The organism is Mycobacterium gastri (assembly GCF_002102175.1).
In the GTDB taxonomy this organism is placed as follows: domain Bacteria; phylum Actinomycetota; class Actinomycetes; order Mycobacteriales; family Mycobacteriaceae; genus Mycobacterium; species Mycobacterium gastri.
This window is the reverse complement of record NZ_LQOX01000131.1, coordinates 56700-144031: the sequence shown is the minus strand read 5'-3', so window position 1 is coordinate 144031 and position 87332 is coordinate 56700. Positions and strand designations below refer to the sequence as shown.

Sequence of the window (87332 nt, the reverse complement as noted above, 5' to 3'; positions counted from 1 at the left end):
GAGCCGATGGTGGGCATCAACGTCGAACAGATCGCCCAGCCGCACCGGCTCGCCGAGCGCGGCTGGTAAAAACCTTCGCCGCGCCCCTTGACCGGGCTACTTTTTGAATCGACCGGCAAACCCCCGTAATGGAATGTCGGCGCTGGTGATCAGGCCGGGCGGCGCCGCGACCACCGACGTGATCGCGTTGAGCGCCGGCATTCCGGTGACCGTCATGCCGATGGAGGCGAAGTTGTCCGGGTTGGACAAATCGACGCCGGGCTTCGGGAAGATCAGGTGCTTGTTATAGACACACGGATCACCCTGGATCTGAGTGATGTAGCAGCCCTTGATCTTCCAACTCGGGTCGGTATGCGGAGTCATCTGCCACTCCAGGTGTGTCTCGACCCGCGCCACCCCTTCGACCATGCCCCGGTATTTGATGTAACTGCCGCCCACCGAGCCTTTCGGCAGCGTGTACCAGCCCAGGTCGACGTCTTTGGTGCAGGCTCCCAGTTCGTAGCTGAACGCAACCTCGTCAAGCGGCAGGTCGAAGCAGTCGGCCATCATCAGCACGCTGTCGGCGAAGACCCTGGTGTACTTTTCCAGCTTCGCCGGGATTTCCGGGTCGTCGACCGGTTGGCCATAGCCGACTTCGATCCAGGTCTGTTTGGAGTGATGGCAGGACACGTCGACGGACTCGATGGTGGTGATGTTCTCGATCTCGGCGACGTCGGCCGAACACACCACCCCGAGGATCTGGTTCAGGCCCGGGTTCATGCCCGTGCCGTAGAACGTCGCACCGCCCTCCTCGCAGGCCGCTGCCAACAGCTGGGTAACCGGCTTGCCGGACGGATGCGGATGGTTATGGTCGCGGTGCCACCCGGTGATCCAGTCGGCGGTGGTGACGACATTGATCCCGGCCGCAAGCACTTTCACGTACAGGTCCTCGTCGGGAAACACCCCGTGGAAGGTCAGCACGTCCGGCTTGGCCGCGATGATGTCGTCGACGCTGCCGGTGGCCGTGACGCCGATGGGCCCGATACCGGCGAGTTCGCCCGCGTCGGCGCCGACCTTTTCGGGCGAGTAGCAATGCACTCCCACCAGTTCCAGGTCCGGCCGCGTCTGCAGTCGCCTGATCATCTCGCGACCGACGTTGCCGGTGGCGACCTGAAAGACGCGGATCGGGCGAACCTGGGCATTCATTGGCGTCCCCCTGTCCGCGATGTTGCGTGCCCGTCGGCAGTGCTGCCGCCGCGACCGTTCGGATAGAACTGCTTGGCCCAGGTGCGGATTGCGGTGAAACCCTGGAACTCGTCGGGGGTCAGTGCGGGTCGGTCGGAGTAGCGCTGGTGAGCCCAGATGTCGATGTCCTGCTCGAACTGCCGGATCACTTCCTGCCCGAACTGCCGCGCCTTGAGTTCGGCGCGGGCCGGATCCTTACCCGCCGTCCGGCCGATGTAGACCATGAACCGGACATCAGAGGTGGATTCGTTCACCGGCGTGATCGCGGAGATGGTGCGGTTGTCGACCATGCCCCAGCTCTTGGTCACCGCAACTCCCAAGCCGCCGTTGACGGCCTGTACGCCGCTGTTGACGTCCTCGATCCGCTGACCGTCGGCACCTTCGAAAGTGATGGTGAAGTCGACGAAGGACACCGGCTCGGCGAAGTCGTGCCGGGTGAAGACCGGCACGATGGGAGTGTTGTGCACGTACTTGAAATGCGCGAAATCCACGCCGTTTTCGAGCACATACTGCGGATGGAGCTCCAGCCCCGGCCGGTACAACCGCTGCTGCGGGTAGTAGTCCGCGGCGGCACCATCGTCGAAGCTGGCGAACACATCCGGTGCGTCGAAGAACGGTTCGCGGCCCTCGACGTCGTGCCAGATGTACACCGACTCGTTGCGCTCGACCACGGGATAGGTGGCAATGCGCCGCCCGCGGTTGGGCCGGTCCTGATACGGGATGCACACGTTGCGGCCCTGCCGATTCCACTGCCAGCCGTGGAAGGGACACTGCAGCACCTCGCCGACGACCTTGCCGCCGTAACCGAGGTGGGCGCCGAGGTGTTCGCAGTAGGCGTTCATCACGGTCAGCCGGCCGGACTCGGCGCGCCAGGCGACCATCTCCTGGTCGAAGTACTTCATCCGGAGGACGTCACCGACGCCGATTTCGTCGCACCAGGCGACCTGAAACCATCCGGTCGGCCTCATCGACAGCGGCGGCTTGGCCATCTCAGCGGTCCTCCTTGGGTACGAATGATAGGCGGCCGCCGCAGTAAAAGCACAGTCCCCTCTACGAAAACTTGGCGCGTCGGACCTACCCGTCAGACGTCGATGACCACCCGGCCGCTCTTCGCCCGGGACACGCACACCAGCATCTCGTCGTCGGCTTGACCTGCCCGGCCGCGGTGATCCACTTGTCCGGCAAGGACTTTGACCTTGCACGTGCCGCAGAAACCCTGCTGGCACGAGTACGTGGTGGTCGGGTCGCTGTCGCGCATGACGTCCAGCGCCGTCCGGTTCGCCGGAACGCTCAGCACAGTCCCCGACCGCCCGAGTTCCAGCTCGAATGGATTCCGTCAACAACCGGCGGCGGGCTGAACCGCTCGTAGTGCAGCGGTGCGTGGGCGTGCCGCGCACGGGCCGCGCGTACCGCCTCCAGCATGGGGGTCGGCCCGCACACGTAAACGGCCGTCGTCGGCCCGGCGCCTCCCAAGAGGTCATCGACGGAGGGAAAGCGGCCGTGCTCGTCGTCGGCCCACACCATCACCCGCTCCGATGCCACCGACACGACCTCGCCCAGCAGCGGCATCTGGTCTCGGCTTCGGCCGGCATAGACGGCCCGCCAACGGGTTCCGCGCTGCTGAGCCGCCTGGATCATCGGCAGAATCGGCGTCACTCCGATGCCACCGATCACGAAAAGCAGGTCGGGCTCGGCCGTTCCGAGATAGAACGCGTTGTGGGGCCCTTCGAAGACAAGCGGGTCACCGACGGCGTAGGCCTCGTGCATCTCCACCGAACCACCGCCCCCGTCGGCGATGCGCCGGATGGCGATGCGGTATTCCGTGCGGCGCCAGGGCCGCCCGCACAGCGAGTACTGCCGGCGCCGGCCCGAGGGCAGGTGCACGTCGATGTGACCGCCGGGTGTCCAGGGCGACAGCAATCCGCCGTCCGGGTCGGCCAGGGTCAGCGCCACCACGTCGGGCGCCACGAGTTCGCGTCCGACGACCGTCGCCAGACGTGTCCGGCGCACCGGGCTGACCCGCGACGGGTCCCAGCGCGAGGCTGACGCGAACCCGCCCAACAGCGTGCGGACACCCCACAACGCCGTGGCAAACCGGTCCCGCCGGCTACTGTCGTACAAATCGGCGGGCCTACTGGACCAAATGCCTTCCGGCACACTGATATTCGACCGCGCGTATCTCCGAATCACCGCCGGGTCCACCATCCGGTCAGTGCGACGCCCGGGCAGCGGATGAGACGGCCAGGTAATCGACCGCCCGCTCCAGTCCGCCCAGCTGCGACGGGTGAAAACGCGGCCGATAGTAGTGACCGACGACCCGCAGCAATCGCCACGGGCCCGGCAGCAAACTCCGGCGCGCCGAGTCGAGGTAGTCGCGCCAACGCGGCTTGATACCCGGCGGCAGGTAGGGATCCACCGAGTACATGAACCGCACTCCGCGGATCCACAACAGCAACAGCACCGGGGTGACGGCAAGTTGGGCGCGCACCTGCCGCCAATATCCGGCGTGTAGATGCTTCATGGTGTCGAAGGCCACCGCCTTGTGCTCGACCTCTTCTGCGCCATGCCACCGCAGCATGTCCAGCATCACCGGATCAGCGCCGACGGCGTCGAGCTGCGGGGAGTTCAAAATCCATTCGCCCAAGACAGCGGTGTAGTGCTCGATCGCCGAGATGAACGAGACCTGCTCCAGCAACCAGTTGTGCTGTCTGCGTAGGCTTTTCCGCGGTTTGTCGGCCAACAGCTTCTCGAACAGCCAGCTGATCTGATCGGTGAACGCCGTCACGGCCACGCCCCGGGCATCGAAGTGGGCCAACACGCCGGAGTGTGCTTGCGAATGCATCGCCTCTTGCCCGATGAATCCCTGTACGTCGCGTCGCAGTTGATCGTCCTTGATCAGCGGCAGCGTCTTCTTGAACACCTTGACGAAGAACTCCTCGCCGGCCGGCAGCAGCAGGTGCAGGACATTCATGAAGTGGGTGGCCAACGGCTCGTTCGGCACATAGTGGAACGGCAAACGCGCCCAGTCGAACTCGACCTCGCGTGCCTCCAGCCCCGGGCCACCGACAGCAGCGCACCTCGCGAACACGTCGAATACCAACGCGCCCAATCCATTACGCAATAGCGCTACAGCATTCGCAAGTCGGGAGCCAACGACGCGACGATGTCGGCCGCCGGGCCCGGCCGGGCCTGACGGTAGGCCGTGCCCGCCCAGAGGTTGGTCCCGTGCGGGTCGTCCGCCGCGACCGCTGCCGCGCGTATCGGCTTGGTCATCTGGTTGACCTCGGGGTAGCCCAGCGGCGCGACATGATCGAGCAGTCGGGTGAAGTTGTTCGCCAGCCCACGGGCGTACCGGCCGGAGAATGCCCGCGTGACCAGGGTGGAGTCGAACTCCGGGTTCTTCAGCGCGACCCGGTGTGCCGGGTTGGTCCCCGCTTCGTCGGCGAGCATCAGCGCGGTGCCGACCTGCGCGGCGACCGCTCCCCTGCGCAGGACCGCCGCAACGTCCTCGGCGGTGCCCAGACCGCCCGCGGCGATCAGCGGCACCTCGTGTGCGTTGCCGATCCGGTCGAGCAGCTGGTGCAACGACTCCTCCCCCGGTTCCATGTCCGGTGCGAAAGTGCCGCGATGCCCGCCGGCGGCCGGGCCCTGCACTACCAGGCTGTCGGCGCCGGCCGCGATGGCCACCCCGGCTTCATAGGCTGACGTCACGGTGACCGACACCAGCAATCCCAGCGCACTCAGCCGGCGAATGACATCCGGCGGCGGTGCGCCGAAAGTGAAGGACACCACCTCCGGGCGGACGTCGGCCAGCACTTCGAGTTTGCGGTGCCAGTCGTCGTCGTCGCCGTGGATCGGCTGGCCGACCTCACAGCGGTAGTACTCGGCGACCTCTTCGAGCTCTTCTGCGTAGTACTCCAGCTGCAGCCAGTCGGCGACGCTGGGCTGGGGCACAAACAGGTTCGCCCCGATCGGACCCGTGGTGGCGGCGCGCGCGGCGGCGATGTCGTCGGCAAACTTGTCCGCACTGATATAACCGCCGGCGACGAAGCCCAGCCCGCCGGCATTCGACACCGCCGCGGCCAAGGCCGGTGTGCCCGGCCCGCCGGCCATCGGCGCACCAACGATGGGTACCGCGATGTCCCAGAAGCCCAGCACCATCGGGTTAATTTACCATCGCTCGAAGTTGTTGCGGCAGCTGTCGTTTCGAGCCATAGGGACCCAGAACGGCAGCGCCGTAGCGTTTGCCCAGCAGCCGGCGGGCCACCATGTTGACCTCCTCGACGGTGACCCGCTCGATTTGCTGCAGGGTGTGCTCGATGCTGCGGTGTTTGCCGTAGTTCAATTCGCTGCGACCGATGCGGCTCATCCGTGAGCTGGAATCTTCCAGGCCCAGCACCAGTCCGCCGCGCAACGAGCCCTTGGCGATCCGGCACTCGGCCTCGGTGATGCCGTCACGTGCCACCGATTCCAGCACGTCGGCGGTCACTCGCATCACCTCGGCGAAACGTTCGGGCAGGCAGGCCGCATACACCGACAGTGCGCCGCTGTCGGCGAAAATGTCCAGCGCGGAGTAGACCGAGTAGGCCAGCCCGCGGGCCTCGCGGATCTCCTGGAACAGCCGCGAGCTCAGGCCGCCGCCCAACGCGGTGTGCAGTACCGACAGCGCCCACCGGTGCTGCCAGCCGCGTCCGGGCGTGCGGATGCCCAGCGAGACGTGCGTCTGCTCGGCGTCGCGCTCGGCCAGCGTCAACCCGGGCATCCCGTTCACCCGGCCGGCACCCTTGCGTGGTGCGACGGGCTGGCGCCCGCGGACCAACCGCGGCCCGAAGTGTTCGCGCACCAATGCGACCACCTCGCCGTGATCGACGTTGCCGGCCACCGCGAGGACCATTCGCTCCGGTGTGTAGCGCCGCACGTGAAACGACTGCAGTTGGGCTCTGGTCATCGCCGATACGGATTGGGCGGTGCCGATCACCGGCCGGCCCACCGGGTGGTCGCCGAACAACGCCGAGAGGAACAGGTCCGCCAGCGCGTCCTCGGGATCGTCGTCGCGCATCGCGATCTCCTCGAGGACGACGTCGCGTTCCAGCTCGACATCGTCGGCGGCGCAGCGCCCGTTGAGTACCACATCGGAGACCAGATCCATGGCCAGTGACAGGTCACTGTCGAGCACATGGGCGTAGTAGCAGGTGTGCTCCTTGGCGGTGAACGCGTTCAGCTCGCCACCGACGGCGTCCATTGCCTGCGCAATGTCCACGGCGGTGCGGGTGGGCGTCGACTTGAACAGCAGGTGTTCAAGGAAGTGCGCGGCGCCGGCAACCGTGGCGCCCTCGTCGCGCGATCCCACGCCGATCCAGAGCCCGACCGACGCCGAACGCACCGACGGCAAGTATTCGGTAACGACGCGCAGACCGCCCGGCAGTGTCGTGCGGCGCACCGCCTGGGCCGCCGCTGGCTCAGCTGCTGGCCGTCGCGGCATCGGCTGGCGCTGCAGGGGCTCCGGCGGCCGCATTGGCGGAGTCTTCCTCGGCCACCAAGACGAGCGAGATCTTGCCACGCTTGTCGATATCGGCGATCTCCACGCGCAGCTTGTCGCCGACGTTGACCACGTCCTCGACCTTCGCGATGCGCTTGCCCTTGCCGAGCTTGGAGATGTGCACCAGGCCGTCGCGCCCGGGCAGCAATGACACGAAGGCACCGAAATCGGTTGTCTTGACTACTGTTCCGAGGAACCGCTCACCTACCGTCGGCAACTGGGGGTTGGCGATGGCGTTGATGCGGTCGATGGCGGCCTGCGCCGAGGGGCCGTCGGTGGCGCCGACGAACACCGTTCCGTCATCCTCGATGGAGATCTGGGCGCCGGTCTCCTCGGTGATGGCGTTGATGACCTTGCCTTTGGGACCGATGACCTCGCCGATCTTGTCCACCGGAACCTTGATGGTGGTGACGCGAGGCGCGTACGGGCTCATCTCGTCGGGCCGGTCGATGGCCTCGGCCATGACCTCCAAGATGGTGAGCCGGGCGTCTTTGGCTTGGGCGAGAGCACCTGCCAGAACCTGGGACGGGATGCCGTCGAGCTTGGTGTCCAACTGCAGCGCGGTGACGAAGTCCTTGGTCCCGGCGACCTTGAAGTCCATGTCGCCGAAGGCATCTTCGGCCCCCAGGATGTCGGTCAGGGTGACGAAGCGCCGCTCGGTTCCCCCACCCTCGACCTCTATGTCGTCGGAGACCAGGCCCATCGCGATGCCGGCCACCGGTGCCTTGAGCGGCACACCGGCGTTCAGCAGCGCCAGCGTGGACGCACACACCGATCCCATCGACGTCGAGCCGTTGGAGCCCAGCGCCTCCGACACCTGGCGGATGGCGTACGGGAACTCCTCGACGCCGGGTAGCACCGGCACCAGCGCTCGCTCGGCCAGCGCGCCGTGGCCGATCTCGCGCCGCTTGGGCGAACCGACCCGGCCCGTCTCGCCGGTGGAGAACGGCGGGAAGTTGTAGTGATGCATGTAGCGCTTGGTCGTCTCCGGGCCCAGCGAGTCGATCTGCTGGGCCATCTTGACCATGTCGAGCGTCGTCACACCGAGGATCTGGGTCTCACCGCGCTCGAACAGCGCGCTGCCGTGTGCCCGCGGAACCACCGCGACCTCGGCCGACAAGGCGCGGATGTCGGTGACGCCGCGGCCGTCGATGCGGAAGTGGTCGGTGACGATGCGCTGCCGGACCAGCTTCTTGGTCAGCGCGCGGAACGCCGCCCCGATCTCCTTCTCCCGGCCCGGGTAGGTGTCGGCGAGCCGCTCGAGCACCTGGCTCTTGATTTCGTCGGTGCGCTGATTGCGTTCCGCCTTGCCGGCGATGGTCAGCGCGGCCGCCAACTCGTCGGTGGCCACCGAGGACACCGCGTAGTACACGTCGTCGCCGAAGTCGGGGAACACCGGGAATTCACCGGTCGCCCTGGCCGAAGCTCCACACCCGTCGGCGAGTTCCTGCTGCGCGGTGCACAGCGCGGCGATGAACGGCTTGGCTGCCTCCAGGCCCTGGGCCACCACGCTTTCCGTTGGCGCCGCGGCGCCGCCCCCGATGAGCTCGATGACGTTTTCGGTGGCCTCGGCTTCGACCATCATGATTGCGACGTCATTTTTTTCGGGGCTGCCGCCCCCGTCACCGACGATGCGGCCGGCGACCACCATGTCGAACACCGCACGCCCGAGCTGTTCGACGGTCGGAAACGCAACCCAGGTGCCGTCGATCAACGCCACCCGCACAGCGCCGATAGGCCCGGAGAACGGCAGACCACCCAGCTGGGTGGAGGCCGACGCGGCGTTGATCGCCAGCACGTCGTACAGATCGTTGGGGTCCAGGCTCAGGATCGTCACCACGATCTGGATCTCGTTGCGCAGACCGTCGACGAACGACGGGCGCAGTGGCCGGTCGATGAGCCGGCAGGTCAGGATGGCGTCAGTGGAGGGCCGCCCCTCACGACGGAAAAACGAACCGGGAATGCGGCCGGCCGCATACATCCGCTCCTCGACATCGACGGTCAGCGGGAAGAAGTCGAAATGTTCTTTGGGGTTCTTGCTGGCGGTGGTCGCCGACAGGAGCATGTTCTCCTCGTCGAGGTAGGCGACGACCGCGCCGGCCGCCTGCAAGGCCAGCCGGCCGGTCTCGAACCGGATGGTGCGGGTGCCGAAGCTCCCGTTGTCGATGGTGGCGGTCGCTTCGAACACGCCTTCTTCAATTTCAGCTACAGACATGACGTCCGCGCGCCCTCTCTGGATTGTTCAACTTGTTTCGCGTTGTCACGTACAACCCCGAGGGTTCGCAGGGCTGACCCGCGGGCCCGAACGGACCTGCGAGCCGCCCTGAGAGAGCGTCCCTTATGAAAGAGAGCCTGAATGCGGCTACGGCCATCGATCGAAGCGGCCGACCTCCCCAGATCCGGGGAGCCCGGCAGCCACTACCGAAGACCGCCCGATCAGGCCGGGTTGCTCCCTCGGACATACATAGTGACTCGCTGGAGCGGACACGCGGATCTACGTGGACCGCACCATGTGCCCGGGCCGAACCGGCCCAGAACGTCATTACTGTACACCGGCTAACTCCGGATATCGGGAAGACCCGGATGCCCGATATGTCCGACCACTATGTCCGCGGTCCGTTGGTGACGTCCTCGACGCACACGGCGAACCGCCGCTGGGTGTAGGTGTAGCCCACGCCGCTGGCACATTGGTCGGCGGTGACGGGTGGGTCCAAGTTTTCCAGGATCTGCGTGGCCCGCTGCCGATGCGGCGCCGACGCATCGTTGCAGTCCACCCGGAACGGGTCGGTTTTGTGGGCCGGGTCGACACTCATGCAGCCGCCGACCACCCAATCGACGTCCAGGCATAACGTGCTGTTCTCACCGCTTAACGAGTTGTGCATGGAATACGAGGAGTCGACGTCGGCTGGGCATTGTGCGCGCTCGGCCCCGGGCCTCACCACGGCGACGACCTTGAAATTGGAGTCCGGGCTGCCGCACGCCGCCTTGGTGGCGTGCGGTCGGTCCGGTGTGCCACCGAGCTTGAGACAATCCCCCACCTTGAAGTCGGCGAGGTTGGTCGCTGACGAACACCCCATCAGTACTGCGCACGTCGTCACCACGACGGCCGTGAAAACGGCAAGGATGAGGGCGCGCATCGCGCGAGAGGTCAGCGACGCAGACCCAGCCGCTCGATCAGCGAGCGGTAACGCTCGACGTCGATCTGGGAGATGTACTTGATCAGCCGTCGCCGACGGCCCACCAGCAGCAACAGCCCTCGGCGCGAGTGGTGGTCATGCTTGTGCACCTTCAGGTGCTCGGTCAGGTCGGCGATCCGCTTGGTCAGCAGCGCGATCTGCGCTTCGGGGGATCCGGTATCGGTCTCATGCAGACCGTAGGTCTTGAGAATTTCCTTTTTCTGCTCGGCAGTCAGCGCCACGAAACATCTCCATCAATTGGTCCGCGATCAAGGAATTTTGCGGGCACGGCCGCCGCGAACCGCAGCACGCGCCGATTAACGACGGGCAGTCTAGCAGCGGTTCAGCCCGGCGGCATAACCGTCAGCCCCCGGTCAGCAACGCGCGGGTGCGATCGGTGTCGGCGGCGATCTCGGCGACGAGGTCACGCACCGACTCGAACTTCTTCTGGCCACGGATCCGAGCGACGAAGTCCAGGGCCACATGTTGGCCGTACAGGTCTGCGGTGGTGTCGAGCACGAACGCCTCGACGGTGCGGGTACGCCCGGAGAATGTCGGATTGGTCCCGATGGACACCGCAGCCTGGTAGCGCTCACCGGGAATCACCGCCCCGGTCGCGGGACCATGGCCCAAAACCGTGAACCACGCGGCGTACACACCGTCGGCCGGGATCGCCGAATACATCGGGGGTGCGATGTTGGCGGTGGGAAAACCGAGCTCGGCCCCCCGCCCGTAGCCTCGCACCACCACACCTTCGACGCGGTGCGGGCGGCCCAGTGCTTCGGTGGCCGCCATCACGTCACCCGCGTCCACGCAGGAGCGGATGTAGGTGGAGGAGAACGTCACGGTCTCGTGGCTGTGGTGCTCGGACACCAGCGACATCGCCTCCACCGCGAACCCGAACCGCTCGCCGGCCCGTCGCAGGGTGTGCACATTGCCGGCCGCCTTCTTGCCGAAGGTGAAGTTCTCACCAACGACGACCTCGACCACGTGCAGGTGCTCGACCAGCAACTCGTGGATGTAGCGGTCCGGGGTGAGCTTCATGAAGTCGGTGGTGAACGGCATCACCAGGAACACGTCGATGCCCAGCTCTTCGACCAGCTCAGCGCGGCGAGTCAGCGTCGTCAGCTGCGCCGGGTGACTGCCGGGATACACCACTTCCATGGGGTGCGGATCGAATGTCATCAACACGGTCGGCACGTCACGGATACGGCCGGCCTTCACCGCGTGGGCGATCAACTCGGCGTGCCCGCGGTGCACGCCGTCGAACACCCCGACGGTCAGTACGCATCTACCCCAGTCCGTGGGGATCTCGTCTTGGCCGCGCCACCGCTGCACAAAGGCAAGCCTACGGTGCCGGTCTGGCTGTGGCGGGCAAGATCGGCGTGATACCGCTGGTTTGTCATCGCTATGTGGCACGGCCATTCGAGGCTGCGCTGACCGTGCCGAGCCTGCGCTGACCGTGCCGAGCCTGCGCTGACCGCACTGAGACTGCGCTGACCGCGCTGAGACTGCGTCCGCAGCGTCGATCGCGGTCGGCAAGGCGCGCTCACCGCAGACTCGACGGCGGCTCCGGGCATACGAGGTGATCACAGCCCCGGTTTCACGTCAGATCCGCCTAAACTTTCAGGTTGTGAGGGCTGACGAAGAGCCTGGCGGTCTTAGCGCGGTTGCCCAGGACTACCTGAAGGTGATTTGGAAGGCCCAGGAGTGGTCATTGGAAAGGGTCAGTACCAAGATGCTGGCCGAGAAGATCGGGGTCTCGGCCAGCACGGCCTCGGAGTCGATCCGCAGACTCGCCGAGCAGGGTCTGGTCGACCACGAAAAGTACGGCGCGGTGACGTTGACCGAAGCCGGCCGCCGCGCGGCGCTGGCTATGGTGCGCCGGCACCGGCTTCTGGAAACGTTTCTGGTCAATGAACTCGGCTACGGCTGGGACGAAGTGCACGACGAGGCCGAGGTGCTCGAGCACGCCGTATCGGATCGGCTGGTGGCCCGGATCGACGCCAAGCTGGGCTTTCCGCAGCGCGATCCGCACGGCGACCCGATTCCTGCCTCCGACGGACAAGTGCCCACGCCGCCGGCCCGGCAATTGTGGGAGTGCCGCGACGGCGACACCGGCACCGTGGCCCGCATCTCCGATGCCGACCCGCAAATGCTGCGGTACTTCGACAGCGTCGGCATCAACCTGGACTCGCGGCTGCGGGTCGTGACGCGGCGCGAATTCGCCGGCATGATCTCGGTGGCGATCGAGTCAGGCGACGGCGCACCGACGCCTGTCGAGTTGGGCAGCCCGGCGGCGCGAGCGATCTGGGTGGTGGCCTGACGCGAGTGCGGCGCGACGGGCCCCGCGGCTCAGGCCAGCAGGCCCTTGGCGATATGAGTCACCTGAACCTCGTTGCTGCCGGCATAGATCATCAGTGACTTTGCGTCGCGGGCAAGCTGTTCCACCCGATACTCGGCCATATAGCCGTTGCCGCCGAACAACTGCACGGCTTCCATCGCGACGTCGGTGGCGGCCTCAGAAGAATAGAGCTTGATCGCCGACGCCTCGGCCAGTGACGGTAGCTTCCCGGCCTTGAGCCGTTCCAGAATGTGGAACACCATGTTCTGCACGTTGATTCGAGCAATTTCCATCTTGGCAAGCTTGAGCTGGATCAGCTGGAACTGCCCGATGTTCTTGCCCCAGAGAGTGCGGGTCTTCGCGTGTGCCACACACAGCCGGTGACATTCGTTGATGATGCCCAGCGACATCAGCGCAACCCCAAGCCGTTCCGCGGCGAAATTGGCCCGGGCGCTGTCGCGCCCGTCGCCGTCGGTGTGCTGTTCCTTCTCCCCCAGCAGACGGTCCGGAGTCAGTCGCACGTTGTCGAAGAAAAGCTCGCCCGTCGGCGAAGACATCATGCCCATCTTCTTGAACGGCTTGCCCTGGGTCAGGCCCGGCATTCCGGCATCCAAAACGAAGGTCAGCACCGGCCGGTTGCGCCGGTCGGACTCGGAGCCGCCGGCGGTGCCATCGTCGAGTTTGGCGTAGACCACCAGCACGTCCGCGTCCGGACCGTTGGTGATGAATGTCTTCTGTCCGTTGAGAATGTAGTCCGCACCGTCGCGTTTGACGTTGGTTTTCATGCCGCCGAACGCGTCCGAGCCCGAGTCGGGCTCGGTGATCGCCCACGCCGCGATCTTTTCCAGCGTCATCAGCGCGGGCAGCCAGCGCTCCTTCTGGGCCAGCGTGCCGCGGCTCATGATGGTCGCCGCACCCAGCCCGATGCTCACCGCGACCGTGCTGATCAATCCGATGCTCACCCCGGCGAGTTCGGACACCATGACCGCGGCCATCGATGCCTGAGCGCCGAAACCACCTGAGCTGCTGGCGCTTTCGCCCTTAGCATGCTGCCCAGCCCGTTCCCGGTCCAGCATCGACTTGACCGATTCGGCGGCCAGAACGTCGAGGCCGAACTGGCTGAACAGCTTGCGCACGATCGGATATGGCGACAGCGCACCGGTTTCCAGTTCGTCCAGATTCGGACGGATCTCTTTGTCGATGAACTGGCGAACCGCGTCGCGCATCATCAGATCGGTCTCGGACCACTCGATCACGGCGCGGCCTTTCAGCGGTCGGCACGCTGGTAGGCGGTGACGACGGCGGCACCGCCCAGCCCGATGTTGTGTTGCAGCGCCGCGGTCACATTGTCGACCTGCCGCTTGTCTGCGGTGCCGCGCAGCTGCCAGGTCAGTTCGGAGCACTGAGCCAATCCGGTCGCGCCCAGCGGATGGCCCTTGGAGATGAGGCCGCCGGACGGGTTGACCACCCAGCGTCCGCCATAGGTGGTGTCGCCGTTGTCGATCAGCTTGGGCGCCTCGCCCGGGCCGCACAGGCCCAGCGCCTCGTACAGCAAGAGCTCGTTGGCCGAGAAGCAGTCGTGCAGCTCGATCACCTGAAAGTCCGCGGGCCCGAGTTCCGATTGCTGGTAAACCCGTTGCGCCGCTTGGACGTTCATGTCATGACCGATGAGGTTCTTGGCGCTGCCGTCGAAGGTCGACGTGAAGTCGGTCGTCATGGCCTGGCCGACGATCTCCACGGCCTGGCCGGCCAGTCCGTGGCTGTCGACGAACGACTCGGAGGCCAGGATGGCCGCCGCCGAACCATCGGAGGTCGGCGAACACTGCAGCTTGGTCAGCGGGTCGGAGATCATGCGCGACGCCAGGATGTCATCGAGGGTGTAGCACTCCTGGAACTGCGCATACGGGTTGTTCACCGAATGCTTGTGATTCTTGTAGCCGATCTTGGCGAAGTGCTCCGCCGTGGTGCCGTACTGCCTCATGTGCTCGCGGCCGGCCGCGCCGAACATCCACGGCGCGACGGGCATCGCGAACTCGTCGATCTCAGCCAGCGCCTTGACGTGCCTGGCCATCGGGGATTCACGGTCTTGCGCGCCACCGCTGAGCGAGCCGGGCTGCATCTTTTCGAAGCCGAGCGCGATAGCGCAGTCGGCGATCCCGCCGCGGATGGCCTGTGCCGCCAGGAACAGCGCCGTCGAGCCCGTTGAGCAGTTGTTGTTGACGTTGACGATCGGGATGCCGGTCATGCCCAGCTCGTAGAGCGCTCGCTGCCCGGACGTCGAATCGCCCGCGACATAACCGACGTAGCCCTGCTCGACGTCGTTGTAGTCGATGCCGGCATCGCGCAGGGCGTTGGTGCCCGATTCCCTGGCCATCTCGGGATAGTCCCAACCCTCGCGGCGGCCCGGCTTTTCGAACTTGGTCATGCCAACACCGACGACAAACACCTTGTTAGGCATCTTGGGAGACATGCACGCCCCTTCCCTTCGAGCGGCGGCCCATGGACTTGCGCCACGGTCGTGTCTCCCAGTGTGCAACCTCGCTGCCGATGGATAACCGCCCGGGTGCCCCTACAGCGTCGCCGGGCGGATCACCACCACCGACATGGTCTGCGAACCTTTATCGCGAAGCAGCGCGATCACCCGGCCGTCGACGTCGGCGGCAGCGTATGTGCCGTCGATGCCGGCCGGCGCAAGGGGCCGGCCGTTGGCAGTGGCCTCGGCCTCCCCGGCGGTGAGGTCGCGGCGCGGATACATCAGCAGACACGCTTCGTCGAGATTCAGGCTCAACCGTGGACGCTGCGCCAGCTCATCGAGGGGATACGCCTGCTCCAGGCCGAAGCGCCCCACGCGGGTGCGCCGCAACGACGTCAGGTGGCCGCCCACGCCAAGGGCAGCACCGAGATCACGGGCCAATGCGCGGATGTAGGTTCCCGACGAGCAATCGACCTCCACGTCGAGGTCGACCACGCCGTCAACGGTGCGCCGCGCGGTCACATCGAACCGGTCAACACGTACCGGGCGTGCCTCGAGCTCCACCGACTGGCCCTGGCGGGCCAGCTGGTAGGCACGACGACCGCCGACCTTGATCGCGCTGACCGTCGACGGCACCTGGGTGATGTCGCCGCGCAGCGCGCAGATCGCCGCGGCGATCGCCTCATCGGTGACATCCGCGGCCGAAACCGATTGCCGCAGTTCGCCTTCGGCGTCGTCGGTGGACGTTGACTGACCCAGCCGGATGGTGGCGGCATACGACTTCGAGGTCGCGGTCAGCAGGCCGAGGATCTTGGTGGCGCGTTCGATTCCGATCACCAACACGCCGGTGGCCATCGGGTCCAGCGTTCCCGCATGCCCGACCCTGCGGGTGGCGAAGATGCGGCGGCACCGCCCCACCACGTCGTGACTGGTCATTCCGGCCGGCTTGTCGACAATCACAAGGCCCGCGCCGGTGAGGCTTTGGCTCATAGCACGATGGCGGTCAGCACCAGGTCACGCTCGACCGACCATCGCCCGCGCAGCGTCGTCAGCGGCGGACCCGACAGAGCCGACGGGTCGATCAGGATGCGCGACGTGAAGCGGCCGGTCAAGCCGGAGGCGTCGGCGTCGAAGGTGATGTGCGCGTCCTCGAAACCCAACCATCTCTCGGTCAGCGGAAACCACGCCTTGTACGTCGCCTCCTTGGCGCAGAACAGGATTCGGTCCCAATGCAGCCCGGCCGGCATGCTGCGCGGTAGCTCGACGCGCTCGGCGGGCAGGCTGATCGCATCCAGCACGCCGTTGGGCAACACGTCGTGCGGTTCGGCGTCGATGCCCACCGAACGCACCGCGGCCCGGCGTCCCACCACTGCACCCCGATAGCCGGTGCAATGGGTCAGACTGCCGACGACGCCGTCGGGCCAACAGGGTTGTCCCTTGTCGCCCTTGAGAATCGGTACCGGTGGCACACCGAGCTCCCGCAGCGCGACGCGGGCGCAGTGGCGGGCGGTGATGAACTCGTTGCGCCGCTTGTCAACCGACTTGGCGATCAACGGCTCCTCGTCCGGCAGCGGCGCCAGACCGGGCGGGTCGGAGTACATCTCGGCGTACGCCAAATCCTCAATCACCGTGCCGGGCAACACCGACGACACCAGCATGCTCGTCGTCACCGTCGTAATTGCCGCTGTCGCAGTCTTTCCCGGAACTGAACGGCTTGGGCACGCATCTCGGGAGTGATGACGAAGTGACCGCCGAAGTCATTGAGATAACCCGGCGCGTATTGCGGATCGGGCAGGACTTGACGCAGCCAGCTGTATGGCTTGCGACGGCGCCACTCCCGCGGGTAGCCCACCGACACCTCTTCGAAGCGCACGTCGTCGTGCCAGGTGGTGCGGGGAATGTGGAGATGGCCGTAGACCGAACATACGGCGTTGTAGCGGGTGTGCCAGTCGGCGGTCTTGGTGGTTCCGCACCACAGCGAGAATTCCGGGTAGAACAGCGCCTCGCAGGGCTCGCGCACCAGGGGAAAGTGGTTGACCAGCACGGTCGGTTGCATCCAATCGAGCTGTTCGAGGCGCGCGCGGGTGCTGGCGACCCGTTCGTGGCACCAGGCAGTTCGGGTGGGGTACGGCTCGGGTGAGAGCAGGAATTCGTCGGTAGCCACCACGTTGCGTTGCTTGGCGATGGCCATGCCCTCGGCTTTGCTGGTCGCGCCGTGCGGCAGGAAGGAGTAGTCGTACAGCAGGAACATCGGGACGATGGTGGCCGGGCCGCCGCGCTCGGTCCACACCGGAAACGGGTGCTCGGGGGTCACGACACCCAGTTCGTCGCACATATTGACCAGGTAGTCGTAACGCGCTTTGCCGAAGATCTGCATGGGGTCGCGGTTGGTGGTCCACAGCTCGTGGTTGCCGGGCACCCAGATGACCTTGGCGAATCGCCGCCGCAGCAGGTCCAGCGTCCAGCGAATCTCGTCGGTTCGCTCGGCGACATCGCCGGCGACGATCAGCCAGTCGTCCGGCGACGACGGGTGCAGCGACTCGGCGACGGGCTTATTGCCCAGGTGACCGGTGTGCAGATCAGAAACAGCCCACAGCGTCGGCTGTGCGCCGCCGGTCGATTCGTGCCGTGTCACGGTTAACCACCCTAACGACCCGGCGTGGTGGAGACGAATTGTTCCTCGTCACACGCTTTGCTGCCGCGCGCTATGGGGTGAGCGTTGGTTTCGGGGTATCGGTTTCGCTGATCCGGCAGTCCGATTGTGCGGTGAGGACCGCGGCCTTCTGGGTTGACAGTTTGAACTCGACACCGCCATGACCGGCGATGTAGACGTCATGATCGCCGGGCTTGTTTTTCATGGTTCCAAAGTTGGTGGCGCCGAATTGTTTTGCGCCGTCCTTGACGATCTGCACAGCCTGCGGCCACTTGTCGTCGGCGATCGGCCCACTGAAAACGATCATGAAATACGCAGCCTTAGCCCTGGTCCATTCGTAGTCCCCACCACAGCCAGTCCAGGTGTCCATATCCGTTCGCCAAGTCAATCCCAGCGCCAGCGCCGCAATGGCGCTGGCCATTTGAGTCACCGCGGCAAGGTACTGCTCCTTAGCGGCCTCCAGCGAAGGCTTGGCGCGCAATGGGTTCTCCAATTCGGCAACTCTTTCCGGGCTCAACGGGCCCTCCGCTCCACTACCGGTCCCATGACTAATGCGGCCGCAGCCGAGCACCACCACGCAAACCACGGCCAGCAGCCACGCAATGGGCCAGCGCATCCATGTCCCCCTTCGGGTGACAGCAGCCTCGCTCCCGTTGTTGGTCCGCGTGCAAGCGCGGGTACAGCGGATGTCCGCTGCCTGCGTCTTCGCCGCAGCACTTGGACGGGGCGAAAACTGCCTATGGGCTCGGAGACGGTTTCGGCGTATCGGTCTCGCTGATCCGGCAGTCCGATTGTGCGGTGAGGGATGAAGCAACCTGGGTTCCCAGCTTGAATATGCCGCCAGCACCGGAAATGTATATGTCGTGGTCACCCGGCTTGTCTTTCATGACACCAAAGTTGGTGGCGCCGAACTTTTTTGTCCCATCCTTGACAATCTGGACGACCTGCGGCCACTTGTCGTCGGGGATTGGTCCACTGAATCCGACCATGAAATACGCCGCTTTGGCCCTGGTCCATTCGTAGTCGCCACCACACCCCGTCCAGGTGTCCATATCCATCGACCACGTCAACCCAGGTACCAAGGCCGTGATGGCGTTGGCCATCTGGGTCACCGCGGACCGGTATTGATCCTTCGCGGCCTCCAGCGAAGGCTTGGCGCGCAACGCATCCTCTAGTGCGGCGGCTTTTTCCGGGCTCACCGGGCCCTCCTCTCCACGACCGGTCCCATGACCGCTGCGACCGCAGCCAAGCACCACCGCGCAAACCAAGGCGAGCAGCCACGCCATCGGCCACCGCATCAATGTCCCCCTCCAGGTACTCGGCCGGGCGCTCCTGGCATGCCACCACCCAGAATGGGTGGCAGCAACGGCGCCTCCACCTTGTTGTCCCGCAGCCCGGCGGCGATAGCCGCGAAGTTGTAGCCGGACATCCGCAGCAGCGGCTGGCCGGCGGCGTCATGGAAGACTCGGGGATAGTCGCCATGGGCATACACCCCATCACGCCAAATGCCGCCCGGATCAAAACCCGCCTGTGACGACAGCTCCGTCAACCCAGGGGTCAGATACGGGTCCGGACCCCAGCCATGCAGCGGCGCGACCGGGGCCACCAGACTGGTAATGAGGTCGTGCGGAGCCTGCATGACATAGGCCTGTCCGTGATCCAGCCCGAGTTGCGTCGGACTGTACAGCTCCAGGCCGGGTGAGCCGTAAAACACCACATCGTTGACGGGATGGGCACCGTGAGCATTGAGGTCCTGCAACGCCAGCGACGCCGTTAACGACCCGTACGAGTGTCCCAACACGGTCAGGTGCCCAGTAGGGTTGTTCCCTCGAACCTGCTGCAAGTACTTCGACAAGTCGGCTGCGCCCGCTCGTGCCTGCTCGTCGGTCATGGTCTGCCACAGGTCGCCCGCACTTCCGGTGTCGAGCGGGTTAGGGGGCGGGGTGTAGCCCATCCAGGCGATCGTGGCAACTGAGGCGGGCTTACCGGCAGCATTGAGCTGCCGGATTTCCTCTGATCGGAGGTTGCGGGCTTCGCTGACCATGCCGGGCAATGTGCCCCGCAGAGTGGACCCCACCCCGGGCACGGTCACCGACACGTTGGCGGCGGTATCCGGATTGCCGACGGCCACGGCCGCCAATACCTGCTGGTGTAGATCGTTGGGAAGCTGCAGCTGGGCCAGGTAGGTCTCCGGCGCTCGGCTCAGTGCCTGGTCGACTGCGTCAAGGTCGCCCAGCCGTCCTTTGGCGGCGGTCAACTGATCATTGAGGGCTGCAAGTTGGCCCAATACATCGCTGTTCAGGATGCCGTTGTTGTAGTCCCCGGCCGCTTGGGCCGCAAGTTCGTCATACCGCCCCTGCAACTGCCCGATGCGGGCCTGCAGCTTAGCGCGCTCCTCGCGCAGCCGCTCTTCGTTTGCATCGCTGGCGAGCTGTGTCGGCGTCAGCCCTTCGGGGCCGACCGGCGGACCGGAATCAGCCGGGATGGGCACATCACCGTCGGCCATGTTGACCGCTGATGCCAATTCCTCATCGACGGCATTGGCCTCAACCACAATCGCATCCAGATCAGCCTGCAGCCCCGCCTGCTTGGCGAGCATCCGTGCCCACTCGCCCTCGGTGTATCGCAGCCCGGGGACCGGCACCACCTTGTTGGTGAGCGCATCGACCGTCAGCTCGGCGGCGGCGGCTTGGCGTAGTGCGGCCAAGTCCGATTGGACCTTCACAATGCCGTTAGCGGCCCTATCGGCCGCCCGGGCAACTGCCAACGCTTCGTAACCGTGGGCGTCAAGATCTCGGCGGAGTCCAGCGTTCTGGTGTGCCGCCGCGTCAGCGGTCTTGCCACCGGAATTCGCGAAAATCGACAGCGTCGCCAACTGCCGCGACGTTTCGAACGTCACCTCCGCTCGGGCCTTGGCCGCGTGAAACACCTCCCGGACCGCTTGAGCATTCCAGCGATCGATATCGGCCACCGTCAACGACACTGATCACACCTGACGCCCAGTGACCTTGCCGCCGGCGGAAACACCAATTTGGGCCAGCGCCCGTGCCCGCTCCTCTTCCGCCGTCGCGTGGTAAACCCCGGCCTCGTGCAGACCGCGTGCGTGATCACCGATCCTGGTCAGCAGTGCCCTCGACGCTTCCCACCAGTCGCCCATCTTGGCGTTGAGCGCCGTCGCTGAGGCGCCCTGCCAGCCGACCTGCGCAGCCTGGAGCCGGTAGTCGGACGACAAATGTCCGACCGCCAGGCCCTCGCCATGCGCGCCGCCGAGCACATCCACTGCTCCGGACTGATCTGAAGCACGCCTACCTCCTCGCTTCCTCCGAACGGCTCCGCCAAACGTCACCCGCCCACTGTTGGGCAGACAAGCATGGCAAGTAGGCCGCATGGCAACAAGTCGACTAACCCCTGTGACGGCGCGGAGGCTACTTGTACACTCCCGGCAAAGGGACCACCAAGGGCAGGGGGTGTCGTGTTCGCCAAGGTGCGTCTGGCTTCAGCGGTTGGTGCGCTGGTCGCAGCGGCCATCGGGGGCTCGGTGGGCTGGCAGGGCGCCTCGCCGACGCCGGCCGACGGCAAGGTCGAGTTGCGGTCAACCGCAGAACCGATGTCGACCACGATGAAGAGCCCCATCGTGGCAACCACCGACCCGAGCCCGTTCGACCCGTGCAACGACATTCCCTTCGACGCAGTCCAGCGCCTCGGCTTGGCCTATACACCGCCGGAGGCCGAGGAGGGGTTGCGGTGCCACTACGACGCCGGCAATTACCAGCTGGCCGTCGAGCCCATCACCTGGCGCAGCTACGCCCAGACCCTGCCAGCGGACGCCATCGAGACCACGATCGCCGGCCACCGCGCCGCGCAGTACTGGGTGCTCAAGCCGACCTACCACAACAGCTTCTGGTACTCCTCCTGCATGGTGACCTTCAAGACCAGCTATGGAGTGATTCAGCAGTCGCTGTTCTACTCCACGGTCTACTCCGAGCCCGACGTCGACTGCCCTTCCACCAACCTGCAACGGGCCAACGATCTGGCCCCGTACTACAAGTTCTAAACCGCGCATCGTGAGCCCAACCTCCCGCCGGCCCGAGCAGTGCAGGCGAGGCGGCCGCGCTGTCCCAGCGGCGGTTGGCGCCCTGTTGGGTCTGCCGCGCGCAACCACCCGCTACACCGTGAGCCGGGTGCACGTCCCCATGCGCGACGGTATTCACCTGATCGCCGACCACTATGCGCCCAGGACGTCCGAACCCGTCGGCACGCTGCTGGTCCGCGGCCCCTACGGGCGGGGATTTCCGTTTTCTTTGGTCTTCGCCCGGCTCTATGCCGCGCGCGGCTACCACGTGGTGTTGCAAAGCGTGCGCGGAACTTTCGGCTCGGCCGGCGAATTCGACCCGATGGCCAACGAAGCCGCCGACGGCGCCGACACCGTCGAGTGGCTGCGTCAGCAACCCTGGTTCACCGGCCGGTTCGGTACCGTCGGGCTGTCCTATCTGGGCTTCACCCAGTGGGCGCTGCTACACGATCCGCCACCGGAACTGGCCGCGGCCGTGATCACCGTGGGGCCGCACGACTTCCGGGCCTCGGTGTGGAGCACCGGATCGTTTGCCATCAACGACTTCTTGGGCTGGAGCTATCTGGTCTCCCGTCAAGAAGACGCCGGGCAGCTTCGAGGTGGGATTCGCCAGCTGCGAGCGCCGCGGAAGGTGAGACGCGCGATCGCCGAGTTTCCGATGCGCTCGGCGGCCCGGGCACTGCTCGGCGAGGGCGCGCCCTGGTTCGAGTCGTGGGTGGAGAACGCCGACCACGATCACCCGTTCTGGGATGCCCGTCGATTCCCCGCCGCGTTGGAGCGCGTCGAGGTGCCGGTCCTGCTGCTCAGCGGCTGGCAGGACATCTTCCTGGACCAGACGCTGCACCAGTATCGGCAGCTGCGCGACCGCGGTATCGACGTGGCGCTGACAGTCGGTCCGTGGACCCATACCCAGACCATGAGCAAGGGGCTGGCCACCTGCGCTCGGGAGTCGTTGGACTGGTTGGACGCGCACCTGGGCGACGCTCCCGCCCCGCGCCGCCCGGCTGCCGTCCGGGTCTTCGTCAACCGGCACGGCTGGCGCTCCCTACTGGAGTGGCCGCCGGCCACCACCCAACGGGTGCTGTACCTGCAGCCGAACGGCCGCCTGGACGGCAAGGCGCCGCCAACCGGTGCACCACCGGCGAGCTTCCGATTCGACCCGACCGACCCGACCCCCATCACCGGCGGTCCGCTGTTGTCGAAAGGCGGCTACCGCAACGACAGCCGACTCGCGCGCCGCGACGATGTGCTCTGCTTCACCGGCGCCACCCTGGCCGACGATGTGTATATATACGGCAACCCGGTCGTCGAGTTGACGCACTCCTCGGACAACCCGAACGTCGACGTGTTCGTCCGGGTCAGTGAGGTCGACGCCAAGGGCCGATCCCGCAATGTCAGCGACGGCTACCGTCGGCTCGGGGACGCGCCGGAGACGGTCCGCATCGAACTCGACGCCGTCGCCCACCGATTCAAAGCGGGCTCGCGCATCCGCGTCCTGATCGCCGGCAGCTGGTTTCCCCGTTACGCACCCAACCTCGGCACCGGAGAACCGACGCTGACCGGCCAGCAAACCAAACCGGTGACGCATTCGGTCCATTTCGGCAATTCCCGGCTGCTGCTACCCGTCGGCCCGTCAGCCAACCGCGTCGCGGACCCGGGCGGCAACCTCGGCTAGCGCATCGTCGTCATGCACCGGCGTTGCCAGCGTCGGCGCGTCATGCGTCGATTGTGTCCGGTCACAATAACCCGGATAACCGGGTTTATCATGGTGATGTACGCATCGGTTGCTCGCGCCTCAATAATGTCCGGCCAAAATGACCGGAATAACGCAGATACGTCGTATTGGCGCTGAGGCGGCTTACATTGCCTCAATGGTGTCCGGCCAAAATGACCGGAATAACGAGCGATACATATCCGGTGTGCGCGCCGAAGAGTCCAGCCTCAATGGTGTCCGGCCAAAATGACCGGAATAACGCGGATAAAGCCTCCGCCTCAGTATTGAGGCCGCACCAGCCTCAATGGTGTCCGGCCAAAATGACCGGAATAACGGGTAACTAGATCCTCGCGCAGATCGTGAGCTAAGCGGCCTCAATGGTGTCCGGCCAAAATGACCGGAATAACACGAACCAAACACTGAGATACGCCGCTGCGCGATCGAGCCTCAATGGTGTCCGGCCAAAATGACCGGAATAACGCGAAAAACCTGGGGATCTGGGCACGCCAGATTCGCCAGCCTCAATGGTGTCCGGCCAAAATGACCGGAATAACCTGCGGAGCACTACTATCAGCACACCCTAATGCCGTTGCCTCAATGGTGTCCGGCCAAAATGACCGGAATAACCTTCGTGGCGGAAAAGTTGGTGCTAGTGGTCGGATTGCCTCAATGGTGTCCGGCCAAAATGACCGGAATAACGTGCCACGACGTATGGTGCTGTTGGTGTGCCGCCACCGCCTCAATGGTGTCCGGCCAAAATGACCGGAATAACCGGGGAAAACACCACGGTCGCTCAATCCGGGTTTGTGCCTCAATGGTGTCCGGCCAAAATGACCGGAATAACGATCTGTTCTCATGACCGCTTATCGCCCAGAAGCCACGCCTCAATGGTGTCCGGCCAAAATGACCGGAATAACGGCTGCGCCCGCCGGAGCCCGATGTTCGGCCGAACCTGCCTCAATGGTGTCCGGCCAAAATGACCGGAATAACCTCGTGCTAATTGCGCGTACTCTTTTTCGGGCAACCCGCCTCAATGGTGTCCGGCCAAAATGACCGGAATAACGACCGAAGCGGTAATTGGGCGTAGGTGAGCGATGGTGCCTCAATGGTGTCCGGCCAAAATGACCGGAATAACAAGCCGCTCCGGCCAACCCACACGGAACCCGATTACGCCTCAATGGTGTCCGGCCAAAATGACCGGAATAACCGTCGCTGTTGTAGTCCAGTCGCGCTATCCGAGAGAAGCCTCAATGGTGTCCGGCCAAAATGACCGGAATAACCATACCGTCTATTCTCGTATGAATCAGACCTATTGTGCCTCAATGGTGTCCGGCCAAAATGACCGGAATAACAACCTGCATATTCACTCCCGCGGCGGAAACGTCTATGCCTCAATGGTGTCCGGCCAAAATGACCGGAATAACCCGAAATACAACTTTAGCAAACCGAAATACATTACGCCTCAATGGTGTCCGGCCAAAATGACCGGAATAACACCCGAATCTGCACAGCGTGCGGATGGGTGATTACCGGGCCTCAATGGTGTCCGGCCAAAATGACCGGAATAACCTGTCACAGTCCCCAATGCTCGCCCGGTGATCTGCTGGCCTCAATGGTGTCCGGCCAAAATGACCGGAATAACAGGCCCAAAGACATATGACGCCGCGATGGCCGAGTTGCCTCAATGGTGTCCGGCCAAAATGACCGGAATAACGAGCACACCCGCGCTCCTTAACGTTCCGTTGTATAGCGCCTCAATGGTGTCCGGCCAAAATGACCGGAATAACGTTGCGGCCATCCCTGCCCATTCGGTCCGCGCAGCTGCCTCAATGGTGTCCGGCCAAAATGACCGGAATAACGCGGAGTCGAATCGAGAAGCTAGCTCGCGGTGTTCTGGCCTCAATGGTGTCCGGCCAAAATGACCGGAATAACCCCTTCTGCGCTCGGCAGATTCTCCACCCACTCATAGCCTCAATGGTGTCCGGCCAAAATGACCGGAATAACGTCGACATGGTACTCAAGAACGGCTGCACCTAAACCTGCCTCAATGGTGTCCGGCCAAAATGACCGGAATAACGTTGTTTACGCTGGACTATTGGCAGCGCACTCTTACGGCCTCAATGGTGTCCGGCCAAAATGACCGGAATAACGGCGCTCGCCGCGTCAAGTTCTTCCTGTATCCTGAGCCTCAATGGTGTCCGGCCAAAATGACCGGAATAACCACGGAACCCGACTGCCAACTGACTGGCGACCAAACGCCTCAATGGTGTCCGGCCAAAATGACCGGAATAACATCACGTGCCGCGATCTGGGCTGACACAGGCATGGGGCCTCAATGGTGTCCGGCCAAAATGACCGGAATAACCAACAGCGTCTCCCGCATCCAGCGCAAGGGCCTGAGCCTCAATGGTGTCCGGCCAAAATGACCGGAATAACCATCACGTGCCGCGATCTGGGCTGACACAGGCATGGGCCTCAATGGTGTCCGGCCAAAATGACCGGAATAACGCCACTTTGAACGTGTTAGCCGCCGAACTTACCACGCCTCAATGGTGTCCGGCCAAAATGACCGGAATAACCAGGATGCACGGGCAATCCCTCGCGATACAAATAGCCGCCTCAATGGTGTCCGGCCAAAATGACCGGAATAACCGGCCTACTGGCCCCGCTGCTCAACCCACAGGGTGCCTCAATGGTGTCCGGCCAAAATGACCGGAATAACCAGCGAATGCGCGATCCGCATCCAATCCGGTATCAACGCCTCAATGGTGTCCGGCCAAAATGACCGGAATAACGGCAAAACCGTCGTCAACACCGCCGTCGACTCGATGGCCTCAATGGTGTCCGGCCAAAATGACCGGAATAACGATTCATCGAGTACAACCGAATCGAACGATGATGCCGCCTCAATGGTGTCCGGCCAAAATGACCGGAATAACCCGGCACCACACCGCCATAGACTTTGTCGCAGCGCCAGCCTCAATGGTGTCCGGCCAAAATGACCGGAATAACGTGGTGTTCACCCGCTCTAACCATGCGAAGTATTCGCCTCAATGGTGTCCGGCCAAAATGACCGGAATAACCGCGACAGTTACCGAAACCCTCGCGAGACCCTCGCGAGCCTCAATGGTGTCCGGCCAAAATGACCGGAATAACCTGCCCGCCACCCAATTCGTACTTGCCGCCTCGGATGCCTCAATGGTGTCCGGCCAAAATGACCGGAATAACGCGCCGCGACCAGCACCTGACACCACACGCGAATGGTGCCTCAATGGTGTCCGGCCAAAATGACCGGAATAACACAACCGCACCCACTGGCTGAACTCCCGCTATCACGCCTCAATGGTGTCCGGCCAAAATGACCGGAATAACGTTCACCGTCGACCGGCTGATGGCAGACTGGTTGAACGCCTCAATGGTGTCCGGCCAAAATGACCGGAATAACGATTTCGCGAATGCCTTAGTTCCACTCACCAATAGTCGCCTCAATGGTGTCCGGCCAAAATGACCGGAATAACTGAATCTCCGCGGCGTCCTTCTCGTCCTCCCGCAGGCCTCAATGGTGTCCGGCCAAAATGACCGGAATAACCTGCGTTGATTCGGCAGATCGGCACCGAGTCTGGGGGGCCTCAATGGTGTCCGGCCAAAATGACCGGAATAACGACAACGTCGGCAACAACGAACCCATGTGCGAGTCCTGCCTCAATGGTGTCCGGCCAAAATGACCGGAATAACCCGCGAGGGGTTTGGAATGACGAACGCCGCCTCTGTGGCCTCAATGGTGTCCGGCCAAAATGACCGGAATAACGGCTCGGTTAATCTGAGCCCCTTGACCTGGCATGATACACGGCACCGCGAGCAGTCAAGTTTCAAGGAGCTGCTATCCGCTTGCCAATGATGTGTAGCGTTCACCGTAACGCCTCCTACCTGCGAACGAGCGCCTCCAAGGATCCCACCTGTCATATGACCCCTCGCAGTTCATACGATCTGCGGCCCGTCTGCGGGGATGCAGCGGCCACGGCCGATCTGGCGTATCGCCGCGGCTGCGTATGTTGGACCGAGATCGATCCGGACGACATTATCCTCAACCAAATGCATCGCCGCAGTAACGGCTGCTTCGAGTTCCGCTAATTCGGCGACACTGAGGTCGCACAGGAACACCGAATATTGCAGTCGCTCACCGTGGTCCTCCATCAGTGTGCACACACGGCGTAGCCGCTTAGGATCGGCGATGTCATATGCCATCAAGTAGCGACGCCGTGTCATCTCGTCACCATGGGCACATACTCAGGAAGCTCACCGACAAGCACCGCCGCCAAGAGCCGCGCTTGGACATCGAGCACTCGTCTATAGCTGATCTGATAACCGAATACCGGATGTCTGATTTTCGTCTCAAGGCGACGCTCATACGCTTTCAGCACCGTCTTTCTTCCCTGGCTGGTCAGCGCAACGGCGCCCGCCCGTCTGATGAAGTCACGCGGTCCTATCTCGCCGTTGTTCAGTACGCCAACGACAACCGAGTCGGCGATCAGGGGTCGAAATTCCTCAGCGAGATCGAGTGCAAGCGCAGGCCGTCCATATCTGGATCGATGGAACACGCCGAGGTATGGATCCAGACCGACACCTACGATGACGGCGACCAGGTCCTTGGTCAGCATCGAGTAGCAAAATGACAGCAGCGCATTGAGGGGATCGGGCGGCGGCCGGCGGTTTCGCCCGAGCGCCGAGAACTGGGCTGCGAACTCGCCACAAGCATTCGATAACATCTTGGCAAACTCGGAAAAATAGAGCCGGGCGGCCGTTCCCTCAATGCCGAGAAGGCTTGCGAAGTCGTCACATTCGCGCGCGCTGGCAGAAAGCTGTTTGAGTGCCGCCACCGTGGCTGCGACATCGGCACGGGCATTGCGGCGCAGCAGCGTACGGCAATTCGCGATCTTGCCAGCAATCATGCGCTGCGCCAAGCCGTTTCCGCCCTGCGCATGCGCGGCGGTTTGTCGGCGCCGGACCTCGACGTATCTGGAAATCTGGCCCACTGCAAACCCCTGCAACCAGCCGCCCGTGCTCATCCACAGCACTGGGATATCGCGGGCGAAGCATTCGTGAAGGGCCTGGGTGCTGATTTGGACCCGACCGAACACCACCAACTGCTGGACATCGATGAGCCGAAACGAGGCAATCTTTTCCTTGTCGCGTGCGACCTCGAGCCGTGCGCTACGAACGCCGACAAAGGAGCCCGGTTCCGTGACGTACACCGGTCGCTGGTCGGGATCTCGTGGTACCAGCCGGCGCGGTTGTTGTTCCTGACGGGCGAGTAGCGCATTCGTCTCGTCAGGCAGGCACAAGCCCACCAGCGAACACCGCGTGCACTTTGGGCTGTTGACCAGCGGCAACGGCGCTGAAGACTGCTGTGCGACCTTTCGTGCAGCCGCAACGACGTCGGTGACTCGTGCAAGCCGTTCGGGGGTCAGCTCGACGCTCACACGGCGTCGCGGCGTCGCATAATAGAGTTCGGCGCGATCGCTACGATACCCGTTGTCGCGCAAGACCATTCCCTGGATGCATGCCTGCACTTCGTCACTCGGCCACGGTGTGCCGTCTGCCTGCGGCTCGCCCTTCTTGTAGTCGATCGGGACCACGCTGCCATCGATACCCTCGATCACGTCGATCTTGGCGATAACACCGAGTTCCTCCGAACTGAGCGTCACAGATCGCGCCGCAGTCAACTCGCCCTCCTCAGGCAACGGGGCGGCGCCAGTCTCAGTGTCAACACGCCGGTGCACCTGCTGGCCGACCCGGGTGTCGTCGCTGTCGGCGAATCTCCCCTCGACCCATTCGAGATAGAAGAGCCTGGGGCAGTACACGAATTCGTTGATCATCCGCGCAGGCAACAGGTCTTCGTCCATCGTTCAGCCCTCGGGCAGAAATAGGCCGAGACCGAAGTGGCTCAGCCAACCCAATGCGAGCGGTCCCCGCGTCGGGTGTGCGAAGCGGAGCCGGAGGAACTCAGCTGGGAGGTGCGCCTGACCCTGCCGTTTGTCCCCCCGCATACGCGCGCTGGGGCGGTGTCTGACGAACGCCGTCCACGGTCCGCCGACGAACTGGACCTCGTCAGCTCGCTCGTGACCGCGCAGCTCCAGTTCGCGCTGAACCTCGTGCACCACAAATTCACGCCAATCGTCGCGGTTCTTCTTGGGGTACCGTGCGGGCGTGAAAGGCGTAACCGCACACCATGTTCTGGCCGGCCCGATGAACTCCGGGGCCGTCTGCTCAACCCTCCCCACACCGGAAACTCGAACCTGGACGCGACGTTTGTAGTCGTAGAGAGCCCGAATGTCACACAAGGCACTCAGCTCCTTTTCCGGAATCATGCCGGGCACCCAGACCACCAGCGCGGTCAAGCGTCGGTCGCGAAAAAGCGGCAGGTAGTGCGCGTGTAACCCGCCTTGCATCGGGGTGTTATCCGAGGTCTTTCCGCCGAGCATGGTGCCTTCTCTATTCTCACCGAGCTGCTTGATCGCTGCCTGACGCAGCAGGTCGGTATAGATGACAGCGTCGGTGTCCGGCGGGAGAGCGGCATGCAGGACATCAAATCTGACCGCGGTTACCGTCGGAGCCCGCCAACGTCCGGCAACAGTTCGCTCGACCTCAGTAGGTTGCTCAAGACCGTACGCAACAAGCCGCGAGCCCACCGGAAACCTCAAGCCGCGACGACGCATCTCGGCAGGACGTGCAAGAAGAGTGTCTACAACCAAAGGTATCTCCGGCACGAGAACCGACGTGGCGTCTTGATAGTCGTTTACGCGCTCAGCGACGTCCAACGGCTTCCAGACTGCGTGTCTCCCAGGCTCCCAATCCATTTCGACCGCACCAGTGCAGATGCTATCCGCACGGCCGAAGTAAGGGATCGACTTCGCTATGCGGCACAACGCATTCTGCTGGTCGACCTCAAGTTCGATTGGCCACTGAGCGGCCAGTTGATCCTCCGTGCCAAACACCGCAAACGCGTCGAGCGTACGGTCCGTCCCATCCCTGGCATCCGGATAGTAGTGCCTGCTGTGCGAAATGTTATGGCCCGGCACATAAAACGTGGGTGGTGTGGCAAGCTCGGAAAGCAGCTGGTGCACAACGGACTCTGGTATCTCGGGGCAGCGAGTCTGCCAGACGGCATATAGCATCCGCAGTAATCGCCACGGCGACGGTGGTATTTCCACCGCGCCCTCGTTCACATGCCGATCCCAGGGCGTCGCATGGTACCGCCCAAGCGGGAAGCTCAGTACCAAGGTGGTCGGCATGGTCAGCCCTTCTTCCCCGACCATAAGACGGTAATCGCGTCACCGTCACCGAACGCCCCGTCCGACTTGGCCAGGAGATCTCGCAGAGCGCCTGTAAGCTCGTCGGCTGCCGGCAACTCGGGTCCGCGGCGGGCAGTGACCGGCGACACCAACTCAAGATCGCATGCTGTACGCAGCCTCAGACCGCCTTCGAGTAGATTGCGAATCTCCCAGAGCGCCAAGGTTTCCAAGGCCGCAGTAGCTGACGGGGGCAACCCATAGGATCGGAGCAGCTCGATGTCGATGACGAACGAACCAATGATTCGCTTTGCTGTCCATTCCGTCCTGGAGAACGGCACAGACCCGTACCCCTCCGCGGTTCCACCCTCGCCATCTTTGTCAAGCTGATGGCGGACACGGTCGGATTTGCGACCGCCGCTAACGGCGCGTTGTACGTCATGGGCTTCGATCACACCGGAGATCGCGCGCATGAATTTTGGCTGACCAAGCCAATTCTTGTGTGAGAAGAACACGCCGTGCATCAGGCAGAACGGATCTAATTGTGCGACCGCCGCGGCCATTGCGCGATAGTCAAGCGGCGTATCGGCCTTGAGGCCCAGACGATTGCCGATGACGTCGAACATGGATTGACCGTCCAAGATTGACGTATGTACGAATGGTGATGCCAATCGATGCGCTTCGAGCCGGCTCGAAGTAAGGAATTCGCCGGTCTTCGCTCGAACCACGCGGACCCACGGCATTCCGGCCACCGCATCGACCGGACGGTTCTCCGCGTGGTTCCAGGCGGTCGCCTCAAGCCTGTTCGCCATCGATTGCACCGATTCGACCAGAAGCGCATCGACTTCGTGGCCACCCTCGTATCTGGTGAAGGTAGCCGCGCCAATATCAGGAAACCCGGTGGGCTGAAACGTGCTTCCGGATATGGGCGTGAGTTCGGCATCATAGATGTAGCGCCCGCTCATGTTATTACCTCCTGTACTAACTCGGTTTGGTGGGATCCGACTACGGCTACGCGGCTCAGGGCCGCACGTCGATCGGATGTCTTGATGGTGAGCAGCAGCGCGGCCGCAAACCGCCTGCCGTCGAAGGCGCTGCCGCGCACGCTCACGACGTGCCGCACACCGGCAATGCGCAGCCTGCGTGACGAGTCCTGCAGGACGGCCCCCACCTGTCCGGCGATCAAGCGTGATGGCCAGTCATGGCCTGGCCGGACGATAAGCGATCGCGATTCGCCGTCTGTGTTCACATAGTCGAGGGGTGCCGCGCCAGTGAACAGCAGGACCAAGTCAAGGGCAGGGGCAGACGCTGATGTCGTCCCGGGCAGGTTCTCACCGCCCGTATACCGCCAGTCAACGCACGACAGGCCAAGAGTCAATGCTGCCGTCCGCTCGTCATCGATAGCGCCCTCAACGAATGCCTGAATATCGCCCGAACGCAGGCTCATGCCGCGCTCGAACGCGATGCGCGCACCGCGCACCGACGGCGTGCGGTCTGTGCGCACCTCGTCAGTCGCGAGCGGAAAGCTTCGGCGCCGCGCGATGTCGGCGAGTCCTGCAACCAAGCCGCCGGCAAGAAGCGGATCTGTCAACCACGTGCCGAATGTGCTTGCACCGTCACGGGACGTTGTGAGCGCCAGTGCGATTCGTAATTCACGATCATGGTGAATCACATCCCGAAGCTGATCGAGCAGCTTGGCGCCGTGCGGGAAACTCAACACCGGCAATTTAGCGTCGCGAACTTTTCCCGATCGAGATGCCGCGGATCGACATCTACCAAGCGCGGCAAATACTTCCACGAGCGCGACATCCTGACCGGTGCAAGCATGGTCAAAGATCGCCTGGTCGAGGGCACGCAGCCGCGCCGCGATGTGCGAGGGGGGGTCGGTCCGGCGAAGCGCCTCACGCCAGCGGTCCAGAGGAGCCAGCAGATCGACCCCACCGCGGACGCCTACGTCAATGCGTCCGGCTGGCACCGCGATCGGGCTCTGGCCGAGCCGGTCGACGAAAACGTGTCGCTGAAATGCTCCGATACCTCGATCGACAGCGAAAGTGGCTGCTGCACGCGCCATGTCGAGGCCCGACCGCGCAGCATGAGAGTTCCAATCCGCGCGACCTTCGCCGAGCAGATGCGCCGCTTCTGGGATGCACAAGGGTTCGGGCCATTCCGGTGCCCATAGTTCCGCAAGGGGATGCTCTCCTGATGCCGACGACGCGAAGCCCGCCGTCGAACCCGGCACCTGGAACGGCAACGCCGCTCCAGAGTAGGCGGCACCGTGCCGGCGTACAACGGCGGTGGCGAACAGTAGCGTGCCCTCTATGACAAACAGAAATGTCCAAGGATTACCAACCGAGTTGGGCTCGTCAGACGCGCCGACGCCGCCTGCGTCGAACTGACCGGGCGAGTCCTTTGGCAGCGGGGCACGAGGGCGCCCGTCGAGCGCAGAAGCCAGCCATGCCACGCTGTCACGGTGCTCAAGTACGGTCCGAGCCTGTTGAAGGTATGTCGCCGAAAGGTCTTGACGACCCAGGTTGCCGCCGGTGCCGAGCAGTCGGGAGTACGACGGGTCGTCATCTTGTCCCAGCGCGATCGCGGCGTCCAGCCACGCGACCGCCGCGTCGGGAAGTTCGTTTCGGGAAAGTCGCAACACCTCCGGTTTCCGCTTCTTGTCCCACAGGTCCGTGATACCCAGCCGGAGCCCGTCGCTGACGACTCGGTCAGCCCCGGCCACGGCAAGCCGTAACGGCAAAAGCCGTTCGTCAGTACTTTCGCGAATCCATTGCAGGATTCGCTCGGCCGCAGGGCTCTTGCCATTGGCGGCAAATCCCGAGCCGGAATTCCACGGCGAGACAATCGATTCCGGCTCAAATCTGGCGTGCAGCGCAACGGTCAGTTCATCGATTGTGGCGAATCCGCAGCGAAGAACGTATACACCTTGGCTCCAGCGACCTTGCGCTTCAGAATCCAGAAGGCGATGCACGGCGCGATGCGCACCCAGAGCGGACAAGTACCCCGCCAGCGGTGTCACCCGACAGCCGTCCAGAACAAGTTCAGCCATCACATTCCTCCATTCGCGCTGGCCTGCCAGTCGGCGGCTCGAACGATCGCCTCACAGAACGCAAGTCGGAAGGGGCCAAGATCAGCTCGATCGCGTAGCGCGAGCGCCCGGCTGGTCAGGGAACCGGCCCCGTGTGTCGTCGGCTGTAATGACAGGGTGACGGCCAGGATCTGGTGACCATTCAGCGTGAAACCGATTGTGCTGCTTCCATCCTTAACGCCCAGCGTGACCCCTGGTCGCTCATCGGGCTTGCCGCGAATCGTCACCCGGACTTTTCCGTGATGAGCGGCAACGAGGTACACGATCAAGTCGCGTTCCTGATGGTCGTCCAGCAGCCTGGTCGATGCGTCCAGCAACCAAAGCGCGCTCGCCAGCTCATGACGAAAGTGGGGCGGATCGTGCCGCAACGGCCGATGACCGGGTGATTTGGCCCACAGCGCTGGTGAAGCCGGGGGTGGCGCCTCGGGATTCGCTTTCTCCAGCGATGCGGCGAAGGTCGGATGCGCCTTGCCGAGGTCGTGCAGCAGTGCGGCGCGGATGATCGCATCGCGCTGGTGATCCGTCAGGTCGACGTCGGGCCCAAAGCGCGGTAACAGCTCTCGTGCGACAGCTTCGGTCTCAACGAGGTGTTTATCCAGAGCTATCCAGTTTGCGAACCCAACGGAAAGTGGGTCGCGGTCAAACGCGTCCGGTGTCGTCGACGGCACAGTGACCGGTTCGACTGCCTGCCTGCTGCCTGGGTCGAAACCGCGTTCGGGTAGGTAACCGCCATGCAGTGCGTCCAGTACGATGACTGCCCCTGGGCGGACATCGTCGCGCCGAGGGAGCCGCCACGTGCCGTCTACCTGATCCCAGATGCGGGCACATTGTGGTTCCGACTTGAGCATGTCCCGGACGTCGGCGATCGGTGCCTGGCAGAGCTCGCTTCGGTGGACGGTGGGCATGTCAGGAGTTTTGAGGTCGCGCCAGGCGACCGATACGGTTCGATCAGCAGCATCGCGGATGAATGGGCTGACATCTATGTCGTTGCCAGCGAGATCGGGTGCCGTGTCGAACAGATCCAGAAGGTCGCGCCGGCGCAATACGGGATGGATCGGCCGCGTGGTGGAGACTTGCTGCTCTGCTAGCTCCCGGCCGGTCATTGCACGATCCTCGAGGGCCGCGAGTGCCGTAGCCGCGGATTCGAGATCTTCCGCCGCGTAGGGCAAGTGTGCCCTGGCGCCGACTGGCGCCGTCCACACGAGTCGCGCATCGGCGGCGCGGCCGTCGCGGTTGCAGCGGCCCGCGCGCTGCACGATCGACGGCCACGGTGCAACCTCGGTGATCAGGGTCTCCGAGGTCACATCGACGCCGGCCTCCAGAACTTGAGTGGCGACAACGATCGTGCCCTGTGGGCCAGGTTCAGCCAGGGCCGCGGCCGTCTGGGACGCGCGGTCAATCGGACGGAACCGTGAATGCAACAACACAACGTCGGCACCCGGGTCAAGGCGAATGAGCTCAGCCTGGACGCTCATCGCGCGCTCGACCGTGTTTAGAACGACCAGAGTTCGAGTACCGGGCCGGTGCAGGGCCACCACGCTTGCCGCCAAAGCGGCCGAGTACTGTTTCGAATCGGCATCAAGGTGGAGTTGTCGAATTGTGCGGGTTGCGGCCATCCGCCGGGCGAGTTCGCCGCTCTCGTCAGTCACGTCGACCACGGACAGCGGTCTACGCAAGTCCACGGTGGATAGCTCCGCCACGTCGATCGTCGCTGACATCCACATCGACCGGCAGGGCAGTGCCGTGCCAAAAACCCCCCGCAGGCCCTGCAATTGCAGCGACGTGGGCAGCCCCGGACCCATCAGCTGTACCTCGTCAAATACAAACTGGGTCCCGGCGTGTAGCAGACCAAAGCTCATCGGCCAGGCGGCACGGGTTTCCGCGAAACCCCGCATCAACAGCCGTGACAACACCATGTCTTGGGTGCCGATGAAGATTCGCTCGGTGTCCGGGTGGCTCTTCCACTCGCGGTCGCGCCGGTCCTCGCCGCCCATCAACACATGCACCCCGACTGCAGCGCCCAACGCGCCCACCCACCGGCGCGCTGCATCGACAGTTTGTTCGACGAGCGTGCGCTGCGGCAACACCACGACCAGCCAGTGGGGCGTTCCTACGCGCACGGCCGGATCGGGATGGGCCATCCGGCGGTACAGCCACGGCAACAGTGCTGCCAGCGTCTTTCCCGACCCAGTCGGAGCGCGAAGTACATCGGGTAGCCCCGACTGCGCCAGTTCTGTTTGGTACGGGTATGGACGGACACACCCGTTAGTCGCCGCCGCGACAAACTCTTCGAACGTCATAGCCTCATCTCCGTCGTCTAGATCAGGGCGATGTGTGACAAAGCTACGGCGAGGGTCCGACAAGTAGTGGCAAAACTTCAGAACCTTCGCAAGGAGGGTGCCGCCGGCGGGATCACCGGCGGCTGCTGCTACCCGTCGGCCCGTCAGCCAACCGCGTCGCGGACCCGGGCGGCAACCTCGGCTAGCGCATCGTCGTCATGCACCGGCGTTGCCAGGCTCGGCGCTATCGGCAGCTGTACCCAGCTGGTGCAACCGGCGTATTCGGGGATGCGGGTGACCTGAACCGGCTCGGCGAGCGGGATCGCGGACACCACCAGGACGGCCAGCTTGTGCTTGGGCCGGAAGTCGAGCCGGTCCGCCCGGATCGACTCGGCGGTCCAGATATGCAGATCCTGAATGTCGTCCAGCCCCTCTGGCCGGTTAACCTGCAGTGCTGCAACAACTTTCGCCGCAGCCCGCACCACCAGTCGCTCGTCGGTGCTGTCGGCGGCCGCCTCGGCCAGCAAGTCGCGGTGCTCGGGCCGGACCCGCTGCGCGTGGCTGTGCGCGACCGTCGGGAACAACAAGAACTCTCCGGCCGCCACCTCGAACCGCTTCTCCCTGATGCCGCCCTTGCGCAACAGCACGGTTTGGCGGCCGTCCAGCAGCGCGTGCACGGCCGCACTCCATTCCTTCAGCGCGGGTGTCACTGGGAACTCGCCACACGGGCCAGCACCTCGGGACGGCGCAGCGGCGGGACACTCTTGGGTGGCTGACGCCGCGCCGGCAGCGCGGCCAGCAACCGCGTCGTCGTCGCCGTCACTTCCGCAACCGCGGCCTCGAACGCCTCGGCGTCGGCCGCTGACGGACGGGTGATGCCGCTGACCTTGCGCACATACTGGCGGGCGGCGGCCGCGATCTCGGCAGCCGTGGCCGGGGGTTCCAGGCCGCGCAGTTCGGTGATGTTCCGGCACATCCCTCAACGATAGGACGCGGTATCAGCGCTACCCGGCAGACGGTGAGCGCTGCATCACCCGGTAGCGGAATCCGTATCGCTGGTCAGCGGCGGCGGTGTGCTTGCCGGCCGCTGTCATCGGCATGCCCTGCAGGTAGGCGTTCGCCTTCGCGTTCGCCAGGGAGCCGATGATGTCGAACTCCTGGTCCAAGGGGGCGGCGTGAAGCGCCCGAACGCTGGCGTCCCAACTGCTCGGCGTCGACAAGGACCCGATCGAGCCGGCCTTGCCCATCACCGCCGACACCGGCCTGGCCAGACTGTCGAGGCGTTCCCAATACTGTTCGGGCACCGCTGTGGCCCCGCCCGCCCCGGTACCCGGGGGCGCCCCGAAGCGCAGTTTCGGACCCCAGCTGTCAAGAACCGAGGACCCTGAGTCGCCGGCGCCGCCCGGGCTCCCCGGTATGGTTTGCTGTGCGATCGAGGCAATGAACTGTGCTATCCCCATCCCGAAGTAGCTCAGGCCGGCCAGCCGGACCAGCGCGGTCCGTTCCGCGGGAGTGATGTCGGGCAGCAGCGCCTCAAGCCATTGTGCGAATGCCGCGTATCCCGGGAACCAGGTGTTCGACGACAGTCGTGCCAGCGCGTGCGATATCGCCGACGTGGAGGCGAGTCCCCAAATCTTTGCTGATATTACCGTACCCGCAGATGTAGCCGCGATTTCGGCCAACGTAGCTGTTTGCTGAAGTGGTCCGGTCAGGCCGGTTGTCGTCGGCGGCGGGTTGAACGGAGTCAGCACGGTGGCGGTTGCCGACGAACCGGCGTAGCCGTACATCGCGGCGGCGTCCTGGGCCCACATCTCGGCGTATTCAGCTTCGGTGGCCGCGATCGCCGGGGTGTTCTGCCCGAAGAAGTTGGTGGCGACGAGCGTCATCAGCAAGACGCGGTTGGCGGTAACCGCCGGCGGGGGCACCGTCATCGCGAAGGCTGTCTCGTAGGCGGCGGCGGCCACCCGCGCCTGGCTGGCCGTGAGTTCGGCCTGGATCGCGGTGGCGCTGAGCCACGCCACATACGGGGCGGCTGCGGCCACCATCGAAGCCGCGGCCGGTCCGATCCATGCCGCACTGGTCAGCTCGGAGATCACCGCCGAGTAGCCGGAGGCCATCGCGCCCAGCTCACCTGCCAGCGCATCCCAGGCCGCCGCTGCTGCCAGCATGGATCCCGAACCTGGACCGGCATACATCCGCGCGGAATTGATCTCCGGGGGCAGTGCCCCGTAATCGCCGCACATCATCGGCGTGTCCGTGCCCGCGGACCGTCGCACGCGGACAAGACCCGCAACCGCGGAATTGCCACGGCCCAGGCGTTGACCCGCGGGCCAGGTTTTCGGCCGCTCGGTGCCGTATCGGTAGCCATCAGTTGTTATCCGGCGAACGGCGGACGCGCCATGACGGTGGGGCGGACACCGTATCGCGGACCGGAACCAGTCGCGCCGTGCCCCGCCGGCCCGGTGAGCGGCATGCCGCCCAACAGGTTTCCGGCACCCCCGGCGTCGGGCGCGAATTTGAACGTTTCGACCGGCATACGCGCCGGGATGGACTCGACGTCCGGCAGGGCCTGCGCCCACGAGGGTGGAACCGACAACCGGCCGATCGACCCCGCATGGCCCAAACCGGCCGATGCCTGTCCGCCGCCGCCCACCAGGCTCCCCAAACCCGCTAAACCGCCCTGCGCCGCGCCGCCGGCGGCGGCTGCGGCCTGGGTGGCGCCGCCGAGCAACCCCAAAGTCTTGCTCGACTGAACAAAGTTGTTCGCCATGCCGATGCTGAAATAGGGCAAGCCCTCGGTGTTGTAGAGGAAGCTGGCGTATGGCTGCAAGTCGGTCAGCAACGCCGCAATCGACGTGGGAAATGTGGACGTTCCGAACAGGATCTGCCACAGCCACGCTAACGGTGAACTCGACACCGCCGAAGCAACCGGCGTAGCGAGCCCTTGCAACATCGTGGGGATCCCCGAAATGAGACGCGACAGGGCTGACTGGCTGGCGCCGGCCGAGGTGGCGGCGGCGTGAGCGACCGCAGCGGATTGGCCGGATGCGCCGGCCGGGTTGACGATGTGCGGCGGCTGCTTGAACGGGGTCAAGGTGGTGGCGGACCCGGTAGCGGCGGCGTACTCGTACATGGCCGTGGCGTCCTGGGCCCACATCTGGCCGTACTGAGCCTCCAAAGCCGCGATGGCTGAGGTGTTCTGACCGTAGACGTTCGACTGCATCAACTCGGCCAACTGCAGACGGTTGGCCAGGATCGCCGGCGGTGGCACCATCGCGGCGAAGGCGTTCTCGTAGGCGGCCGCCGAAGCTCTCGCCTGCATGGCCGTCTGCTCGGCTTGCGCGGCGGTGGCTCGCATCCAGACAACATAGGGAGCGACGGCGGCGGCCATCGCCGTCGATGCCGGGCCCAACCACCCTTCCCCGGCCAGCTGGTCGACCAGCGTTTCATAGCCCGCTGCCGCGGAATCCAATTCGGCGGCCAGCGCGCTCCAAGCCGATGCCGCAGCTGTCATCGACATCGATCCCGGGCCGGTATACATCCGCGCAGAGTTGATTTCGGGTGGTAAACCGCCATAATCCATTCGCGTCGTCTCCTTCGTGAGGACGTGGCGGCATTGGTGTTGGTGCTTGGTCCACCGCCCATTCCACACAGTGAGCAAGCTCACACTGTTGCGTACACAACAGTTGTTACTTGCACTTGTTAATCAGCTGAAGTGAAGCGTAGCGTTGTTCGGGCCGAACGTCCAAGCCGGTTGACAATTGTTCATCGGACGTACATTGCCCAGCCATTCCCGGCCGTTCCCGGCTGCGGCGGCACAGCCCGTCGACGCCGTCCGCAACTGGCTACGGTTGCCCTATGACCGACGACATCCTGCTGATCCATACCGACGAGCGGATCCGCACCTTGACCCTTAACCGCCCTCAGTCCCGCAATGCGTTGTCGGCGGCGCTGCGGGACCGCTTCTTCGGGGCTCTGTCCGAAGCCGACGCCGACGACGACGTCGACGTGATCATCCTCACCGGCGCCGATCCGGTGTTCTGCGCGGGTCTGGACCTCAAAGAGCTGGGCGGCCAATCGGCATTGCCGGACATCTCACCGCGCTGGCCGGCCATGGCCAAGCCGGTGATCGGCGCCATCAACGGCGCGGCGGTGACCGGCGGGCTCGAACTGGCGCTGTACTGCGACATCCTGATCGCCTCGGAGCACGCCCGCTTCGCCGACACGCATGCCCGGGTGGGTCTGCTGCCGACCTGGGGGCTCAGTGTGCGGTTGCCGCAGAAGGTGGGTGTGGGTATGGCCCGTTTGATGAGCCTTACCGGCGACTACCTTTCCGCCGCCGACGCGCTGCGGGCCGGCCTGGTTACCGAGGTTGTGCCGCACGAGGAACTGCTGCCCACCGCCCGCCGCGTCGGGGCGTCCATCGTCGGCAACAACCAGAACGCGGTGCGCGCGCTGCTGGCGTCCTACCACCGCATCGACGACTCCCACACCAGTGCCGGACTGTGGTTGGAAGCCATGGCCGCCAGGCAATTTCGCACCAGTGGCGACGACATCGCCGCGAATCGGGAGGCCGTCCTGCAACGCGGACGCTCCCAGGTGCGCTAGGCCCGTTTTCCGCATAGTTGGGGGTTCTGCTGGGATTGCGTTCATCGAGACTGAAACCACTGAGACCGCCATCGGCGTGTCGTCTGCATGGCTACAGTGTCGCGGCTACCAGCGGCAGTCGATCCTCAGCGGATACGAGTCCCGGTCCGGCTGTCGAAGAAGCACACCTCTTGCGGGTGTGGCAGGACCCCCAGCGAGTCGTCGACCCTGACCGCGGTGTGGCGGTCGGTGCGGACCACGATCCGCGGCGCACGTAACGCCCAGCCCTCCTGCTCGAGAGGGCTTGCATACACGAAGGATTCGAACCCCAACTCCTCCACCAACTCGGCCCGGACACACAACGATCCCGCAGTGTCGGCCGGCACTACATCCCAGGACTCCGGACGGATGCCGATCAGCACCCGGCCGGCCACCCCGCGCGGAACCGGTATCGGTAGGCCGGGCGACATCACGACACCGTCGACAACGGTGGCCTCGATGAGATTCATTGCCGGGGCCCCGATGAACGTTGCCACGAACGTGTTGACCGGGTCGTCGTACAGTGCGCGAGGGCTGTCGACCTGTTGCAGCACACCGTCTTTGAGCACGGCAACCCGATCACCCATGGTCATCGCCTCCACCTGGTCGTGGGTGACGTAGACGGTGGTGGTACCCAGCTGACGCTGCAGCCCGGAGATCTGCGACCTGGTACTCACCCTCAGCTTGGCATCCAGATTCGACAGCGGTTCGTCCATGCAGAACACCCGCGGCCGCCGCACGATCGCCCGTCCCATCGCCACCCGTTGACGCTGCCCACCGGAGAGTTTCGACGGCTTACGATCAAGCAGCTCAGTCAATTCCAGCATGTCGGCGACCTCGAGCACTCGCTGCCGGGTGGCTGCGCGCGACATCCCGCCGTTTCGTAGGGCAAACCCCATGTTGGCAGCCACGGTCATGTTCGGATACAGCGCATAGTTCTGGAAAACCATCGCTACGTCGCGTTCCCGTGGCGGCAGATGCGTCACGTCCACACCACCGATGGTGATCTGGCCGCTTTCGACCGATTCCAGCCCGGCCAGCAGCCGAAGGACCGTGGACTTGCCGCAACCGGAGGGGCCGACGAGGACCAGAAATTCGCCGTCGGCAATATCGAGGTCCAGGTTGACGACGGCTGGCACGTCGGTGCCGGGATAGCGATGGGTCACTGCGGAATACCGAATGTCAGCCATGACCGGGTAGCTTTCGCTTGATTTGGCGGTCGAGGATGATATTTAGTTGCTGGTTGGTGTCGGCAAAGGTTGACGTGACGTCGGCTCCTTTCAGCCCAATGGATTCCAGGCCGGTCGAGATGATCCGGTTACCGCCGGGCAGGAAAACGCGTGCGTAATCTTGCGGGCGGGTGTGTGGAAGCTGGTCCAATGCCACTCGGGCGCGGGGGTTTGCCGCCAGGTATTGCTGCTCGCTCGGGTCGTTGACGGCGGACTTTCGCACCGGCAGATAGCCGGTGCGCTGACTGAAATACGCGGTGTTGGCCGCACTGGTGATGAATGCGATGAACTTGAGTGCGTTGACTTTTCGTTCATGGGATAGCTTGGTGGGAACCGCCAGCCCCGCCCCGCCGGTCGGGCAGCCGGGCGCTCCGCCCGGGCCGGCGGGCAGTGGCGACACCCCGAAATCGAAGCGGGCCGCTGCGGTGATGCCGACTAAGGCGCCGGTCGATGCCAGGGCCGAGGCCACGATGCCGGTGGCGAACTCGTTGTTGATATCGTTGGCGATCGCCGCATACCCCTTGCGATGGATGGAATCCCGGTAAAAGTTGCCGGCCGCGATGGTGGCCGGGTCGGTGAACTTCAGCGTCCACTCGTCAGAGTAGGCGCCGCCGAATGTCCAGTTCGGCCCCTGGAACGTCCAGGAGATGAGCGTGTCGTTGGCCCAGCCGTGTGCCCAGTTGCCGGCGGTGACGGCACGCTGCAGGTGGGGACCCCACTCGTCGAATTCTTGCCAGGTTTGCGGCCCGCGGTCCGGCAGGCCGACACGGTCCCATAACGCCTTGTTGTAGTAGAACAGCGGTGTCGAGCGGGCATACGGCAAGGCATAGTGTCGACCGTTGAACTCGTAGTCGGCCAACAGCGAGTCGACGTAATCGCTTGTGTCCAAACCGACTTCGTCGAACAGGTCTTCCAGCGGGGTGATGGCACCGCTGAGGGCGAAATGGAACCACCAGATATCGTCCAGCAACACGACATCGGGCACATCGGTTCCGATCAGCGCCGCGTTGAACTTCTGCACGACTTCCTCGTAGTCCTTGCCAGCGTCGATCAGTTTGGCCGGCAAGGCCGGAAAGCGGCTCTGGAATCGATTGATCAACTCCTTCTCCACCGCGGTGGATGCGCCGGGATGAGAGGACCAGAAGGTGATTGGGCCGGAGCCCGACTTCACCCCGCCGCCGCCGCCCATCCCCGCACACCCGGCCGTCGCTCCCGCGGCAACGGCACTTGCCAGCTCGAGGAACCGTCGGCGGCTTAACGGATTCATGGCACCCTAACCCTTGACCGCACCTGACGTCAGACCCTTGATCATTTGGCGTTGCAGGACAATGAAAATCAGCAAGATCGGCAACATCGCCAACAGAGTCACCGCCATCACCGGCCCCCAGTTGGTCACGCCCTCGGCCTGCTGGAGAAAGGTCAGCCCCACCGGCAGGGGCGCCACCGCTTCGTCGTCAGACATCAGGAACGGCCACAGGTACTCATTCCATTCATTGACGACAGTAATGATGCCGAAGGCCACCATGGTGGGCCCCGACATCGGCAACACCACCCGCAAGAGAAGTTGCCACCAGCGTGCGCCATCCATTCTGGCGGCTTCGATGATCTCGGGAGGCAGCGACAGAAAGTGGTTGCGCATCAGGAATGTTCCGAAAGCGACACCGGCCAGCGGCAAGATGATGCCGGGAAAAGTATTGCGCAGACCCAGTTGTGAGATCAGCGCATAATTGGAAATCACGGTGATCTGGTTGGGCACCATCAGCGCGGCGATGATCAGCAGGAAAACCACATTCTTGCCCGGAAACCGCACGAACACCAAGCCGAACGCGCTGAGCACGCCGAGCATGAACTTCACCACCGCCAGTGTCGAGGTGATGATGACCGAGTTGCGCAGGAAGGTCCAGAACGGAATCTGCTCGGTCGCGGTTCGGTAATTCTGCGGATGCCAGCGCGGCGGCCACCAGGTCGTGGGTTGCGAATAGATGTCGGGCTGGTCCTTTAACGAGGTGAAGAACACGAATACCAGCGGCCCGGCGATCAATACGACGACCAACGACATCGCGGCATAACCGAGCACGCGTGCGGTCACGCGACGACCTGGTGACGTCACTGCCGCTGCCCCCGATCCATGACTCGCACCTGGTAATAGGTGATGGCCAGCAGCACCAGGAACATGATGGTGGCGACGGTGGCGCCGTAACCGGCCCGGAAGTTGCGGAACGTCTCCAGATACACCTGGTAGACCATGGTTGTGGTACCGGTGCCCTGCGGGCCGCCACGGGTCATAACATTGATCACGTCGAACACCTGCAACGAATTGATCAGCACGGTGATCGACAAGAAGAAGGTGGTGGGACGCAGCTGCGGCAACAGCACCCGGCGAAACGTGGTCCACCGGCTGGCGCCATCGATTTCGGCCGCCTCCAACAGATCTCGGCGTACTCCTTGCAACGCCGCCAGATAGATGACGAAGGTGTATCCCAGGTTCTTCCAGACATAGGTGACGGTCACCATGAACATCGCCCAGTGCGCATCCTGGTAAAAGTTGGGCACGTCGACTCCGATGCGCTGCAACAGGTCTTGTACCAGACCGAAGTGCGGATCGAAGACGAACTGGGCTGCCAGGCCGACGGCCGCCCCTGAGATCACGAAGGGCGCGAATACCGTCGAGCGCACCAGATTTCGGCCACGCAACGGTTGGTCGAGCAGCATGGCCAGCACCAGCCCCAGCAGCATCGAGCCGGCCACCGCGGCGGTGGTGAACGCTGCCGTGTTGAGCACGATCTGGCGGGTGTCGTCGCGGGCGAACCACTCGGCGTAGTTGGAGAACCCGACATAGTCGGCTTTGGGGTCGGAGACGTTCCAGTCGAAGAACGACAACCTGATGTTGTCGGCCAGTGGGCGGTAGATGAAGAGCAGCAGCAGCCCCACATTCGGGCCCACCAGGACGATGAACAGCGCGTAATCCCGCCACGGCCGGTGGCGCGCTCGGCGCGCGTCCGGGAGGCGGGGGGTCACCGGCGCAGTGTATCGGCCGGTTGAATCCAGGGACCCAACGACAGCCATGCCGGCAATTCCGGCGCGTCAGACCGTCCCCGTCAATGCCCACCGGCCGCTGATCGTCCGCCATCCGACGAAGAGCAGCCGCAGCGCGACGAACGTGGCCAGGCCCGACCAGATGCCCGCGAGCCCCCAGCCATACACCAACGACAACCAGGTCAACGGCAGAAAACCAATCAGTGCGCTGACGACGGTGGCGGTGCGCATGAAGGCAGCATCACCCGCCCCCAGCAACACCCCGTCAAGCGCGAAAACAATTCCGGCGAAGGGTAATTGGGCCACCAGGAACCACCACGGCACCGCGATCGCGGCGAGCACCGATCGGTCATGGGTGAACAGCGCGGGCAGCAGCGGGGCCCCTGCCCCTAATGCGGCGGCGAGCACGCCCGCCGCCAGCAGCGAAAACACCGTCACCCGCCAGGCCACCGACTTCGCGTGCGCCACGTCACCGGCACCCAGGGCAGCGCCGACCAGCGCCTGCGCCGCGATGGCCAGCGAATCGAGAACCAGGGCAAGCAAACCCCACAGTTGCAGCACCACCTGATGTGCCGCCAGCGCGGCGGCGCCGAACCTCGCGGCCACCGCCGCAGCCGAGACAAAAAAGCCGACCCACCACGGCGGTATCGAAGAGCAGGTACAAGGGCTCGGCGGCCAGCACACCCAGCGCCGGTAGGGCAAGCGCCGCGATTCGCCGGCCGGGAACGCGTGACCGTCCGGCGTCACCCAACGACGCTTAGTCCAGAGCCGCGAGCAGTGACGCCACAACATCGTCGATCGAGCCGCTGGTCGAATAGCCGGCTGCCAGCCGGTGGCCACCGCCTCCGAACCGCGCGGCGACAGACGTCAAGTCGATGTCCTTCTTGGCCCGCATCGACACAGACCACTGTCGTGGTTCGACCTCCTTCAACACCGCCGCCACCTCGGCGTGGTCAGTGGTGCGCACGATGTCGACGATGCTCTCTACTTCTTCCTGACGCGCCCGGAGGAATTCCCGGTTGTCGACGACCACGTAGACCAGCCCCCGGCCATCGACCGCTCCGGGCACCAGTTGCGCCGAGCCCAGCACCCGCGACAGCATCGGCAACCACTCGAACGGATGGGTGTCCATCAAAGTCCGGCTAACGGCCGCATTGTCGACGCCGATCTCGACCAGGCGCGCCGCCAGTCGATAGCCGCGCGCACTGGCCCACCGAAACGACCCGGTGTCCGTGGTCAATCCGGCGTAAATGCAATGAGCGACGTCCACGTCTATCGGCTTGCCCCAGGCGTCGAGAAGGTCGGCGATCATCATCGTGGTGGAGTCTGCCGACAAGTCGATGAAGTTCGCGGTGCCGAACGCATCGTTGGAAGCGTGGTGGTCAATCACCAGCACATCCCGGCCGGGACCGGCCAGGTCACTCAGCCCGCCGAGCCGCCGGACACTCGGGACGTCCACGGTCACGGCCAAATCGACATCGCGACGCATCGCATCCGGGCTCACCAGCAAGTGGCACCCGGGCAAGGACGCCAGCGACTCCGGCAGTGTCGCCGGCGCGCCGAAACTCACCTCGACCTGCTTCCCGCACTTGTCCAACACCAAGGCCAGCGCCAATCCGGCGCCGATGGCGTCCGCGTCGGGATGAACGTGGGCAATCACCGCAACGCTGGCGGCGGCCGACAGCAACTCGACGGCGCCGAGGGCATCGACACGCGCCCCCGGGCAGCTCGGCACCTCGGCCAGCTCAGTCTCTCGATCGGTCGTGGTCACCGGTGTCCCCAGCCTCGATCCGATCGCTAAGTCCCCCGGAAGCCCCTCCATCACGGTACGGGTCGGCGTCGCCGGCCGGCTTGGCGCCCTGCCGAACCCGCGCCAAGTCGGCGTCGGCGGCGCGGGCGCGCGCCAACAACTCCTCCATCCGATGCACCGTGTCGGAGGTGGTGTCCCGGGTAAACGTCAAGGTCGGCGTGAAACGCACCCCGGTACCGGCTCCGACCTTGGTGCGCAGCACACCCTTGGCCCGGTCCAGCGCGGCGGCCGCGGCAGCGTAGTCCGGCTCGTCGTCAAGCGTGGGGCCCATCACCGTGTAGTACACGGTCGCGTCGTGCAGGTCGGCGGTCACCCTGGCGTCGGTGATGGTCACCCCGACAAGTCCCGGATCCTTGATCTCGTACTCGATCGCCGACGCGACGATGGTGGTGATCCGTTTGGCCAGTCGGCGTGCCCGTGCCGGGTCAGCCATCCGCACGTCCCATCACGATTGCACCGCCTCCTCCGCATCGCTCCGCTCTGCATCGTCGGCGGCGGTCACGAGCGTTCCTTTTGAACCAGCTCGTAGGACTCGATGACGTCGCCCTCCTTGATGTCGGAGTAGCCCAGCGTCAAACCGCACTCGAAGCCCTCGCGGACCTCGGTCACGTCGTCCTTTTCCCGCCGCAGCGAGTGGATCGAGAGGTTCTCGGCGACCACGATGTTGTCCCGCAACAGTCGGGCCTTGGCGTTGCGGCGCACCACACCCGAAGTGATCATGCAACCGGCGATCAGGCCGACCTTCGAGGACCGGAACAACGCGCGGATCTCGGCACGACCCAGCTCGACCTCTTCGTAGATCGGCTTGAGCATGCCGCGCAGCGCCTGCTCGATCTCGTCGATCGCCTGGTAAATGACCGAGTAGTAGCGGATCTCGACACCTTCGCGGTTGGCCAGCTCGGTGGCCTTGCCCTCGGCGCGCACATTGAACCCGATGATGATCGCATCAGAGGCCGACGCCAGGTTGACGTTGGTCTCGGTGATGCCGCCGACGCCGCGATCGATGACTCGCAGTGCCACCTCGTCGTCCACCTGGATACCCATCAGGGCCTCTTCCAGCGCCTCGACGGTACCGGCGTTGTCGCCCTTGAGGATGAGGTTGAGCTGGCTGGTCTCCTTCAGTGCCGAGTCCAGGTCCTCCAGGCTGATCCGCTTACGGCTGCGCGCCGCCATGGCGTTGCGCTTGCGGGCGCTGCGCCGGTCGGCGATCTGGCGCGCGATCCGGTCCTCGTCGACGACGAGGAAGTTGTCACCGGCCCCGGGCACCGAGGTAAAGCCGATGACCTGGACGGGACGCGACGGCAATGCCGCCTCGATGTCGTCGCCGTGTTCGTCCACCATCCGGCGGACCCGACCGTAGGCGTCGCCGGCGACCACCGAGTCGCCGACCTGCAGCGTGCCGCGCTGCACCAGCACGGTGGCTACCGGCCCGCGGCCGCGGTCCAGGTGCGCCTCGATGGCCACACCCTGAGCCTCCATGTCGGGGTTGGCCCGCAGGTCCAGTGCGGCGTCGGCGGTCAACAGCACCGCTTCCAACAGCTGGTCGATGTTGGTGCCGTTCTTGGCCGAGATGTCGACGAACATGGTGTCGCCGCCGAAGTCCTCGGCCACCAGGCCGTACTCGGTGAGCTGGGCCCGGATCTTGGCCGGGTCGGCGCCCTCCTTGTCGATCTTGTTGACCGCCACCACGATCGGCACGTCGGCGGCCTGCGCGTGGTTGATCGCCTCGACCGTCTGCGGCATCACGCCGTCGTCGGCCGCGACCACCAGAATGGCGATGTCGGTGGCTTTGGCGCCACGGGCACGCATGGCGGTGAACGCCTCGTGACCCGGGGTGTCGATGAAGGTGATCAGCCGCTCGCTGCCGTCGAGGTCGACACCCACCTGGTAGGCACCGATGTGCTGGGTGATGCCGCCGGCCTCGCCCTCCCGGACGTTGGCCTTACGGATGGTGTCCAGCAGCCGAGTCTTACCGTGGTCGACGTGGCCCATCACGGTCACGACCGGCGGACGGGTCTGCAGATCGGCCTCGTCTCCGCTGTCCTCGCCGTAGGAGAGGTCAAACGACTCCAGCAGCTCGCGGTCCTCGTCCTCGGGGCTGACCACCTGGACGTTGTAGTTCATCTCGCTGCCCAGCAGCTCGAGGGTCTCGTCGCCGACCGACTGGGTGGCGGTCACCATCTCGCCGAGGTTGAACAGCGCCTGCACCAGCGCGGCCGGGTTGGCGTCGATCTTCTCGGCAAAGTCGGACAGGGAGGCACCGCGGGCCAGCCGGATCGTCTCGCCGTTGCCGTGCGGCAACCGCACGCCGCCGACGACCGGGGCCTGCATCGAGTCGTATTCCTGGCGCTTCTGCCGCTTGGACTTGCGGCCGCGCCGGGGTGCGCCGCCCGGACGGCCGAACGCGCCGGCCGCGCCGCCGCGCTGGCCGGGACGGCCACCGCCGCCGGGACCGCCGCCACCACCGCCGGGACGGCCGCGGAATCCGGTCCCGGGCGCGGCACCCACGCCACCGCCGCCGCCGCGGTAATTACCGCCGCCGCCATCCGAACGGCCACCCGGGCCGCCGGGCCGGCCGCCGCCGGGTCGCGGCGCGCCGGTACGTGGCGGGCGTGGCCCACCGGCCGCGCCGCCGGGACGTGGCGGCATGCTGCCGGGCGAGGCGCCCGCGCGCGGTGCCCCCGGACGCGGCGCCCCGGGGCGCGGCGCCGGCGGACGCGGAATGGGCCGGTCGGCCGGCTGCGCCGAGGAGAACGGGTTGTTGCCGACGCGCGGGGTCCGAATCCCGGGCTTGGGCGCCGGTCCGGGACGCGACCCAGGAGCCATGCCGGGGTGGGGCGCCGGAGAGCTGGGCGGCTGGCCCGACGGCGGCGCCGCCGGCTGTCCGGGTTGCGGCGCCTTCGGAGGTGCCGGAGGTGCGGTGGCTGCCGACGGGCGGGGGGTGGCTCCGGTGGGCGAAGTTCCCGTCTTGCCCGAGTCGGCGGCCCTATCGGGCGCGACGGCTGTCGGTGCGCCGTTGCCGGCCGCCTTGGCAATCGCCTTGTCGAGGGCTTGGTCAAGGGACTGGTCCGCGGCTTTGCCGCCATCCGCGCCGGGCACCGGTACCGCGGCTTTGGCGGCGGCACGATCCGGGCCTTTCTCCGGGCCCTTGACGGGAGCCTTGCCGGCGGCCGGTTTGGCGCCACCGAACGATTCACGCAGCCGGCGGGCGACGGGCGCCTCAACTGTCGACGATGCCGATTTGACGAATTCGCCCTGTTCACTCAGTCGGGCGAGCACTTCCTTGCTGGTAACACCGAGTTCCTTGGCCAACTCGTGTACGCGGGCCTTACCTGCCACTACATCTCCTGTCTATGAGGCGACGACAGTTGTAGGCCGCGCCTCGGGTTTAGCTATGACACATTGTCATCGGGACTTCACGGTGTGCTCATGTTCGTTGCTGCCTGTTCTGTTGCTCAGTGGGAAACCCACCGATGTGTTCGACCACCGCTGAGGTATCCGGTGAACCGGTGATGCGCAGCGCTCTGGTGAAAGCCCTCCGCCGAATTGCTTGTTGTAGGCACCGTGGTTCGGGATGCAGCCATGCACCCCGCCCCGGCAGCCTTCTGTTTGAGTCAACGATCACGGCGTAGTTGCCGTTCCCGGTCGACTCAGCCACCACTCGAAGCAGTTCGACGGCCAACTCTCGCTTCCGGCACCCGACGCACGTCCGCACCGGTCCACAGGGACTGTCGGAGCATCTGTGCGCCGCCACCGAAGGCTCGCGCTGGATCACGGCTCAGTCTAGCGTCACCGAACCGGCCGCCAGAACCACCCGGGGATGGCGTTATGGTTCTGACGCCGACCGCTAGCGGTCGTGTGCCATTCCGCGGCTGGCGCCCTGCTCAGGATGACCCGCCGGGTGCGCCGGTGAATCGCCGCGGATGTCGATGCGCCATCCGGTGAGCCGAGCGGCCAGCCGCGCATTCTGCCCCTCCTTACCAATGGCCAGCGACAACTGGAAATCGGGCACCACCACGCGGGCGGCCCGGGCATTCTGGTCGATCACCGACACCGACACCACCTTCGCGGGCGACAACGCGTTGGCCACGAAACGCGCGGGATCCTCGTCGTAGTCGATGATGTCGATCTTCTCGCCGGACAGTTCGCTCATCACGTTGCGCACCCGCTGACCCATCGGGCCGATGCAGGCGCCTTTGGCGTTGAGCCCCGGGACGTTCGACCGCACCGCGATCTTGGACCGATGACCGGCCTCCCGCGCCACCGCAACAATCTCCACCGACCCGTCGGCTATCTCGGGAACTTCCAGCGAGAACAGCTTGCGCACCAGGTTCGGGTGCGTGCGCGACAACGTGATCAGCGGTTCGCGGGCACCACGGCTCACACCAACCACGTAGCAACGCAGCCGGTTGCCGTGTTCGTAACTCTCGCCGGGGACTTGTTCGGCGGCGGGGATCACACCCTCGGAGGCCTTGGTCTCGCTTCCCATCCGGACGACCACCAGACCGCGGGCGTTGGCCCTGCTGTCGCGCTGGATCACGCCCGCGACGATCTCACCCTCCCGGGTCGAGAACTCGCCGTATGTCCGCTCGTTCTCGGCGTCGCGGAATCGCTGCAACATCACCTGACGAGCCGTCGTTGCCGCGATGCGGCCAAAACCCTCCGGGGTGTCATCCCATTCGCTGATGAGGTTTCCCTCATCATCCAGCTCACGGGCGATCACCCGGACGACGCCGCTCTTACGGTCGATCTCAATGCGAGCGTCGGTCTGGTGACCCTGGGTGTGCCGATAGGCGCTGAGCAGCGCGGATTTGATGGTTTCGAGCAATTCGTTGACCGAGATGCCCCGGTCGAGCTCGATCGCATGCAGCGCGGCCATGTCGATGTTCATGATTCGGCCTCCGTACCAGCGGCCCCACCCGCCGTCGCCAACTCGAGCTCGGCTCGGGCCGGCGGTGAAAACTCTACTTGGACAACAGCTTTCAGGACGTCCGCCAGTGGAATCTGGCGCACCGCCCAGTCCTGGCCCTGCCGGACCACCAGCGCCATGGTGTCGCCGGTCAGCTCTCCGACCCGGCCGGTAAGCCGGGATCCGTCGGACAATGTGAGTTCGACCTTGCGACCGCGGGCGCGGCGGAAGTGCTTTTCGCTGGTCAGCGGGCGTTCGACGCCGGGCGAGCTGACTTCGAGGACGTAGCTGTCGCGGATGGTGTCCAGACCGTCCAGCAGACCCGAAGCGGAGCGCGACAGGGCGGCGATGGTGTCCAGGTCGAGTGCGGTGTCGCCGTCGGCGACCACCGTGATCCGCGGTGGGTGGGCGCGGGTGTCGATGACCACGTCTTCGATCTCATAGCCGGCGCACGCAAAGATTCCACCGAGTAGTTCGATCACCTGTGTCTGCGAAGGTAGCCCGGTGGTCACGGCGAGCTCCTCATCTTGAGTTGTCCGGTCATCTGGCGGATTTCGCTGCCAGCGCGGCTCCCGTCGGCCCGCCGGCGCGCAATCATCGGCGATCCACAGGGAACCAGCTACCAACGATACGCCAGGAATCGCCAATGCCGCGGTGATCAGGTCGTCGAGGTTTCACCTCCCCGGATCGTGATCATCCCTTGTCGTGCCCAACTCGCCGGTGATGGCAGGATGTTGCTGTGCCCAGAGCAGTACCCGTCGTCAACAGGCGGGGTGTGCTCGCCGGCGGTGCCGCTCTCGCTGCACTCGGGGTGGTCGTGTCCGCCTGCGGCGAGTCCACCCCGAAACCTCCCGCGGTCGATGAGCTCCTGGCGCCCTTGGAGCAGGCCCGACGCGACAGCGCGCTGGCGTCTGCCGCCGCGGCGGCGATCGGCAATCCACCGCAGGTCGCTGCCGCGCTGACGGTGGTGGCCAGCCAACGCGGCGCGCATGCCCGGGCCCTGGCCACCGAGATCGCCCGAGCCGCGGGCAAGCTGGTATCCGCCACCAGCGAAACGAGTAGCTCGAGCGCCAGCCCCAGCCCCACGGGCACCGAACCCCCGCCACCGCCACCGCCGGTGTCCGACGTGGTGGATTCGCTGCGCAAGTCGGCTGAGGATGCCAATCGCCTGGTCGCTTCGGTATCGGGCTACCGCGCGGGGCTGCTCGCCTCCATCGCGGCCTCCTGCACCGCGTCCTACACGGTTGCGCTGATGCCCGGGGGACCCTCGATATGACCTCGTCGGAACCCAGCTTCGGGGCCAGCCCCAAGTGGTCGCCCGCCGGCAAAGATGCCGATACCGCGGCGCTGAGCGACGCCCTCGCCGTCGAGCACGCGACCATCTACGGGTATGGCATTGTGTCGGCGCTGTCGCCGCCCAGCGTCAACGACTTGGTGGTGGAGGCGTTGAACCAACATCGCCAACGTCGTGACGACGTCATTGCGATGCTGGCCGCCCGCAAGGTCACCGCGCCGGCAGCCGCCGCCGGCTACCAGCTGCCCAGTGACGTGGGCAGCCCAGCCGATGCGGCTCGGCTGGCCGCGCGGATGGAGAACGACGGCGCGACGGCGTGGCGTGCCGTCGTCGAGCATGCCGAGACTGCCGATGACCGGGCGTTCGCGTCGACGGCTTTGACCCAGAGCGCGGTGATGGCCGCCCGGTGGAACAAGGTGCTGGGCGCCTGGCCGATCACCACCTCGTTCCCGGGCGGCAACGAATAGCTAACCGCTGATGGCTGCCGCGATATCGGTGGCCAGTGAGGCGCCGACGGCTAGCTCACGGGTCTGACCGCTGAATCGGTCCCGCAATTCGACCACGCCATCCGCCCAGCCGCGCCCCACCACGACTATCCAGGGCATTCCCAGCAGTTCGGCGTCCTTGAACTTGACGCCGGGCGAGGCCTGACGGTCGTCGAGCAGCACCTCGACGCCGAGTTGATCCAGTTCGGCGGCCAGCGCGACAGCTCCGCTGCGCGCCTCCGCGTCCTTGTTGGCGATCACCAGGTGAACGTCGAACGGCGCGATCGACGGTGGCCAGCGCAAACCCAGCTCGTCGTGGTGCTGTTCGGCGACGACCGCGACCAGCCGCGACACCCCGATGCCATAGGAGCCCATGGTCAGCCGTACCGGCTTGCCGTCTTCGCCGAGCACGTCGGCGCTGAAGGCGTCGGTGTATTTCTGGCCGAGCTGGAAGATGTGGCCGATCTCAATGCCGCGCGCCACGACCAGGGAGCCGGCACCGTCCGGAGAGGAATCGCCTTCGCGCACTTCGGCAGCCTCGATGGTGCCGTCGGCGGTGAAATCACGACCCGCAACCAGGCCGACGACATGCCGGCCTGGTTCGTCCGCCCCGGTGATCCAGCTGCTGCCGTCGACCACGCGCGGGTCGACCAGGTAACGAACATTGTTGGCGCGCAAAGCCTTTGGGCCAATATAGCCCTTGACCAGGAACGGGTATCCGGCGAAGTCGTCGTCGTCGAGCAAGGCGTAGTCGGCCGGTTCCAGGGCCGCGCTCAACCTCTTGTCGTCGACCTCCCGGTCGCCGGGAATCCCGATGGCCAGCAATTCCCAGTCCTTGCCGGGCTGGCGGACTTTGACCAGGACGTTCTTCAGGGTGTCCGCGGCGGTCACCGTGCGGCCCAGGTCGGCCTGGTTGGCCCAGGCGACCAGCGTGGCGATGGTCGGGGTGTCACCGGTGTCGTGGACCACCGCTTCGGGTTGTCCATCGATCGGTCGGGTCTCCGGGCGCGCGGTGATGACGGCTTCGACGTTGGCGGCATAACCCGACTCCGGGCACCGTACGAAGGTGTCCTCACCGACCGGGCTTTCGGCCAGGAACTCTTCAGATGCGCTGCCGCCCATGGCGCCGGAGACCGCCGAGACGATGACGTAGCGCACCCTTAGACGTTCGAAAATGCGCTGGTAGGCCTCCCGGTGTGCGTGGTAGGCAGCCTTCAGGCCGGCGCTGTCGATGTCGAAGGAGTAGGAGTCCTTCATCACAAATTCCCGGACCCGCAGGATGCCGGCGCGCGGGCGGGCTTCGTCGCGGTATTTGTTCTGAATTTGATACAGGACCAGCGGAAAGTCTTTGTAGGAGTTGTATTCGCCCTTCACGGTCAGGGTGAAAAGCTCCTCGTGTGTCGGCCCGAGCAAGTAGTCATTGCCGCGGCGGTCCTGCAGCCGGAAAACACTGTCGCCGTATTCGGTCCACCGGTTCGTGGTCTCGTAGGGCGCTCGCGGCAGCAGCGCGGGAAACAAGATCTCTTGCCCGCCGATGGCGTTCATCTCTTCGCGGACCACCCGCTCGATGTTGCGCAGTACCCGCAGCCCCAGCGGCAGCCAGCTGTAGAGTCCCGGCGCGACGGGCCGGACGTATCCGGCTCTGATCAGCAGTTTGTGGCTGGGCACTTCGGCGTCGGCGGGGTCGTCACGCAGGGTGCGCAGAAACAGCTGGGACATCCGGGTGATCACAGGCGGCAAGCCTAGCCGGGCGCCGATGCAGGCCGGCACGGCCTGCTGAGAAGCCCGGCCATCAAGCCCAGCCGGGCGCCGATGCAGGCCGGCACGGCCTGCTGAGTGGGTCAAGCGATGGGACCCGGCGAGTGTGTGGTGACGGCTTTGACTGTGAGCTCAGGGCGGCCCTGAGGGCCGCTTGGCCGCCCGGTGCGCGCACTCGAAGCCGTCGATGCACACTCGACTCGACGTCACGACGGATCGACGGGACGGGCGACTCGGCCCTGAACGTCCCGCCAGCCTGATGTTCAGATATTCCACAGCTGCAAGAGATACTTTGTCGCGCATGAGCACGGCGCTGACCAGGGCTGAACCCGAGTATCGGGACGGACCCGTAGTGGCGGCTCTGGGCATCTCGTACTTGGCCGAGCTGGTTGGGCTTGTCGGCGCTGCGGCTTTCGTCGCCAAAGGCGGGCATGAGCGCCTTGACCGCGGTACGACGGTACTTGCGATTGTGCTCGTCACAGCGGCGGCCGTGGTCGGCCGGCACGCGATCCGCCTGCTGCAGGGTGCGCGAGTGCTGAAGGTGACCGGTCTGGCTCTTCAGGCGGCGATTCTCGTCACGGCGATAGCGGTCGCCACCGTACGACCGATCCTCGGAGTGCCCGCTGTCATCGTGTCGGCCGGCGTCCTGGTTGGGTGGGGCAGGCTGGCCAGGCTCGGACGGCCAGTAGCCGTAGCCGACCGCCCGGCCCTCGTCGCGAGCACCGCCACTTCCGCGTCGGTCGAGCCCGCTACGGCCGGTGGATCAGGAGGGGTTAGTCCCGGCGGCATTGCCATGGTGCTGGTCACCTCGACGCTGGTGCTGGTCGCACTGAGCGTGCGCAGCGAAATGGCGGCCAAACTGGTGGTTTTGGCAATGATCTTCATCCCGCTTGAGCGGATGTTGGCGCTTCGCCCGCTCCACGTGCTGCGCCGGGGATGGCACACCGATGTGGTGCACTATCTGGTCAATGGGGCCGCGCACACGGTCGGTCTCGTCGGCGCCGTGGCGGTGGTCGGCACCGCGCTGCAGGCCCTGGTACCGGCAGCCTTTCGCGGCAACGTTGCCGCGACTCCGGGCTGGGTGCAAATCGTTGCGGCCCTTGCGATTACCGCGGTGGGCGGCTACGCAGGGCATCGCGCCATGCATGAGGTTCCCGTGCTGTGGCGATTCCATCGCGTGCACCACAGTGTCCGTGAGATGGACCGGCTCGCCGCCGGACACATGCATCCCCTCGACCAGATAGCCATCCGATCGGCCGCGGTGGTGCCGTTGTATGCGCTGGGCTTCGGTCGTGTCGGCCTGGGCGCGATCGTCATCCTGCTGACATTGCAGGACATCTTTATCCACGCCAACCTACGACTGACGTGCGGACCACTGCGATGGCTGATTGCCACCCCGCGATTCCACCACTGGCACCACGCACGCCAGCCCCAGGCGTACAACTCGAACTACGCTGCCGAATTCCCTATCGTCGATGCCCTGTTCGGCACGCTGTACCTACCCGTCGACCGCTGGCCCGCCGAGTACGGCATCGACGATGACCACCCGACGGCTATCTGCGTCAGCTCTTGTGGCCGCTGCGCTGACGCCGGAGGGTCAGAGTTCTCCGGCGTCGATGGCTTCCTTGACCTCCTGCGCGTGGGCGACCTGCGCCGGGGTGTAGCCGATCAATACCGCAGCCCCGCCGACGATGACGGCCGCTCCGGCGATCCACAGCAGACCATAGGTGTAGCCATGGTCGAGCGCGGCCAGCTGTGCGTCGTTCATGAACTTCACCGGGCCGGTGGTACCACCGAGGTACAGCGTGCGCGAGGTGATCACGGCCTGGACGACGGCCAGCACCAGCGGCCCGCCGAGGCTCTGCAGCATGAGCGTCATCGCCGACACCGGGCCGATCTGGTCGAAACCAACGCCGGCGATCGCCGACAGGGTCAGCGGTACGACCGCCATGCCGATACCGACCCCACCCACGACGATGGGCACTACCAGGTTGGGGAAGTACGCCACGCCACGGTGCATGAACAACCAGCCGTACAGCATGGCCAGAACTAGCAGATATCCCCCGGCGATCGTCAGCACCCGGGGCGAAAACCGCGACACCAGCTGCGAGGAAATGCCCAGGCCGATACCCATCGCGATGACGAACGGGATAAAGCCGACACCGGCGCGCAGCGCGCTGTAGCCCAGAATGTCCTGCACGTACAGGCCGATGCACACCGTCAGCGTGAACATGACACCGCCGGCCAGGAAGATCGCAATAAAGGTGACCAGCCGGTTGCGGTCGCGGAACAGGTGGAACGGCACGACGGGGTTTTCGGCGGTGCGTTCCACCACGATGAACGCGAGGGCGGCAGCCAGAGCTACCGCACCCGAACCGATGGTGGTCACCGAGATCCAGCCCTTTTCCGGCCCCATCGAGAAGGCGAAGACCGCAGCGGTGCAGGCCAGCGTGGCCAGCATGGCGCCGGCCGCGTCGAGCTTCATCCGCTCACGGTTGGTTTCCCGCAGTGCGGTGCGGGCCAGGTAGATCATCACCAGGCCGATCGGCACATTCACCAGGAACGCCAGCCGCCACGAAACCTCGGTCAGCGCTCCGCCGACCACCAGGCCCATCACCGAACCGATCGCCGTCATCGCCGCGAACACCGCCGTGGCGGCGTTACGCGCCGGTCCCTTCGGGAACGTGGTCGCCACCAGCGCCAGACCGGTCGGTGAGGCGATGGCCGACCCCACACCCTGAGACAGTCGCGCGATGACCATCGTGGCCTCGTCCCAGGCGACCGCGCACAGCACCGAAGAGATGGTGAACAGCGCGACGCCGACGATAAAGGTCCGTTTGCGGCCGATGGTGTCACCAAGACGCCCACCAAGCAGCATCAGACCGCCGAACGTCAGCACGTAAGCGGTGATCACCCAGCTACGGCCGGCGTCGGACAGGCTGAGCTCGTTCTGGATCTTAGGAAGCGCGACGATGGCGACGGTGCTGTCCATTGTCGCCAAGAGCTGCATCCCGCCGATGGCGATGACCGCGGCGATGAAGCGACGGGAGGGCAGCCACGCCGGGTAATACCTGCTGACGCGTTGTAAAGCGGTCTCCGCCGAAGGCGCGGGGCGAGCCGCCGCCGGACGCTCCTGCCGTCCGGACGTCCAATTGTGGGCAGCCCGCTCTGTGTCGTTGAGAGCCGTCATAACGGGTTACCTTACAGTAATCTTAAGAATTGTTTAAACCCCGGACGCCACCGAAGCCTGCAACAGCCCCGATCACGACGATCGCGGGAGGTCGGATCCCCTCTGCGCGGACCTTTTCCGGCGTGTCGGCGAGGGTAGCCCGCAACGTGTGCTGAGCCGGCGTCGTTCCGTGCTGAACCACCAACACCGGTGTTTCCGCAGGTCGGCCGCCTTTCAGCAGCGCGTCGACGAAAAGTTCGATGCGTTCCACCGCCATCAGCAAAACAATGGTGCCGGACAATGCTGCCAAAGCATTCCAATTCACTAACGATTCGGGGTGACCGGGCGGGAGATGGCCGCTGACCACCACAAACTCGTGATTTGTGGCCCGATGCGTGACGGGAACGCCCGCGGAAGCAGGAACTGCTATGGCACTGGTCACACCTGGGACCACGGTCACCGGAATGCCGGCTTCGGCGCATGCCAGTACCTCTTCATAGCCCCGGGCGAACACGAACGGGTCGCCGCCTTTGAGGCGGACCACGAACTTGCCTGATTTGGCCTGTTCGATCATGGCGGCGTGGATTGCGTCCTGGGCCATGGCCCGGCCGTACGGGATCTTGGCGGCATCGATGACTTCCACATGCGGTGGAAGCTCGGCGAGCAATTCCGGTGGTGCCAGGCGGTCTGCGATCACGACGTCGGCCTGGGCCAGCAGGCGCCTGCCACGGACAGTGATCAGTTCTGGATCGCCGGGGCCACCACCGACCAGCGCTACCCCACCGCGGACCACGTCGGAGCATTCGGGGCTTTCCAGGGTGATGACGCCCCGCTGCAACGCCTCACGGATGGCCGACCGGATGGCAGCCGAACGGCGATGCTCGCCGCCGGCCAACACACCCACCGCCAACCCCGCATAGCTGAATGTCGCCGGGGTGACCGCACTACCTTCGACGGCGCTGTCGGCGCGGACGCAGAAGATCTGCCGGCGATCGGCCTCGGCGACGACGGTCGCATTCACCTGTGCGTCGTCGGTGGCCGCTAACGCGTACCAGGCCCCCTCCAAGTCGCCGTCGCGGTATTCACGCAGCGACAAAGTGATGCCGTCCATCGCCTCGACGGCGCGGGTGGCGCTACGGGAGATCACGTGCACGTCTGCGCCGCTCGAGATGAGAAGGGGTAGACGGCGTTGGGCGACACTGCCCCCGCCGACCACGACCACCTTCTTGCCGGCCAGTCGCAATCCGACGAGGTAAGGGCTCTCGGTCACCCGCCAAGCTTAGTGGTGGTCGCCAGCTCGGCGGAGCCGGGCGCAGCGGATCACCACCGCCGAACACCGTGGTGATCGCCAGCTCGGCGGAGCCGGGCGCAGCGGATTTTGCCAAGCCGCGAATGTAACGCCACGGCGAATCCGCGCCGCCAAGATTTTTCGCCCTGACGTTACATTCGCGGGCCGCTACGGCCGGGCGACGGCATGTGCGACGAAGCGAGCTACCGCTTCCGGCGTCGCAGCCGGATGCGTATGCAGGTAGGACGCGTGCACACCGCCATGCACGACGCCGTCTCGCACGGCGCGGTCGCCAAGCCCCGGACTCCGATACACCCACGCCGGCTGGTAGCTGTCGGTGAACGTGACGGTGGTGCGGTGGAATTCGTGCCCGGCAACCCGCCGGCCGACCGAATACAGCGGCGACTCGGCGACCGCGACGGCGTCGCGGTATCCCAGTGTGAGGTGCTGGGTAAAGCGTGCCGAGCCGGCCAGCACGCCGCACATCGGGTATCCGTCGAATTCGGACACCAGGTAGATCAGCCCGCCGCATTCGGCATGCACCGGGGCGCCCGCGACCGTCAAGTGTTGGAGCTGGCGGCGGACTAACTCATTGGCGGAGAGCTCCGCCGCGAACTGCTCCGGGAACCCACCCGGCAACAGCACGGCGTTCGTCCCTTCCGGCAGTGCTTCGCTGAGCGGATCGAACTCGACGACATCGGCCCCGACGGCCCGCAACAGCTCGGCATGTTCGGCGTAGGCGAAGCTGAAGGCCTTGCCCGCCGCCATCGCGACGGTCGGGCGACCGCCCATACGCCCGCCGACGGCCGTCACCGGGTCCCACGGCGGCGCGCCGACGCGGCTTGCGGCGGCCGCGACCACTGCGGTCAGATCGACATGCCGAGCGACCAATCCGGTCATCGCCTCGACTGCCAGCCGGGCCCGGCGACCGTACTCGACGGCGGTGACGAGACCCAGATACCTTGCCGGAAGCTCCAATTCAGCGGCTCGGGGGATGGCGCCCAATACGGGGACACCGGCCTGCTCGCACGCCTGTCGCAGCACATGCTCATGCCTGGCGGTCCCGACCCGGTTGAGGATGACGCCGGCAATCCGGGTTGTCGAGTCGAAGGTGGTGAAGCCGTGCAACAGCGCGGCAATGCTGTGGCTCTGGCCCCGTGCGTCGACCACCAGGACCACCGGCGCCCCGAGCAAGCCTGCGACGTGTGCTGTGGACCCTGCCGCGGGGCCGCTTCCCGCATCGCCGATGCGCCCGTCGAACAGGCCCATCACACCTTCGACCACTGCAATGTCGGCGCCGACGGTGCCGTGCGCGTAGAGCGGGCCGATTAGCTGCTCCCCCACCAATACCGGGTCCAGGTTGCGGCCCACCCGCCCTGAGGCGAGGGTGTGGTAACCGGGGTCGATGAAGTCGGGACCGACCTTGAAGGGCGCGACGCGGTGACCGGCTCGGCGCAAAGCTCCCATCAAACCCGTTGCGACGGTGGTCTTTCCGCTGCCCGACGCGGGTGCGGCGATGACCAGGGCCGGTGTCGAGGTCACGGCCTCACCACTCGATGCCCTGCTGGCCCTTACGGCCCACGTCCATCGGGTGTTTGACCTTGGTCATCTCGGTCACCAAATCGGCTGCCTCGGTCAATCGGCGCGGTGCGTCACGTCCGGTGATCACGACATGTTGGTGGCCGGGCCGTGCGAACAACACCTCCACCACGTCGTCGACGTCAACCCAACCCCACTTCAGCGGGTAAGTGAACTCGTCCAGCACGTAAAACTGGTGGCGTTGCGCCGCCAGCCGCCGCGCGATCTCGGCCCAACCGTCCGCCGCCGCTGCGGCGTGATCGACGTCGCTGCCGGCCTCGCGTGATTTGCGGGTCCATGACCAGCCCGCGCCCATCTTGTGCCATTCGACGGCTCCACCGATCCCTTGTTCGTCGTGCAGCCGACCGAGCTGACGGAACGCGGCTTCTTCGCCGACCTTCCATTTGGCACTCTTGACGAACTGGAATACCGCAACGTCGAGCCCGACGTTCCATGCGCGCAGCGCCATTCCGAAGGCTGCCGTCGATTTTCCCTTGCCGTCACCGGTATGCACCGCCAGCACTGGCAGGTTGCGCCGGGCCCTGGTGGTCAGACCGTCATCGGGGATGTAAGTCGGATTTCCCTGCGGCATACGTGATTACCCTTCACCGACTCAGGCCGCGTTGCGGACGGCCCGCGTCAAGTGGTCGGCGTGCAGCTGCTCGAGCCGAACGGCTGGCGCACCCAGCTGACGCGCCAGCTGCCCGGCCAATCCGAGCCGAACGTATGAAGTTTCACAGTCTACGATCACGGCGGCCACGCCTTCAGCGGCCAGTCGGGCCGCAGCAATTCGACTGCGGCCCAGCGGGTCTGGCCCGGACGTGGCCCGTCCGTCGGTAAGCACCACCACCAGGGCGCGGCGAGCGAGATCACGCGCCTTTTCCCGGACGACCAGTTCGCGCGCGGCCAGCAGACCTTCCGCAAGCGGTGTTTTGCCACCGGTGTCGAACCGGGCGAGCCGCCGGCCGGCGATGTGCGCCGACGACGTGGGCGGCAGCAACAACCCGGCCTCATGCTGACGAAACGTGATCACCGCGACCTTGTCACGCCGCTGATAGGCGTCGCGCAGCAGCGACATGGTGGCGCCGCTGACCGCGGCCATGCGATCGCGGGCGGCCATCGATCCCGAGGCGTCGACGACGAAGATCACCAGGTTGCCCTCGCGTCCCTCGCGGACCGCGCGCCGTACGTCGTCCAGCCGCAGCCGCAGCGGCCCTGCCCCCGACGCGTGCTCGGCGGCCGACAACACGGTGGCGAACAGATGCAATCCATGGGCGCCGGCGTCGCCGCCGTCGGCAGCCGCGACCACACTGCCTGATGCGTTGCGGGCCCGCGACCGTCGTCCGGGCGCGCCCTCGCCAACACCCGGAACAGTCAGCGCGCGGGTACGGAAGATTTTCGATGGTGGCGCGCTGGGCTTTGGCCGCTTTGGTGCTGCGTGCGAATTCGGTTGGGACGCACAGTTGTTGGTGGACTGACCACCGCCGGGCGGGTCAGGCTCAGGTTCGGGGTCGGAGCCGGCTTCGCCGCTCACCGCTGGTGCCCCCAGCGCCAGTGCCTCGTCCAGCTGGTCTCGGTCGAGACCGTGATCGTCGAAGGGGTCTCGACGGCGCCGATGCGGCAATGCCAGTTCGGCGGCTACCCGGATGTCCTGTTCCTCGACGGTGCGTGCGCCACGCCAGGCAGCATGGGCGGCTGCCGTTCGGGCGACCACCAGATCGGCCCGCATGCCGTCGACGTCGAAGGCCGCACATAACGCGGCGATGCGCCGTAATTCGTTGTCCGGCAATACAACCTTGTCGACGAGAGCGCGCGCCGCGGCGATCTGGCGGGCCAGCTCGGCGTCGGCCTCGACGTAGCTTTCGGCGAACGTGTCGGGATCGGCCTCGTATGCCATCCGCTGCCGGATCACCTCCACGCGCACGTCGACGTCTCGCGATGCCTGCACGTCGACGGTGAGGCCGAACCGGTCCAGCAGCTGCGGACGAAGTTCGCCCTCTTCGGGATTCATGGTGCCGATCAGCACGAAACGGGCCTCATGCGAATGCGATATGCCGTCTCGTTCGACATGTACCCGTCCCATCGCGGCGGCGTCGAGCAATATGTCGACCAGATGGTCATGCAGCAGGTTGACTTCGTCGACGTAGAGCACTCCGCCGTGAGCACGGGCCAGCAGGCCCGGTGAAAACGCGTGCTCACCGTCACGCAGAACGCGCTGCAAATCCAGCGAACCGACCACGCGGTCCTCGGTGGCTCCCAACGGCATTTCGACCAATGCCGCGCCGGCGCCCCCGGTCGCGGTCGACAGCAGTGCCGCGAGTCCGCGCACGGCCGTCGATTTCGCGGTGCCCTTCTCCCCGCGGATAAGAACCCCACCAATCTCCGGACGAACGGCACACAGCAGCAACGCGAGCCGCATGTGGTCATGTCCGACGATCGCGCTGAACGGATACGGCTTCATGAGTGCGCCGCCCGACCGGATGCGGGCCGCAGCATCGGCACATGCGGGATACCGTCGTCGATGAAATCGTCACCGTCGCGGACAAATCCGTGCTGAGCGTACATGTCGGCCAGATAGACCTGGGCGTCGATCCGGCACGGGTAGTCACCCACCTCGGCCAGCGCGGCACGCAGCAGCCGGGTGGTATGTCCCTGACCGCGGGCATCCCGCCGGGTGCACAGCCGGCCGATGCGGAATGTCTTCTCACCTCCGGCGTGCTCCTCCATCAGCCGCAGGGTACAGATCACCTCGCCGTCAGGTGTTTCCAGCCAGAAGTGCCGGGTCTCGGAAAGCAGGTCGCGGCCGTCCAGTTCCGGATACGGGCAGGCCTGTTCGACCACGAAGACTTCCACCCGCAGCTTGAGTAGTTCGTAAAGGGTTGGCGCGTCAAGGTCTTTGGCCCACACGCGGCGCAGCGCTTCTGTCATGGACTGTCCAGTTGCAGCACTTTGGTGGTCCAGGACCGCACTTCGTCATACAGTGCGGGCTCTTCGGAGAGGTTGGTTCCCAGCGACGGCACCATCTCTTTGAGGGCGGGCAGCCACGACTGATACCGGTGGCCAAAGCAGCTCTGCAGAACCTCGAACATGATGGGCACCGCCGTCGAGGCGCCCGGGGAACCTCCCAGCAGCCCGGCGATGCTCCCGTCGGCGGCACCGACGAGTGTGGTGTTGAACTCCACCACCCCACCCTTGTGCTTGTCGCGCCGGATCACCTGCACCCGCTGACCGGCCAGGGTCAGCTCCCAGTCGGAATCCGTTGCGCTGGGGGCAAATTCACGCAGCACACCGATGCGATCCGGTGCCGAGAGTCGCAGTTGGCCGATCAAATAGTTCAGCAAGGTCAGTTCGGTCACGCCGACGCCGAGCAGCGACAGCAGATTGTCGCGCCGGAGCGACCGGGCCAGATCGCTGAAGTGGCCTTGTTTCAAGAACTTTGGCGACCAGCCCGGGTACGGGCCGAACATCAGCCAGGGCTTACCGTAGACGAACCTCAGGTCCAGGTGCAGCGCTCCCAGAGGCGGCGCGCCCGGCGACGGAACTCCGTAGACCTTGGCCCGGTGCGCGGTGGTGAGCGCCGGGTTGTCGCTGCGTAGGAAGCGGCCGCCGATCGGAAAACCGGCGAAGCCCCTGATCTCCTTGATGCCGGACTTCTGTAACAACAGCAGCGCATCCCCGCCGGCCCCGACGAAGACGAATCTAGCTTTCAGCGTGTACTTTTGGCCGCTGCGCCGGTTGCCGACGGTCAAAATCCAGCTGCCCTCGGGCTGGCGGCGAAGATCACGGACCTCGTGGCCGAACAGCGCGGTCGTCCCGTTGCGTACGCAATAGCCGATGAGCTGGCGCGACAATGCGCCGAAGTCGACGTCGGTGCCGTCCGGAGCCCAGTTGAGCGCGACGGGCTCGGAGAAGTCACGCTTGGCTGCCATGAAGGGCAACCGGCGGGCGAACTCGTCCGGGTCATCGATCAGTTCGCTGCCGGAGAACAACGGGTTGCCGGCCAGCGCATCGTGGCGGCGCCGCAGGTAATCCACGCGGTCGGCGCCGTGCACGAAACTCACGTGCGGGACGGGATTGAGAACGCCGCGTACGTCGGTCAACATGCCGTTTTCCACGGCGTAGGCCCAGAACTGCCGGGTGACCTGGAATTGCTCGTTGATCAGGACCGCTTTGGTGACGTCGATCGTGCCTCCGGGACCTGCTGGGGTGTAGTTCATTTCGCACAGCCCCGCATGGCCGGTGCCGGCATTGTTCCACGGACTGCTGCTCTCGGCGCCAACGGCATCGAGCCGTTCGATCACGGTGATCGACCAGTCCGGCTCCAGCTTCTTGAGCAGCGCTGCCAGCGTCGCGCTCATGATGCCCGCGCCCACCAGCACGACATCGGCGGTCCTGGTTAGCTCCGACACCCTGGCCCTTCCTCCGGCTGTACTGGTTTCCAAGGTTATCCCGACCGAACTGGGGCTTACCTTGCGCCAAGACCGACGATGCCGGTAGCGGAGTTGGATAGCACAGGCAATTGCTTGAAAGCGCCCAAAGCATTTTGCCGATCTCACTAAAATCTGTCCTGGCCATTCGTGGCCTGATGGGCGAGCAATTGATCGTAAGCCTGCTGGCGGAAGGTGCTTTATGTCGTTTCTCATCGCAACACCGGACACGCTCGACGCGGCCGCCAGGGATTTGGCGCGGATTGGTTCGGGGATCAACGCGGCCAACGCCGCCGCGGCGGCCCCGACCACGGGTCTGTTAGCCGCCGCCGAGGATGAGGTGTCGATGGCCGTCGCGGCCCTGTTCGGCGCGCATGGCCAGGGATATCAGACCGTCAGCGCCCAAGTGACGGCGTTTCACGCACGGTTTGCGCAAGCATTGACCGCGTCCGGCGGCTCGTATGCCAGAGCCGAAGCCGCCAACGCGTCGCCCATGCAGGCTGTGCTGAACCTGATCAACGCTCCCACTCAGGCGGTGCTAGGGCGCCCGCTGATCGGCAATGGCGCCAACGGGTTGGCACCAGGTGAGGCCGGCGCGCCGGGGGGCTTACTGTTCGGCACCGGCGGGAACGGTGCGCCCGGTGGGCCCGGCCAAGCGGGTGGCGCCGGGGGCAACGCGGGGCTGATCGGCGATGGCGGCGCAGGCGGACCCGGGGGGACGGGCGCGGCCGGCGGTAACGGCGGTGCCGGCGGGCTGCTGTTGGGCAACGGCGGGGCCGGCGGGCAAGGCGGATTAGGCATCGTGGGCGTCAACGGCGGCAATGGCGGACCAGGCGGTCACGGCGGCAACGCCATCCTGTTCGGCGGCGGCGGCGCCGGCGGACAGGGCGGCACCGGCGCCATTGGCACCGATGGCAGCAACCCCACCCCCGTCGGCGCGGCCGTTGCCGGCACCGCCGGTACCAGTTCAAACGTGGGTGGTACTACCAGCGCCACCGGGGGCGCTGGGGGAACGGGCAGCGACGGCGGCGTCGCAATGACCGGCGGGAAGGGGGGCGCCGGCGGCAACGCAACCGCCCAGGGTAGCGGTAACGCCACTGGCGGCGACGGCGGCAACGGCGGCAACGGCGGCAACGGCGGCAACGGCGGGGCCGGTGGGTTCGCAACCACGACGAGCGGTAGTACCGCCGCCGGTGGTGCTGGTGGTGACGGTGGTGACGCGCAGGCATCCGGCGGTACTGGTGGTAACGGCGCGTCCGGCGGGAACGCCAATGCGGTCATCACCGCCCTCGCAGGCCACGGCGGCAACGGCGGGAACGGGCAGGACAGTAACGTGTCCGGCGGCGCCGGAGGGGCTGGAGGTGCCGGCGGTGACGGCGGGCGTGGCGGGCTGCTGGTCGGCAATGGCGGCAGCGGTGGCCTCGGGGGTACCGGCGGCACCGGCGGCGACGGCGCGTCGGCCGGTGCCGGCGGACTCGGCGGCGTTGGCGGTAACGCCAGCACCACCAGCGGCAGTGCCATCAGGGCCACCGGCGGCGACGGCGGTGCGGGCGGCAATGGCGGCAGCGCACTCGGCACCGGGGGCACCGGCGGGGCCGGCGGTCTGGGTGGTCGCGGCGGTGCGGCCGGCATATTGCTGGGCGACGGCGGCGCGGGCGGCGTCGGCGGCAACGCCGGTGCCGGCGGTGCGGGCGGTGCTGGCGGTGCGGGCGGCGCTGGCGGCGGCGGGGGTTCCGGTACCGGCAGCAACCCCATGTCTTTTAGTTTCGTCGGCGGTGCCGGCGGTGACGGAGGTCACGGCGGCAATGGTGGGGCCGGCGGTGCCGGCGGTGCCCCGGGCCTCGGCGGCGCGGGCGGGTCCGGGGGCTGGCTGAGCGGCCGCATCGGCGGCACCGGTGCCGGTGGCGTGGGTGGTACCGGTGGCCTCGGCGGCGCGGGGGGTGCAGGCGGCGCCCTTGGCGCGGGCGGCTCCGGAACATCCACGGGCGGCCCCCCAGGTTCCCCCGGCACAGACGGCGCGCCTGGCGCGCCCGGCTGACCGACATCGCGGGTGACCACGCTCTAAGCTGACCCCGTGACTGGCTGGATGCCCGACGTCCTGCCCGGCTATTGGCAGCACCCGATCCCGCTCGGACCCGACCCCGACGGTGAAGGCGACGTCGTCGCGACCCTGATCCGCCGCGGAGATCCGGTCCAGAGCGATCACGCCGTCCTGGCGGTACACGGCTATACCGACTACTTCTTCCACACCGAACTGGCCGATCACTTCGCGCGCCGCGGGTTCGCCTTCTATGCGCTGGACCTCCGCAAATGCGGCCGCTCCCGGCACGACGGCCAGACCCCGCACTTCACCACCGATCTGGCCCACTATGACGCCGAACTGGAACACGCCCTGCGCGTCATCGGCGAGCAAACGGACACGGCGCGGGTTCTGGTGTACGGCCATTCCGCCGGCGGGCTGATCGTCTCGCTGTGGCTGGACCGGTTGCGCCGGCGCAGCACGACAGCGCACGCGGCCGTCGGCGGCCTGGTGCTCAACAGCCCCTTCCTGGATCTGCACGGGCCGGCGATCCTGCGTTCGGGCCTCACCTCGGCCGCGGTCGCCGCGATATCGCGGATGCGGCCCAAGAGAGTGGTCCGGGCACCGCGTGAGAGCGGATACGGCTCCACCCTGCACCGCGACTATGACGGCGAGTTCGACTACAACCTGCAGTGGAAACCCGTGGGCGGCTTCCCGATCACCTTCGGCTGGGTGCATGCCACGCGTCGCGGCCAGGCACGGCTACATCGCGGGCTCGACGTCGGCGTGCCCAACCTGATCCTTCGTTCCGATCACACCGTGCGCGAAAACGCCGACCCGGCAGCCCTGCAACGCGGCGACGCGGTGCTCGACGTCACCCGTATCGCCCGCTGGGCGGGTTGTATCGGCAACCGCAGCACCATCATTCCGGTGCCGGACGCCAAACACGACGTGTTCTTGTCGCTGCCCGAGCCGCGCCGGATAGCCTATCGCCACCTGGACAACTGGTTGGACCACTACCTCAGCACACTGGATGACACCGGCGCCTCGGCATCGTCGGGGAAAGGGTGAGCGCCGCCATGGAAACCTACGACCTGGCGATCATCGGAACCGGTTCGGGCAACAGCATTCTCGACGACCGCTATGCGCACAAACGGGTGGCGATCTGCGAGCAGGGCACCTTCGGCGGCACCTGCCTCAACGTCGGGTGCCTGCCGACCAAGATGTTCGTCTACGCCGCAGATGTGGCCAAAACCATCCAGGGTGCCAGCCGGTACGGCGTCGACGCGCACATCGACGGGGTGCGCTGGGACGATATCGTCTCCCGCGTCTTCGGGCGCATCGATCCGATCGCGATGGGCGGCGAGCAGTATCGGCGCTCGGCCCGCAACATCGACGTGTACCCCGCCCATACCCGGTTCGGCGGCGTCCAGGCCGACGGGCGCTATCTGTTGCGCACCGACGATGGTGACGAGTTCACCGCCGATCAGGTGGTGATCGCGGCCGGTTCGCGGCCGGTGATTCCGCCGGCGATCCTGGCCTGCGGCGTCAGGTACCACACCAGCGACTCCGTCATGCGGATCGCCGAGCTGCCGAAGCACCTGGTAATCGTCGGAAGCGGTTTCGTGGCAGCAGAATTCGCGCACGTCTTCTCGGCGTTCGGGGTTCGCGTCACGTTGGTGATCCGGGGCGGCTGCATGCTGCGGCATTGCGACGACACGCTGTGCGAACGGTTTACCCGCATCGCCTCGACCAAATGGGAACTGCGCACCCACCGCAATGTGGTGGCCGGGGAAGACGGCGCAACCGGCCTGTCGCTCACGCTCGACGACGGGTCCACCATCGACGCGGATCTGCTGCTGGTGGCGACCGGCCGGAGGTCCAACGCCGACCTGCTCGACACCGACCGGGCCGGCGTCGACGTGGACGATGACCGGGTCGCCGTCGACGAATACCAAAGAACTTCCGCCCGTAACGTTTTCGCGCTCGGTGACGTCTCGTCGCCGTATCAGCTCAAGCACGTCGCCAATCACGAAGCCCGTGTCGTGCAACATAACCTGCTGTGCGACTGGGACGATACCGCGTCGATGGCCGTTACCGACCATCGCTACGTACCGGCGGCGGTGTTCACCGATCCCCAGCTGGCCGCTGTGGGATTAACCGAAAACGAAGCCGTGGCAAGAGGTTTCGACATTTGCGTCGCAATACAGGACTACGGCGACGTCGGTTATGGCTGGGCGATGGAAGACACCACCGGATTCCTCAAGCTCATCGCCGAACGCGGCAGCGGGCGCCTGCTGGGCGCGCACATCATGGGCCACCAGGCGTCGTCGATCATCCAGCCGCTGATCCAGGCGATGAGCTTCGGACTCACCGCAGCCGAAATGGCCCGCGGCCAGTACTGGATTCACCCGGCGCTGCCCGAGGTCGTCGAAAACGCGCTGCTGAACCTGCGCTGATGTCAGCGCCGGCGCTGCGCGGGATCGCGTCGCCGGGGAGAGCGCGGATCGGTGGCGTCGCCGAAATCCTGCACATTGTCCTGACATGCGGGGCACAGGCCGCGCAGCGTCAGACCGGCCCGTTCCGACAGTGCGAACGAGCTGCCCGCCATCGCATGCTCGAGTGCCGAGCTCAGCTGCCGCGCGGGCACTTCGATGATCGCCCCGCACTGGGTGCACACCGCATGGTGGTGTGGCGCCGTGGCCAGCCCGTAAGTGGTTACCCCTCCATCGAGGGTCAACGCATGCAACACTCCCTGGTCGACCAGGGTGGTCACGGTGCGATAGACGGTGGCCAGGTCGGGCGGCTGGGTATCGGCGGACAGGCAGGCGGTCAGCCGCTGATAAATCTCGGCCACCGACAGATGGCCGTTGACCGGTTCGAGGACCGCCAGCACCTGAATCCGCGAGGGCATCCGCCGCAGGCCGCGGGCACGCAAGAGTTCGCCGATCCGCTCGGTGACAGCCGGGTCCAGGCCCGACGGCTTTGACGTCACCTGTTCAGTGTCGCGCCGGACGGCCGGGATCGCCAGTATACGGTCGGGCCCGGGGTGGCGATTGCGACGCGGCCCGTGCGCCGGGCGGACCCGCCACCGAGACCCTGGCCTTGGCCCCGACGCCGGCAAGGCCAACGGTCACATGCGGGGACCACGTGCCCGCGGCCCCGGTCGATCGTGCGTACGAACCGGCAAGGACGATGGTCACAGCCACAAGGGATTTGAAGCCTCTCCGGTGGTGACAAAGGGCCCTAGGCGCTACCTGACGCCCTTTCGTACTGTCGCGACAGACGCCTGTTTGACACCGCTCTATCCCCGCAACAGCAGGGATTGAGCATGACAGGGGGTTGAGCCCTCGGTAAATCTGGCGCGTGCACGCACTTGGCCGCGGGCAAAACAGGCCGTTCGAAAAGTTCATCTGTCAACACCGGCCGCAGCCTTGGGGGAGTCTCGTGCCAAAAATCCGGAATTACGCCGCCCAAACCGGCGCCATTACTGCAGTTCACCACCTTCCCTACGGCTCGGACGCCGAGGCCCGCGCCGCGTGGGTGTCCAAAGCCCGGTGCCGCAACATTGACCCAGAGGAATTGTTCGTGCGCGGCGCCGCCCAGCGAGAAGCGGCGGCGTTCTGCCGGAACTGCCCGGTGATTCTCGAGTGCGCCGCCGACGCGCTCGACAACCGCGTCGAGTACGGGATCTGGGGCGGGCTGACGGAACGCCAGCGTCGTGCCCTTCTCAAGCAGCACCCCCAGGTGAAGTCCTGGGCGGCCTTCATCGCCGCCCGGCGCAACCACCACAGCGCGGCCGTCACCGGCGCCGCCAGCGCGTAGCACGCAACGCGGTGTTCACCGGCGACAGATCCCGGTGCTTCTGCAAGTGACTTGCAATAACTTGTGACGCAACCTACAGTCGTGCCTGTTGCGTTCCGCCCGCCGCTGCAAGGACCAACATGGCCCGTAGAGAACTCGACCGGCGCCCGTCACATCCCTCACCGTTGACAGGTTTTTCCGGGGTGCTCGGCGTCTTGGCACCAGCGGAGTGGTGGCGCCTGGGATCGATGTTGGCCGTCATCGTCGCGCTGCACCTGGTCGGCTGGATCACCCTCATCGCTCTGGTGGAGCCCGCGCAACTCGCCCTGGGCGGCAAGGCATTTGGCATCGGCATCGGCTTGACCGCATACACGCTCGGCATGCGGCACGCCTTCGATGCCGACCACATCGCCGCCATCGACAACACCACCCGCAAGCTGATGAACGACGGGCAGCGGCCGCTGGCCGCCGGGTTCTTCTTCTCGCTGGGCCACTCCACCGTCGTCTTCGCTCTGGCGGTATTACTGGCGACCGGAGTCAAAGCCATCGTCGGACCGGTTCAACAAGACTCCTCTTCGTTGCACCACTACACCGGCCTGATCGGCACCGGCGTCTCCGGAGTGTTCCTGTATCTGATCGCCGTGCTCAACGTCATTGTCCTGGCCGGCATCCTGCGGGTGTTCGCCCGGTTGCGTCGTGGCCAGTTCAACGAAGCCGAACTGGAGCAACAGCTGGACAACCGAGGACTAGTCAACCGATTCCTCGGGCGATTCACCAAGGCGATTACCAAGTCCTGGCATATGTATCCGGTGGGGTTGCTGTTCGGGCTGGGCTTCGACACCGCCACCGAAATCGCACTGCTGGTCCTGGCGAGCACCAGCGCGGCAGCCGGGTTGCCCTGGTACGCCATCCTGTGCCTGCCGGTGTTGTTCACCGCGGGCATGTGCCTGCTGGACACCATCGACGGTTCGTTCATGAACTTCGCCTACGGCTGGGCATTCTCCAATCCGGTGCGCAAGATCTACTACAACATCACCGTCACCGCACTTTCGGTAGCGGTCGCGTTGCTGATCGGCAGCGTCGAACTGCTGGGCCTGTTCGCCGACGAATTCGGCTGGCGGGGCCCGTTCTGGAGGTGGATCGCCGGATTGGACCTGAACGTGGTCGGCTTCGCGGTCGTCGCCATGTTCGTGGTCACCTGGGCCGTCGCCCTGCTCATCTGGCGCCTGGGTCGCATCGAAGAAAAGTGGGTGCCGGCGGTCGAGCGCGCGGCCTGACGGTCCGGGTGTGCGCTGACGAACGAGGGCCGCGGCGCCGGTCTCGCCGAGATGGCCCCGTTGGTTGTCGACGGTGTAGAACAGGCTCATGGGCTCGTCGACCCGTAGGCATGCGGGGCACGGTCATGCATGAGCTCGCCCTGTGTGAGGCGATCGCCGGCGTGGTCAAGACACATGCCGACGGACGCCACGTCGACGTCGTCCGGGTGCGGGTCGGCGCGCTTCGGCAGGTGGTCCCGGAGTCGCTGTCGTTTTGCTGGACGCTGGTCCGCGATTCGGCGGACCTGCCGGACGCCGAACTGGAACTGGAATGCGTCACCGCCGAGGTGCGCTGCCGTGCCTGCGGCCGGCAATCGGAAATCACCTCGGCCTGGTCGATCTGGTGCCCGCACTGCGACAGTCCCGACGTCGAGGTGCTACGCGGCAACGAATTCCTGGTGACATCGCTCGATGTCTCGTGAAAGGTATTGAGAATGGGTAGGTTTCACCGCCACGACGACGGCACTGTGCACATCCACGAGCACGAGCACGAACACGGGGATCACACCGGTTACCAGACCGGCGCTGCGCGCGTCGACGTCCTCGAAGATATCTTCGCCGAGAACGACGCGCGCGCCGCTATCAACCGGGCGGCATTCGACAGCAACGGCATCCGCGCGCTCAACCTGATGAGTTCCCCTGGGTCGGGAAAGACCACCGTGCTGCAAACCACGCTCGACGAACTCGCCGGCGAGTTCGCGATCGGGATAATCGAGGGCGACATCGCCACCGACCTCGATGCCGCCAAACTCAGCGGCCGCGGCGCCCAGGTGTCACTGCTGAACACCAGCAACGGTTTTGGCGGCGAATGCCATCTGGACGCGCCCATGGTCAACCGCGCCCTGCCGGGCCTGGACTTGCCCGGTCTGGACCTGGTGATCATCGAAAACGTCGGCAACCTGGTCTGCCCGGCCGAATTCGACGTCGGCGAGCACGCGAAGGCCATGGTCTATTCCGTCACCGAAGGCGAGGACAAACCGCTCAAATATCCGGTGATGTTTCGCTCGGTGGATGTGGTGCTGCTCAACAAGATTGACCTGGTGCCCTATCTGGACGCCGATGTGCAGGCGTACATCGCCCATATCCGCCAGGTGAATACGACCGCGACGATCTTGCCGGTCAGTGCCCGCACGGGTGCGGGTATGACTGCCTGGTTCGATTGGCTACGACGGTTCGCCCGCGGTGTGCCCCCTGGGTAGCGCGTCCACGAATTGTCAACTGCAAACAATTCGCAATGATCGTGCACACAGCCGGATTGCGAATTCCGTTCTGGCACTGACGGTAAAGAACAAAGACAGACTATGCAACAGCCGTCGACCGAATGCCGTCAGGTTGCCACCTGCGAACCATTGACAAGGCACAACGACGGGGAGTAGACCCAAAACAGCGCTGCGCAAGTGGGCCGACGGTCGACTCCGGCAGCGTTAGGGGTTTCAGCCCGCCCCGGAAAGCTGCACTATGCCTACAGAAGCAGCAGTCAAAGCAGAAGAAGCGTTGATCCACGTGCTGTGGATCAACGCAGGTCTCAGCTGTGACGGCGATTCGGTGGCGTTGACTGCCGCCACCCAGCCCAGCGTCGAGGAGATCGCCCTGGGAGCGCTTCCCGGCCTTCCCAAGGTCGCCGTCCACTGGCCGTTGATCGATTTCGAATGCGGTCCGACGGGAGGCGCGGACGACTTCCTGGCCTGGTTCTTCAAAGCCGATCGCGGCGAGTTGGAGCCCTTCGTGCTGGTCGTCGAAGGATCGATACCCAACGAAAAGATCAAGGACGAGGGCTATTGGTGCGGGTTCGGCAACGACCCGGCCACCGGCCAACCGATGACCACCAGCGAGTGGCTCGACCGGCTGGCGCCCAAGGCCACCGCGGTCGTCGCCGTCGGGACCTGCGCCACCTATGGCGGCATCCACGCGATGGCCGGCAACCCCACCGGCGCTATGGGTGTTCCTGACTACCTCGGCTGGGACTGGAAGAGCAAGGCCGGGATCCCGATCGTCTGCGTACCCGGCTGCCCGATTCAGCCCGACAACCTCGCCGAGACGCTGACCTACCTGCTCTACATGGCCACTGGCCAGGCCCCGATGATTCCGCTCGACGACGCGCTGCGACCCAAGTGGCTGTTCGGCCAAACCGTGCACGAGGGCTGTGACCGGGCCGGCTACTACGAGCAGGGCGATTTCGCCACCGAATACGGCTCGCCGAAATGCATTGTGAAACTGGGTTGTTGGGGTCCCGTTGTGAAATGCAACGTGCCCAAGCGCGGCTGGATCAACGGCGTCGGCGGTTGCCCGAACGTCGGCGGCATCTGCATCGGCTGCACCATGCCGGGTTTCCCGGACAAGTTCATGCCGTTCATGGACGAGCCACCGGGCGGCAAGGTATCCACCACCGCGTCGGGCCTCTACGGGACCGTGATTCGCAACCTGCGGCACATCACCGAGCGCACCGTCGACAAGGAACCACGCTGGCGCCACAAGGGCACCCAACTCACCACTGGAGCACGCCGCACCTGGTAGGTGGCGGCGTCGCATTCTCAGCTCACCCGGAGAGACTTCGATGACCACTATCGTCCCCGAGCCGACCACCGCCAAGCGCGAACCCGGCCAGCTCGTCGAAATGTCCTGGGATCCGATCACCCGGATCGTGGGCAGCCTCGGCATCTACACCAAAATCGACTTCGAGAACAAAGAAGTCGTCGAGTGCCACAGCACCTCGTCGATTTTCCGCGGCTACTCGATCTTCATGAAGGGCAAGGATCCTCGCGACGCCCACTTCATCACCAGCCGCATCTGCGGCATCTGCGGTGACAACCACTGCACCTGCTCCTGCTACACCCAGAACATGGCCTACGGGGTCAAGCCGCCGCATCTCGCCGAGTGGCTGATCAACCTCGGCGAGGCCGCCGAATACATGTTCGACCACAACATCTTCCAGGAGAACCTGGTCGGCGTGGACTTCTGCGAGAAGATGGTCGCCGAGACCAATCCCGGGGTGCTGGCCAAGGCGGAGAAAACCGCGGCACCGCACGCCGACGCGCACGGCTACCAGACCATCGCCGAGATCATGCGCTCGCTCAACCCGTTCAGCGGCGAGTTCTACCGGGAGGCCCTGCAAGTCAGCCGCTGGACCCGAGAGATGTTCTGCCTCATGGAGGGCCGCCACGTACACCCGTCCACGCTGTACCCGGGTGGCATCGGGACCACCGCCACCGTCCAGTTGATGACCGACTACATGACCCGGCTGATGCGCTACGTGGAGTTGATGAAGAAGGTCGTGCCGATGCACGACGACCTGTTCGACTTCTTCTACGACGCCCTGCCCGGCTACGAGAAGGTCGGCCTGCGCCGCACGCTGCTGGGCTGCTGGGGTTCTTTCCAGGACCCCGAGGTGTGCAACTTCGAATACAAGGACATGGAGCGTTGGGGTAACGCCATGTTCGTCACCCCGGGCGTGGTGGTCGACGGCAAACTGGTCACCCACTCGCTGGTGGACATCAACCTTGGCATCCGAATCCTTTTGGGCAGTTCGTATTACGACGACTGGACCGACCAGGAGATGTTCGTCAAGACCGATCCGCTGGGCAACGCCGTGGACCGGCGCCACCCGTGGAACCAGCACACCAACCCGCATCCGCAGAAGCGGGACATGGACGGCGGCAAATACAGCTGGGTGATGTCGCCGCGCTGGTTCGACGGCAAGGACCATCTGGCGCTGGACACCGGCGGCGGCCCGCTGGCCCGGCTGTGGTCGACCGCGCTGGCCGGGCTGGTCGACATCGACTATGTCAAGGCGACCGGCAACAGCGTCAAGATCAACCTCCCGAAGACCGCGCTGAAGGGTCCGGTGGAACTCGAATGGAAGATCCCCAAGCACGGCAGCAATACGATCGAACGGGACCGGGCCCGCACCTACTTCCAGGCCTACGCGGCCGCATGCGCATTGCACTTCGCCGAGCAGGCGTTGGCGGAAATCCGCGCCGGACGAACCAAGACCTGGGAGCGCTTCGAGGTGCCCGACGAGGCCATCGGCTGCGGCTTCACCGAGGCGGTCCGCGGCGTGCTAAGCCACCACATGGTGATCCGCGACGGCAAGATCGCCAACTACCACCCGTATCCGCCCACCCCGTGGAATGCCAACCCGCGCGACAGCTTTGGCACGCCGGGCCCCTACGAGGATGCGGTGCAGGGTCAGCCGATCTTCGAGGAGAACGACCGGGAGAACTTCAAGGGCATCGACGTGATGCGCACGGTGCGCAGCTTCGATCCGTGCCTGCCCTGCGGTGTGCACATGTACCTGGGGAAGGGCAAGACGCTGGAGAGACTGCACACACCAACGCAGTCACCCATCGAGGCGTGATGATCGCAAGCGCGGCGAAGCCGGGCGCTGGGGGCACCTCCCGCTTGCGGGGGCCGGGTCATCACCATCAAAAGGAGTGACGCATGACCGATCGCCCGGATACCCCCGAGAACGACACACAATGGCGCACCGCGGGCGATCGAATCCAGACCTTGCTGGATTCCTGCGCGGCGGCCGGGACGGCCGCGCACGAACGCGCCCAACAGCTGGTCCGCGAGGTGGTCGGGCTTTACGGAGCCGGGCTGGAACGGATCATGCAATCGCTGGACGACCCCGGTTTGGCCGAGCGGCTGGCCACCGACGACCTGGTGGCCAGCCTGCTCCTGGTACACGGCCTGCACCCGCACGACGTGCACCGGCGGGTGGCCGACGCGCTGCAGCGGGTGCGGCCCTACCTGGGTTCCCACGGCGGCGACGTCGACCTGCTCGAGGTCACCGATACCGTCGTCCGGCTGGCGTTCACCGGGAGCTGCAAGAGTTGCCCGTCATCGGCGGTGACACTCGAGCTGGCGGTGCAGGACGCCATCCGGGCCGCCGCCCCGGAGATCTGCTCGATCGAACTGGTCACGAACACCAAGCCCGGCGCCGTCATTGCGGCCGAATCCCTCTTGGCGCGAGTGCATTCCAACGGCCATGACGCCACCTCCTGGCACCCGGTGCCGGAGCTCGACGTCCTGGCACCCGGCGAGGTCGGCGGTTTCCTGGTCGACGGAACAGCGTTGCTGGCGTGCCGGGTCGGCGACCAGACGTTCGCCTACCGCGACCACTGTCCGATGTGCGACGACACGCTGGCCGGCGCGGCATTGTCCGACGCGCTGCTGCGCTGCCCGCGCTGCGGCACCGGATTCGACGTGGTGCGCGCGGGTGCCGGTGCGAACGGGGCCCACCTGGACCCGTTGCCGCTGCTGCGTCGCGACGGCGTGCTCTCGGTGGCACTACCCTGCGCGGTGACCGAGGCCATGGGAGCGTCGGCATGACGAGTCCCTATGACGTCCTGGCCCGGATCAGGACCAACCAGCGGGCCCCCGAACCGGCCGACGAACGATGTGAGATGTGCTCGGAGCCGATACCCCACGAGCATCAGCATGTGGTGAATGTGGCTGGGCGGCAACTGATGTGCGTCTGCCGCGGCTGCTATCTGCTGTTCACCGACTCCGAAGCCGAGCTGCGCTACCGCGCCGTTCCCGACCGGTATCTGGCGTTCCCCGATTTCGCGCTGGACCGGCGCACCTGGGAGGCCCTGCAGATTCCGGTCGGGGTGGCATTCTTCTTCACCAACTCCGCCCTCGGCCGCACCGTCGCCTTCTACCCGGGTCCGGCCGGCGCCACCGAATCGCAGCTCGACCTGGACGCCTGGAACGCCCTCGGCGGGGCCGACCCCCGGCTTGGCCTACTGGCCGACGATGTGGAGGCGCTCTTGGTGCGGGTCCCCGAATCCGGCCCGCCGCAAAGCTTTCTGGTTCCGATCGACGCCTGCTACGAATTCGTCGGCCGGTTGCGGTTGCTGTGGCGCGGCTTCGACGGCGGCCAGCAGGCCCGGGAATTCATCGACGGCTTCTTCGCCCAGGTCGCCGCCCGAGCACGGGAGACGCCGCGGTGACCCAGCCGATGGACCTGACGTTTACCGTACTCGACGTGGCGCCGGAGAGGTACACCGTCAGCCCGGTGCTCACCGCCCGCATCGGCGTCGCCGCCAGCGGTGACGACCCGGTGCACGCCGTCGCGCTGCGCTGCCAGGTCCGCATCGAACCGCTGCGGCGTTCCTACTCCGACGGCGAAGCCGCCGGACTGCTCGACTTGTTCGGACCCCGGGAACGCTGGGTAAACACCCAACGGACCTTCCTGTGGCAGCATTGCACCGCCATGGTGCCGGGCTTCGCCGGCCACACCACCGCGGCACTGCCCTTGGACTGCACCTACGACTTCGAGGTGGCCGCGGCCAAGTACCTGCACGCGCTGCGCGACGGCGCGATCCCCCTCCAATTCCTGTTCAGCGGAACAGTTTTCGTCAAATCCGAGCGCGGTTTCTCGGTGCAGCACGTGTCCTGGGACTGCGAGGACCGCTACGACATGCCGGTCGCGGTGTGGCGCGAGCTGATGGCCCAGCACTACCCGAACACCGGGTGGCTGCGGCTCAGCCATGACACCATCAGCGCGCTGGCCCGCTACAAGTCGGCGCGCGGCCTGCTGGACCTGGACCACGCTCTGACCGAGCTGTTGGCCGACGCATCGCAACGGGAGGCAAGCCCGTGACCTCCAGCTGGGACCGCGCCCGCGCCGTCGCCGACGCGGTGCTCTACGAGGGCTATCTGCTCTACCCGTACCGCGGGACATCGAGCAAGAACCAATCTCGTTGGCAATTCGGCGTTCTGGGACCACCCGGCGCGGCCGAGGCCGGGCTGGGCGAAGACGACACGATGGCGGCGCAGTTCCTGGTCGACGGCGCCCAAGCGATCACCCTGGTGGTGAGATTCCTGCAGCTGCAGCACCGCCGCGCCGAGCGGGCACGTGCCGGCGGCGGCTTCGAACCCGTGGCCGAACTGACCACGGCGTCGGGATCATGGCTGTCCTGGGACGAAGCCGTCGAATGTGAAAGGTCCTTCGGCCCGTTGGCGTTCGAGGACCAGCCGTGGACGCTGCCGCTGCTGGCACCGGAGGCGACCGACGTCGAATCCCTCGACGGCGGCCGTCTGGTTCGCCACCGCCGGGAGGTGCGTGGCGAGCTCACCGTCTCCGGTGAACCCGACGGTGACCTGCGCCGGGTCTCGGTACGTATCGCCAACGTCGGCCCCGGCGCCTCCTCGACAAGCCCCGACAAGGACGACGCGATTGCGCGGTCGCTGATCGGTACCCATATCATCGCCGAAGTCGTTGGCGGCCAGTTTGTTTCGTTACTCGAACCGCCGCCTGCCGCATCCGCGGCGGTGTCGCGGTGCACGCAGCACCGATGCTTCCCGGTGCTGGCCGGGCCACCGGGCAGCCATGACCTGTTGCTGATTTCGCCGATCATCCTCTACGACCACCCCGAGGTCGCCGAACAGAGCAGCACCGAGCTGTATGACTGCACCGAGATCGACGAGATCCTGACGCTGCGCGTGATGACCATGACCGACGAAGAAAAGGCTCAGGCGCGGGCCACCGATCCGCGGGCCGCCCGGATCATCGACCGGTGTGAGGCCATGTCGCCGCAGGACATGGCCCGGTTGCACGGGGTGCTGCGGGACCCGCACGCAGTTGCCGGGCTCGTCCCGGAGGTGCCCGTGGGGCTTGACTGGTGGGATCCGCCGGCCGACGACGCGGTGCGTCCCGAGATCGACGCGGTGCTGGTGAACGGAGTCCGGATCGCCCGGGGCAGCCGGGTCCGGTTACGACCGAGGCGCAACGCCGACGCGCAGGACATCTTCGTCGCCGGCAAAACCGCGCGCGTCGCGTCGGTGCACCAGGACGTCGACGGCAACACGCACGTCGCCGTGGTCGTCGACGACGATCCGGCCGCCGAACTGCACGAGTGGTACGGCCGCTACCTGTACTTCTCCCCTGACGAGGTGGAACCGCTACAAACGCAAAACATGTGAAAGGAGTTCGCCATGGACGTCTTAGGTTGGGTGTTCATTGCCCTCATCGCGCTGGTGGTGGCCGTCGCGGTGGCGTTGGGAGTGGCATCACTACCGGATGCCCGCCGCTACCTGAAGCTACGGCGGATGTAGCCGGGGCCGGGCCAGCCCATGACAGCGCGCATCCTGGTCGCCGGAATCGGCAACATCTTCCTGGGGGACGACGGTTTCGGCTCCGAGGTGCTGCGCCACGCCGAGATTCCGCAGGACGGTTCGCAGGTGCGCGTCATCGACTACGGCATCCGCGGCATGCATCTTGCCTACGACCTGCTCGAGGGCTGGGACACCCTGGTGCTGGTCGACACGGTGCCCAGCCGCGGCAGTCCGGGCGCCTTGCACGTCTTCCAGGCCGATCATGACGAGTGGCCCGACCCGACGAGCCTGGACGCGCACAACATGGATCCGGCCACGGTGTTCGCCAACCTGAGGGCGCTGGGGGGTACGCCGCCCTACACCGTCGTCATCGGGTGCGAGGCGGGTAGCGTCGAAGAAGGCATGGGGCTCAGCGAACCCGTCGCCAAGGCCGTCCCTCGCGCCGCGCGCGCGGTCGAGGAGATTGTTGCGGCGTTGCGAGCAACCTCGGCCCCGCAAGCGATCCGAGAGGAGTGCTGATCATGTGCCTGGGTATCCCCGGTCAGGTGATCAGGATGCTCGACGGCTACGAGGGGCAGCTGGCACTGGTAGATGTCACCGGCGAACCGCGCAAGGTGAACGTGGGCATGCTTCCGGAGGAGACCTTCGCCCCCGGTGACTGGGTGATCATTCACATGGGCTTCGTGGTCGAGAAGACCGACCGCGCCGGAGCCGAGCAGGCGATGGCCGGCCTGGAGCTGATGGGGCGCGGCCGCAATCCCGATGGCGATCGCGGCTGGGTTTGACATGACCGACACGCCCTTGTTGCTGCGCTCCGACGATCTTCGGCGGCGCATCACCGTCACCGGTGTCGTCCAAGGGGTTGGTTTTCGTCCGTTCGTCCACGTGCTCGCCACTGAGCTCGGCCTGGCCGGGTTCGTCGGCAACGATTCCGGCGCCGTCTTCGTGGAGGTGCAGGGCGGGCGGGCTCAGCTCGACGAGTTCGCCCGCCGGTTGCGTGCCGAGGCGCCGCCGCTGGCTCGGATCAGCTCGGTCTCGGTGACCGAGATCCCTACCGAGACAGGCACATCCGGGTTCCGGATTGTCGCCAGCCGGACGGTCGGGGGTGCCACGACGCCGATTCCGCCGGATGTCGCGGTGTGCGACGACTGCATCGCCGAATTGTTCGACCCCCGGGACCGCCGCTACCGGCACCCGTTCATCACCTGCACCAACTGCGGGCCACGGTTCACCGTGATCCGCACGCTGCCCTATGACCGCCCGGGTACCACCATGGCGGGGTTTGCCATGTGCGAGCGCTGCGCGGCCGAATATCACGACCCCTGCGATCGCCGATTCCACGCGCAGCCGATCGCCTGCCCGGACTGCGGGCCGTCGCTGTGGTTTCGGTCAGCAGCCGGGCGGGTTCGCGGCTCCGACGCCGCGCTGGCGGCCACCCAACGGGCGCTGGCAGCCGGCGCGGTGGTCGCCATCAAGGGGATCGGCGGTTACCACCTGGCCTGCGCGGCCGGCGACGACGCGGTGGTGCGCTCGCTGCGGTCACGAAAGGCGCGGGGCGCCAAGCCGTTTGCCATGCTGGTACGCGATCTGGACGTGGCCCGCCGCTACACCTTCGTCGACGACACCGAGGCGGCGGTGTTGTCTGGCCCGGCCCGGCCCATCGTGTTGCTGCGCCGGCGTGACACCGCCGTGGTAGCCGACTCCGTTGCGCCCGGTAGCCCGCTGCTCGGGCTGATGTTGCCCTACTCCCCCATCCATCACCTGCTGCTGGCGCCGGTGCCCGGTGGCCGCGGCCCGGTTCCCGACGCGCTGGTGCTGACCAGCGCCAACCGGTCCGACGAGCCCATCTGTTTCACCGACACTGATGCGGCAGAGCGACTTTCGCAGCTCTGCGATGCGGTGCTCGACCACGACCGTCCCATCCATGTGCCGTGTGATGACTCGGTGGTGCGGGTGGTCAGCGAGAAGGGGTGGGCGCGCGAGCTGCCGATCCGCCGCTCCCGCGGCTACGCGCCGCTGCCGGTCGAGCTCGGGTGCGACGGCCCGGCCGTCCTGGCGGTGGGCGGCGAACTGAAGAACACGTTCTGCCTCATCGATGGCCGTCGCGCGTACCTGTCCGCCCACATCGGCGACATGGGCACCTGGGAGACGCTGCGCGCGTTCGAGCGCGCGGTGCGCCAGCTCAGCGAAATACGTGGTGAGCCAAAGCGATTGGCCGCCGACCTGCATCCGGGGTATCACACCCGCAGCTGGGCCGAGCGCCACGCCGGCGATCGACCGCTGGACGTGGTGCAGCACCACCATGCGCACGTCGTGTCGCTGCTGGCCGAACACGGGCGCCTCGGCGAACCCGTCGTCGGAGTCTCCTTCGACGGCACCGGTTACGGCTGCGATGCCACCATCTGGGGCGGGGAGATCCTGGTCCTCGGCCGCGACAGCCACCGCTTCGTGCGGGCCGGGCACCTGTTGGCGGTACCGCTGCCCGGAGGCGACGCCGCGGTACGCAACCCCTGGCGGATGGCGCTGGCGCAGCTGTGGCACGCCGACCTCGACTGGACCCCGGATCTGGCACCGGTCGCGGCCGCGACATGCGACGAATTACGGCTCATCCGTTCGCAATTAGAGAGCGGCACCGGCTGTGTGCCGTGTTCGAGCATGGGCCGGTTGTTCGACGCGGTCGCGTCGATACTCGGGGTGCGCCACCGGATCGACTACGAAGGCCAGGCCGCCATCGAACTCGAAGCGCTGGCCGAGACGGCCGGTGACCGGGCCGGGCCGTCGCTGCCCCTGACGGTGCGAGCCGGGGTCATCGATTCGGCCACCATGGTGCAAACCCTGGTGTCGGCCCTGCGTGCCGGCACCCAACCGGCGCTGCTGGCCGCATGTTTTCACCGAGCGGTTGCCGACGCCGTCGCCAAGGTGGTCGCCCAGGTGGCCGGCGGTGTGCGGCTGGTCGGCCTGACCGGCGGGGTGTTCCAGAACGTCCTGCTGCTGCGAGGGTGCCGGGAACGGTTGCAGCACATGGGTTTCGAGGTCTTGACCCACCACACGGTGCCGCCCAACGACGGCGGGCTGGCGCTCGGTCAGGCCGTGATTTCGATGCTGACCGGGGCGGAGGCGGCCGAGCAATGAGCATTCCCACCGCCATCGACCGCGGGCTCAGTGCCGAGTTGGCCGCCGACCTGGCAGCCACCGCTTTCACGCTGGCCAAGCGGTTCGCGGCGGGAGCCACCATGTGGTCGATCGCGCCGTCGTGGGAACCGCATGCCCTGCACATCGCGGTCGAGTTCGTCCATCCGGTGATCATGGGCAAGCGGGCACTGCCGGCGGTGGCGTTGACCGGACCCGATCTGGTGGATCTGGCGCGGGTATCGGTGCGGCCCGGCGACATCGTCGTCGCGGTCGCCGGCGCCGAGCAGCCGGACGTACGCTCGATCATGCGACGCGCTCCGGCCTGGGGTGCCACCACGGTGTGGATCGGTAGTGGTGAACGCCCGAAAGCCGGTGCGGCCGACCACGTGTTGTGGCTTGACGACCCCGACCCGCGGGTGCCCGCGACCGGTGGCTTCGTGCTCTTCTACCACGTGTTGTGGGAGCTGACGCATGTGTGTTTCGAGCATCCGGGGTTACTCAAACCTGAATGCGCAGCTGAGGTTTGTGTGACGTGTAGTGACGAGGGACGCCTGGGCGAAGTGGTGGCCGCTACGGCCGACGGGCTGGCGGCCGTGCGCACGGCGCGGGGCGTCGAGGATGTGGTGATCAGCCTGGTCGGCCAGGTCGAGGCCGGTGATCTGGTGCTGGTGCATGCCGGCACGGCCCTCAGCCGCGTCGGCGACGAAGATGCCGGCATAGCCGGGATCGAGGAGCGGCGCTAATGAACCCCGTCCAGGAGGACGCCTGATGAGCGACGAGCCGACCAACTTCCTGTATCCGTTCATCGATGCGCAGGAGGAAAACCCCGAATCGCTGCTGGCCGACCTGGCCGCGTCGGCGCAGGCGAAGGCCGCCGAAAGCCTGGCCCTGCGCCGCGCCACCCTGGAAGCCAACGCCGACCTGTTGGCGGCAGCCGCCACCGAAATGGCGCGCCGATTCGCGGCGGGCGGGCGGCTGTTCACCTTCGGAAACGGCGGCAGTTGCACCGATTCCACCACCCTGGCGCGGCTGTTCGCCCGGCCGCCGATCGGCACGCCGCTACCGGCCTGGTCGTTGACCGCCGACCAGGCGATACTTACCGCCTTGGGCAACGACGTCGGATTCGACCTGGTGTTCGCCCGCCAGCTGATCGCCCGGGCACGCGACGGCGACATCGCGATCGCCATGTCGACCAGCGGCAATTCGCCCAATCTGCTGGCCGCGCTCGCCGAGGCGCGCCAGCGGGGCCTGTACACCATCGGCTTCGCCGGATACGACGGCGGCGCCTTCGCCGACAACCCGAATGTGGACACCTGCTTCATCGTTCGGTCACAAAGCGTGCACCGGATCCAGGAATCGCAGGCGCTGTTGGGCTATCAACTGTGGGTGGCGGTCCACGAACGGGGCAGCCGGGATCGAGGGGCCGCATGAGCCGCGCCGGCGACTATCTCTCGTCAGGACCGCGCTTTGCCGAGGGCGAGGTCATCGAGCGCATCGAGTCGTTCCGCCGGCGACGGCCCCGGCTGCTCGACGAGCACGTCACCCTGGCCCACGGAGCCGGGGGCAAGGCCTCGGCGGCGCTGGTCGATGCGGTGTTCCTGGAGGCGTTCCGCAACCCGACGCTGGAGTCGCTAGGCGACGCCGCGGTGCTCCCGTTGCCCAGCGGCGAGCGGGTTGCCATGTCGACCGATTCATTCGTGGTGGCGCCCAGGCGTTTTCCCGGCGGCTCGATCGGCGCGCTGGCCGTACATGGAACCTGCAACGACCTGGCGATGGCCGGTGCCGTGCCGTCCTGGATCTCGGCGGCCTTCGTGCTCGAAGAGGGCTTCCCTATTGCCGAGCTCAAAGAAATCGTCGCCGACATGGCGGCCGCGGCCGCCGAGGCCGGGGTGCAGATCGTCACCGGCGACACCAAGGTGGTGCCCAGGGGCGCCGCCGACGGTCTGTTCGTCACCACCACCGGCACCGGGGTCATTCCCGCCGGGCGGCACCTTGTCGCCGACGCGGTGCGCGCCGGCGACAAGGTGTTGCTGTCGGGGTCGATGGGCGATCACGGCATGGCCGTGATGCTGGCCCGCGGCGATCTGGCCATCGAGGCCGACATCCGTTCCGACACCGCCTCGCTCAGCCCGTTGGTGGAATTGCTGCTGGCGGCCGCGCCGTCGACCCGCTGGCTGCGCGATGCCACCCGCGGCGGGGTGGGCACCGTCTGCAACGAACTGGCCCAGGCCTGCGGGCTGGGGGTGCTGCTGGAAGAACAACGAATTCCGGTGGCGCCGATGGTCACCGGCGCGTGTGAGCTGCTGGGCATCGACCCGCTCTACGTCGCCAACGAAGGCAAGTTCGTCGCCGTCGTCGCACCGGAGGAAGCCGAAGCCGGGCTGGCCGCGGTGCGCTCGCATCCGCTGGGCACCGATGCGGCCGAAGTCGGCGAAATCGTCGCCGAACCGGCCGAAACCGTAGTGCTGCGTACCGGATTCGGCGGTACCCGGATTGTCGACATGCTGGTCGGAGATCCGCTGCCGCGAATCTGCTGACCTGGGGAAGGAACTGACATGTGCCTGGGCATTCCGGGGCGGATCGTCGAGATCACCGACCCGGCAAACTATCTGGCGAAGGTCGACGTCAGCGGAGTGCAGCGGACGATCAGCGTGCGGCTACTCGACGACGACATGCCGGCACCGGACGACTGGGTGCTCATCCACGTCGGTTTCGCCATGGCCAAGATCGACGAGACCGAGGCGCTGCTCACCCTGGACGCGATCCAGAAGCTGGGCGATGCCTACACCACCGAAATGCAAGCCTTCGATTCGTCGGCGATCATCTGAACAGGGGTGCCACACCATGAAATTCGTTGACGAATTCCGCGACCCGGCCGCGGCGCGCAAACTGCTGACGGTGATCGAACATTTGGCCGGCTCCGGCCCCGAACACTTCAAGTTCATGGAGGTCTGCGGCGGGCACACCCACACCATCTATCGGCACGGGATCGAACACCTGCTGCCCGACAACGTCGAACTGGTGCATGGCCCCGGTTGCCCGGTGTGCGTGATCCCGATGGGCCGCATCGACGACGCCATGTGGCTGGCCGGCCAGCCCGACGTCATCTTCACCTGCTTCGGCGACATGATGCGAGTGCCCGGCTCGGCCGGCAGCTTGCTGGACGCCAAGGCTCGCGGCGCCGACGTGCGCTTCGTCTATTCACCGTTGGACGCGCTGAAGATCGCCCAGGACAACCCGGACAAGCAGGTGGTGTTCTTCGCGATCGGCTTCGAGACCACCGCGCCCTCGACGGCGGTCACCCTGGTGCGGGCCCGCGACCTTGGGCTGCCCAACTTCAGCGTGTTCTGCAACCACGTGACCATCGTGCCGCCGATCAAGGCCATCCTGGAATCACCGGACCTGCGGCTGTCGGGTTTTATTGGGCCCGGCCATGTTTCGACCGTCGTGGGCAACCGGCCCTACCGGTTCGTGCCGCAGGTGTATGGAAAGCCGTTGGTGGTCTCCGGGTTTGAGCCGCTGGACATCCT

Annotated in this window: 73 protein-coding genes, 5 pseudogenes and 1 CRISPR repeat array (1 of these 79 only partly in view); of the genes and pseudogenes, 29 read left to right on the top strand and 49 right to left on the bottom strand. The window is 65.8% G+C overall.

The genetic code is table 11. The features are described 5' to 3' along the window. Positions 1-96: 96 nt before the first annotated feature. The 10 genes and pseudogenes from AWC07_RS21980 to AWC07_RS21935 all read right to left on the bottom strand — a co-directional run bounded on the left by AWC07_RS21980 (position 97) and on the right by AWC07_RS21935 (position 11277). On the bottom strand, positions 97-1185 hold the full coding sequence (locus AWC07_RS21980; protein ID WP_036410675.1) for an NAD(P)H-dependent amine dehydrogenase family protein: 1089 nt from the start codon (positions 1183-1185) through the stop codon (positions 97-99). Continuing rightward, positions 1182-2213 carry an aromatic ring-hydroxylating dioxygenase subunit alpha gene (locus AWC07_RS21975; RefSeq protein WP_036410674.1) on the bottom strand — a complete coding sequence of 344 codons (1032 nt, stop codon included), beginning with the start codon at positions 2211-2213 and terminating at the stop codon, positions 1182-1184. Before AWC07_RS21975 ends, AWC07_RS21980 begins: the two co-directional genes overlap by 4 nt. A gap of 92 nt (positions 2214-2305) precedes the next feature. Continuing rightward, positions 2306-3429, bottom strand: a pseudogene (locus tag AWC07_RS21970) (PDR/VanB family oxidoreductase). Between the two features lie 4 nt (positions 3430-3433). Continuing rightward, a pseudogene (locus AWC07_RS21965) lies at positions 3434-4276 on the bottom strand (metal-dependent hydrolase); the annotation flags it as partial. Positions 4277-4350: 74 nt separating this feature from the next. Further along, positions 4351-5385, bottom strand: coding sequence for a nitronate monooxygenase (locus tag AWC07_RS21960; RefSeq protein ID WP_036410672.1), 1035 nt, complete (start codon positions 5383-5385; stop codon positions 4351-4353). A gap of 4 nt (positions 5386-5389) precedes the next feature. Beyond that, positions 5390-6706, bottom strand: coding sequence for a M16 family metallopeptidase (locus AWC07_RS21955; RefSeq protein ID WP_036410683.1), 1317 nt, complete (start codon positions 6704-6706; stop codon positions 5390-5392). Continuing rightward, positions 6684-8978, bottom strand: a complete 2295-nt coding sequence (locus AWC07_RS21950; protein WP_036410670.1) for a polyribonucleotide nucleotidyltransferase — start codon at positions 8976-8978, stop codon at positions 6684-6686. The genes AWC07_RS21955 and AWC07_RS21950 overlap by 23 nt, the downstream gene beginning before the upstream one ends. Before the next feature lie 388 nt (positions 8979-9366). Further along, positions 9367-9900 carry an LppU family putative lipoprotein gene (gene lppU / locus AWC07_RS21945; RefSeq protein WP_036410668.1) on the bottom strand — a complete coding sequence of 178 codons (534 nt, stop codon included), beginning with the start codon at positions 9898-9900 and terminating at the stop codon, positions 9367-9369. An 11-nt stretch (positions 9901-9911) separates the two neighbouring features. Then, positions 9912-10181, bottom strand: a complete 270-nt coding sequence (gene rpsO / locus AWC07_RS21940; protein WP_023372450.1) for a 30S ribosomal protein S15 — start codon at positions 10179-10181, stop codon at positions 9912-9914. 121 nt (positions 10182-10302) lie between these two features. Next, complete coding sequence (locus AWC07_RS21935; RefSeq protein ID WP_036410666.1) at positions 10303-11277, bottom strand: bifunctional riboflavin kinase/FAD synthetase; 975 nt, start codon at positions 11275-11277, stop codon at positions 10303-10305. A 295-nt stretch (positions 11278-11572) separates the two neighbouring features. Here AWC07_RS21935 and mntR point away from each other — a divergent pair, with 295 nt between their 5' ends. Beyond that, positions 11573-12265, top strand: coding sequence for a manganese-binding transcriptional regulator MntR (gene mntR / locus AWC07_RS21930; RefSeq protein ID WP_036410664.1), 693 nt, complete (start codon positions 11573-11575; stop codon positions 12263-12265). A 29-nt stretch (positions 12266-12294) separates the two neighbouring features. Here mntR and AWC07_RS21925 read toward each other — a convergent pair whose 3' ends face one another. The 9 genes and pseudogenes from AWC07_RS21925 to AWC07_RS21885 form a co-directional block, all read right to left on the bottom strand. Beyond that, on the bottom strand, positions 12295-13539 hold the full coding sequence (locus AWC07_RS21925; protein WP_036410661.1) for an acyl-CoA dehydrogenase family protein: 1245 nt from the start codon (positions 13537-13539) through the stop codon (positions 12295-12297). 11 nt (positions 13540-13550) lie between these two features. Further along, entirely contained in the window at positions 13551-14741 is a 1191-nt protein-coding gene (locus AWC07_RS21920) for a lipid-transfer protein (RefSeq protein WP_036410660.1), read from the bottom strand. A 111-nt stretch (positions 14742-14852) separates the two neighbouring features. Then, the gene (truB, locus tag AWC07_RS21915) at positions 14853-15746 is read right to left on the bottom strand and encodes a tRNA pseudouridine(55) synthase TruB (RefSeq protein WP_036410658.1); all 894 of its coding nucleotides are present in this window, start codon (positions 15744-15746) and stop codon (positions 14853-14855) included. Next, positions 15743-16426: a 4'-phosphopantetheinyl transferase PptT gene (gene pptT, locus AWC07_RS21910; RefSeq protein WP_139829820.1), complete on the bottom strand. Its 684-nt coding sequence runs from the start codon at positions 16424-16426 to the stop codon at positions 15743-15745. The genes truB and pptT overlap by 4 nt, the downstream gene beginning before the upstream one ends. Beyond that, entirely contained in the window at positions 16423-17391 is a 969-nt protein-coding gene (locus tag AWC07_RS21905; protein WP_036410656.1) for a metallophosphoesterase family protein, read from the bottom strand. The genes pptT and AWC07_RS21905 overlap by 4 nt, the downstream gene beginning before the upstream one ends. Before the next feature lie 70 nt (positions 17392-17461). Further along, positions 17462-18025 carry an LppA family lipoprotein gene (locus tag AWC07_RS21900; protein ID WP_036410653.1) on the bottom strand — a complete coding sequence of 188 codons (564 nt, stop codon included), beginning with the start codon at positions 18023-18025 and terminating at the stop codon, positions 17462-17464. Between the two features lie 121 nt (positions 18026-18146). Then, positions 18147-18707: an LppA family lipoprotein gene (locus tag AWC07_RS21895; RefSeq protein ID WP_036410651.1), complete on the bottom strand. Its 561-nt coding sequence runs from the start codon at positions 18705-18707 to the stop codon at positions 18147-18149. Next, on the bottom strand, positions 18707-20392 hold the full coding sequence (locus AWC07_RS21890; protein WP_036410650.1) for an alpha/beta hydrolase family protein: 1686 nt from the start codon (positions 20390-20392) through the stop codon (positions 18707-18709). The genes AWC07_RS21895 and AWC07_RS21890 overlap by 1 nt, the downstream gene beginning before the upstream one ends. 3 nt (positions 20393-20395) lie before the next feature. Continuing rightward, a pseudogene (locus AWC07_RS21885) lies at positions 20396-20712 on the bottom strand (hypothetical protein). A 169-nt stretch (positions 20713-20881) separates the two neighbouring features. Between AWC07_RS21885 and AWC07_RS21880 the strand changes: the two are divergent. Together AWC07_RS21880 and AWC07_RS21875 are read left to right on the top strand one after the other, a co-directional pair. After that, positions 20882-21463, top strand: a complete 582-nt coding sequence (locus tag AWC07_RS21880; protein WP_036410647.1) for a DUF3558 domain-containing protein — start codon at positions 20882-20884, stop codon at positions 21461-21463. A 10-nt stretch (positions 21464-21473) separates the two neighbouring features. Beyond that, the gene (locus AWC07_RS21875) at positions 21474-23156 is read left to right on the top strand and encodes a CocE/NonD family hydrolase (protein ID WP_036410645.1); all 1683 of its coding nucleotides are present in this window, start codon (positions 21474-21476) and stop codon (positions 23154-23156) included. A 117-nt stretch (positions 23157-23273) separates the two neighbouring features. Next, a CRISPR array of direct repeats spans positions 23274-27003; the repeat unit is 36 nt; unit sequence GCCTCAATGGTGTCCGGCCAAAATGACCGGAATAAC. Between the two features lie 170 nt (positions 27004-27173). Here AWC07_RS21875 and cas2 read toward each other — a convergent pair. The 10 genes from cas2 to AWC07_RS21825 all read right to left on the bottom strand — a co-directional run bounded on the left by cas2 (position 27174) and on the right by AWC07_RS21825 (position 39443). Then, positions 27174-27440, bottom strand: coding sequence for a CRISPR-associated endonuclease Cas2 (gene cas2, locus AWC07_RS21870; protein ID WP_244187659.1), 267 nt, complete (start codon positions 27438-27440; stop codon positions 27174-27176). A 17-nt stretch (positions 27441-27457) separates the two neighbouring features. After that, a complete protein-coding gene (locus tag AWC07_RS21865; RefSeq protein WP_036411616.1) occupies positions 27458-29098 on the bottom strand; it encodes a CRISPR-associated endonuclease Cas4/Cas1 in 1641 nt (546 codons plus the stop codon). A 3-nt stretch (positions 29099-29101) separates the two neighbouring features. Then, positions 29102-30487, bottom strand: a complete 1386-nt coding sequence (csb2, locus tag AWC07_RS21860; protein ID WP_036411626.1) for a type I-G CRISPR-associated protein Csb2 — start codon at positions 30485-30487, stop codon at positions 29102-29104. Positions 30488-30489: 2 nt separating this feature from the next. After that, positions 30490-31449: a type I-G CRISPR-associated RAMP protein Csb1/Cas7g gene (gene cas7g / locus AWC07_RS21855; RefSeq protein WP_036411613.1), complete on the bottom strand. Its 960-nt coding sequence runs from the start codon at positions 31447-31449 to the stop codon at positions 30490-30492. Further along, positions 31446-33542, bottom strand: coding sequence for a type I-G CRISPR-associated protein Cas8g1/Csx17 (cas8g1, locus tag AWC07_RS21850; protein ID WP_036411610.1), 2097 nt, complete (start codon positions 33540-33542; stop codon positions 31446-31448). Before cas8g1 ends, cas7g begins: the two co-directional genes overlap by 4 nt. Then, positions 33542-35881 carry a CRISPR-associated helicase/endonuclease Cas3 gene (locus AWC07_RS21845; RefSeq protein WP_036411607.1) on the bottom strand — a complete coding sequence of 780 codons (2340 nt, stop codon included), beginning with the start codon at positions 35879-35881 and terminating at the stop codon, positions 33542-33544. The genes cas8g1 and AWC07_RS21845 overlap by 1 nt, the downstream gene beginning before the upstream one ends. A gap of 143 nt (positions 35882-36024) precedes the next feature. Next, complete coding sequence (locus AWC07_RS21840; protein WP_036411605.1) at positions 36025-36570, bottom strand: DUF1802 family protein; 546 nt, start codon at positions 36568-36570, stop codon at positions 36025-36027. Continuing rightward, positions 36567-36836 carry a DUF2277 family protein gene (locus tag AWC07_RS21835; protein ID WP_036411602.1) on the bottom strand — a complete coding sequence of 90 codons (270 nt, stop codon included), beginning with the start codon at positions 36834-36836 and terminating at the stop codon, positions 36567-36569. Before AWC07_RS21835 ends, AWC07_RS21840 begins: the two co-directional genes overlap by 4 nt. A gap of 28 nt (positions 36837-36864) precedes the next feature. After that, entirely contained in the window at positions 36865-38106 is a 1242-nt protein-coding gene (locus tag AWC07_RS21830) for a PPE family protein (protein ID WP_036411599.1), read from the bottom strand. 128 nt (positions 38107-38234) lie between these two features. Then, the gene (locus AWC07_RS21825) at positions 38235-39443 is read right to left on the bottom strand and encodes a PPE family protein (RefSeq protein WP_036411596.1); all 1209 of its coding nucleotides are present in this window, start codon (positions 39441-39443) and stop codon (positions 38235-38237) included. 275 nt (positions 39444-39718) lie between these two features. Between AWC07_RS21825 and AWC07_RS21820 the strand changes: the two genes are divergently transcribed. Beyond that, a complete protein-coding gene (locus AWC07_RS21820) occupies positions 39719-40468 on the top strand; it encodes an enoyl-CoA hydratase (RefSeq protein WP_036411594.1) in 750 nt (249 codons plus the stop codon). A gap of 125 nt (positions 40469-40593) precedes the next feature. Here the strand turns inward: AWC07_RS21820 and AWC07_RS21815 are convergent, their stop codons facing one another. The 11 genes and pseudogenes from AWC07_RS21815 to rimP form a co-directional block, all read right to left on the bottom strand. After that, complete coding sequence (locus AWC07_RS21815; protein ID WP_036411592.1) at positions 40594-41676, bottom strand: ABC transporter ATP-binding protein; 1083 nt, start codon at positions 41674-41676, stop codon at positions 40594-40596. Beyond that, positions 41669-42982 (bottom strand): ABC transporter substrate-binding protein, encoded by a 1314-nt coding sequence (locus tag AWC07_RS21810; protein WP_036411590.1) that lies wholly within the window; start codon positions 42980-42982, stop codon positions 41669-41671. The genes AWC07_RS21815 and AWC07_RS21810 overlap by 8 nt, the downstream gene beginning before the upstream one ends. Positions 42983-42988: 6 nt before the next feature. Further along, on the bottom strand, positions 42989-43774 hold the full coding sequence (locus AWC07_RS21805) for a carbohydrate ABC transporter permease (RefSeq protein ID WP_051507900.1): 786 nt from the start codon (positions 43772-43774) through the stop codon (positions 42989-42991). A gap of 47 nt (positions 43775-43821) precedes the next feature. After that, on the bottom strand, positions 43822-44781 hold the full coding sequence (locus tag AWC07_RS21800) for a carbohydrate ABC transporter permease (protein WP_051507899.1): 960 nt from the start codon (positions 44779-44781) through the stop codon (positions 43822-43824). Positions 44782-44799: 18 nt separating this feature from the next. Beyond that, positions 44800-45375: pseudogene (locus tag AWC07_RS21795) on the bottom strand (MATE family efflux transporter); the annotation flags it as partial. A 133-nt stretch (positions 45376-45508) separates the two neighbouring features. Then, a complete protein-coding gene (locus tag AWC07_RS21790; protein WP_051507898.1) occupies positions 45509-46522 on the bottom strand; it encodes a DHH family phosphoesterase in 1014 nt (337 codons plus the stop codon). Next, complete coding sequence (rbfA, locus tag AWC07_RS21785; protein ID WP_036411587.1) at positions 46497-46994, bottom strand: 30S ribosome-binding factor RbfA; 498 nt, start codon at positions 46992-46994, stop codon at positions 46497-46499. Before rbfA ends, AWC07_RS21790 begins: the two co-directional genes overlap by 26 nt. 65 nt (positions 46995-47059) lie before the next feature. Continuing rightward, positions 47060-49900: a translation initiation factor IF-2 gene (gene infB, locus AWC07_RS21780; RefSeq protein ID WP_036411584.1), complete on the bottom strand. Its 2841-nt coding sequence runs from the start codon at positions 49898-49900 to the stop codon at positions 47060-47062. Between the two features lie 88 nt (positions 49901-49988). Then, positions 49989-50219 carry a YlxR family protein gene (locus AWC07_RS29900; protein WP_425271268.1) on the bottom strand — a complete coding sequence of 77 codons (231 nt, stop codon included), beginning with the start codon at positions 50217-50219 and terminating at the stop codon, positions 49989-49991. 189 nt (positions 50220-50408) lie between these two features. Continuing rightward, on the bottom strand, positions 50409-51452 hold the full coding sequence (gene nusA / locus AWC07_RS21770) for a transcription termination factor NusA (RefSeq protein ID WP_036411582.1): 1044 nt from the start codon (positions 51450-51452) through the stop codon (positions 50409-50411). Further along, complete coding sequence (rimP, locus tag AWC07_RS21765; protein ID WP_036411581.1) at positions 51449-51982, bottom strand: ribosome maturation factor RimP; 534 nt, start codon at positions 51980-51982, stop codon at positions 51449-51451. The genes nusA and rimP overlap by 4 nt, the downstream gene beginning before the upstream one ends. 227 nt (positions 51983-52209) lie before the next feature. Here rimP and AWC07_RS21760 point away from each other — a divergent pair, with 227 nt between their 5' ends. Then, positions 52210-52746: a hypothetical protein gene (locus tag AWC07_RS21760; RefSeq protein WP_036411580.1), complete on the top strand. Its 537-nt coding sequence runs from the start codon at positions 52210-52212 to the stop codon at positions 52744-52746. Continuing rightward, the gene (locus AWC07_RS21755; protein ID WP_036411578.1) at positions 52743-53231 is read left to right on the top strand and encodes a ferritin-like domain-containing protein; all 489 of its coding nucleotides are present in this window, start codon (positions 52743-52745) and stop codon (positions 53229-53231) included. The genes AWC07_RS21760 and AWC07_RS21755 overlap by 4 nt, the downstream gene beginning before the upstream one ends. Here the strand turns inward: AWC07_RS21755 and AWC07_RS21750 are convergent, their stop codons facing one another. Further along, positions 53232-54980, bottom strand: coding sequence for a proline--tRNA ligase (locus AWC07_RS21750; RefSeq protein ID WP_036411577.1), 1749 nt, complete (start codon positions 54978-54980; stop codon positions 53232-53234). 214 nt (positions 54981-55194) lie between these two features. Here AWC07_RS21750 and AWC07_RS29895 point away from each other — a divergent pair. Beyond that, positions 55195-56487, top strand: a pseudogene (locus tag AWC07_RS29895) (sterol desaturase family protein); the annotation flags it as partial. Positions 56488-56604: 117 nt separating this feature from the next. Here AWC07_RS29895 and AWC07_RS21740 read toward each other — a convergent pair. From AWC07_RS21740 to mqo, 7 genes are all read right to left on the bottom strand, one after another. Continuing rightward, positions 56605-58197: an MFS transporter gene (locus tag AWC07_RS21740; RefSeq protein WP_085105227.1), complete on the bottom strand. Its 1593-nt coding sequence runs from the start codon at positions 58195-58197 to the stop codon at positions 56605-56607. Positions 58198-58219: 22 nt separating this feature from the next. Continuing rightward, positions 58220-59446: a uroporphyrinogen-III C-methyltransferase gene (gene cobA, locus AWC07_RS21735; protein ID WP_036409886.1), complete on the bottom strand. Its 1227-nt coding sequence runs from the start codon at positions 59444-59446 to the stop codon at positions 58220-58222. A 186-nt stretch (positions 59447-59632) separates the two neighbouring features. Next, positions 59633-61006, bottom strand: coding sequence for a cobyrinic acid a,c-diamide synthase CobB (locus AWC07_RS21730; protein WP_036409889.1), 1374 nt, complete (start codon positions 61004-61006; stop codon positions 59633-59635). A 4-nt stretch (positions 61007-61010) separates the two neighbouring features. Continuing rightward, positions 61011-61634, bottom strand: coding sequence for a cob(I)yrinic acid a,c-diamide adenosyltransferase (cobO, locus tag AWC07_RS21725; RefSeq protein ID WP_036409890.1), 624 nt, complete (start codon positions 61632-61634; stop codon positions 61011-61013). 21 nt (positions 61635-61655) lie between these two features. After that, positions 61656-63503 carry a magnesium chelatase subunit D family protein gene (locus AWC07_RS21720; RefSeq protein WP_036409893.1) on the bottom strand — a complete coding sequence of 616 codons (1848 nt, stop codon included), beginning with the start codon at positions 63501-63503 and terminating at the stop codon, positions 61656-61658. Further along, positions 63500-63970, bottom strand: coding sequence for a GNAT family N-acetyltransferase (locus AWC07_RS21715; RefSeq protein WP_036409895.1), 471 nt, complete (start codon positions 63968-63970; stop codon positions 63500-63502). Before AWC07_RS21715 ends, AWC07_RS21720 begins: the two co-directional genes overlap by 4 nt. After that, the gene (mqo, locus tag AWC07_RS21710; RefSeq protein WP_036409897.1) at positions 63967-65451 is read right to left on the bottom strand and encodes a malate dehydrogenase (quinone); all 1485 of its coding nucleotides are present in this window, start codon (positions 65449-65451) and stop codon (positions 63967-63969) included. The genes AWC07_RS21715 and mqo overlap by 4 nt, the downstream gene beginning before the upstream one ends. A 220-nt stretch (positions 65452-65671) precedes the next feature. Here mqo and AWC07_RS21705 point away from each other — a divergent pair, with 220 nt between their 5' ends. Genes AWC07_RS21705 through mtr form a run of 3 tightly spaced genes read left to right on the top strand, consistent with a single transcriptional unit; the run spans position 65672 to position 69948 of the window. Then, positions 65672-67507 (top strand): PE family protein, encoded by a 1836-nt coding sequence (locus AWC07_RS21705; RefSeq protein ID WP_036409899.1) that lies wholly within the window; start codon positions 65672-65674, stop codon positions 67505-67507. 36 nt (positions 67508-67543) lie between these two features. Further along, positions 67544-68560: an alpha/beta hydrolase gene (locus AWC07_RS21700; RefSeq protein WP_139829816.1), complete on the top strand. Its 1017-nt coding sequence runs from the start codon at positions 67544-67546 to the stop codon at positions 68558-68560. 8 nt (positions 68561-68568) lie between these two features. Continuing rightward, positions 68569-69948 carry a mycothione reductase gene (mtr, locus tag AWC07_RS21695; protein ID WP_036409946.1) on the top strand — a complete coding sequence of 460 codons (1380 nt, stop codon included), beginning with the start codon at positions 68569-68571 and terminating at the stop codon, positions 69946-69948. A 2-nt stretch (positions 69949-69950) separates the two neighbouring features. Here mtr and AWC07_RS21690 read toward each other — a convergent pair whose 3' ends face one another. After that, on the bottom strand, positions 69951-70484 hold the full coding sequence (locus AWC07_RS21690) for a Fur family transcriptional regulator (protein ID WP_036409901.1): 534 nt from the start codon (positions 70482-70484) through the stop codon (positions 69951-69953). Positions 70485-70975: 491 nt separating this feature from the next. Here AWC07_RS21690 and AWC07_RS21685 point away from each other — a divergent pair, with 491 nt between their 5' ends. The 19 genes from AWC07_RS21685 to hypD form a co-directional block, all read left to right on the top strand. Then, entirely contained in the window at positions 70976-71314 is a 339-nt protein-coding gene (locus tag AWC07_RS21685) for a WhiB family transcriptional regulator (RefSeq protein WP_036409948.1), read from the top strand. 119 nt (positions 71315-71433) lie between these two features. After that, on the top strand, positions 71434-72570 hold the full coding sequence (nicT, locus tag AWC07_RS21680; RefSeq protein WP_036409903.1) for a Nickel transporter NicT: 1137 nt from the start codon (positions 71434-71436) through the stop codon (positions 72568-72570). Between the two features lie 125 nt (positions 72571-72695). Further along, positions 72696-73031: a hydrogenase maturation nickel metallochaperone HypA gene (locus tag AWC07_RS21675; protein WP_036409950.1), complete on the top strand. Its 336-nt coding sequence runs from the start codon at positions 72696-72698 to the stop codon at positions 73029-73031. 12 nt (positions 73032-73043) lie between these two features. Further along, positions 73044-73808 carry a hydrogenase nickel incorporation protein HypB gene (gene hypB / locus AWC07_RS21670; protein WP_036409905.1) on the top strand — a complete coding sequence of 255 codons (765 nt, stop codon included), beginning with the start codon at positions 73044-73046 and terminating at the stop codon, positions 73806-73808. A gap of 259 nt (positions 73809-74067) precedes the next feature. Then, on the top strand, positions 74068-75123 hold the full coding sequence (locus tag AWC07_RS21665) for an NADH-quinone oxidoreductase subunit B family protein (RefSeq protein WP_036409907.1): 1056 nt from the start codon (positions 74068-74070) through the stop codon (positions 75121-75123). A gap of 40 nt (positions 75124-75163) precedes the next feature. Further along, complete coding sequence (locus AWC07_RS21660; protein ID WP_036409908.1) at positions 75164-76963, top strand: nickel-dependent hydrogenase large subunit; 1800 nt, start codon at positions 75164-75166, stop codon at positions 76961-76963. A gap of 83 nt (positions 76964-77046) precedes the next feature. Further along, positions 77047-77940, top strand: coding sequence for a NifU family protein (locus tag AWC07_RS21655; RefSeq protein WP_036409910.1), 894 nt, complete (start codon positions 77047-77049; stop codon positions 77938-77940). Further along, positions 77937-78563, top strand: coding sequence for a DUF5947 family protein (locus AWC07_RS21650; protein ID WP_036409912.1), 627 nt, complete (start codon positions 77937-77939; stop codon positions 78561-78563). Before AWC07_RS21655 ends, AWC07_RS21650 begins: the two co-directional genes overlap by 4 nt. Positions 78564-78571: 8 nt before the next feature. Then, the gene (locus AWC07_RS21645) at positions 78572-79216 is read left to right on the top strand and encodes a DUF6084 family protein (RefSeq protein ID WP_036409952.1); all 645 of its coding nucleotides are present in this window, start codon (positions 78572-78574) and stop codon (positions 79214-79216) included. Continuing rightward, positions 79213-80538, top strand: coding sequence for a hypothetical protein (locus AWC07_RS21640; protein WP_036409914.1), 1326 nt, complete (start codon positions 79213-79215; stop codon positions 80536-80538). Before AWC07_RS21645 ends, AWC07_RS21640 begins: the two co-directional genes overlap by 4 nt. A gap of 12 nt (positions 80539-80550) precedes the next feature. Next, complete coding sequence (locus tag AWC07_RS29890; RefSeq protein WP_023372388.1) at positions 80551-80670, top strand: DUF6893 family small protein; 120 nt, start codon at positions 80551-80553, stop codon at positions 80668-80670. Between the two features lie 18 nt (positions 80671-80688). Continuing rightward, positions 80689-81189, top strand: coding sequence for a hydrogenase maturation protease (locus AWC07_RS21635; RefSeq protein ID WP_036409917.1), 501 nt, complete (start codon positions 80689-80691; stop codon positions 81187-81189). A 2-nt stretch (positions 81190-81191) separates the two neighbouring features. Then, positions 81192-81455, top strand: coding sequence for a HypC/HybG/HupF family hydrogenase formation chaperone (locus AWC07_RS21630; protein ID WP_036409955.1), 264 nt, complete (start codon positions 81192-81194; stop codon positions 81453-81455). Position 81456: 1 nt separating this feature from the next. Further along, positions 81457-83802, top strand: coding sequence for a carbamoyltransferase HypF (hypF, locus tag AWC07_RS21625; RefSeq protein ID WP_036409919.1), 2346 nt, complete (start codon positions 81457-81459; stop codon positions 83800-83802). Then, positions 83799-84545, top strand: a complete 747-nt coding sequence (locus AWC07_RS21620) for a HypC/HybG/HupF family hydrogenase formation chaperone (protein ID WP_036409920.1) — start codon at positions 83799-83801, stop codon at positions 84543-84545. Before hypF ends, AWC07_RS21620 begins: the two co-directional genes overlap by 4 nt. Positions 84546-84570: 25 nt before the next feature. Next, on the top strand, positions 84571-85233 hold the full coding sequence (locus AWC07_RS21615) for a D-sedoheptulose-7-phosphate isomerase (protein ID WP_036409922.1): 663 nt from the start codon (positions 84571-84573) through the stop codon (positions 85231-85233). Further along, entirely contained in the window at positions 85230-86339 is a 1110-nt protein-coding gene (hypE, locus tag AWC07_RS21610; RefSeq protein WP_051507797.1) for a hydrogenase expression/formation protein HypE, read from the top strand. The genes AWC07_RS21615 and hypE overlap by 4 nt, the downstream gene beginning before the upstream one ends. A gap of 18 nt (positions 86340-86357) precedes the next feature. After that, complete coding sequence (locus AWC07_RS21605; protein WP_036409924.1) at positions 86358-86630, top strand: HypC/HybG/HupF family hydrogenase formation chaperone; 273 nt, start codon at positions 86358-86360, stop codon at positions 86628-86630. Positions 86631-86646: 16 nt separating this feature from the next. After that, positions 86647-87332 carry the 5' portion of a hydrogenase formation protein HypD gene (gene hypD, locus AWC07_RS21600; RefSeq protein ID WP_036409926.1) on the top strand. Its footprint extends 454 nt past the window's final position, so 686 of the gene's 1140 nt are visible here — the first part of the coding sequence; it begins with the start codon at positions 86647-86649; the stop codon falls past the right edge of the window.

Bases quoted from the DNA above. Each gene is read 5' to 3' on its own strand.
- AWC07_RS21810 (WP_036411590.1), bottom strand. From the start codon at position 42,982: ATGAATCCGTTAAGCCGCCGACGGTTCCTCGAGCTGGCAAGTGCCGTT.
- AWC07_RS21635 (WP_036409917.1), top strand. From the start codon at position 80,689: ATGACAGCGCGCATCCTGGTCGCCGGAATCGGCAACATCTTCCTGGGG.
- hypF (WP_036409919.1), top strand. From the start codon at position 81,457: ATGACCGACACGCCCTTGTTGCTGCGCTCCGACGATCTTCGGCGGCGC.
- AWC07_RS29890 (WP_023372388.1), top strand. From the start codon at position 80,551: ATGGACGTCTTAGGTTGGGTGTTCATTGCCCTCATCGCGCTGGTGGTG.
- AWC07_RS21645 (WP_036409952.1), top strand. From the start codon at position 78,572: ATGGACCTGACGTTTACCGTACTCGACGTGGCGCCGGAGAGGTACACC.
- hypE (WP_051507797.1), top strand. From the start codon at position 85,230: ATGAGCCGCGCCGGCGACTATCTCTCGTCAGGACCGCGCTTTGCCGAG.
- AWC07_RS21960 (WP_036410672.1), bottom strand. From the start codon at position 5,385: ATGGTGCTGGGCTTCTGGGACATCGCGGTACCCATCGTTGGTGCGCCG.
- rbfA (WP_036411587.1), bottom strand. From the start codon at position 46,994: ATGGCTGACCCGGCACGGGCACGCCGACTGGCCAAACGGATCACCACC.
- AWC07_RS21620 (WP_036409920.1), top strand. From the start codon at position 83,799: ATGAGCATTCCCACCGCCATCGACCGCGGGCTCAGTGCCGAGTTGGCC.
- lppU (WP_036410668.1), bottom strand. From the start codon at position 9,900: ATGCGCGCCCTCATCCTTGCCGTTTTCACGGCCGTCGTGGTGACGACG.
- AWC07_RS21950 (WP_036410670.1), bottom strand. From the start codon at position 8,978: ATGTCTGTAGCTGAAATTGAAGAAGGCGTGTTCGAAGCGACCGCCACC.
- AWC07_RS21895 (WP_036410651.1), bottom strand. From the start codon at position 18,707: ATGCGGTGGCCGATGGCGTGGCTGCTCGCCTTGGTTTGCGCGGTGGTG.
- hypB (WP_036409905.1), top strand. From the start codon at position 73,044: ATGGGTAGGTTTCACCGCCACGACGACGGCACTGTGCACATCCACGAG.
- AWC07_RS21715 (WP_036409895.1), bottom strand. From the start codon at position 63,970: ATGACAGAAGCGCTGCGCCGCGTGTGGGCCAAAGACCTTGACGCGCCA.
- AWC07_RS21605 (WP_036409924.1), top strand. From the start codon at position 86,358: ATGTGCCTGGGCATTCCGGGGCGGATCGTCGAGATCACCGACCCGGCA.
- cobO (WP_036409890.1), bottom strand. From the start codon at position 61,634: ATGCCGCAGGGAAATCCGACTTACATCCCCGATGACGGTCTGACCACC.
- csb2 (WP_036411626.1), bottom strand. From the start codon at position 30,487: ATGCCGACCACCTTGGTACTGAGCTTCCCGCTTGGGCGGTACCATGCG.
- AWC07_RS21720 (WP_036409893.1), bottom strand. From the start codon at position 63,503: ATGAAGCCGTATCCGTTCAGCGCGATCGTCGGACATGACCACATGCGG.
- AWC07_RS21740 (WP_085105227.1), bottom strand. From the start codon at position 58,197: ATGACGGCTCTCAACGACACAGAGCGGGCTGCCCACAATTGGACGTCC.
- AWC07_RS21900 (WP_036410653.1), bottom strand. From the start codon at position 18,025: ATGCGCTGGCCCATTGCGTGGCTGCTGGCCGTGGTTTGCGTGGTGGTG.
- AWC07_RS21845 (WP_036411607.1), bottom strand. From the start codon at position 35,881: ATGACGTTCGAAGAGTTTGTCGCGGCGGCGACTAACGGGTGTGTCCGT.
- AWC07_RS21980 (WP_036410675.1), bottom strand. From the start codon at position 1,185: ATGAATGCCCAGGTTCGCCCGATCCGCGTCTTTCAGGTCGCCACCGGC.
- AWC07_RS21815 (WP_036411592.1), bottom strand. From the start codon at position 41,676: ATGGCTGACATTCGGTATTCCGCAGTGACCCATCGCTATCCCGGCACC.
- AWC07_RS21825 (WP_036411596.1), bottom strand. From the start codon at position 39,443: ATGGATTATGGCGGTTTACCACCCGAAATCAACTCTGCGCGGATGTAT.
- AWC07_RS21705 (WP_036409899.1), top strand. From the start codon at position 65,672: ATGTCGTTTCTCATCGCAACACCGGACACGCTCGACGCGGCCGCCAGG.
- cas8g1 (WP_036411610.1), bottom strand. From the start codon at position 33,542: ATGGCTGAACTTGTTCTGGACGGCTGTCGGGTGACACCGCTGGCGGGG.
- cas7g (WP_036411613.1), bottom strand. From the start codon at position 31,449: ATGAGCGGGCGCTACATCTATGATGCCGAACTCACGCCCATATCCGGA.
- AWC07_RS21615 (WP_036409922.1), top strand. From the start codon at position 84,571: ATGAGCGACGAGCCGACCAACTTCCTGTATCCGTTCATCGATGCGCAG.
- AWC07_RS21805 (WP_051507900.1), bottom strand. From the start codon at position 43,774: ATGTCGTTGGTCGTCGTATTGATCGCCGGGCCGCTGGTATTCGTGTTC.
- AWC07_RS21830 (WP_036411599.1), bottom strand. From the start codon at position 38,106: ATGATGTGCGGCGATTACGGGGCACTGCCCCCGGAGATCAATTCCGCG.
- AWC07_RS21975 (WP_036410674.1), bottom strand. From the start codon at position 2,213: ATGGCCAAGCCGCCGCTGTCGATGAGGCCGACCGGATGGTTTCAGGTC.
- AWC07_RS21650 (WP_036409912.1), top strand. From the start codon at position 77,937: ATGACGAGTCCCTATGACGTCCTGGCCCGGATCAGGACCAACCAGCGG.
- truB (WP_036410658.1), bottom strand. From the start codon at position 15,746: ATGAGCCAAAGCCTCACCGGCGCGGGCCTTGTGATTGTCGACAAGCCG.
- AWC07_RS21820 (WP_036411594.1), top strand. From the start codon at position 39,719: ATGACCGACGACATCCTGCTGATCCATACCGACGAGCGGATCCGCACC.
- mtr (WP_036409946.1), top strand. From the start codon at position 68,569: ATGGAAACCTACGACCTGGCGATCATCGGAACCGGTTCGGGCAACAGC.
- AWC07_RS21675 (WP_036409950.1), top strand. From the start codon at position 72,696: ATGCATGAGCTCGCCCTGTGTGAGGCGATCGCCGGCGTGGTCAAGACA.
- AWC07_RS21755 (WP_036411578.1), top strand. From the start codon at position 52,743: ATGACCTCGTCGGAACCCAGCTTCGGGGCCAGCCCCAAGTGGTCGCCC.
- cas2 (WP_244187659.1), bottom strand. From the start codon at position 27,440: ATGGCATATGACATCGCCGATCCTAAGCGGCTACGCCGTGTGTGCACA.
- AWC07_RS21660 (WP_036409908.1), top strand. From the start codon at position 75,164: ATGACCACTATCGTCCCCGAGCCGACCACCGCCAAGCGCGAACCCGGC.
- AWC07_RS21800 (WP_051507899.1), bottom strand. From the start codon at position 44,781: ATGGCTGTCGTTGGGTCCCTGGATTCAACCGGCCGATACACTGCGCCG.
- AWC07_RS21835 (WP_036411602.1), bottom strand. From the start codon at position 36,836: ATGTGCCGGAACATCACCGAACTGCGCGGCCTGGAACCCCCGGCCACG.
- AWC07_RS21655 (WP_036409910.1), top strand. From the start codon at position 77,047: ATGACCGATCGCCCGGATACCCCCGAGAACGACACACAATGGCGCACC.
- AWC07_RS21920 (WP_036410660.1), bottom strand. From the start codon at position 14,741: ATGCCTAACAAGGTGTTTGTCGTCGGTGTTGGCATGACCAAGTTCGAA.
- AWC07_RS21665 (WP_036409907.1), top strand. From the start codon at position 74,068: ATGCCTACAGAAGCAGCAGTCAAAGCAGAAGAAGCGTTGATCCACGTG.
- AWC07_RS21955 (WP_036410683.1), bottom strand. From the start codon at position 6,706: ATGCCGCGACGGCCAGCAGCTGAGCCAGCGGCGGCCCAGGCGGTGCGC.
- nusA (WP_036411582.1), bottom strand. From the start codon at position 51,452: ATGAACATCGACATGGCCGCGCTGCATGCGATCGAGCTCGACCGGGGC.
- AWC07_RS21630 (WP_036409955.1), top strand. From the start codon at position 81,192: ATGTGCCTGGGTATCCCCGGTCAGGTGATCAGGATGCTCGACGGCTAC.
- nicT (WP_036409903.1), top strand. From the start codon at position 71,434: ATGGCCCGTAGAGAACTCGACCGGCGCCCGTCACATCCCTCACCGTTG.
- AWC07_RS21865 (WP_036411616.1), bottom strand. From the start codon at position 29,098: ATGGACGAAGACCTGTTGCCTGCGCGGATGATCAACGAATTCGTGTAC.